The sequence below is a fragment of the Streptomyces sp. NPDC090108 genome (genome assembly GCF_044747185.1).
In the GTDB taxonomy this organism is placed as follows: domain Bacteria; phylum Actinomycetota; class Actinomycetes; order Streptomycetales; family Streptomycetaceae; genus Streptomyces.
In genome coordinates, this window is record NZ_JBIVDQ010000010.1 from 55,456 (window position 1) to 170,798 (window position 115,343).

Here is a 115,343-nt window from a genome sequence, read left to right on the forward strand (position 1 = left end):
TGCCCGGCCGGCTGAAGGAGTACGCGGCCTGGGCCCCGCACGCGGCCGTCGCCGCCGTCGGCGGCATCGCGGCCCTCATGTCCCTGTCCGACGTCTACGGCGGTCCGGCCGCGCAGCTGTGCGCGCTGCTGGTCCTCGTCCCGGTGCTGCTCACCCTGGTGCGCCCGGTGGCCGCCTTCTGGCTGTCGCTGGCGACGACCATGCTCACCGCGGCCGTGGGGAGCGGGGAGTGGACCAGCTGGCCGTGGCTGCCGGGCAGCTTCCTCGCGCACCTGACCGTCCTCACCGTGGTCGCGCTCCGCACCCGGCCGCGCACCGCCGCGTGGATGTGGGTGCTCACCGCGGTGTACGGCTTCCTCGCCGACGCCGGGCCCGGCTGGCACGAGGACCCCGACACCGGTCCGATGCTGTTCCTGTCGGCGCTGACCCTGCTGGCCGTCACCGTCCGGCACACGCACCGCCAGGCCCGGCGCGAGGTGACGGCGCAGCGGACGGCGACCGCGCGGGAGCGGTCCCGGCGCACCCTGCTGGAGGAGCGTTCCACCATCGCCCGCGAGCTGCACGACGTCGTCGCCCACCACATGTCGGTGGTCGCCATCCAGGCCGAGGCCGCGCCCTACCGGGTCCAGAACCCGCCGCCGGAGCTGGAGAAGGCGTTCGCCACCATCCGGGAGAACGCGGTGGCCGCCCTGACCGAGCTGCGCCGGGTGCTGGGCGTGGTCCGCGCGGAGGACTACGAGGCCCCGGACGCCCCGCAGCCCACCCTGGCCGATCTCGGCACCCTGCTCGCCAACGTGCGGGAGACGGGCCTCGTGGTCGAGTACGTGGTGACCGGCGCGGTGCGCGAACTCCCGCAGGGCGTCGAGCTGTCGGCGTACCGGATCGTGCAGGAGGCGCTCAGCAACACGCTGCGGCACGCGCCGGGGGCGACCGCTCGGGTCGAACTCGGTCATGTGCTGGGGGGATTGGGCGTGCGCGTGGTCAACGGGCCGCCGCCCGCCCCGCACCTGGTGAAGCCCTCGCCGGGCGCCGGCCACGGCATCACGGGCATGCGGGAGCGGGTGACCATGCTGAACGGCGTGATGACCGACGGCCCCACGGCCGACGGGGGTTACGAGGTGACCGTGTTCCTGCCGGTCCCCGCGCCGGGCGCCGAGGCCGAGTTGTTCGAGGGCGGGTCATGACGATCCGGGTGCTGATCGCCGACGACCAGATGATGGTGCGCGAGGGCTTCTCGGTCCTGCTGAACGCGATGCCGGACATCGAGGTCGCCGGTGAGGCCGTCGACGGGCGCGAGGCGGTGACGCGGGTGCGTGAACTGGCCCCGGACGTCGTGCTGATGGACATCCGCATGCCGGAGCTGAACGGCATCGAGGCGACCCGGGAGATCGTCGCGGCGGACGCGTCGGCGAAGGTGCTGGTGCTGACCACCTTCGACCTCGACGAGTACGTGTACCAGGCCCTGCGCGCGGGTGCCTCGGGCTTCCTCCTGAAGGACGCCTCCGCCCGCCAACTGGCCGAGGCGGTCAGGATCGTGGCGTCCGGCGAGGCTCTGCTGGCCCCCTCGGTCACCCGGCGGCTGATCCACGAGTTCTCCCGCCTCTCGGAAGCCCCGCGCCTGATGCCGTCCGCCCACGCGGCCTACGGCGAACTCACCGAGCGCGAGACCGAGGTCCTGGTCCTGATCGCCCAGGGCCTGTCCAACGCGGAGATCGCCGGCCGCCTGGTCGTCGCCGAGTCCACGATCAAGACCCACGTCAGCCGCATCCTCGTGAAGCTCGGCCTCAGGGACCGCACCCAGGCCGCGGTCTTCGCCTACGAGGCCCGCCTGGTGACCCCGGGCTGACGGTGTGCCGGGACCTCCTGGCCGACGCGAGCGGCCAGGAGGTCCCGGCCGATCCCAGGACCGGCCTCCCCCTGTGCTCCGATCACGCCCCGGTCGCCGAGCGGATCCGAGCGGCGGGGCCGGTACGCCCGGTACCCCTGGTCAGGGGTGGGGGCGAGGGGTTAGCGTCCCCGCATGTCAGGCACCGTGGACCTCGCGTTCGATCCCTGGGACCCCGCTTTCCTCGCCGACCCGTATCCGGCCTACGCCGAGCTGCGGGCACGCGGGCGGGTGGTCCGGTACGGGCCGACCGATCAGTGGCTGGTGCCGCACCACGCGGACGTCTCGGCGCTGCTGCGGGACCGCCGGCTGGGCCGTACCTACCAGCACCGGTTCACGCACGAGGAGTTCGGCCGGACCGCGCCCCCGCCCGAGCACGAGCCGTTCCACACGCTCAACGACCACGGGATGCTCGACCTGGAGCCGCCGGACCACACCAGGATCCGGCGCCTGGTGTCGAAGGCGTTCACCCCGCGCACGGTGGAGCGGCTGAAGCCGTACGTGGCGGACCTCGCCGGTGAGCTGGTGGACGCGCTCGTCGAGGCGGGCGGCGGGGACCTGCTCACCGATGTCGCCGAGCCACTGCCCGTGGCCGTCATCGCCGAGATGCTGGGCATCCCCGAGGCGGACCGGGCCCCGCTGCGCCCCTGGTCGGCGGACATCTGCGGGATGTACGAGCTGAACCCGGGCGAGGAGACCGCCCGCCGGGCCGTGCGCGCGTCGGCCGAGTTCTCGGACTACCTGCGGGAGTTGATCGCGGCCCGGCGCAAGGAGCCCGGCGACGACCTGATCTCCGGGCTGATCGCCGCCCACGACGAGGGCGACCGGCTGACCGAGCAGGAGATGATCTCCACGGCGGTCCTGCTGCTCAACGCCGGTCACGAGGCCACCGTGAACGCCACCGTCAACGGCTGGTGGGCGCTGTTCCGCAACCCCGGACAGCTGGCCGCCCTGCGCGCCGACCACTCCCTCGTGCCCACGGCCGTCGAGGAGCTGATGCGCTACGACACCCCGCTCCAGCTCTTCGAGCGCTGGGTCCTGGACGACATCGAGATCGACGGCACCACGATCCCCCGCGGCTCCGAGATCGCCCTGCTCTTCGGCTCCGCCAACCACGACCCCGCCGTCTTCGCCGACCCCGCCCGCCTGGACCTCGCCCGCGCGGACAACCCCCACATCTCCTTCAGCGCCGGCATCCACTACTGCATCGGCGCCCCGCTGGCCCGCATCGAACTGGCCGCCTCCATGCGGGCCCTCCTGGAACGCGCCCCGGCTCTGCGCCCCGTCACGGAACCGGCCCGCAAACCCCACTTCGTGATCCGCGGCCTGGAGGAACTGCGGGTGGAGACCCGTTGACGCGCCCGTTGGAGGGACGGCGAGCCGGTCCCGGCCGCGGTGCACCGGTGGCCCACCACCCTGGCGCCACCGCCAGGAGAGACCCGTCGCGTACGGCGCCGCGGGCCTTCCGCTCCACCTCCTGACCGACCGCGAGGCCGGCACCGTGAAGCTCCGCAGTGACCCGGAGCGCCCCGGACCCGGGTGTCGGGTACCGGGACAGCCGCACGGTCCCGTTCGGGACGGCGCTCCGGCTTCCCGGGCCGGTGGGCTTCGAACCCGGCACCGAAGGTCTCGAGCGGTGCGTCGGCCGACCGCGGGCCCCGGCACCCCGCCGGTCACCCCGCCAGGTCCCGGCGTCGTAGTGCCGCCAGGCCGGTGCAGACCAGGGCCGCCGCGACGGCCGTCAGGGTCAGGACCGGACGCCAGTGCATCGGGGCGCCCGGGAGCCGGGGCAGGTGGGCGAAGGGGGAGAGGTCCAGGAGGAGGCGGGGGGCGTCCAGGGCCGGGCCCACCCAGCCCAGCAGCAGGACCGCGCCCGCGGCACCCCAGGCGGCCGCCGCGCCGCGCGGCAGGACACCGTGCAGCAGGACGGCGATGCCGCCGACGACCCACACCGCCGGGATCTGGACCAGGCACGCGGCCAGGACCGGGCCGGTGTCGCCGCGCCGGCCGGCGGCGAAGCCCAGGCCGGTGAGGAGCAGCAGCAGGGCGGCGCCGCCGAAGGCGATCACCAGGTGGCCGGCGGCCCAGCGCAGCCGGCCGACGGCGGCCGCCAGGACCGGTTCGGCGCGGCCCGAGGACTCCTCGGCGCTCAGCCGCAGCACCGACTGCACGACGTACAGCGCGACGACCAGCCCGAGCATGCCGGTCAGCGAGGAGAGCAGGGCGTCGTCGACGCCGGACCGCCCGCCCATCCGCTCGAAGATCTCCCGTGCCCGCGCGTTGTCCTTCACCAGGCCGGCGGCCCCGGTGCTGACGGCGCCGTAGACCGCCCCGGCGGCGAGGAGACCCGCGGACCAGCCCAGCACCGCCCCGCGCTGCAGACGCCAGGCCAGGGCGCCCGCCGTGCCCAGCCGGCCCGTGGCCGGGCCCGGCCGGGTGGGCAGGAAGCTCAGGCCGGAGTCCCGCCGCCCCGCCAGCGCGTACGCCGCCACGGCCTGGAGCGGCACGGCGGCCGCGAACAGCAGGAGGACCCACCAGCGTTCCCCCGCGAAGGCGCGCACGTTCTCCAGCCAGCCCAGCGGGGACAGCCAGGCCGGCACCGAGGAGCCCGACGCGCCCGACGCGTCGCCCGCCGCGCGCAGCGCGAAGGCCGCGCCGAGCACCGCGGCCGTCAGACCGCGGGCGAGACGGGCGCTCTCGGTCAGCTGGGCCGCGACCGCCGCCGACCCCGCGACGACCAGGCCCGTGCCGCCGACCGCGAGCCCGAACGCCGCCGCCCCCGCGGCGCCCAGGCGTGCCAGGCCCGCCGTGATCAGCAGCGCGAGGACGCCGTTGGCGACGGCCGCCGTCAGCAGCGCCGCCGTCAGCGGGGCGCGCCGGCCGACCGCCCCCGACGACAGCAGTTCCTGGCGTCCGCTCTCCTCCTCGTCCCGGGTGTGCCGGACGACCACGAGCAGGCTCAGCACCCCGGCGAGCACCCCCGCGTACACGCCGGTGCGCCAGGCGGTCAGCGCGCCGAGGGAGTCGTCGAGGACCGGACCGACCATGGCGCGCAGCGAGGCGTTCGCCGCCATTTGGCGCATCAGGTCCGCGCGGGCGGCGGGAGTGCCGTACAGGCTCTCCAGCGTGTTCGGCATGGACAGCACCATGAGCGCGATCACGGCGATCCAGACCGGGATCAGCACGCGGTCGCGGCGCAGCGCGAAGCGGAGCAGGGTGCCGGTGCCGGCGTAGGGGCGGGTGCCGCCGGGCCGTACGGGGCTGGCGGGGAGGGCTGTCGCGGTCACCGGGCCGCTCCGCTCAGGCCGCCCTCGCTCAGGCCGCCCTCGCTCAGGCCGCCCTCGGTCAGGCCGCCCTCGGTCACGCCGCCCTCGGTCACGCCGTCCCCGCCGGACTTGTCGTCCCCGCCGTCCCCGCCGTTCCCGTAGTGCCGCAGGAAGAGTTCCTCCAGGGTGGGCGGGGTCGAGGTCAGCGAGCGCACGCCGGCCGCGGTGAGCACGCGCAGCACGCCGTCCAGCCGGGCGGTGTCGGCCTGGAGGCGGACCCGGTTGCCGCGCACGTCGAGGTCGTGGACCCCGGGCAGCGCGTCCAGCCCGGACGGCGGCCCGGCGAGCTCGGCGGTGACGCTCGTCCGGGTCAGATGGCGCAGCTCGGCCAGGGAGCCGCTCTCGACCGTGCGGCCCCGGCGGACGATGCTGACCCGGTCGCAGAGCCGTTCCACCTCGCCGAGGAGGTGGGAGGAGAGCAGTACGGTACGGCCCCGGTCCCGTTCCTCCTCCACGCACCGCTGGAAGACCTCCTCCATCAACGGGTCCAGCCCCGAGGTCGGTTCGTCCAGGATCAGCAGGTCCACCTCGGAGGCGAAGGCGGCGACCAGGGCGACCTTCTGCCGGTTGCCCTTGGAGTAGGTGCGGCCCTTCCTGGCCGGGTCCAGCTCGAAGCGCTCGGTCAGCTCCGCGCGGCGGCGGGCGTCCAGGCCGCCGCGCAGACGGCCGTACAGGTCGATGACCTCGCCGCCGGAGAGGTTGCGCCACAGGGTCACGTCGCCGGGGACGTAAGCGATGCGGCGGTGCGCCTCCACCGCGTCCCGCCACGGGTCGCGGCCCAGCACCCGGGCGGTGCCCCCGTCGGCGCGCAGCAGGCCGAGCAGGACCCGGACGGTGGTGGACTTGCCGGCGCCGTTGGGGCCGAGGAAACCGTGCACCTCACCGGCCTCCACCTCCAGGTCGAGGCCGTCCAGTGCCCGGGTACGGCCGAAGGACTTGCGCAGTCCCGAGACGGTGATTGCCTTCGTCATGATTCAGAACGTACGCCGTCTTCAGAAATTTGTGAAGTTAAGGAAGCGTTTGAATCTCGGCTAGGCTGGGCGGTATGAGCGAATCAGCCGGACCGGGGGCCGGGCAGCGGGACGAGCAGGCCGTGTCGAAGTTCGTCGAGTCCTTCGCCGCGCAGCTCGTCGAGGCCGGGATGCAGCGCATGCCCGCCCGCATCTTCGCCGCGCTGCTCTCCTCCGACGCGGGCTCGCTCACCTCCGCCGAACTGGGCGAACAGCTCCAGGTCTCGCCCGCCGCCGTCTCCGGCGCGGTGCGCTACCTCGCGCAGCAGCACATGGTCGCGCGCGAGCGCGAGCCCGGTTCCCGGCGGGAGCGCTACCGGGTGCACAGCAACCAGTGGTACGAGGCCCTGACCAACCGCGAGGCCGTCCTCAAGCGCTGGGAGTCCGCCCTGCGCGACGGCGTCACCAGCCTCGGCGCGGACACGCCCGCTGGGCGCCGCATGGCCGAGACGCTCGCCTTCTTCGAGTTCGTGGACGGCGAGATCGCGGCCATGATGGAGCGCTGGCGTGTGCACCGCGAGAAGGTCTTCGGCCAGGGCTGAGCGGGCCTCTGCCGCCCGGCGGAGGCATCCCGCCCCGGCCCCGGAGATGCAGGCGCCCAGCGCCCCGGCCGTGGATCACCCGCGCGGGATCACTCGCCGGTCGGGGGGACCACCAGCCCCCACGCCCCCTCCATCACCCGCCAGGTCCGCCGTCGTACCGGCCCCGACACCACCGCGTCGGCCCGGTAGCGGAAGTCCGCACCGGTGACCGTCACCGTGCGGCCGCGGGCCCGCAGCCAGGTGGCCTCGGCGCCCACCGACAGCGGCCGCACCTCCACCCGCGCCAGTCCGGCCGCGCCCGGGGTCACCGACACCGCCTCCACCGGCTGGTCCAGGTCCACGACCGTCTCGCCGTCCACGTCGATCCGGAGCCGGGCAGGCCCCGCGGCCGGCGCGTCGGGCAGCCGGGCCGGGCGCGCGGACAGGGTGCGCACCAGGGAGCGGTACGAGCGGTACGTCGTCCGCAGCCAGGGCGGGCCGGACCCCGCGGGCACCGGCTGCGCGGCGGACGCGCGCAGCGGCGCGGGCGGGATGCCCAGCGCGCCGAGGACCACGCCGTCGCTGTCGTCGGCCAGCAGGTCCAGCCGCCGCTCCGCCCCGTCCAGCACGGCGCGGGCCGCCGCCACCGTCCCGGGCGGCACCCCGAGGGAGCGGGCGAGCCCCGCGTCCCCGACCGGCACCACCGACAGCGCGCAGCCGGCCAGCTCGCGGTGGCGGTGCAGCAGGGTCACCGCGCGGACCAGCGCACGGTCGTCACCGATCACGACCGGGCGCCGGGACCCGCGCCGGCCCAGGGCCCGGGCGAATTCCTCCGGCCCCTCCGGCAGACACACCTTGGCCGCCGCACCCGCGCTGAGCACGTCTTTCGCGATACGGACGGACTCCCCGTCCGTCTGCCGTGCCGCCGGATCGATGATCACCAGCAGATGGTCGGACGTCGCGAAAGTCGCCACCTCGGTCCAGCCTCGCTTCCTCGGGTAGCATCTTTGTGCAAGAGCCCCTTGCGCTATTGCGCCAGGGGCTTCGTCTATTCCGGGGCATCCGGTCCGACGGTTGTGCGACCAACGGCGGTCGCGGTGGTGTGCGGCGCTGAACCATACGCCCACGCCCCTGACCTTGGACATGCCCCGCCCGGAAGGGGTGTACGCGCGTGCCCGCACTTGTGCTGCTCGGTGCTCAGTGGGGTGACGAAGGCAAGGGAAAGGCGACGGACCTGCTCGGTGGCTCCGTCGACTATGTGGTGCGATACCAGGGCGGCAACAACGCCGGCCATACGGTCGTCGTCGGCGACCAGAAGTACGCACTGCACCTGCTCCCTTCCGGAATCCTCTCGCCCGGCTGTACGCCGGTCATCGGCAACGGTGTCGTCGTCGACCCGTCGGTCCTGCTCTCCGAGCTGAGCGGTCTGAACGAGCGCGGCGTCGACACGTCCAAGCTCCTGATCAGCGGTAACGCGCATATCATCACGCCGTACAACGTGACCGTCGACAAGGTGACGGAACGCTTCCTCGGCAAGCGCAAGATCGGTACCACGGGGCGCGGCATCGGCCCGACCTACGCGGACAAGATCAACCGCACCGGCATCCGGGTGCAGGACCTCTACGACGAGTCGATCCTGACCCAGAAGGTCGAGGCGGCGCTGGAGCAGAAGAACCAGCTGCTGGCCAAGGTCTTCAACCGCCGCGTGATCGAGTCCGGCCCGGTCGTCGAGCAGCTGCTCGAGCACGGCGAGGCCATCAAGGGCTACGTCGCCGACACCACGCTGATCCTGAACAACGCCCTGGACGACGGCAAGGTCGTCCTGTTCGAGGGCGGCCAGGGCACGCTGCTGGACGTCGACCACGGCACGTACCCCTTCGTCACCTCCTCCAACCCGACCGCGGGCGGCGCCTGCACGGGTACCGGTGTGGGCCCGACGAAGATCAGCCGTGTCATCGGCATCCTCAAGGCGTACACGACCCGTGTCGGCGCCGGTCCGTTCCCGACCGAGCTGTTCGACGAGGACGGCGAGGCGCTGCGCCGCATCGGCGGCGAGCGGGGCGTGACCACCGGCCGTGACCGCCGCTGCGGCTGGTTCGACGCGGTGATCGCCCGCTACGCCACCCGTGTGAACGGCCTGACCGACTTCTTCCTCACCAAGCTGGACGTGCTGACCGGCTGGGAGGAGATCCCGGTCTGCGTGGCGTACGAGATCGACGGCAAGCGTGTCGACGAACTGCCGTACTCCCAGACGGACTTCCACCACGCGAAGCCGATCTACGAGACGCTGCCCGGCTGGTCGGAGGACATCACGAAGGCGAAGACCTTCGAGGACCTCCCGAAGAACGCCCAGAACTACGTGAAGGCGCTGGAGGAGATGTCCGGCGCTCCGATCTCCGCGATCGGCGTGGGTCCGGGCCGCGACGAGACGATCGAGATCAACTCGTTCATCTGAGCCGCTCATGACCGGGCCGGTACCCGGGGCGACCACGCCCCGGGTACCGGCCCGGCGGCGTGTCCGGGTCCCCTCCGCGCGGCGTCCGCCGGCCCCCGGCTCCGGTCCCCGCCCGGCAGGCGGACCCGTCGTACGCGCGGTGCAATCGGAGTATGGGCATCCACCGGGACGACCGATGCCGGGGGCCGTACGGCGGTGAGGGGGACGCGGCGGGCGGCACCGGCTGCTCCGACCCCGCCGTCTTCGAGGTGGTCCGGCACGACAGGGCTCCGCTGCGGGTGTGCCCGGTGCATCTGGGGCCCTCGCTGCTGCTGGCGGCCGGGGTGCTGTGGCCTCCGGTGATCAGGCTGGTGGGGCGGGTGTGAGCGGGCCGGCGGTCCCGTGGGGAGCCGTCCGCCGGGCGTTGCGCGGAAACGCCACCTGACCCATCCTTGACCCGGACATGGTCAATTCCTGGTTCTCGCGGCCGGTGGGCACGAGCACGATCTACGCGGGTAGCCCCCCGCACGGTACCGACCTCCGCCCGCGTCCACCCCAGTCTCCCGGGAGCCCGAATGCCCACCTCGCCCCTCGACCGCCGCGCGTTCCTGCAGAAGTCGGCCGTCACCACGGCGGCCGTCGCCGCCGCCGGCCAGCTCGGCGCCGGCACCGCCGAGGCCGCCGCCCGCACCCCGCACAAGCCGAACCGCACCTGGTCGTTCTCCATCCTGGGCACCACCGACCTGCACAGCCACGTCTTCGACTGGGACTACTACAAGGACGCCGCCTACAGCGACAAGGCGGGCAACTCCGTGGGCGTCGCCCGGGTGGCCACCCTCATCAAGCAGCAGCGTGCCGCCAAGGGCGAGGACCGCGTCCTGCTCGTCGACGCCGGCGACATCATCCAGGGCACCTCGCTCGCCTACTACTTCGCCCGCGTCGACCCGATCACCGGCACCGGCGGCAAGCACGGCCCCCGCCACCCCATGGCCACCGCCATGAACCACATGCGCTACGACGCCGCCGCCCTCGGCAACCACGAGTTCAACTACGGCATCGAGGTGCTGCGCAGGTTCGAGGAGCAGTGCCGCTTCCCGCTGCTCGGCGCCAACGCCCTGGACGCCAAGACGCTCCGGCCGGCCTTCGAGCCGTACACCGTGAAGCGGATCCGGGTTCCCGGCGCGCCCGACATCAAGGTGGGCATCCTCGGTCTGACCAACCCCGGCATCGCCCTGTGGGACAAGGACAACGTCAGCGGCAGGATGGTCTTCCCCGGCCTGGTCGAGCAGGCGAAGAAGTACGTGCCCCGCATGCGCGCGCTCGGCTGCGACGTGGTCTTCCTGACCGACCACTCCGGGCTGGACGGCTCCTCCTCGTACGGGGACGCGCTGCCCTACGTGGAGAACGCCTCCAACCTCGTCGCCGAGCAGGTCCCCGGCATCGACGCCATCCTGGTGGGCCACACCCATGTCGAGGTCCCGTCGTACACGGTGAAGAACGCGGAGTCCGGCGAGGAGGTCCTGCTCTCCGAGCCGTACTGCTGGGGCTACCGGCTCAGCGTCTTCGACTTCGAGCTCGAACTGCGCCACGGCCGCTGGCACGTCACGGACAAGAAGGCCCAGACCCTCAACCCCGCGTCCGTGGACGAGGACCCGGAGATCAAGAGGCTGCTCCAGGCCGACCACGAACTGGTCGTGAAGTACGTCAACACGACGGTCGGCACCTGCACCCAGGACCTCTCCGCGGCGGAGTCCTGCTGGAAGGACGTGCCCATCATGGACTTCATCCACAAGGTCCAGGCGGACACCGTGAAGGCCGGTCTGTCCGCCGCCGATGCGGCGCTCCCGCTGATCTCGGTCGCCGCGCCCTTCAGCCGCACCGCCGACATCCCGCAGGGCAGCGTGACCATCAAGGACATCGCCGGGCTCTACATCTACGACAACACCCTGTACGGCAAGAAGCTCACCGGCGCCCAGCTGCGGGACTACCTGGAGTACGCGGCGAAGTACTACCACCAGGTCCCGGCCGGCACCGCGGTCGACACCGCGACGCTCACCAACGCCAACAGCTTCTGGGACTACATGTACGACACGGCGGCGGGCGTCTCCTACGACATCGACATCGCCCGTCCCGAGGGCTCCCGCATCGCGAACCTCACCTACCAGGGCGCCCCGGTCGCCGACGACCAGGTCTTCGTCGTCGCCGTCAACAACTACCGGGCCAACGGCGGTTCGGGATACCCGCACATCGCCACCGCGGACATCGCCTACAGCTCGACCAACGAGATCCGCCAGCTGATGATCGACTACGTGACCGAGAAGAAGTCCCTCGACCCGGCGGACTTCGCCGCGGCGAACTGGCGGCTCACGCAGGAGGGCACGCCGGTCTTCTGACCGTACGGGACGCGCCCGGCCGCTCGTCGAGGGGCCGGGCGCGTCGGCCGTGCACGTCCGTACCGGCGGGACTGCGTCTCAGCTGAACACGATCATCGAGCCCTGGGCCAGCGACCGCGTGGCCGCCGCGTGCAGGCCGAGCCACACGTGCCGCTCCCGGGCGAACGGGCTGGGGTCGTACGGCGCCGGAACGGCCGGCTCCTCCAGCTCGGTCGGCGCCGAGGGCGGCGCGGGCGCGGCCGGCGGGTTCGCGGCGTCGATGCCGATCGACGCGGCCACGTACTCCAGTTCGCGCAGGAGGGCGTGGGAGGAGCCCAGCGGGCCTCCCCCGGCGAGGAGTTCGTCGTTGGAGAGCGGCACCGGGAAGTCCACCGGCACGTAGGCGCCCGCGTGGTCGTAGTGCCAGACCAGGTGGGACTGCTGGGCCGTGGACTCGAACATCTCCAGCAACTGCTCGTAGTCGCCGCCGAGTTCGCCCACCGGGGTGACCGGGAGCCCGCAGACCTGGAGCAGATAGGCCCGGCGCAGGAAGTGCAGCGCGTCGTAGTCGAAGCCGGCCACCGGCGCGACCTCGCCGGACAGGCCCGGCATGTACTGGTACACCGGCACCGGCGGGAGGGCCGCCGAGGCCAGCGCGTTGTTGTACTGCGCGAGTTCCTCGGCGAACGGATTGTCCGGGGTGTGGCACAACACGTCGACGAGCGGTACCAGCCACAGGTCACAGGCCAAAGAGGGCTCCTCGCATCGGTATGCGTGCCGTGCCGTCACGCACAGCGGTGGTCAAGGAAGCGTAGTCGCTGGGAGACCGGGTCAGCTCCCCTTGTGCGCGCCTTGTGCGCTTTTCGCGCGCCCCGGGGGAAGCGGGAGGCCGTCCGCCGGGAAGCCGGAGGTCATCCCCCGGCGAGCCGCTCGACCAGTTCCAGGGAGTGGGTGTTGGCGCCGGCGACGATCGCGCGGGCGGCCTCGAACTCGCGGTGGGCCAGGGCGTCGACCAGCGCGGTGTGCCCGGCCCACAGGTGTCCGCGCACATCGGGCAGGCGGCGCAGGTGCTGGACCGCGCACACCCAGGACCGCACGCGCAGCCGGTGCAGGAAGTCGGCGAGATAGGGATTGCCGAACAGGGCGCTCAACTCGCGCCAGAAACGCAGGTCGTAGCCGATGAGCACCCCGAGGTCGCCGGCCGTCGCGGCCCGCTGGGCCTCCTCGCCGCGCCGCCGGACCGCGGCGAGCGCGGCCGCCGTGCCCGGGGCCGCGCTGTCGGTGAAGGCCGGGTGGCCGCCGGTGAGGCTCCGGAACATGCCGTCGGTGACCAGGACCCGGGCCTCGATCATGCCCCGGTAGTCGGCGAGGGAGTACTCGGGCACGCTGAAGCCGCGGTGCTGGTCGGCCTCCAGGATGCCCTGCGCGGAGAGATCGACCAGGGCTTCGCGGACGGGGGTCGCGGAGACGCCGTACTGGTCGGCGATCTCCTTCACGGTGAACGCCCGCCCCGGCCTGAGCCGCCCCGCCAGCACCTCGTCCCGCAGCGCGTCCGCGATCTGCTGACGCAGGGTGCTGCGTGTCACGGCGCCGTTGCCGGGCATGGGTCCGAGGTCTCCTCGCGCGTAGGGGTGACGTACTCGTACGTACGCACACATCTTTACGAGCACGTCACCTTACGCGTTCACCTCAGGCCGGCGGCAGCCGTGGTGCCGGTTTACTCCGTGTGCTCGTCGGCGGCGCTCAGGGCCGCGTCCAGGGCCGCCAGACCCTCCTTGAGCTCGGCTTCCGTCGCGTTGCACGGCGGCACCACATGGGTGCGGTTCATGTTCACGAAGGGCCAGACGCCGTGCTTCTTCGCGGCGGCCGCGAAGGCGGCCATGGGGGCGTTCGCCTCGCCGGCCGCGTTGTAGGGCACCAGCGGTTCGCGGGTCTCCCGGTTCTTCACCAGCTCCAGCGCCCAGAACATGCCGGTGCCGCGCACCTCGCCGACGCTCGGGTGCCGCTCGGCCAGCGCGGCGAGGCCCGGCGCGAGGACGGTCTCGCCGAGCCGCGCGGCGTTCTCCACCACGCCCTCCTCGGCCATCACGCCGATCGTCGCCACGGCGGCGGCGCAGGCCAGCGGGTGACCGGAGTAGGTGAGGCCGCCCGGGTAGGGCCGCTTGGCGAAGGTCTCGGCGATCTTCTGGGAGATGGCCACGCCGCCGAGCGGCACGTAACCGGAGTTCACGCCCTTGGCGAAGGTCATCAGGTCCGGTACGACACCGAAGAGGTCGGCCGCGAACCACTCACCGGTGCGGCCGAAGCCGGCCATCACCTCGTCCAGGACGAAGACGATCCCGTACCTGTCGCAGATCTCGCGCACGCCGGCCAGGTAGCCGGGCGGCGGCACCATGATCCCGGCGGTGCCCGGGATCGTCTCCAGGACGATCGCGGCGACGGTGCCGGGTCCCTCGAAGGCGATCGTCGTCTCCAGGTGCTCCAGCGCCCGCGCGCACTCCTGCTCCTCGGTCTCCGCGTAGAAGCGGGAGCGGTAGAGAAACGGCGCCCAGAAGTGGACGACACCCGCGCTGCCGCTGTCGGAGGGCCAGCGGCGCGGGTCACCGGTGATGTTCACCGCCGTCTGCGTGCCGCCGTGGTACGAGCGGTACGCCGACAGCACCTTCGGGCGGCCGGTGTGCAGCCGCGCCATGCGCACGGCGTGCTCCACCGCGTCCGCGCCGCCGTTGGTGAAGAAGATCTTGTCCAGGTCGCCGGGCGTGCGCTCGGCGATCAGCCGGGCCGCCTCCGAGCGGGCCTCGACGGCGAAGGCCGGCGCGAAGGTCGTCATCTTCGCGGCCTGCTCCTGGATCGCCGCGACGACCTTCGGGTGCTGGTAGCCGATGTTGGTGAAGACGAGCCCGCTGGTGAAGTCCAGATACCGCTTGCCGTCGTAGTCCCAGAAGTACGACCCCTCCGCGCCGGCGACGGCGAGCGGGTCGATGAGGTCCTGCGCGGACCAGGAGTGGAAGACGTGGGCGCGGTCCGCGGCCTTCACGGCGGCACCGGCTTCGGGGCTGGGCTGAGGGGTCATGCGGCCGAGCGTAGATGTCCGGGCGCGGAGGCGACATCGGCGTCCTGTTCTCTGCGCGGCCGTAATGCGCGACAGGTTGTCGAGCGTGGGCGGGGGCGCGCGGTGGGTGCCGGGGCGGGGCGGGTCGTTACGGAACCGTCGACCGGGGGGCGGGCCGCCCCTCCGGGCGCCGCACTATTCTCGGATCCGGTGCGTGCACAGGGTCTTGCGCGCGGGGGTTGCGCGCTCGGGGGGAAGGCGGGGCTGCCATGGAGAGGCTGCGAACGGGGGATCCGCAGCGGATCGGCGGGTACCGGCTGCTGGCGCGGCTGGGCGCCGGCGGCATGGGGAACGTGTATCTGGCCCGGTCCGACCGGGGCCGTACGGTCGCCGTGAAACTGGTCCGCCAGGAGCTCGCCCGCCAGGAGGAGTTCCGGGCGCGGTTCCGGCGCGAGGTGGCGGCCGCCCGGCGGGTCGGCGGGTACTGGACCGCGCCGGTGCTCGACGCGGACACCGAGGCGCCGGTGCCCTGGGTGGCCACGGGTTACGTGGCCGGGCCGAGCCTCCAGCAGGTCGTCGGTCACGATCACGGGGCGCTGCCCGAGCGGTCGGTACGGATCCTCGCGGCGGGGCTCGCGCACGCGCTGAAGGACGTCCACGCGGCGGGGATCGTGCACCGGGACCTGAAGCCGTCCAACGTGCTGGTGACCATCGACGGGCCGCGGGTGATCGACTTCGGGATCGCGCGGGCGCTGGAGACGGTGCCGGGGGAGGGGCTGACCCTCACCGGGTCGCTGGTGGGCTCGCCCGGGTTCATGGCGCCTGAGCAGGTGCGGGGGGACCGTGTCACGCCCGCGTGCGACGTGTTCTGCCTGGGGTCCGTGCTGGCCTACGCGGCCACCGGCCGGCTGCCCTTCGGCGACGTGAGCGGCGGGGTGCACGGGCTGATGTTCCGGATCGCGCAGGACGAGCCCGATCTGACCGGGGTGCCCGAGGGGATCGCGGATCTGGTGCGGGAGTGCCTGCGCAAGGAGCCCGCCGCGCGGCCTTCGCTGGACGTCCTCCTCGACCGCATGGGGGCCGACCGTACGGTCGCCGACGGGCGGGCGCGGGACCCCTGGCTGCCGGGCGCGCTGGTGGCGCAGCTCGGACGGCAGGCGGTGGGCCTGCTGGAGGTGGAGGACCCGGGCGGCGGCGATTCCACGGCGGCCGCGGCACTGCCGCCGACGGAAGCGGACGCGGCCCCGGGCCCCGGTCCCGGCGGAGACCTCGGTTCGGCCGCGGGCTCGGGGTCCGGTGGGGGTGCGGGGTCCGGTTCCGGTGCGGACTTCGGTGCGATCTCGGGTGCGGGGTCCGGTGGGGTTGCCGGGTCCGGCTCCGGTGCGGACTTCGGTTCGGCCGCGGGGTCCGGTTCCGGTGGGGACTTCGGTGCGATCGCGGGCGCGGGGGCCGGTGGGGGTGCGGGGTCCGGTTCGGGTGGGGGCTTCGGTTCGGCCGCGGGGTCCGGTTCCGGTGGGGACTTCGGTGCGATCGCGGGTGCCGGTACGGCCGTGGGTTCCGGTGGGGGTGCGGGGTCCGGCTCCGGTGCGGTCGCGGGGGCCGGTTCCGGTGGGGACTTCGGCGTGATCGCGGGTGCCGGTACGGCCGTGGGTTCCGGTGGGGGCGCGGGTTCGGCTCCGCCGTCCGCGCCGCCGGTGACGGCCCCGGCGCCGGCGGCGGGCGGCCCGGACGGCACCGGAGGTCCAGGTGGGCCGGCCACGTCCGGCGGCGGCACGGCCGGGGCGGAGCACACCGCCGTGGCCGACGGGGGCGGCGGGACCACCGCGTACGCGCCCGCCTGGGGCGACGGGCGGACCGTGGCACCCGGCGGGGAGCCCGGCCACGGCTTTCCGCAGCAGCATCCGCAGGGCCCGGTCCCGGCGGGGTACGGCCCGCCGCCCGGCGCGGAGCCCCGGACCGTGCCGTCGTACGGGCCGCCGCCCCCGGAAGCCGGGGAGCGGGGCGACGGGCGGTCCACCGTGCTGCTCATCGTGATCGCCCTGGTCGTGGCGCTGGGGGCCGGAGGCTCCGTCTACGCGCTGCTGAGCCAGGGGAGCGAGGGCACGGGCAGGCGCGGAGCGGGCCCCGCGGGCGGCGGTTCCGCGAGTGCGCCGGCGACGACGTCCGAGGCGTCCGCCCCGGCCGCCCCCGGCGCCTCAGGCTCTCCGTCCGGCTCTCCCTCCGGATCCCCGTCCCCGTCGACCGGCGGAGCGGTCCCGGCCGGTTATCTCGGCACCTGGGAGACCACGATCGACGGCGACAGCGGCACCAGCACGCGCACGCTGACCATCGGCCAGGGGAAGGCCGGGGACGCGGTGCTCCGGCTCGTCGCCGACGGGCCCACCGAGGGCGGCGGTTCCTACCACTGCGTGTTCGAGGCCAGGCTCGCCGAACAACCGCAGGGCGACGGCCCGTTGGAGATGGGGCCGTCGACCGTCGTCTCCGGCGCCCCCGCCTCCTCCTGCACCCCGGGAGCCGCCACCGAGGTCACGCTCCAGGCGGACGGCAGGCTCCGGCGGGCGCGGACGACCGGCGGGGAGAGCCTGACGTACAGCAAGAGGTGAGCCTGACGTACGGCAAGAGGTGAGCCCGGCCGGCGCCCCGCAGGGGTGGCTACCGGGGCTCCGGCGGACGCTGGCGCGGCATGTTCGGACGGGTGCCGTGGGGCGGGGACAGCGGGGCGCGGCCCGCCGGGCCCGCGGACTCCGCGCGTCCCCCCGCCGACACCGCCGCCTGCATGCCCAGCGGGGCGCACCCCGTGCGGAACTCCACCATCCAGTCGGCCGTCTCCAGCCGGACCAGTTCGGTGATGTCCTCGGAGAAGCGCCGCAGCACCCCGAGGCACCGCTCGGTCGCCTCGCTCGCGGTGCCCTCGGCCGGACCCAGCACCTCCCGGACGCTCTCCGACGCCCAGTCGAACTGCAGCGCCTGCAACCGCCGCTGCACGGCCTGAGCCGTGGCCATGTCCCTTATCCAGCCCGAGGTGACCCCGAAGAAGCGGTCGACCGCGAGGCACGCCACCGCCAGCATCAGGGCCAGGTATCCCCAGGGCGCGGCCCCGCCGGCCACCCCGGTGAGGTCCAGCAGCGGCAGCGCGGCCCCGCAGACCGCGCCGGCCGCCGCGCCGGCCCGCAGCGCCCGCGCCCCGCGCCGCTTCCAGACACGGTCCGCGAGGTACCAGGACGCCGTCCGCAGCGCGCCGCTCTCCACCCAGCGGTACAGCTCGTCCAGCCGTTCGGCGGGCTCGCCCCAGTCGCCGAGCGGCAACTCCCGCCCGGTCAGATCGCCCGGCCGCAGTCCGGCCGCCCCCTCGCCGCACCCGTCCTGAGGCGGACCCTCGGGCTGCATCTCCGGCTGACCCACCAGGCACTCCCTTGTGAACACGACACCGAACTCATGAACCACGACGCCGAACTCGGCACGGGCACGCCACCGGACGGACACGGCACGGGGCGCGCACGGCACGGGACACGGTGCTGACGCGAACCGGTCACCACGAGACGGTCACATAGCGTGACATTCCGCGGCAGGCGTGCGGCACCCTTCCTACCTCCCAATGGGTGGCGAAGAGGTAGCTTTCCCGACTTTTCCGCCCGGAAGTGGGCCTTGATCAGGTATAGGGCTGTCGACGTTCTCACTCGAAAGAGTGGCGGGGCGATGGCCGCGCAGACCACGTAGGCTCGTGCACAGCGAGGAAGCGACCCCGAGCGCCCGGGTATCCGGCGCCCGGCGCGCCCCGAGCGGACCGAGCGCCTCCGGGCGTCCGGCGAGCCCGGAGCGACAGAGCACACGAAGAACCAGGAGCTGATCGTGATTCCCGGTGGTGGCCAGCCCAACATGCAGCAGTTGCTCCAGCAGGCCCAGAAGATGCAGCAGGAACTCCAGCGGGCGCAGGAGGAACTGGCGGAGACCGAGGTCGGCGGTCAGGCGGGCGGCGGCCTGGTGAAGGCCACCGTGACCGGCGCCGGCGAGCTGCGCGCGCTGAAGATCGACCCGAAGGCGGTGGACCCGGAGGACACCGAGACCCTCGCCGACCTGATCGTGGCGGCCGTGCACGCGGCCAACGAGAACGCGCAGGCGCTCCAGCAGCAGAAGCTCGGCCCGCTGGCGCAGGGCCTGGGCGGCGGCGGCATCCCCGGCCTGCCGTTCTGACCGTTCGCGTGTCCGCCGCGCGCGGGACACTCCGACCGCCTTCCTAGGAGAGGCGGCAGCCGACTACCGTACGTACCGAAAGGTCTCCAGGAAGGGCAGTCCGTTGTACGAAGGCGTTGTTCAGGACCTCATCGACGAGCTGGGACGGCTGCCCGGCGTCGGTCCCAAGAGCGCGCAGCGGATCGCCTTCCACATCCTGCAGGCGGAGCCGACGGACGTGAGGCGGCTCGCGCAGGCCCTCATGGAGGTCAAGGCGAAGGTCCGCTTCTGCGCGGCCTGCGGCAACGTGGCGCAGGAGGAGCTGTGCAACATCTGCCGCGACCCGCGCCGCGACCCGACGGTCATCTGCGTGGTCGAGGAGCCCAAGGACGTCGTGGCGATCGAGCGCACCCGTGAGTTCCGGGGCCGCTACCACGTGCTGGGCGGCGCGATCAGCCCGATCGAGGGCGTGGGCCCGGACGACCTGCGGATCAGGGAGCTGCTGGCCCGGCTCGCCGACGGCGCGGTCACCGAGCTGATCCTGGCCACGGACCCCAACCTGGAGGGCGAGGCGACGGCGACGTACCTCGCCCGCATGATCAAGCCCATGGGCCTGAAGGTCACCCGCCTGGCCAGCGGCCTCCCGGTGGGTGGCGACCTGGAATACGCGGACGAGGTCACCCTCGGCCGCGCCTTCGAGGGGAGACGACTCCTAGATGTCTGACGCCACGCTGCACGCCACGTCGCGGAACCCGGACGACTTCGCGGTCCAGATCGCCGACCAGATCGAGAGTTTCCTGGTCGCGGTGACCGAGGTGGCGAAGGGCGACGAGCCCGGCTCGACCGTGCCCTTCCTGCTCCTGGAGGTCTCCCAGCTGCTGCTGGCCGGCGGTCGCCTCGGCGCGCACGAGGACATCGTGCCCGACGAGCGCTACGAGCCCGACCTGGGTCCCGAGGGGGACGTGGACGAGCTGCGCGAGAACCTGGTGCGCCTGCTGGAGCCGATCGACGTCTACTCCGAGGTCTTCGACCCCTACGAGCCCCGCAAGGCCCCGGTGCCGGCCCGGATCTCCGACGACCTGGCGGACGTCATCACCGACCTGCGCCACGGCATGGCCCACTACCGCGCGGGCCGCACCGTGGAGGCCCTGTGGTGGTGGCAGTTCTCCTACTTCTCCAACTGGGGGCCGACCGCCTCGGCCGTGCTGCGCGCCCTGCAGTCGGTGCTCATCCACGTCCGCCTGAACCAGCCCCTGGAGGAGCTGGACGGCCTCGACACCGACCAGGAGGTGGGTGACGAGAACCTGGAGGCCGAGGCGGGACGCGTCATGGCGGAGGAGATCTGCGGGCCGCTGGGCATGCGTCCGGCGAAGCAGTAGGACCTCCGCGGGGACGTACGGCGGACGTACGGCGAGGCAGCGGCGCCTTCCCGTGCGGTGTGACCCGGATCACACCACCCGAAGGGCGGGAAGGGCGCGACGAGTGGGCAGTACCGCCCTCTCACCGCTTGACGGCCGCAGCCCCGGCCGGCGCCTTTCCTGATTCGGAGCCCGCTCATGCACGTCCCCAGCGTCCCCCACCTCACCCTGGAGCAGCCCGTCGGCGCCAGCCTGATCACCGCGGCGGGCCGTGGGCGGTCCATCCCGCTGACCCTGCGCTACACGGCCGGCGACCCGCTCGCCGCGCACATCGACTTCCCGGCCCATGTCACGGCCGACGGCGAGGTCACGTCGTGGACGTTCGCCCGGGAGCTGATCGCGCGGGGGCTGACCGCGCCGGCCGGGCCGGGCGCCGTCCGGGTACGGCCGTACGGCCCCGACGGCACGCTCGTGGAGCTGCGCACCCCGCACGGCACGGCGGCCCTGCGCTTCGACACCGCCGTCCTGCGCCGCTTCCTGCTGCGGACCTACGCCGTGGTCGCCGCGGAGGAGGACACCGCGGGCGCGGCGGAGGAGGACACCATGGGCGCGGCGCTCGGCGACGGCGTCACGGAGCTCCACGGCCGGCGGGCGAGCTGACCGGCGCGGGTGCCGGTGGCGGGCGGGCAGGCCGTCGCCGGTGCTGTGAGCCAGGGCACTTTCCGCGTGCGGGGGCGCGCGCTGGGCAGGTTCGGGTCGGGCGTCCGGGGTCTCACCATGCGGGAGCAGGGCTGCGGAATTCGGACGCTCGATAGACTGAGCCGACACAAACGAACCGAGCGAGGAGCGCACGTGGGCCTTGTCGTGCAGAAGTACGGAGGCTCCTCCGTAGCCGATGCCGAGGGCATCAAGCGCGTCGCCAAGCGGATCGTGGAAGCCAAGAAGAACGGCAACCAGGTGGTTGTCGTGGTCTCCGCGATGGGCGACACGACGGATGAGCTGATCGATCTCGCCGAGCAGGTGTCTCCGATGCCTGCCGGACGGGAGTTCGACATGCTGCTGACCGCCGGAGAGCGTATCTCCATGGCCCTGCTGGCCATGGCGATCAAAAACCTGGGCCACGAGGCGCAGTCGTTCACCGGCAGCCAGGCAGGCGTCATCACCGACTCGGTCCACAACAAAGCCCGGATCATCGACGTCACGCCCGGTCGCATCCGCACCGCGCTCGACGAGGGCAACATCGCCATCGTCGCCGGTTTCCAGGGCGTCAGCGCCGACAAGAAGGACATCACCACGCTGGGGCGCGGTGGGTCCGACACCACGGCCGTGGCCCTCGCCGCCGCGCTCGACGCCGAGGTCTGCGAGATCTACACCGACGTCGACGGCGTGTTCACCGCCGACCCGCGCGTGGTGAAGAAGGCGAAGAAGATCGACTGGATCTCCTTCGAGGACATGCTGGAGCTGGCCGCCTCCGGCTCCAAGGTGCTGCTCCACCGCTGTGTGGAGTACGCGCGCCGGTACAACATCCCGATCCACGTACGCTCCTCCTTCAGCGGGCTGCAGGGCACGTGGGTCAGCAGCGAGCCCATTCAGCGAGGGGAAAAGCAGGTGGAGCAGGCCATCATCTCCGGTGTCGCGCACGACACCTCCGAGGCCAAGATCACGGTCGTCGGTGTGCCGGACAAGCCGGGCGAGGCCGCCGCGATCTTCCGCGCCATCGCCGACGCGCAGATCAACATCGACATGGTCGTGCAGAACGTGTCCGCCGCCTCCACGGGCCTGACGGACATCTCCTTCACCCTCCCGAAGACCGAGGGCCGCAAGGCCATCGACGCCCTGGAGAAGAACCGCGGCGGCATCGGCTTCGAGTCGCTGCGCTACGACGACCAGATCGGCAAGATCTCCCTCGTCGGCGCCGGCATGAAGACCAACCCGGGCGTCACCGCCGCCTTCTTCGAGGCGCTCAGCAACGCCGGTGTGAACATCGAGCTGATCTCGACCTCCGAGATCCGCATCTCGGTCGTCACCCGCGCCGACGACGTGCCGGAGGCCGTGCGCGCCGTGCACACCGCCTTCGGGCTGGACTCGGACACCGACGAGGCCGTGGTCTACGGAGGCACCGGCCGCTGATGGCACCGACCGGCAGGCCGACGCTCGCGGTCGTGGGAGCGACCGGGGCCGTCGGCGCGGTCATGCTCCAGATCCTGTCCCAACGGGCCGACGTCTGGGGCGAGATCCGCCTCATCGCCTCGCCCCGCTCCGCCGGCCGCAAGCTGGCCGTGCGCGGGGAGGAGGCCGAGGTCATCGCGCTGACCGCGGAGGCCTTCGACGGGGTCGACGTCGCGATGTTCGACGTCCCCGACGAGGTCGCCGCCGAGTGGGCGCCGGTCGCCGTCTCCCGCGGCGCGGTCGTGGTCGACAACTCGGCCGCCTTCCGCATGGATCCGGACGTCCCGCTCGTCGTCCCCGAGGTCAACGCGCACAGGGTGCGCGTCCGTCCGCGCGGGATCGTCGCCAACCCCAACTGCACGACCCTGTCGATGATCGTCGCCCTCGGCGCGCTGCACGCCGAGTTCGGGCTGCGCGAGCTGGTGGTGTCGTCGTACCAGGCGGTGAGCGGGGCCGGGCGGGCGGGCGTGGAGGCGCTGCGGGCCCAGCTGTCCCTGGTGGCCGGCACCGAACTGGGCACCAGCCCCGGTGACGTGCGCCGGGCCGTGGGGGAGAACACCGGGCCCTTCCCCGATCCCGTCGCCCTCAACGTCGTCCCCTGGGCCGGATCGCTCCGGGAGGACGGCTGGTCGTCGGAGGAGATGAAGGTGCGGGACGAGTCCCGCAAGATCCTCGGACTGCCCGCGCTGCCCGTCGCCGTGACCTGTGTGCGGGTCCCCGTGGTCACCACCCACTCGCTGACCGTCCACGCCCGTTTCCAGGGCGAGGTCACCGTCGACGGCGCCCGCGAGATCCTCGCCACCGCGCCCGGCGTCGTCCTGTGCGACGACCCGGCGGCCGGTGAGTTCCCCACCCCCGCCGACGTGGTGGGCACCGACCCCACCTGGGTCGGCCGGGTGCGCCGGGCCCTGGACGACCCGACCGCGCTCGAACTCTTCGTCTGCGGCGACAACCTGCGCAAGGGCGCCGCCCTCAACACCGCCCAGATCGCCGAGCTGGTCGCGACGGAGATCACAGGCGGTTGTGCCCCTCCTGTGTAAGACGTTTGTAGGATTCTTTTAAGAACTGTGGCCGGAACCATGATCAAAACCACTTGTACCCGGCTCCACGGCAGCAGAGGATTTTCCTCCCCGCCCCTCGCAACCGCGTGCAGGGCGGGGAGCGTCTTTGCGGACACCCTTGCGGGGTTCGGGGCGTGAAGTCCTGCCGCGAGACGCCGTGGCCGGGGGCGTGGGGGCGCCCGTTCACTTAGGGACATAGGGGAAGAGCGGGGCCCATGACGGCATTTGAGGCATCGTCGGTTGTCGCAGGTGTGATGCCCGGCACGTACAACCCTCTGGGGGTCGGACGTGTCAAACAGGCGTGGCAGAGGTACTCGAACTCGCCCCCATGCTCTTCGAGCAGGGGGTATCCCCAGCGCACCACGGCATGGTGCCCTTGCGGCCGCCCCGCGCGGCACGCCGGTCGCGGATGTCCGGCACGCCCGGCGGCATGCCGGTGATCGCGCCGATGCCCGCAGCGCGGCCCGCCCGCATCCCCAGTCAGCGCGACGGAGCCGAGGAGGCCGCGACCACCGCGGTCGCCGGCACCACCGTCGACCATCTCACCGAGACCTACCGCGCGCACTACCGCTCGCTGCTGGGTCTCGCCGCCCTGCTCCTCGACGACACCGCCTCCTGCGAGGACGTCGTCCAGGAAGCCTTCATCCGGGTCCACTCGGCGCGCAAGCGCGTCCGTGACCCGGAGAAGACCCTCGCCTATCTCCGGCAGACGGTCGTCAACCTGTCCCGCTCCGCCCTGCGCCGGCGCATCATCGGCCTGAAGCTGCTCTCCAAGCCGATGCCCGACATGGCGAGCGCGGAGGAGGGCGCCTACGACCTGCTGGAGCGCGACTCCCTCATCAAGGCGATGAAGGGGCTGCAGCGCCGGCAGCGCGAGGTCCTCGTGCTCCGCTATTTCGCGGACATGACCGAGGCGCAGGTCGCGGAGACGCTCGGGATATCGCTGGGCTCGGTGAAGGCGTACGGCTCGCGAGGCATCGCCGCCCTGCGTGTGGCCATGGGGGCCCACACATGAGCGACAAATCGGAAGGGGGCGATTCGCATGAACGCCTTTCCCACGAACGCCACGAGCCCTATGCCTGGCACGAGCCGACGAAGTCGCCCGGGCAAGAGCACACCCCACCGCACGCTGGGAACGGAACTGTGAACCACGGCCCCGACGAGAAGGGCCCCGAGGGGCCCGGCCCGGACCGCGACAGGACCGAACAGGGCCCGGAGAAGCTCTCCTCCGGTCCCGAGGAGCGCGACCGCGGCTCCGACGGCCGCCCCTCGGACCGCGAGGACACGGCGCCCGCACAGGGCGCGTCGTCCGACGGTGCCGCAGACCCGGCCTCGGACACCGCAGACGAGGCCTCGGCCTCCGGCGAGTCGGCCTCCGCCGAGTCAGCACCGGGCGAGTCGGCCCCGGACGGGTCGGCACCGGGCGGGTCGGCCTCCGGGCGTGAGAAGTCCGTCTCCGGCCGCGAGGAAGCGCCGTCCGCACAAGGCGAGTCGGGCTCCGACGGTGACAAGCCGGCCTCCGGCCTCGATGCGTTCGTCTCCGGCCGTGGTCAGTCGCCTTCCGCCGGCGGGGAGTTCGCTTCGGGCCGGGACAGGCTCTTCGCGGAACTCGGCGGGTTCGGCCCGGACCTGGGCGGCCCCGGCGGCACCGGCCCCGGCGGCTTCGACCCGGACGAGGAGCCGGACCTGCGCCGGCTGCTGCACTCTGCGGTCGACGGCATGGAACCGCGCGACGGCACGCTGGACCATCTGCGCCGGGCCGTACCCGCACGGCGGGCCCGCAAGCGTCAGGCGCTGGTCGGCATGGCGGCGGCGGCCCTGTTCTTCGGCACCGCGATCCCCGCGCTCATCCACGTCTCGAACTCCGGCACCCTGGACCCGAACACCGCGATGGCGGGCCAGTCGTCCGACGCCCGGAGCGGCACCGGCAAGGGGAAGAGCCACTCCGGCGACTCCGGCGGCGTCACCGACTCCCACGGCAAGCCGCCCGCGCACGGCAAGAGCGGTGACAAGCACGAGAAGCCGGGCAGGTCCGGCGGCACCGGCGACAGCTCGCCCGGCGCCACGGACCCGTCCGCCACCGCGTCCGTGAACGCCCCGCTGTGCACGACGGCCCAGCTGTCCGTCACCGGCACCAGCGACGCGAGCATGGGCAGCCAGACCTACGCGGCCTTCCGCGTCTCCAACATCTCCGGCACCGCCTGCACCGTCAGCGGCGGGGTCACGGTGACCGCCGCGGCCCAGGGCGCGGCCGACCCGAGCAAGCTCGCCTCCGCGCGGCATGTCTCCGGTGACGCGGCGACCGGGCTGCCCGACCCCTCGCTGGAGGCGGCCACGCTGGTGCTCCAGCCCGGCGACGCCTACGAGGAGAAGGCCGCCTTCGTCCCGTCGGAGACCTGCCCCGTCATCGGCGGCGGCAGCAGCAGCACCGGCGGTGGTGGCGACACGGGCGTTCCCTCGCCCGACCCGACCGCCAGCCAGGACGCGAGCGCGACCGGAACCACGGACGCCGGCGGTGCGGCGGCGGCCCCCACCACGCAGCTCGTCGCCGCGGACGGCATGGCCGACGGCAGCGTCCTGATCACCTTCACCGGGGAGACGGGAACGCCGACGTCATCGGTGACGGTGCCGAACGCGTGCGCCGGAACGGTGTACTTCACGGGCGTGCTGCCCTCGGGGAACGGGGCGTAGACCTCGCGGCACGGCTTCCGGGCGGGGCGGGGGCGGCAGGCGTTCCGGCCTCCCGCCCCCGCCCCGCCTCTGCCGCCGGGGTCCGGACCGGACCTCAGGTGCCGGCCGGGGCGGAGGTGCTCTCCGGCTCCTCCGCCCGCCCCTGCTGCTCCTGCTCCCGCTGCTCGGGCCCCTGCTGCTCCTGCTCGGGCGCCAGGCCGAGGGCCGCGTCGCGGGCGAACTCCACCTCGCGGCGCAGCAGCCGGAACCACATGAACACCGTGAAGCCCGCGAAGACGAACCACTCACCGGTGTAGCCGAGGTTCTGGAACGCCTTGAGGTCCAGCCCGGTGCCGTCCGGTGCCGTCGCGGGCACCGCCTTCATGCCCGAGTCGGCGCGGTCGAGGGTGATCCAGGCGGCGTACAGCCGGTCGGGCACCAGGTTGACCAGCGAGCCCGTGCTGATCGCCGCCGTCTGCCCGGCGGGCAGCCCGCCCTGGGCGCTGACCCCGTTGTCGCCCGGGGTCTCGGGCGCCTGGAGCGCTCCGGTGACCGTGACCTCGCCACGCGGCGCGGCGGGCGCCTTCGCCGGATCCGCGTCGCCCGGCAGCCAGCCGCGCACGACGGGCAGGGAGCTGCCGGAGGGGGTGCGCAGCAGCGTCAGCACGTAGAAGCCGCTTCTGTCGTCCAGCTGCCTGCCGGGCACCAGGAGCTGCTTGCCGTAGCGGCCGGTGGCGGTGACCCGCCGTCCCGAGGTCCGCTTGTCGACGGGCAGCATCCGCGCCAGGGGCCGGGCGGTCTCGTGCCGGTCGGAGGCGGCCTGCTCGGTCGCCTCGCGCTGGTCGTGCACCCGCCCCTCGAACCGGCTCAGCTGCCACGACCCCATGAAGACGCAGAACGGGATGGCGAGCAGCACGAAGACGTTGATGCCCCACCAGCGGGGTGTCAGCAGAAACCGGTACACGCCACAACGGTACGGCGCCCGCGGCGCGGCCCCGGCCCGGGGGTGAGATCGGCCGGTCGCGGTCCGGCTGCGGGCGGTGGGCGGGCGCGCGGAGGGGCGGGGGTGTGGACGTGTGTGCGGAGAAGGTGTCCGGAGCCGGGAAGTTATCCACAGGCTGGGTACAGCGGCCAGCGGATTGTGGGCGGGGCCAGGCACTATGGGCTCATGACTGGGGCCAAGAGTGAGAGCAGGACGCCGGATGTGCCGGGTCCGCAGGACGCGTCGGACACGCAGGGCATGCCCGACTGGGAGAAGCGCTTCCGGGCGCCGCGGGTCTCCCTGCCGGACTGGGCCGAGGACGCGCCGGACCGTTCGCTGTTCGTGTCGAACGCGACGGGCACGTACGAGCTGTACGCCTGGGACCGCGCGACCGGCGAGCAGCGGCAGGCGACGCGGCGGGCCAACGGCACGACCGACGGCGTGCTCGCCCCGGACGGGGCGTGGATCTGGTGGTTCGACGACAAGGACGGCGACGAGTTCGGCGTATGGCGCCGCCAGCCCTTCGGCGGCGGGGCGGACGAGACGGCCGTGCCCGGCCTGGAGCCGTCCTACCCGGCCGGCCTCGCCCTCGGCCGTGACGGCCGCACCGCGGTGGTCGGCCGCTCCACGAACGAGGACGGTACGACGATCCACCTCGCGCGCGCCGGCGAGGACACGGCGGAGATCTACCGGCACCGCGAATCGGCGGGCGTCGGCGACCTCTCCCACGACGGTTCGCTGATCGCGATCGAGCACACCGAGCACGGCGACGCCATGCACGCGGCCCTGCGCGTGCTGCGCCCGGACGGCACGACGGTCGCCGAGCTGGACGACACCGCGGGCGGCACCGAGGAGCTGGGGCTCGAGGTGCTCGGCTTCGCCCCCGTCGACGGCGACACCCGGCTGCTCATCGGCCACCAGCGCCGGGGCCGCTGGGAGCCCCTGGTGTGGGACGTGGCCACCGGTGAGCAGACCGACCTGGTCCTCGACCTGCCCGGCGACATCAGCGCCGAGTGGTTCCCCGACGCCGGAAGCCTGCTCATCGCCCACAGCCACGAGGCCCGCAGCGAGCTGTTCCGCTACGACCTGGCCACCGGCGCCCTGACCCGCGTCCCCACGCCGCCCGGCACGGTCTCCGGGGCGACGGCCCGGCCCGACGGCAGCGTCGAGTACCTGTGGTCGTCGGCCGCCGAGCCGCCGGTCGTCCGCTCGACCTCCGGCGCGGTCGTGCTGGACCCGCCCGGCATGAAGAGCCCGCCGTCGGTGGCCGTGGAGGACGTGTGGGTCGAGGGACCCGGCGGCCGCATCCACGCCCTCGTCCAGAAGCCGGCCGGCGCCACCGGCCCGCTGCCCACCGTCTTCGACCTGCACGGCGGTCCGACCTGGCACGACAGCGACTCCTTCGCCGCGGGGCCGGCCGCCTGGGTGGACCACGGCTACGCGGTCGTCCGCGTCAACTACCGGGGTTCCACGGGGTACGGCCGCGCGTGGACCGACGCCCTGAAGCACCGGGTGGGCCTGATCGAGCTGGAGGACGTCGCCGCGGTCCGGGCGTGGGCGGTGGAGTCCGGTCTCGCCGACCCCGAGCGGCTCGTCCTCACCGGCGGTTCCTGGGGCGGCTACCTGACCCTCCTCGGCATCGGCACCCAGCCCGAGGCGTGGGCCGTGGGCATCGCGGTCGTTCCCGTCGCGGACTACGTCACGGCGTACCACGACGAGATGGAGGCCCTGAAGGCCATGGACCGCACCCTGCTCGGCGGGACGCCCGAGGAGGTCCCCGAGCGGTTCGAGGCCTCCTCCCCGCTGACCTACGTCGACCAGGTCAAGGCCCCGGTCTACATCTCGGCGGGGGTCAACGATCCGCGCTGCCCCATCCGCCAGATCGACAACTACATCGAGCGCCTGGAGTCGCGCGGCGCGCCCCACGAGGTGTACCGCTACGACGCGGGCCACGGCTCCCTGGTGGTGGACGAGCGGATCAAGCAGGTCGGTCTGGAGATCGACTTCGCGCAGCGGCACCTGGGCGGCGGCGCGTAGCCACCCCCGCGGCCGTCAGCGGGCCCGGCGCCCCCCGGGCACGCTGACGGCGGCTCCGGTGGGCCGGTGGCGGTGGTGCCGTGCCGGTGGGCGGTCAGCCGAGTTCGGCCAGCCCGCGGCGGGTCGCGGCGACGACGACCCGGTCACCGGCGCGCAGCACGTAGTCGCCCCGGACGTCGGCGCACCCTTCCAGCGCCAGCACCCGGAACGCCCCCGCCCGGAACGCCCCGGCCAGCGGCCGCCCCTCCAGCTCCGGATGTCCGGCCACCGGGACCGAGGCGAACAGCAGCACCCGCCGTTCCACGGGGAAGGCGCCCAGGATGCGCCGCCCCAGCATCGCCCCGGCGAACGCGGGCGCGGACAGATACGACACGCTCCGGCTCCGGGTGGAGGCCAGCGGGTGGGCGGCCCGCAGCGTCCGGTACACCGCGGTGGCGAAGTCGTCGTCGTACAGCCGCAGCACCACCCGCAGCTCGGGCCGCACCGAGCGCGCGTACAGCACGGTCTCCAGGTTGGTCGTGTCCGAGCTGGTCACGGCCAGCAGCGCGTGCGCCCGGTGGATCTTCGCGGCCTCCAGCACCCCTTCCTGGGTGACATCGCCGAGCACCACCGGCACCCGCAGCCGCCGGGCGGTCGCGAGACCTCGCGCCTCCGGGTCGGACTCCACGCACACCACCGGGATGTGCAGCTCCCGCAGCCGGGTCAGCACCCGGGTGCCGATCTTGCCCAGGCCCAGCAGCACCACGTGCCCGCCCAGACCCCGGGGCGGCTTGCGCAGCGCGGAGCTGGTCCGGAACGTCCCCAGCGCCTCCAGGGCCGCCGCCAGCAGCACAGGCAGCAGCAGCAACCCCATCAGCCCGGAGAGCAGTTGCAGGATCTGGCGGCCGAGGGGCTGCCCGATCGCGGGGTCGTCGATCGCGAACATGTCGAGCAGCGTCAGATAGAAGGCGCTCAACGGGTGGATGCCGGTCACCAGTTGCAGGGCCACGGCGAGCGCGCACACGCACCCCACCAGCCCGGCCAGCGACCACCGCAGCCGCCGCGAGAACAGCGAGGCGAGCGGCGGCACACCGCCCCCGCGCCCGCCCGCCGCGGCCGGCGTCCTCTCCGCGGCGGACACCTGTTCCAGCACCACGCGGCCCCGTGCGCCGCCCCGCCGTACCTCCTCGTCGTCGGGGAGCAGCCGGGGCACCTGCTCCCCGTTGCCGTCGGCGGCGGAGAGCAGGGCCAGCGTGCACAGGCCGGGATCGGGGGGCGTCCCGTCGACCGACGGGGTCCGCTCCACGGCCCGCAGCAGCAACCCGTCGGTCTGCACGACCTTGCCGGTGCCGGCGACGGCCGTGGCGGCGAGCGCGGGCGCGGCGGTGTCGGCGTCGGACAGGACGGTCGTCGACGCGTCGGTGCCCCCGCTCCCGTCGTCGCCGGCGGCCAGCGCGGCGGCCTGGTCGAGGAGTTCCTCGATGTGCTGCCCCAACCGCCGGTTGTAGAGCCGCAGGACGAGGCGGATCCGGGGGTTGAGGCGGCGGGCGGTCAGCGCGGCGCGGATGTTGGTCTCGTCGTCGTCGTACACGAGGGCCAGCGCGGCGGCCCGTTCCACGCCGGCCTCGGCGAGCACGGCCTCGGTGGCACCGGAGGCCTCCAGCACCGAGTCCCCGGAGACGGGCTGCCCGCCCGTACCGGCGGCGCCGCTTCCGCCGCCACCGCTCCCGCCGGGTCCGTTCGCACCGCCTGCGGGCGGGCCGGTGTGCGTGCCGCCGTTGCCGCCGCCCCAGTTGACGGTGGCGCTGACCATCCGGTCGAACAGCGTCGCGGACGCGGACCGGGCCCGTCCGACCACCGGCCGGGCGGTACCCGCGTCGGGCGGTACGACGAGGACGACCCGTTCGCGGTAGACACCGCGCAGTTCGGCCGCGAGCCGGTGCGCGAGCCCGTCGTCCCCGCACACCACCATGTGTCCGGACGTGTCACCGGGGCCGCCTTGAGAAGGAACGCTCACCACGAGGGAAAAGACTGCCCCAAAGAGACGGACGGTTCCAGGTCCGGGCTGAACGGCCGCGCCCGTCACCGCGTACGGGAGGGGAGGAGCACACAGCCGGAGGTACCCACCCGTGGCCATCACCGAAGACGCCCCGCCGGGAACCCCGCCCGACGGCACATCCCGGGATCCGGCACACCCGTCCGGCGCGCGGGACGGCCGCGCGGCCCGGCGGATCAGTTCGCCGCTGGTGCTGACGGCGGCCCTGATGCTCGCGGTGCTCGCCCAGTCGCCGATCCGCAGCGCGCTGGGAACGCCCGTGATGCAGAGCTGGACCACGGTGTTCGTGGCCGTGACGCTCCAGGCACTGCCCTTCCTCGTCCTGGGCGTCCTGCTCTCCGCGGCGATCGCGGTGTTCGTGCCGCCCTCCTTCTTCGCCCGTGCCCTCCCCGCCCGTCCGGCGCTCGCCGTCCCGGTGGCCGGGCTGGCGGGTGCGGTGCTGCCGGGCTGCGAGTGCGCGTCGGTCCCGGTGGCGGGCGCGCTGGTGCGCAGAGGGGTCACCCCGGCCGCCGCCCTCGCGTTCCTGCTGTCCGCCCCCGCGATCAACCCGGTCGTCCTGACCGCGACGGCGGTCGCCTTCCCCCGCGATCCGGAGATGGTGCTGGGCCGGTTCCTCGCGAGTCTCCTGGTGGCCTGCGCGATGGGGTGGCTGTGGCAGCGCCTCGGCCGCACCGACTGGCTGCGTCAGCCGGCGCACGGCGCGCACGAGAGCGCGACCAAGGGCGAGTCGTTCTGGAACTCGGTCCGGCACGACACCATGCACGCGGGCGGCTTCCTGGTGCTGGGCGCCATGGCGGCGGCCACGCTGAAGGCGGTGGCCCCGGCGGCCTGGCTGCGCACCGCGGCCGACAACCCCCTGGTCTCCGTGCTCGCCCTCGCCGTGCTGGCCGTCCTGCTCTCCATCTGCTCGGAGGCGGACGCGTTCGTCGCCGCGTCGCTGACCCAGTTCTCGCTGACGGCCAAGCTCGTGTTCCTGGTGGTGGGCCCGATGATCGACCTCAAGCTCTTCGCGATGCAGGCGGGCACCTTCGGCCGTGGCTTCGCGCTCCGCTTCGCTCCCGCCACCTTCGCCCTCGCCATCACCGGCGCGGTCCTGACCGGGACGGTGCTGCTGTGAACCGGCAGGCCCAGGCGGCGGTCATGTTCCTGCTCGGCGCGGTCCTGCTGCACGTGGGCGCCACCGACCTCTGCCTGCGCTATGTGAAGGAGGGCCTGCGCCCGCTGCTGCTGGCCTCGGGCGCGGTGCTGATCGTGGCGTCCTTCGCGACGGCCTGGTACGAACGCGGACGGGCGAAGGGGCGGACGAAGGAGCGGGCGGCACGGGAGGCGGACGGTCCGGAAGCGGCGCAAGCGGCGCAAGCCGTGCAAGCCGCGGAGGTCACGGGAGCTGTGGAGGCCGCGCAGGCCACTGTGGCTCCCGGCGCGCACGGCCACGGACACGACGTCACCCCCGCGCACGACCACGGAAACGACGCCACCCCCGCACACGACGGCACCCACGGACACGGCAACGCCCAAGAGGCGGAGGCCACTCACGCCCACCCCGAGCCCCGCATCTCGTGGCTGCTGCTGCTCCCTCTGCTCGCGCTCATCCTCATCGCCCCGCCGGCCCTCGGCTCGTACAGCGCCCTGCGCACGGGGACGGCCCTGCAACAGCCGTACGGGTACGACAGGTTTCCCGTGGGTGATCCGGTGCCGCTCAGCGTGGTCGACTACGCCTCCCGGGCGGCGTACGGGCACGGACGTTCCCTGCACGGGCGTCCCGTCCGCGTCACCGGCTTCCTCGCCCTGGACCGCGGCGGTGCCCCGTTCCTGGTCCGCATGGCCCTCAACTGCTGTGCGGCGGACGCCCAGCCGGTCAAGATCGCCCTGACCGGCACGCTGCCGCCGGTGCTGCGGCCGGACGCCTGGGTGGAGGTCACGGGCACCTACACCCCGCGCATGACCCACGACCCGGTCAACAACGGACCGATCCCGTACCTGAAGGTCACCTCGGTCAGGCCGGTACCGGTCCCGCACGACCCCTACGACGAGACCTGGAACACCTGACGGTCCCGCCGGTCCCGCCGGTCATCCGTCCAGCCGGTCCAGCCGGTCGGCCGGTCAGTTGAGGCAGACCAGACCGAGCAGGCAGACGTGGGCCGGAGAGGTCGCCGCCGGGGCGCTCGGCGTCGCGGGCGTCGCCGAACCGGCGTCACCGGCGCTCCCGGAGCCCGTCGGGGCCGGGGCGGACGCCGACGGCTGGTCCGCCGGGGCGGACGAAGCGGCGCCGCCCGCCCCCGTGGCCGTACCGCCGGAGGGGGCCGCGGCCGCGGGGGCCGAGGTGTGCGGCGAGGAGGACGGAGTCAGGACGGGCAGCGGGGTGGCGGCGGAGTCCGTGCGCGTGTCCGACGGGCCGGGGGCGGCCGGCGTGGCCGGTGCCCGCGAGGTCCGCGGCGCCTGTGCGGTGGGGGTGCTCCGCGCGGTCCGTCCGTGGGAGGCGCCGCTCCCCCGCGCCGGCGTGTGCGGGGGGCCGGAGGTGTGCGGGGAGCCGGGCGGGGTCGACACGGGCAGGGCGTCGGCGGTGGCCTCCGCGCCCACGCCGCCCATGCCCCGGTTGTCCGGAGCCGCGGCCGCCTGGGTGCGGTCGGTGGACTGCCGGTCCATCGAGGCGAGGGTGAGCCCGCCGCCGACCAGTGCCACGGCGGTCGCCACGGCGGCCCTGCGCTTGTTCTTCTTCCAGCGGGCCAGCTGCCGGCGCCGGGCGGCCCGGCCCCGCGTCGCGGCGGGCGCGTCCCGCACGTCACCGGACGGGCTGAACGCCGGGGCGCCCTCCGCCTGAGCGCCCACGACCGGTCCGCCGGGAGGGCCGCCGAGAGGATCACGGTCGTCGCCGGGGAAGCCATCGCCGCCCGGGAAGCCATCGCGGCCCGGGAAGCTGTCGTCGCCCCGGAAACCGTCGCCGCCCCGGAAACCGTCGTCGTACGGCGGTCCGCCCGCGGCGGCCGAGGGTGCGGAGGCCGCTGCGGCGGGGGCCGCGGAGCCGGGGGCGGAAGCGGCGGGAGCGGAGGTGCCCGTCGGCCGCGCGGGGGAGTGCGGCGTGGCGAACGGCGGCGTGAGGGCGGCCGGGGTGCCGAAGGGCTCGAAGTCCCGCGCTGCCGCGTCCCGCATGGCCTGCTCCCGGGCCGCCGGGCCGCGCGTCGCCGCGCGGCCGGGGCGCAGATCCGCGACGGGGGCGATGTCCGGAGCGTAGGCGCCGCATCCGGGACACACGAGGGCGCCGTTCAGATGGCGACGGCACGAGGAGCAGTAGTCCATTTGCGGTCTTCCTGAGTCGGCTGCGCCTGCGGCCGGGGCCTGGCCGCGTTCGCACGCGGGATCGAACGGCGGCCAACGGTAACGATCGTTTGGGAAGACCGTGTGCGTCCCCTGTGGTTCTGCTGCGCGCATTCCCGGCGGATTCCCGCGCGTCCGGTGCCGTCTTCTCCGGGAAGTCGGGCGCGCCGGGGGTGCGGGGAGTCGGGCGTGCGCCCGGGGGTGCGGGGGGTCGGGTGTGCGCCCGAGGGTCGGCGCGGTCGCGTCATCCATTCGCGACGGCGTGTGCGCGCGGCCCGGACCGCGTCCCTCACATATCGTCGGCCCAACACCGACATCCGGAGTGAAAATGGGAAAAACGGATGAAATGGTGGAGGTGACCGACGGAGTGGCGGTCGTGTCCACCGGCCTGCCGGCGCGCCGCGCTCCCGTACGCCCGGCGGCCGTCGTCGCCGCGCTGGCCGTCGCCGCCGGCGTGGCGTTGCTGCTCCTCGCCGGCACCCGATGGCTCGACCACCCCGCCGTCCAGGCCTGGCGCACCGTCTGCCTGGCCATCACCGTCCAGGCGCTGCCCTTCCTCCTGCTCGGCACCGTGCTGTCCGGGGCCATCAACGCCTTCGTCCCGGCCGACCTGTTCACCAGGGTGCTGCCCAAGCGCGCCGCCCTCGCCGTACCGGTGGCGGGTGTGGCGGGCGCGGTGCTGCCCGGCTGCGAGTGCGCCTCCGTACCCGTCGCGAACAGCCTCATCCGCCGGGGTGTGACACCGGCCGCCGCCTTCGCCTTCCTGCTCTCCGCCCCCGCGATCAACCCGATCGTGCTCACCGCGACGGCCGTCGCCTTCCCCGGCAACCCGGCCATGGTCGCCGCGCGGCTGCTCGCCTCGCTCGCCACCGCCGCGCTGATGGGCTGGCTGTGGCTGTGGCTCGGCAAGGAGGAGTGGCTGCGGCCCGCGGCCCGGCACACCGGCCACCATGCCGGGCACAGCCGCTGGACGGAGTTCCGCCACGGCTTCCAGCACGACTTCCTGCACGCCGGGGGCTTCCTCGTGCTCGGAGCCATGGCCGCCGCGACCTTCAACGTGGCCGTGCCCCGCTCCGTCCTCGACACCTTCTCCGGATCGCCCTGGCTTTCGGTGCTCTTCCTGGCCGGTCTCGCCGTGCTCCTCGCGGTGTGCTCGGAGGCCGACGCGTTCGTCGCCGCCTCCCTCACCGGCTTCTCCCCGACCGCGCGGCTGGCGTTCATGGTGGTCGGGCCCATGGTGGACCTGAAGCTGATCGCCCTTCAGGCGGGCACGTTCGGGAAGGCGTTCGCCGTGCGCTTCTCGACCGCGACCACGGTCGTGGCGGTCGCCGCGAGCGTCCTGATCGGAGGAGCGCTGCTGTGAGACGCCTCGCGCAGACGACCCTGCTGACCCTCACCGGTGTCGGCCTCCTGCACACGGCCCTCTTCACCGACCTGTACCTGCGCTACGTCAAGGAGGGCCTCAGGCCCCTGCTGATCGCGTCCGGGGCCGTCCTGGTGCTGCTGGGCGCGGCGAACATCCTCCTGGACGGACGCCGCGCGCGGCGGGGAACCGACGCCCACGGGCTCCGGGCCGGCGCGGACGGCCACGGGTGCGGACACGACGACGGGCACGGCCACGGGCCGGAGTCCGACGGCGCGCACGGCCACGGGCCGGAGTCCGACGGTGCATACGGGCACGGGCTGGAGTCCGGCGCCGGTCACGTCCACGACGGCGGTCACGACCACGGTGGCGGGCACGGACACGATCACTCGGCCGCCCCCAAGGTCGCCTGGCTGCTGGTCCTTCCCGCGCTCAGCCTTCTCCTCTACGCCCCGCCCGCTCTGGGCGCCTACACGGCGGCGCACGCCAGCGACAAGGCGGTCGTCAAGCAGGGCAGGTTCGAACCGCTGCCCGCGGACTCGCCGCTGCCCATGACCCTCACGGGCTTCACCACACGCGTGCAGCAGGATCCCACCCGGGCGATCAGGGGCCGCGCGGTCCGGCTGACCGGCTTCGTCACCCCCGCCGCGAACGGCACCGGCTGGTACCTGACCCGGATCATCTTCACGTGCTGCGCGGCCGACTCACAGACCGTGAAGGTCCGCGTGTACGGCACCCCGGCCCCGGCCGCCAACACCTGGCTCGCGGTCACCGGAACCTGGCACCCCGAAGGCACCCTGGGGACGGCGTCGGCGCGGGCCGCCCTCGACGTCCACCAGACACAGGGCATCCCCCAGCCGGTCAACGCCTACACGGACGAGCTGCCCCTGACCCCGTCCCGCTAGGGGGCGTCTCCCCGGGGGCGCCGCCGCCCGCACACGCGGTTCGCTCAGTGCCGTCCGTCCTTGCCCTTGCCCCCGTGGCCCTTGTGCTTCTCCCCGGGCGGCGCGGGGGCGGGCTTCCCGGCCGGCGGGGCCGCGGTGACGGGCGGCGTGGTGACGGGCGGCGCGGCCGGCGGCGGAGTGCCGGTCGCGGACGTGTTGTTCACCTGCGTGCCCTCGGCGGGTGCGCCCTTCACCGAGGCGGACCCGGAGGGCGAGGGGGAAGCGGGGGTCTCGTCGGGCGAGTTCAGCGAGGCGCCGACGGCGGCCGCCGCCGCGAACAGCAGCAGGCCCGCGCCGCCCAGGACGGCCTTCATGGTGTTGCTGGTCTGCTTTCGGGGGCGGGGAGTGGCACGCCTGCTGCCGGCACCGGCGAGGGATCCCGTTCCCGACCGGGTCAGGCTTCCCGTTCCGCCCCTGTTCCCGGCGGCCCTGCTCCCGGTGGCCGTGCCTCCGCTGCCGTTGCCGCCGCTGGTGCCACGGGGGGCGGTGCGGGTGCGTGAGCGGGCGCGGTTCGGAGCCGTCGCGGCGGGCAGGGCGGGCGGGGCCGGGGGTCCGGTCCTGGCCTGGTGCGGAGCGGGCTGCCGCTGCTCGTACCGGGGCGTCGCGAGCCATGCGGCGGCCTGCTCGGCGGTGGGGCGCCGGGCGGGGTCCTTGTCCAGCATGCCGAGGACGTAGTCGGCCAGCTGATCCGGTATCCCGGGACGTATGTGGGCGGGCGCGACCGGCGTGGAGTCCACGTGCTGCTGGACCACCGCCAGGCTGTTGGCCCCGCGGAACGGGGGCTGCCCGGTGAGCAGTTCGTACAGAACGCAGCCGAGGGAGTAGATGTCGGAGGCCGGCAGTGCGGTGCGTCCGAGCGCCCGCTCCGGGGCCAGGTAGTCGGCGGTGCCGAGAACCTTGCCGGTGGCGGTGAGCGTGGCCGCCGAGTCGTCCGCGAAACGGGCGATGCCGAAGTCGGTGATCTTCACCGTGCGGTCGTTCGACAGCATGACGTTGGCCGGCTTGATGTCCCGGTGGACCACGCCCTGGGTGTGCGCGGCGGACAGCCCGAGCGCCATCTGCGCCCCGACGGCGGCGGCCTCGTCCGGCGGCAGCGCGCCGCGCAGGGAGCGCTCCTGGGCCAGGGTCCAGCCGTCGATCAGTTCCATCACCAGATAGAGCTGGCCGTTGTGGGAGCCGAAGTCGTAAACACCCACGACATGGGGGTGGTTGAGGCGCCCGGCGGTCTGTGCCTCCAGCCGGAAGCGCTCGGTGTCCGTCGCCTCCTCGGCGTGCAGGAGCTTCACCGCGACGGGCCGGTCGAGGATCTGGTCCGTCGCGCGCCACACCTCTCCCATGGCGCCCTGCCCCAGCGGCTCGTCCAACTGGTAGCGATCCGCCAGAAGCAATCCCACCGCTGTTCCCTCGCTCTCTGTGGCAGCCTTCGCCACCTGTTCTCAAGTCCCCATGATTCGAACGCAATTATGAAGAGATCATCGGCAGCTTACCGGGACTCCCGCACAAGGCCCGGCGCCGAAGGGCGGGTTACGGCTGGGCCGACCGCTCGGCCCGCGGCGCGCGGCAACTTCTGACCGCGCCGGGCCGCCGTGCGCGGTGCGTCCGTGCTGCGTCCGGCCCGCCGTGAGTGGTCCCTCCCGGCCGCTCCGGCCCGCCATGAACGGCGCTTCCGTACCGTGTACGGCTCGCCGTGCGCGGCGCTTCCGTACCGCGGCCGTCCCGGCCCTCCGGCTCGGGACGGCCGGGGCCCTGCGCTCCCGGATCCGGGTACGCCGAGGACGCGGCTACCCCCTTCCGGCACGCGGCGGGGAGCCCCGTCTCGGCGTACGCCGGAAGGGGTCGGCTACGTCTCCCGGCAACCGGCCCCGCGCTCCCGGGCCCTCCCGCGCTCCCGGGCCCTCCCGCGCTCCCGGGCCCTCCCGCGCTCCCGGGCCCTCCCGCGCTGCCGGGCCCTCGCGACCCGCCGCGGCCCCGCGACCGCCGGTCGTCCGGCCTGCCGGATCCGGCAGGCGGCCGTGCCAAACAGGCCGGTCCGCCCACCGCGCCGGCCGTGCCGCGCAGGCCGGTCCGTCCACCGCCCCGCCCGCCGCCCCGCCCCGAGCCTCACCGGGTGCACGAACGCGACCGTCGCGAAAGGATGGGCATGGTGGCCCGCGCTCCGCGAGGCTGCGCGGGGGCGCGCCGCCGGCCGGTGCCTCGGCGTCAGGCCGAGCTGGGGGTGACCACTGATCGGTGTTCTTCCGGAGCTTCCCATGGGTGACCAGAGCATCCCGAACCGTCGTACCGAGCGTCCGAGGGAACCGGTGGCGTCGGGCACCGGAACGCCCCGGATCACCGCCGCCGACTGCGCCCTCCTGCTCGTCCGGCTGACGATCGGGCTGCTGATGGCGGCCCACGGGGCGCAGAAACTGTTCGGGCTCTTCGGAGGCCCCGGCCTGACGGCGACCGGCAAGGGCTTCGAGGCCCTCGGCTTCCGCCCCGGGAAACTCTTCGCGGTGATCGGAGGCGGCTCCGAGTTCCTGGGCGGACTCGGACTGGCCGTGGGACTGCTGACCCCGCTGGCGGCCGCCGCCCTGGTCGGCGTGATGATCAACGCCATGGCCACGGTCACCGGCGCCCACGGCCTGTGGGACCAGGACGGCGGCGTGGAGTACAGCGTCTGCATCACCGTGGTGGCCGTGGCCATCGCCGCGATCGGGCCGGGTGCGCTCGCCCTCGACCGCTTCTTCCCCTGGGGCAGGGGTGGCTGGCTCCCGGGCGCCTTCGCCCTCGGCCTGGGAGGCATCGGCGCGGCGATCACATTGACCCTCTGACCCCGCGACCCCGGCAAGATCCGGAAGGCAGGCCCTGGCCGCACTCGCCCCACGCGCCCCCTCAGGCAGCCCTGACGGTCCGGTAACGATCCGAAGATTGCCGGCACGCGTGTACATAGGACTTACATACGATCCGGCGCATGAACAGAGCTGTGAAGATCGGCCTCGCCGGTACGTGCACCGCGCTGCTCGTCCTCGGGGGGATCGGTACCTACAACATCCTGCACGGCCTGACCTCCGACGACGGTTCGCCGCAAGGCGCCCAGCCCCTCTCCGGACCGGGGCTGTCGAGCGCGCCGCCCTCGGACGCGGAGGCGCTCAAGCTGACCCGGGCGTTCCTGGACAGCTGGTCGCGGCGGCACCTCGACGGCGCGGCGAGCGACACCGACGTCCCCGACGCCGCGGGGCAGGCCCTGCGTGGCTACGCGGACGGCCTGCGGCTGAAGAAGGTCTCCTTCGGCAACGTTGTCCCGGTGGGCCCTTCGACGGTGACCCAGGGCGCGACGAAGGTCACCTTCGACGTCACCGCCGAGGTCGCGGGGGGAAGCTGGACGTATCCGAGCGCGGTCGCCGTCGTGAAGGCCACGAACGGGGCGCTCGCGGTCCACTGGAACAATTCCGTCCTCTATCCGGGCCTGGGCGAGGACGAGACCCTCTCCGGGGGAGAACTGCCGGCCGACGCGACGCCGGCGAAGGCGGTCGCGAGCGACGGGAAGACCGACCTGTCCACCTTCCCCTCCCTGCGGGAGATCGCGACGACGATCGGCCGGAACGGGGAGCCGTCCGGAGGCACCCCGGGCAAGGGCGTGGCCGTGCTCGACTCCGACGGCGGGGGCGTCAAGACGCTGAAGGTCTTCTCCAAGGGCCGGCCCGCGGTCGTCAGGACGACCATCGACGCGCGTCTCCAGGCGGCGGCCGAGACCGCGGTGAAGGACGCGCACCTCCAGGACAAGCCGGCCGGGACCGTCGCGCTGGACTGGCGCAACGGCCACATCCTGGCCCTCGCGCACACGGGCGACGACGGGGACATCGCGATCGACGGCATCAAGTCGCCGGGGTCCACGATGAAGATCATCACGTCGGCCGCGCTGATCGACCAGGCGGGTCTGACGCCGGGCAGTCCGGCGCCGTGCGACGAGTCGGTGACGGCCAACAGCCAGACGTTCCACAACGACCCGGGGGTGCGGGCCCGTCACGGTTCCACCCTGGCGCAGGCGTTCACGGTGTCGTGCAACACCTCCTTCATCAAGGACGGGTTCAACGCCCTGGTGCACGGCGGGGACGCGTCCGCGCTGAACCACGAGGCGGTCGACGTCTTCGGCATGGGCAGCTGGTCCATCGGCGGCGGTGTCGCCACCACCGACCCGAGCATCCCGGCGAACGTCCAAGGAGGCGACCAGGCCGCGCAGTTCATCGGCCAGGGCAAGGTCACGGCCACGCCGCTGTTCATGGCGTCCGTGGCCGCGACCGTACGCAACACCGGTTTCCGGCAGCCGGTCATCGTCCCCGGCCAGCACCAGGACACCGCCTCGCGGCCCATCTCCGCCCGTACGGCCGGCTACCTCCGGTCGATGATGAGCGACGTGGCCACCAGCGGCACCGCCGCCCCGCGCCTGGGCGGTCTGGCGGGCGTCGGCGCCAAGACCGGCACCGCGGAGGAGGGCGACCACACCAACGGCTGGCTGACCGCCTACGACTCCCGTATCGCCGTGGCCGCCCTCGTCGAAGGCGGCAGCTCGGGCGTCGACTCCGCCGGACACGTCGTACGACGGCTGCTCACCGCGGGCTGACCGGGTCCGGCCCGGGACCGCCCGGCTGCCGCCCCGCCGCCTACGGGAACGAGGCCCGCGTCACCGCTCGACGGCGGTGATGCGGACCTCGTTCCCGTACGCGGACCTCGTGGTCAGGGCGCCCTGCGCCCGGGGGACCCCGGCCTCAGGGCCCCGGGGCCCGAGGGGCCCGTCGCTGCCGGCTCCCGCCGGGGAGCCGCCGTCAGACGGTCGCACCCGGACCCGCGGTCCTGCGGCGGCGCACGACGAACATCGCGCCGACACCCACGGCCACGGCGGCACCGCCGGTGAGGGCGATCACGGGCATCGCGGAGCTGGAACCGGTCTCCGCGAGGTGACCCTGCGGCTCGATCTCCGTGTTGCCGGACGGCTGCTGCGGCTTCGGCAGCGGCTTCTTGCCGCCCTGCGGCCTGGAGTCGTTCGGCTTGCCGGGCGCGGTGCCGGCCTTCAGGATCTGGAACTCGTAGTAGCTGTCGTCGCCGGACAGGACGCAGTCGCCCTTGTCGTCGGCGTACATGCCGATGCTGATGGCGTAACCGGTGCCCGCCGGGGCGGACTTGTCGACGGCCACGCGCATGTCCACGGTGAAGGACTCGTGGGCCTTGACGTCGGTGTAGCCGAGGTAGCCGGCGGCCTCGTCGCCCTCGTCCAGGGAGATGTCGACCCACTGGCCGGAGGACGGGTCCTGGTACTGCAGCGTGAGGTGGCTGGTGTCGATGAAGTAGTCCTCCTCGTCCAGCTGCGCCGCGAACACGCCGAGGTCGACCCGCTTGTAGGCACGGTCGCCGCTGTTGGCCACGTTCAGCTTGAAGCCGTGGAAGCCGCTGCCGGCCACGACCTTCGAGGGGAGGCCGGAGAGGGTCGTGTGCAGGTGGTGGTCGATCGCGGGCTCGCTGTCGCCGTCGCACTCCAGCGGGTCGCCCGCGTTGGACGACAGCGAGGGGGAGGCGGAAGCGGACGCCGAGGTGGAGGCGGAGACGCTCGCGTCGGCTGAGGCGGCGGAGTCGGCCGAGGCGGACGTGGTCGCCTCGGTCGCCCCCTCGGCCGCAGCCTTGGAGTCGTCGGCCGCGGAGGTCGTCTCGCCGGCGGCCGGCGCCGTCGTCTCACCGGTGGCCGGAGCGGTGTCCTCGGCCGCCGCCGTGGTCTCGTCGCTGGTCGTCGCAGCCGTCTCGCCGGCGGTGGCCGCGGTGGTGGTGTCGTCCGACGCGAATGCGGCCGGCGCCGTCAGCAGGACGGCCGGAGCTATGGCGGCTGTCGCGGCGGCGAGAGCCAGAGAGCGGCGAAGCTTCATGCGAACCTCAAGACAGGAGTGACCGAATGCGTACACACAGACGACCCACAGCCGCGAAGAAGGGTTGTCCGGTCCTCGATCATGTGATCCAGGTCACCACTCCTGATGCGCCGGTGAGACCTGGGACGCCTGAGGCTGCCCGCTGTCACCGGGACGCCTGAGGCTGTCCACGGTTACCGGGACGCCTGAGGCTGTCCACGGTTACCGGGACGCCTGAGGCGGCGCGCTGTCACCGGGACTCCTGAGGCTGCTGCCCGCTGTCACCGGTGATGGCTAGCCTGCCCGGCATGAACACCGCCGAAGATCTCCGGTTCCCGCCCGCTCTCGCCGCCGCACTGGCCGTACCGTTCGACTACGACGACGGCGACGGGGTCGACTTCGAGGCGTTCCCCGCGTTCCTCTCCGCCGAGGACACCACGGACTGGTTCCGTGCCTGGACGGGCAACGCGGAGCTGACCGGCGACGACTTCCGGGTGTTCGGACAGGACGGCTCCGGCGGTTACGCGGCCGTCTGGACGGCACGCCCGCACCGCCCGCTCGCCGAACAGCCCGTGGTCTTCCTCGGCTCCGAGGGGGAGACGGGCGTCATAGCCTCCGACCTCGCCGGCTTCCTGTGGCTGCTGGCGGCCGGTCTCGGCCCCCGGGAAGCGGCGACGACGGACGATCCCGGCTGGTCCCCGCGCCCCGACCACGCGCTGACGGAGGTCGCGGAACGCTTCGCGGCCGGGCACCGGCGGCCGCCGTCCGCCATCGTCGAACGGGCCGGCCGGGAGTTCCCGGACTTCGACGACATGATCATGGAGCTGTGCCGCTGACACCCTGCGGGGTGTACGCGGCGCTCCCGGCCGCTGCGACCTTGCGCCCCGGCCTCCGCCGGGCGCCGCAGACTCACCGGCGGACCGGCGGACCGGCGGACCGGCGGCCCGGCGGCCCGGCGCACCGGCGCACCGGCGGCCCGGCGGCCCGGCGGCCCGGCGCACCGGCGGCCCGGTGGCCCGGTGGCCCGGCGCACCGGTGGCCCGGTGGCCCGGCGCACCGGTGGCCCGGTGGCCCGGTGGCCCGGCGCACCGGCCCACATGCGCCGCGGACCGCGCCGACGCAGGCTGGAGACATGACCTGTCGCCGCAGGCATGATCCCGTCGGCCCCGGGCCCCGGGCCCCCGCACCGGGCGTGTGGTCCGCCGTCGGCCCCATGGCCTGCCGGCGCGTGACGAAGGGCGACCCATGAAGATCGCAGTCATCGGCGGTACCGGCCTGATCGGTTCGCAGGTCGTGGAGAAGCTCAGGGCGGCCGGCCACGAGGTGGGGGCGTACTCGCTGTCCACAGGTGTGGACGTGATCACCGGCGAGGGGCTGGCGGAAGCACTGGCCGGTGCCGATGTCGTCGTCAACCTGACGAACTCGCCGACCTTCGACGACGCCTCGCCGGAGTTCTTCCGCACCTCGATGGAGAACATCCTGGACGCGGCCCGGGCGGCCGGGGTCGGGCACGCCGTCGTGCTGTCGATCGTCGGCGTGGACGAGATTCCGGACCTCGTGTACTACCGGGCCAAGACCCTGCAGGAGGACCTCCTCAAGGCCGGCCGGATCCCCTACTCGATCGTCCGCGCCACCCAGTTCATGGAGTTCATGAACGCGGTGATGTCGTGGACCGACGAGGACGGCACCGTACGCCTGCCCGCGACCCCGCTCCAGCCGATCGCCGCCGAGGAGGTCGCCGCGGCCGTGGCCGAGGTGGCGGCCGGGCCCCCGCTGAACGGCACCCTCGACATCGCCGGGCCCGACGTCATCCCGCTCGACGAGATCGGCCGGATGACTCTGAGCGCCCGCCCGGACGGCCGCACGGTCGTCACCGACGACAGCGCCGGCATGTTCGCCGCCGTACCCGGAGACGCCCTCGTCCCGAAGGGCGAAGCCTGGATCGCCCCCACCCACTACCGGGACTGGCTCACCTGACCCCGGCCCCGCCCCCTCGTACCACCGGACCCCAGCCCCTTCCATACACACACGGACCCACGCGAACCCTGAACCCGGAGGCCTCACCATGCCGAACGACGACCCGGCAACAGGCGGCACCGGAAGCCCACCGGGATCGGACGCCTGGAAGACGGCGCTCACCGTGCTCCAGTCGGTGCAACCGCCCTCCGTTCCCGAGGGGGTGGAGGTGATGACCGTCGTCATCGAGTTCCCTCCGGGAGACCCCGGCACCCCGCCGCACCGGCACTCGGGCCCCGCCTTCGGCTACATGCTGGAGGGAGAGATGCTCTTCGAGCTGGAGGGCGAGCCGGAGCGGGTGATCAAGGCCGGCGAGACCTTCTGGGAGCCCGGCGGCGACGTCATCCACTACCAGGACGGCAACAACCGCACGGACACCCGGAGCCGCTTCCTCGTCACCATGCTCTGCGCCCCGGGCCAACCCATGCTCACCCTGGTCGACGCCGAAGAACTGGCCGCCCGCCGCCACCTGCGAGCACCGCGCCCCTGACGGTTGCTCAGGGGAGGCGACCCACGGGGGATACCGGCCGCGACGCACCCCTCCACCTGGCCGCCGCCCAGGCTCGCTGGGCCGGGGCTCAGTCGACGAGCTGGCCGATCGCCGCCACGAGGTTGAACACCGCCGGCAGGACGAAGATGCTCCCGACGCCGATCCACACGCCGCCTGCGATGCGGTAACCGCGGCTCGGCGGGGGCGGCTGGACCAGCCGGTCGCCCGCCCTCATCGTCTCGCTCGGAGCGGCCAGACCGCGCCCGGTGCGGCGCTGCCTCCGCCCCAGCCATATGAAGACACCCGCCGCCATCGCCGTGAAGGCGGCCAACTGCAGATGCTCACCCGGCGAATCGGCACCGGCAAGCGCTACGGCCATGTACAGCAAAGGACTTCTCCCCCCAGAGAATCATCGAGGCTGGATCACCTCATGACGGCCCGGCCCTGTCAACTCCCTTGATCGCCGGTGCTGGGCGACGAAGGGCCTACGAGCAAGGAGAACCATGGAGTACGTGCCGCCCCCCTTCGACCCCGAACTCGCCGTCGCACTGGAGGCGATCAACCAGGTGATGCCGCCCGGCCTGACCCCCGACCAGATCGTCCCGGCCCGTCAGAGCCCGGCCCTGCGGACGGCGGCCGACATGGACGTGAGCATGGACGGTGCCTTCGAGACGGAGGACCGGACGGTGCCGGGTCCGGACGGCGCCCCCGACATCTCGCTGCTGATCTGCCGCCCGGCCACCCCGGCGGCCGGCCGTCTCCGTCCCGTCGTCTACTACACCCACGGCGGAGGCATGGTCCTGGGCCACAACAGGGTGGGCGTCGAACTGCCCCTGGCCTGGGCCAGGGAACTGGACGCGATCGTGGTGTCGGTGGAGTACCGGCTGGCACCGGAGCATCCGCACCCCGCGCCGGTCGAGGACGTGTACGCCGGCCTGTTGTGGACGGCGGCGCACGCCGAGGAACTCGGCGGCGACCCGGAGCGGATCGTCACCGCGGGCACGAGCGCCGGGGGCGCCCTCACGGCCGCACTGGGCCTTCTCCTCCGTGACCGCGGGGGACCACGGCCGCTCGGGCAGATGCTGCTGTGCGCGATGCTCGACGACCGCAACGACACGCCCTCCACCTACCAGATGGCGGGCATCGGCGTCTTCGACCGCACCTTCAACGAGACGGGATGGACAGCGCTGCTCGGCGAGCGCCGCGGCGGCCCGGACGTCTCCCCCTACGCCGCACCCGCCCGCGCCGAGGACCTCACCGGCCTTCCCCCGACCTTCATGGACGTCGGCTCCGCCGACACCCTGCGCGACGAGGTCGTCGGCTTCGCCACCCGCCTCTGGCAGTCCGGAAGCGTCGCCGAACTCCACGTCTGGCCCGGCGGCTTCCACAGCTTCACCGGCTTCGCCCCCGAAGCGTCCCTGTCCCGGTCCGCCCGCGCCGTGCAGGTGGACTGGCTACGCCGCCTCCTGGACCTCTGAGAACGCCGGACCGCTCACGGAGACCGGCGCCGTACCCCGTCCGCGATGCCCACGGCGACGGGGTACGGCGGCCGTTCCAGCGGACTTGGCAGTCGTGGACGGGTGATGGACGAGACCTGAGCTTCGGAAGCCACTGAGGGCATCGACGGGATCAACGCCGACGAGTGGACGCCCCGGGAGCTGCGGCACGTGACGCAGGAATCGCCCTGGCCGTAGCCCGGCCGCTTATGCGCCGGCACCTCCCGGTCCCCGAGCGCCGTGCCGCCCTGCGGGCCGACGCCGCCCGCGCCTACAGCCGGCGGGGCCGTCTCGCCGACGGCTACCAGGCACTGCGCATCGCCGAGAGCTGCGCGCCCCAGGACATCCGCCGCCCCGCTGTCGCTGGGAGGAAGCACTGGAGCACACCCCAAGCTGTTGGGGCGGGTGTGATCGTCCTCGGGCTGCTCCCGAGATGACCCCGGAAACCACTCAGGGGCCCGACCCGCTAAGCGGATCAGGCCCCTGATGTGGTACCTCGGCTGTCGGGGTGGCGGCATTTGAACCCACGACCTCTTCGTCCCGAATGAGGTTCGGTTGGTGAGCCTGCCAGCTTCGATCGCGTTTCCGCAGGTCGGAGGGGTGGGTTCGGTTGGTGTCGCGTGGCATGGGAGGGGTTCGGGGAGCGGGTTGGCTCCCCGGTGGCTCCCCGTGCGTGCACCCGGCGGGCGCTGCCCGCCACCCGCCCGCTCCCCGAAGCGTTATGACGGCCAACCAGCAGGAGAACCCTGAGACGAACAGCCGACGGGCACCATCACGCGCGGGGCCGGCATGGCACTTCCTTTACCCGTCTGTCCTATGGTCGGAAGCCGCAGTTGCCAACCGGGGGAGGACAGCGATGGGCGACGGCAAGATACCCGGCAAGGTCCTGGACATAAAGACCGCCGACATCAAGGCGGCGGCACCGGCCTTCCATCAGGGCGCCATCGATCTGAGCAGGGCGCTGACCACGCTCATCCAGACCCTGGACGGCCTCGGTGAGCCCTGGGGCCACGACGAGCAGGGCAACCAGTTCGGCGGTCTCTACATGCCGCAGCAGAAGACGATCGAGTCCTCGACGGGCATTCTCGTGCTCGGTCTGACGAGCATTCACGAGGCCATGGTCGACATGGCGGACGGGCACGTGGACAACGACGAACTCATCGCCGGCATGTTCACCAAGGTGAAGACCGACAAGCAGAGCGACGGTGCCGGTGAGCGTTGAGGACAAGGCCCGCCACATCCTTCTCGACCTGGGCCTGTGGTGGCCGGAGGCCGACCCCGACAGACTGCGGGACGCGGCGAAGGCCTGGCGCACCTTCGCCGAAGCCGTGGACGACGTCCGCGCGCCCGTGCACCGCAGCGCGTCCTCGATCATCCACCACAACACCGGTGAGTCGATCGAGGCGTTCAGCAAGTTCTGGGGGCGCTACGCGCAGGGCAAGGACGGCGGCTGGCTGAGCGATCTGGCGAAGTCCTCGCGGGAGATGGCCAAGCAGCTGGACAAGTTCGCCGATGCCATCGACGACGCGATCAACAAACTCTGGACGCAGATCGGCATCGACGCGGCCGTGATCGCGGGCGGTGTGACCCTCGCCTTCTTCACCGCGGGCCTCGCCTCCGGAGCAGCGGTCGCGGCAGCGGACGCGGTGATCGAGTTCGGTGCCACGATGGGCGTCGCGGTCTCCGCCACGGTGGCAGAGATCACCGGGGGCGCCCTCATCGCCGCCGCGTTCGGCGGAGTCGAGTCGGTCACCGTCGACCTCGCCGTGGCCCAGCCCCTTAAGATCGCGACCGGGCTGCAGCACGGTCTCAGCCTGGACGAGGTCAACCAGGCCGCCAAGGACGGCATGATCTTCGGCGGCGCGCTCGGAGCCAGCGGCGGTCTGCTGAAGGCGAGCATGGAAGGTGGACTGGCCGACACCACGCCGCTGCTGCTGCGCCCGCCGTCGCTGCGCCCCGACCTGGTGGAGCTGGGCCCGGCCGCCCGCAACGCCGATCGCACCCCCTGTGTGGGCGAACCGATCGACGTGGCGACCGGCGCCATGTTGATGACGCAGAGCGATCTCAGCTTGCCGGGCAGTCTGCCGCTGGAGTTCACCCGAACCCACCTCTCTTCCTACCGAGGTGGCGTCTGCTTCGGCCCGACCTGGATATCCACCCTGGACGAGTGCCTCCAAATCGATGGCGAGGGCGTCGTCTTCGCGGCAGCCGATGGCATGCGTCTGGTCTATCCGGTACCGGAACCAGGCGTGCCGACCATCCCGGTGAAGGGCCCGCGCTGGCCTCTGGAGTGGGACGGCAAACCGGACGGCGCGATGACGGTCACCGACCCGGCGACCGGCGTGATGCGCACTTTCGCCGCCCCCGCCCCCTCTCCTTCCTTCGGCGTCTTCCACCTGGCGCTGGACTCATGGAGCGACCGCAACGGCAACCGCATCGACGTCGAGCGCGACGACGAGGGCGTTCCCTTCGGCATCCGCCACTCCGGCGGCTACTACGTCGCCGTCGACACCCAGGGCCCGCGCATCACGGCCCTGCGCCTGCTGGACGAGCCGCCCTCCCGCTACCTTCCCAGCGCCGCGCCCGACGAGGGCACCCTCGTCATGCGCTACGCCTACGACACCGCCGGCAACCTCACCGAGGTCATCAACTCCAGCGGCGAACCCCTGCGCTTCACCTACGACACCGAGGACCGCGTCACCCGCTGGACCGACCGCAACGGCACCTGGTTCGCGTACGTCTACGACGACCGCGGCCGCGTGACCCGCACCGAGGGCGTCGACGGCATCCTCTCCGGCACGCTGACGTACGACGACATCACCCGCACGACGACGTACACCGACTCGCAGGGTCATGTCTCGGTCCACCAGTACAACGCCGAGGGCCTGGTGGTGGAGGAGACGGACCCGCTCGGGCATGTCACCCGCACGGAGTGGGACGAATATGGCGACAAGCCGCTGACGGTAACCGACCCCCTGGGCCACACCACGCGGTATGCCTATGACGACGCGGGCAACATCACCGAACTCAGCCTGCCCGACAGCTCGGTCGCCCGGGCCACCTACAACGCGGTTGGCCTCCCCACGGAGGTGGTCGAGCCCAGCGGGGCGGTCTGGCGGCACACGTACGACGAGCGGGGCAATCTGCTCAGCACCATGGACCCGGTCGGCGCCGAGACGCGGTATACGAACGACGTGGCGGGCCGCCCAACGGCGATCACGAACGCCCTCGGACACACCCGCACGGTCGCCTACGACGACGCTGGCCTGCCCGTCGTCCTCACGGATGAGCTGGACCACACGACGACCGTCCGCCGGGACGCTTTCGGCCGGGTGACCGAGGTGACAGATCCGCTGGGCCACACCACACGGCTCGGTTGGACGCCAGAGGGCAAGCCTCTCTGGCGCGAGCAGCCCGACGGCACCCGGGAATCGTGGTCCTGGGACGCTGAGGGCAACCTCCTCTCCCACACCGATCCGGCAGGTCATACAACCCGGCACACCTCGGCCCATTTCGACGTACCGGCCACGAGAATCGACCCGGACGGCGCCCGTTATGCGTTCTCCTACGACACGGAACTGCGTCTGACAGAGGTCACCAACGCGCAAGGCCGCACCTGGACGTACACCTACGACCAGTCAGGTCGTCTCGTGATCGAGACAGACTTCAACGGCCGCACGCTGACATATACGCACGACGCGGCAGGTCAGGTGACCGCGCGGACCAACGGAGCCGGGGAGACTCTGCGTTTCGTGCGGGACGCATTGGGGCGGCTGGTGGAGCAACGATCGGACGTGGACGACGTCACGACATTCGCTTATGCGGCAGACGGCCGCCTCGCGCAAGCGGTTAACGCGGACGCGGACATCGCGTTCAGTCGCGATGCGATGGGCCGCATAGTGAGCGAGACCGTCAACGGACGCACCACCACGTACGCTTACGACGCGCTGGGCCGCCGGGTCCGACGCGATACCCCAGCGGGGCGGACCTCGCATTGGACATACGATCCGGCGGGCAGGCCGACACAGTTGCGTTCCGAAGCGGGGACGCTGACATTCACGCATGACGCGGCAGGGCGCGAGACCCAACGTCACGTGGGCAGCGGCGTGCCCCTCACGCAGACCTGGGACGCAGTCGATCGCCTCACAGCCCAATCTCTCACAGCGGGTGCCCACAACCTGTTGCAGCACCGCGCGTACGCCTACCGATCCGACGGCCACCTGACCGAGATCCGAGAGCTCACCACGGGCATGCGCCGCTTCGACATCGACACCATGGGCCGAGTGACGGGTGTACGCGCCCATGGCTGGAGCGAGACCTACGCGTACGACAACGCCGGCACCCTCACCGATGCGTCCGCAGCCGCCCATGTTGCCGCAGGTGGGCGTGACATCGACGGCACGTTGGTGCGGCGGGCGGGCGATACCACGTACTCATACGATTCCCAGGGCCGCCGGACCCAGAAAACGCGCAAGCTGTTGAGCGGGCAGGCAAAGACGTGGGCGTACGCCTGGAACGCGGAGGACCGGCTCGTTGAGGTCGTTACGCCCGAGGGCGCCCGATGGCGGTATGCCTACGACCCGCTCGGACGGCGCATCGCCAAGTTCCGCTGTCTGCCGGACGGCTCGGAGGCCGACCGGACGGATTTCGCCTGGGAGGAGACCCTTCTCGCTGAGCAACTCCTCGCGCACGGTGCCGTCACAACGTGGGACTACGCCCCCGCCACACATCGCCCCGTTGCCCAGACCACGAGCAGGTACATGGTCGGCCCCGCGGGTGCGTCTTACCTCTCCCGGCTCGCCGAGGACACCACGACCGACCACACTACTCACTTCCACGCCGTCGTCACGGACGTGATCGGAACCCCCACCGAACTCGTTTCCCCCGACGGCGACATCGACTGGCAGCGGCGTACCACTCTGTGGGGCACACGGTATCCGGCACTTGCCGACGACGCCGAGTCCGTGGACTGCCCCTTGCGTTTCCCCGGCCAGTACGCCGATGTGGAATCCGGCCTCAACCAGAACTTCCACCGCTACTACGATCCCGATACTGCGGGGTACCTCTCCTCGGACCCGCTCGGTCTGGAAGCCGGTCCGAACCCGTACTGGTACGGGCCTCATCCGCTGACCTGGACGGATCCCTACGGCCTGGCGCTTTGCCGCACCACTCCGAGGATGGAGACCGGGAACCCCAAGGAGGGCTGGCAGCACATCGATGAGCGCCATATCTCGGGAACCGCTCAAGGCGGCCACGGTGATCTGATGCCTCCGTCGACCACCCGCGGACAGGTGGAGAAGGCTGTGAGAACGATGATCGAACGAGGTCAGCGGGTATCGGATCCCGGGCGGCGGATCCAGACCTTCGAGAAGAGGATGACCGTGAACGGCATGTCGGCCCGATATCGGCTCATCGTCGACTCCGAGGACGGAAACCGTGTCATCACCTTTTTCCCGGTAGGAAAGAGCTATACCCCGTGATCACTGTGCAGTTCACCGTACGGCCCGGCCAAGGCGACGCCGGCGGGTTCGATCTAGGTGACATGGCCGTCACCGGCGATCTCGGCACGGCCGATTCGGCCGGCCATGTCCCCGATCAGGGCATGATGATCTATCTCTCGGTCGTCCAGTTGCTGGACAGCCTGGGTGCCTTTCTTCGGGGCAACGATCGCATGCTGACCTTCACCGGTGCCGACACTTCCTTCGGCCTCGTTGTGCGACGGACCAAAGACGGCCTGTCGGTCGCCGGTAAGGATGGAGTCGTCGCACGGACGACGGCGCGGGAGCTCGCCTCCGCCGTGCTATGCGCGGCAGAGGACCTGGGCCCCGCCCTCCCTCCGGAAGACCCGGTCGCATCCGACTGGAAGGCTGCCCTCGCCGCCTTCCGTCCCCTCGTGCCGAGCGGCAGGGGGTAGGTGCTGGCAAGCCCGGACGACGAGGGCCGAGGAGGCGTCGAGAACGCTGCCCCGGGCGTACACGCGGGGTGGTTACGTCGAGCGGCGCCGGCTTTCGAACGGCTCCCAAGACGACCCAAGGAACGACTCAGGGGGCCCGACCCGCCCTTCGGGAGGGCCGAATTCCTGGCGACGCGCAGCCTCCGCGACCTGCTCGCTATCCTGCGCCGTTCCATCGAGCAGGCTCCGCGCAGAGACAAGGCCGCGCGAAACGTCGCCCTGCTCGTCACCGCTCCGGAAGGACGGCCGGGGCGTCCGAGTAAAGCCCTGAACCTCAAGCGGGCGGAAGCTGTGCTCGCCGCGGCTCGCCCTTCGCGGTTGTGCGCCTACCTTGTGCTCGCACTCCCTAGCGGCGTACGAAACAGGCGGGGCCGGCCCCCGAATGGACACCGCGCGAGCTGCGACACAGCTTCGTCTCGCTGCTCTCGGACCACGGCATCCCGCTTGAGCGCATCGCGCAGCTGGTCGGACACGCCAGTCAGGCCACCACGGAGGCTGTCCGCCGGAAGCAGCTCCGACCGGTCGTTACCGAGGATGCGGAAGCTATGGACGTGATCTATGCCCAGCGGCGCGAGGCGACCGCCCGCGAGGCTTGATCAAAGGCCTTTGGCCCCCAAACGCGTCAGAGGCCGGTGGGTAAACTTACCCACCGGCCTCTGACCAGCGTCGGGGTGGCGGGATTTGAACCCACGACCTCTTCGTCCCGAACGAAGCGCGCTGCCAAGCTGCGCTACACCCCGATGTCGTTCGCTCTCGCTGGCGACGTCGTTTACTTTAGCCCACCGGTGGCCGGAGACGAAATCCGGTTCAGACGCGGCGGCGGGTCGGGGACGGGCGGACGTGGTCCAGGGCGATCAGGAGGACCGCCAGGCCGTAGATCGCGAGGCCCAGCAGGAGCGCGTCGGCGAGGGTGCCGCGGTAGCCGTGGGCGTCGGCGTCGAGGAAGGGATAGAGGTAGCGGGCCGGCGCGGAGGCGGGGAGGTAGGCCGCCCGGGCGAGGTAGAAGACCAGGTAGGCCAGGGGATACAGCAGCCATGTCGCGGCCTGGCGCAGGCGCAGGCGGCCTGCCGGGGTCAGCAGCAGCCAGTCCAGGACGACCGCCGTCGGGACCAGCACGTGGAGCACCTGGAGCGTCAGCCACGAGACGTGCCAGCGGGCCGGGACCGCCGTCGAGCCCGTCATCGAGAACGAGGGCGTCGTACTGGCCAGGAGCAGGTGGTAGACCAGCGCCGCGACCACCGCGTAGAGGAGCGTGGCCCCGGTCACGCCCCCGGGCAGCGGGCGGCGGGTGCGCCAGGCCCTTGACGCCGAGAGGAGCATGACGGCGGCCACGATGATGTTGGCCTGGACGCCGAAGTAGCTCAGGGTGCGGGCCGGGGTGCCCAGGAGAAGCTCCAGGGCGACGCCGGCCGCCGCGGCCAGGGCGATCAGGAAGCGGAACAGTGCCGCCTGCGGGCGGCGGATCGGCCCCACCACGGCCGTGGCCGGCACGGGCGAGGGCTGCAGCACGGGCGGGCTCGGGATCGCCGGGAGCTCCGGGATGTCCCTGGGTATCGGGGCGGTCATGCCCTCACGCTAAGCAGGAGGGACGAAGGGGGCCATGTGGGGCACTCCGGGCGGGTTAATCCCGGGGGAGAGGAAGGAGAGGGGAAGGAGGGAAGGGGGCCGGACCCCTTTGCCTGCTCCCGCCTCCCCGGCGGCACTCCAGCCCCTGCGGCGCCCGTCCGCAGCAGCACTCCAGCCCCTGCGGCGCCCGTCCGCAGCAGCACTCCAGCCCTGCGGCCCCCTCCGCTACTCCCGTCCCACCAGCGTCAGCAGCGTGACCTCCGGCGGGCACGCGAAGCGGACCGGGGTGTAGCGGTTGGTGCCGCAGCCGGCCGAGACGTGGAGGTAGGAGGTCCGGCCCTCCGCGGTGTGGGTGGAGAGGCCCTTCACGCGGTCGGTGTCGAGGTCGCAGTTGGTGACCAGGGCGCCGTAGAAGGGGATGCAGAGCTGGCCGCCGTGGGTGTGGCCGGCCAGGATCAGCGGGTAGTCGTCCGCGGTGAAGGAGTCCAGGACGCGCAGGTAGGGCGCGTGGACGACGCCCATCGAGAAGTCGTACGTGCCGGACGGGCCGCCGGCCACCCGGGCGTAGCGGTCACGCTTGATGTGGGGGTCGTCGAGGCCGGTCAGCTCGATGGACATGCCCTCGACCTTCAGGACACCCCGGGTGTTCGTCAGGTTCAGCCAGCCCGCCGTGTCGAAGCCGTCCCGCAGGTCCTCCCACGGGTTGTGGATCGCCCCGGTCACCGGCTTGTTGCCGTTCAGGCCGTGACGGCCGCTCGCCTTCTCCAGCAAGTAGCGGGCGGGGTTGCGGAGTTTGGGGCCGTAGTAGTCGTTGGAGCCGAAGACGTACGCGCCCGGGAACTCCATCAGCGGGCCGAGGGCGTCCAGCACCTCCGGCACGCCCTCGGGGTCCGAGAGGTTGTCGCCCGTGTTGATCACGAAGTCGGGGCGCAGGCCCGCCAGCGACTGCAGCCAGCGCCGCTTCTTGCTCTGGCCGCTCACCATGTGGATGTCGGAGACCTGGAGCACGCGCAGCGGGCGCATGCCCGGCGGGAGCACCGGGACCGTGACTCGCCGGAGGCGGAAGGAGCGGGCTTCGAAGCCCGCCGCGTACGCCACTCCGGCGGCGCCTGCCGCCATGATTCCCAGGGGTACTCCATATCGCGCGCGCATACGGCCATCGTGTCAGACGCGTCCAGGGCCCTGATACCGGCCGCCCGGTAAATCAAGGGGCGTTCGGGCGCGCGTACCTGCGACAATCGGTTCCATGACCACCACGCTCAAGGCGAAGCTGCACGACGACCTCAACGCCGCGATCAAGGCCCGCGACGAGCTGCGCTCGTCGACGCTCCGGCTGACGATCACCGCGATCACCAAGGAGGAGGTCGCGGGCAAGGAGAAGCGGGAGCTGTCCGACGACGAGGTCCTCAAGGTGATCACCAAGGAGGCCAAGAAGCGTCGCGAGGCGGCCGAGGCCTTCGCGCAGGGCGGTCGTACCGAGCAGGCCGAGCGGGAGAAGGCGGAGGGCGAGCTCCTCGCCGAGTACCTGCCCAAGCAGCTCTCCGACGAGCAGCTGGACGCGATCGTCTCCCAGGCCGTCGAGGAGGCCAAGGCGGGCGGCGCCGAGGGCCCGCGGGCCATGGGTGCCGTCATGAAGATCGTGAACCCGAAGGTGGCCGGCCTGGCCGAGGGCGGCCGTGTCGCCGCCACCGTGAAAAAGTTCCTCCAGGGCTGAGCCCGGCCCGGGGCCGTCGGAGAGCCTCCGGCGAGCCCCCGCCGGGCCCCTCAAGCCCCCAGGCCCCCTCGGGGTCCTCAAGCCCCCGGCCCCTCAAGCTCCCGGGCCCCCGCGGGTTCCTCAAGCTCCCGGGCCTCTCGGGTTCCTCAAGCTCCCGGGCCCCGCGGGCTCCCCGAGCTTCCTGGGCCCCCGGATCTGCGTGCGACGGCGGGGCCGCACCCTCCTCAAGGGTGCGGCCCCGCCGTCGTACCGCCCTGCCGGGCCCGGGGCGCCCGGCCCCGCCGGGTCAGCGCCGCTGGCCGCCGTTCCCGCCGCCGTTGCTCGCGCCGTTGCGTCCGCCGTTGGCCTGGCCCTGGATGAAGTTGCCGGGCACGCTGAACGTCGGTGCCGGTGCGGTGCCGCCGCCGGGGTTGCCCGGCGTGCCGCCGCCCGTGTTGCCGTTCGCTCCGCCGAACACGCCGCCGTCGGCTCCGCCGTTCGCCGAGCCGCCGAAGAGGCCGCCGATCAGACCGCCCGTACGGCCGCGGTTGCGTCCGTCGTTGCCGCCGTTGTCGTCGCCCCGGCCGTGGTCGTCCCCGTGGTCGTCGTCGGGGATGTCGACCAGGTTGAAGTCCGGGGCGGACTTGCCGGAGAGGGCGCCGGTCATGGCGTCCTTCCAGATCGGGCCCGGGACGTCGGCGCCGTAGACCAGCGGGTGGAACAGGCCGCCGATGGTGATGTTGGTCATCTGCACGTCCTGCCGGGCGCTGCCGACCCAGACCGCGCCGGACATGTTGGGCGTGTAGCCGACGAACCAGGCGTTCTTGCGGCTGTCGGTGGTACCCGTCTTGCCCGCGTTGTCACGGTCGTTCAGACCGGCCTCCTGGCCGGTGCCCGAGTCGATCACGCCGCGCAGCAGGGTGTTGACGGTGTCGGCCGTCTTCTCGCTCATCGCGCGCGAGCAGGTGGACCGGGGCACCGGGAGCGACTCCTCCTCGTCGCCGACCTTCTGGGTGATCGAGGTGATGGCGATCGGCGTGCAGTACATGCCCCGGGAGGCGAAGGTGGCGTACGCCTCGGCCATCGTCAGCGGGGACAGGCCGATCGCGCCGAGGGCGATGGAGGGCGTCTCCGGAAGCTTGGAGCCGTCGCCCTGGACCACGTGCATCGCGTCGGTCATCTTCACCACCGGGCAGAGCCCGATGTCGGAGATCAGCTGCACGAAGTAGGTGTTGATGGACTTCGCCATCGCCTCCTTCATGCGGTACGGGCCCTTCTCGGACTCGTTCTCGTTCTCGACCTCCTCGTGCTCGGTGTTGCGGTACGGACCGCTGCTGCACCGCTGCACGGGGCTCGGGTAGGGCATCTTGTACGGCGCCGAGTACTCCTGCGTCGCCGGCTTGCCGCCCTCGATCGCGGCCGCGGCCACGAACGGCTTGAACGTCGAACCGGTCGGGAAGCCGTAGTTGGAGCCGCCCCAGGCGCGGTCGACCGAGAAGTTGTACTCGGTCTCGTTCTTGCCGTAGCCGAAGGGCTTGGACTGGCCCATCGCCAGGACCTTGCCGGTGCCGGGCTCGACCAGGGTGGAGGCGGCGGCGACCGTGTCGGACTTGTTGACGTGGTCCTTCAGGGAGGCCTGCACGGAGTCCTGGGCCTGCGGGTCCAGGGTCGTACGGATGGTCAGGCCGCCCTTGTTCCAGACCTTGGCGCGGTCCTCGCTGGTCTTGCCGAAGGTCGGGTCGTTGAGGAAGACGTGCTCGACGTACTTGCAGAAGAACGCGGCGCCCCGGGTGGCGGTGATGCAGCCGTTCTTGGGCTGGCTGACGTGCAGCCCGAGCGGCGCCGCCATGGCCTTGTCGGCCTCGCCCTGGGAGATGTCGCCGACCTCGGCCATCCGCTGGAGCACGGTGTTGCGCCGCTTGGTGGCCTCGGCCTCGTCGTTGACGGGGTCGTAGCGGCTCGGCGACTGCACGATGCCGGCCAGCAGCGCGGCTTCCTGGAGGTTCAGGTCCTTGGCGTGCTTGGAGAAGTACCGCTGGGAGGCGGCCTCGACGCCGTACGCCTGCTCGCCGAAGAAGGTGATGTTCAGGTAGTTCTCGAGGATCTTCTTCTTGCCGAGCTTCTCCTCGATCTGGATGGCGTACTTCAGCTCGCGGACCTTGCGGCCCAGCGTCTGCTGGGTGGCCTGGGCGACCTTCGTCGGGTCGTCGCCGGCCTCCTCGATGAAGTAGTTCTTCACCAGCTGCTGGGTGAGCGTGGAGGCGCCCTCGGCGACGCCGCCGCTCTGGGCGTTCTTGTTCAGGGCGCGCAGGACGCCCTTGAGGTCGATGGCGCCGTGCTTGTAGAAGCGCGAGTCCTCGATCGCGACGATCGACTTCTGCATGTACGGCGAGATGTCCTTGAGGTCCACCACCGTGCGGTCGCGGGAGTAGACGGTCGCGATCTGGTTGCCCTGGCTGTCCAGTATGGTCGTGCGCTGGCTGAGCTGGGGGCTTTTGAGGTTGGCCGGGATCTCGTCGAAGCCCTTGACCGAGCCCTTGGCCGCGAGGCCCAGCGCGCCGGCCGCGGGCAGCGCGATGCCCGCCATCACGGCTCCCGCGAGCACACTGACACCGAGGAACTTCGCGGCCTGCTGCGTTGCCGAGAGACCACCGCCCGAGCGCTTCTTTGGCATGGGGGCAGCCTAATCCGTAGGTGTCCGCGTTCCGATGGAGCGGCTCCCTCTCGGGATGTTCAGGTGCACGATCGTGACGTGCGCGGGGGCCGGCGCGTGTCGGCGCACGTCACACGCGGGCTCGCGTCACGGCACGGCAAAGCGGGGCGCGCACCTTCTGATTCGCCGGACACGCGCGCAGGCCTTGGCCTAAGCTGCTCTCAACTGTCACGGCAGTACGGCCACGTATCAATACGTCCGACGACCCCGAATCGTTCCGGAAGTACCCGACTTTCTGGTGGGGGCGTGTCCGGATTCGCCTTGTGTGTCACCCGACGCCCGCTGTGGCGCATCACAGCTGTCCCGCTTTGCCGGGATGATCACGCATGTCACCAGCTCACTCCCGCGGGTGATCTGCCGCTTACCCATAGTCCGTTCGGGCCATTCAAGATTGGGCCCGAAGGGGGTGTTGCGCTGCCCCCACCTTCCGTAACGTCCTCAACTGGCGGCGGTGAATATGCCGCTGCCGCCGTGGGGGAGCCTCGATTCGGGAGAGGACGGCGCCGGTATGGGCTGGGTAACCGACTGGAGTGCGCAGGCTGCCTGCCGCACTACCGATCCGGATGAACTGTTCGTTCAGGGAGCAGCGCAGAACAGGGCCAAGGCGGTGTGCACCGGATGCCCGGTGCGTACCGAGTGCCTGGCCGACGCGCTGGACAACCGCGTCGAATTCGGCGTGTGGGGAGGCATGACGGAGCGGGAGCGTCGCGCGCTGCTGCGCCGCCGGCCCACCGTCACCTCCTGGCGCAGACTGCTGGAGACCGCCCGCTCGGAGTACGAGCGCGGCGTCGGGATCGTGCCCCTCGACAACGACGAGGTGTACGAGAACTACGCGGCCGTGAGCTGAGGGCAACGCCCCGCGGCATAGGCCGAGGGCCACGGTGACCGGGCATGGGCCCGGTGTCACCGGCCGGACGAGTGCCCCGGGCGTGCGGTCCGGGCGTACGGCTCCGGCGTCGGGCCGGGACACGGTGCCGGCGTGCTTCTCACCTGTGCGTCCCGGGCGTGCCCCGTGGTCGCTCCTCGGGTGTGCACCGCGAGCGTCTGCCGACGCGTCTCGCGGGCGTGCGGCCTGGCGGGTGGGCGCGGAACCCTGTACCGCTTCCGGCAGTGCCCGTGGACGGGGCGCCTCGGGTGAGGCCGCGACACGGTGATGCCGTACGGCTGCCCCGCGCGGGCGGTACGGCCGCGGCCCGGGCCCGTGGGACGGCGGCCCGCTGCGCGGCGGGTGCCGCGAGTCCGTTCGCGCTGCCCTGGCGGCCGCGCTGCCAGGACGCCGCTATGCCAGTTCGCTCTGCCCTGCCGCCAGCCGGTCGCCGATGTCACGCAGGCCCGTCAGGTCGTGCACATCGCCGGGGAGCGCGGGTACCTCGACGACCGCCACCTCGGGGTGGCGGGAGACGAAACGGTCCCGCGTGCGCTGTTCGCGCGCGAGCAGCTGCATGCGTTCGGCGTGCAGCCTCAGCAGGCCGGCGGTGAGCTGATCGACGGACCGCTCCGTGTCCGTGGCGGGGGAGCCTTCGTCGGGAGCGGGTGCACCGGAAGCGGGGGAATCTGAACTTCCGTACGTGTCGGGAGAGTTACGAAGTCCAGCTTTCCCGTCCCCCTGATCCACAATGCGGGGCTCGTCAAGATTTTCCGCGGCGGCCAGCGCCCGCTCGGCCGACAGCCGGTCGGCCCCGCTGCCGTGGACGCGGTTGAGCACCAGACCCACCAGCGGCATCTTCTCCGCGGCCAGCCGTTCCACGAAGTACGCGGCTTCGCGCAGCGCGTCCCGCTCGGGCGCGGCCACCACGAGGAACGCCGTACCGGGCGCCTGGAGCAGCTTGTACGTGGCGTCCGCGCGGGTGCGGAATCCGCCGAAGGTGGTGTCCATCGCGGACACGAACGTCTGGACGTCCCGCAGCAGCTGGCCGCCCAGCAGCTTGCCCAGGGTGCCGGTCATCATCGACATGCCCACGTTGAGGAAGGCCATCCCCGCGCGGCCGCCGAGCTTGGCGGGGGCGGTCAGCACCCGGATCAGCCGGCCGTCCAGGAAGGAACCGAGCCGCTTGGGCGCGTCCAGGAAGTCCAGCGCCGAACGGGACGGCGGGGTGTCGACGACGATCAGGTCCCACTCGTCCCGGGCCCGCAGCTGCCCCAGCTTCTCCATCGCCATGTACTCCTGCGTGCCGGCGAAACCGGCCGAGAGCGACTGGTAGAAGGGGTTGGACAGGATCACGGCCGCCCGCTCGGGGTCCGCGTGCGCCTCCACGACCTCGTCGAAGGTGCGCTTCATGTCGAGCATCATGGCGTGCAGTTCGCCGTCGCCGTCGGTGCCCTTCACCCGGCGCGGCACGTTGTCGAGCGAGTCGATGCCCATCGACTGCGCCAGCCGCCTGGCCGGGTCGATGGTGAGGACGACCACCTTGCGGCCGCGCTCGGCCGCCCGCAGCCCGAGAGCCGCCGCGGTCGTCGTCTTGCCGACCCCGCCGGAGCCGCAGCACACCACGATCCGGGTGCGGTCGTCGTCCAGCAGCGCGTCGACGTCGAGCACGCGCGCGGGAGCGAGACGGGGGCGGGTGGCGTCCTGCGCCTCGGCCGGGTCCGGACTCATGACAACCCCTGACTGCGCAACTCGGTGGCCAGCTCGTACAGGCCCGCCAGATCCATGCCCTCGGCGAGCAGCGGAAGTTCGTGCAGCGGAAGGTCCAGCTCCGCCAGGGCGGCGCGCTGCTCCTGCTCGAGCTCGTGCCGCTCGGCGTACTCGGCGGCCTGCTCCAGCAGCGGACCGACCAGCCGCTCGGCGTTCCCGCCCCGGCGGGCGCCGCCGAGCCCCGCCGCGGACAGCGCCCGGGCGACCGAGGGCCGCGCGACGGTCCGCGCGAGTTCCAGGTCGGCCGCGTCGAGCATCGCGGGACGCGCCATGTTCACGATGACCCGGCCGACCGGCAGCTTCGCCGCGCGCAGTTCCGCGATGCCGTCGGCCGTCTCCTGGACGGGCATCTCCTCCAGCAGCGTCACCAGGTGCACCGCCGTGTCCGGCGACTTGAGCACCCGCATCACGGCCCCCGCCTGATTGTGTATCGGGCCGATCTTGGCGAGGCCCGCCATCTCGTCGTTGACGTTCAGGAAGCGGGTGATGCGGCCGGTCGGCGGCGCGTCCATGACGACGTGGTCGTACAGGAACCGCCCGCTCTTGTCCTTGCGGCGCACGGCCTCGCACGCCTTGCCGGTGAGCAGGACGTCCCTGAGGCCCGGCGCGACGGTGGTCGCGAAGTCTATGGCGCCGAGTTTCTTCAGGGCGCGGCCCGCGCCACCGAGTTTGTAGAACATCTGGAGATAGTCCAGAAGGGCCAGTTCGGGATCGATGGCCAGGGCATACACCTCTCCGCCCCCGGGAGCGACGGCGATCTTCCGCTCCTCGTAGGGCAGCGCCTCGGTCTCGAAGAGCTGTGCGATGCCCTGCCGGCCCTCGACCTCCACGAGAAGCGTCCGCTTCCCCTCGGTCGCGAGGGCCAGCGCTAGGGCGGCGGCGACCGTCGTCTTGCCGGTCCCGCCCTTGCCGCTGACGACCTGGAGCCTGCTCACACCATCGAGGTTAACCAGTCCGGCCGCCACTCACGCGGGAGGCTGTGGATAACGGCGCCCGCGGGCGTCCGACTTTCCCCCCGGTCACAGCGGCTACAGTCGCCCCATGACCAAGTGGGAATACGCAACCGTGCCGCTGCTCGTCCATGCCACGAAGCAGATTCTGGACACCTGGGGCGAGGACGGCTGGGAGCTCGTCCAGGTCGTGCCCGGGCCGAGCAACCCCGAACAGCTCGTGGCCTACCTGAAGCGGGAGAAGCAGGCGTGAGTGCCGCCGAGGCCAAGCTGGCCGAACTGGGCCTGACGCTGCCGGCGGTCGTACCGCCGCTGGCCTCGTACCAGCCGGCCGTGCAGTCCGGCATGTACGTGTACACCTCCGGCCAGCTGCCGATGGTGGAGGGGCAGCTGCCCGTCACCGGCAAGGTGGGCGCCGAGGTCACGGCCGAGGAGGCCAAGGAGCTGGCCCGCACCTGCGCGCTGAACGCCCTGGCCGCCGTGAAGTCCGTCACCGGCGACCTGGACCGCATCGCGCGCGTGGTGAAGGTCGTCGGCTTCGTCGCCTCCGCGGCCGACTTCACCGGGCAGCCCGGTGTCGTCAACGGCGCCAGCGAACTGCTCGGCGAGGTCCTCGGCGAGCGGGGTGTGCACGCCCGCAGCGCGGTGGGCGTCGCGGTGCTCCCGCTGGACGCGCCGGTCGAGGTCGAGATCCAGGTCGAGCTGCTTCCGTAGCGGCCCGCCACGGCGTTCTCCGCCGCCACGGCTCCGGGGGAGCGGTCCGCCACGGGCGGTCTCCCCGGAGCGGCGCGGCGGGTCCCGCCCCCTGTGGCTTCGGGGTCCCGCGCTCTCCGGCTTCGGGGTCCCGCGCTCTCCGGCTTCGGGGCGGCCGCCCCTCTGTGGCTTCCGGGCCCCGCACTCTCCGCCTCCGGGTTCCGCGCCCTCCGGCTTCGGGGTGCAGCCCCCTGTGGCTTCCGGGGCCCGCTCCCTGTGGCTTCCGGGCCCCGCTCCCTCCGGTCTCCGGCACCTCTCGAACATTCGCACTGCACGGGATAGCCTCCGGCCATGGCGAACGGTCAGTGGTACCCCCCGGAGTGGCCGGACCGCATCCGCGCTCTCGCGGACGGCTCCCTCACCCCGGTGTCCCCCAGGCGCGCGGCCACCGTGCTGCTGCTGAAGGACACTCCGGCCGGACCGGCCGTCCACATGCTGCGCAGACGCGCCTCCATGGCCTTCGCCGGAGGCGCGTACGCCTATCCGGGCGGCGGGGTGGACCCGCGCGACGACGACCGCCGGATCCGCTGGGCGGGCCCCACGCGCGCGTGGTGGGCCGAGCGGCTCGGCGTCGACGAGGCGGGCGCCCAGGCGATCGTCTGCGCCGCCGTCCGGGAGACGTACGAGGAGGCGGGTGTCCTGCTCGCCGGTCCCGGTCCCGGCTCGGTCGTCGGCGACACCACCGGTGACGACTGGGAGGCCGACCGTGCCGCCCTGGTCGCGCGCGAGCTGTCGTTCGCCGAGTTCCTGGACCGCCGCGGCCTGGTCCTGCGCTCCGACCTGCTCGGGGCCTGGACGCGCTGGATCACGCCCGAGTTCGAGGCGCGCCGCTACGACACCTGGTTCTTCGTGGCCGTCCTTCCCGAGGGCCAGCGCACCCGGAACGCCTCCACGGAGGCCGACCGCACGGTGTGGATCCGCCCCGAGGAGGCTGCCGCCGGGTACGACAGGGGCGAGCTGCTGATGATGCCGCCCACCATCGCCACCCTGCGCCAGCTGCTGCCCCACGCCACCGCCGCCGGGGCGCTCGCCGCCGCACCCGCGCGGGACATGACCCCGGTACTGGCGCGCGCCCGTCTCGAGGACGGGGAGATCGTGCTGTCCTGGCCGGGACACGACGAGTTCACCAAGCACGTCCCGGCCGGGCCCACGGCCCCCGCGACCACGGCCACGCCCTCCGGGCCGGCCGAGCACACCCCAGCCGAGGCCCCCGCCCCCGCCCCTGCCGAGGGCCCCGCGCCCGCCGAGGCCCCCGCGCCTGCAGAAAACCCCGCCCCCGCCGAGGCCCCCGCGCCCGCCCCCACGACCGCCGGAGGTGCCGCATGACCGACGCGGCAACCCTGCCCGGTCAGCCCCGGGGCGGTGTCCTGTCGGGGCCGGCGACCGCGCGGGCCGTCAACGTCCTGGCGCCCAACGCCTCCGTGATGACCCTCGACGGCACCAACACCTGGATAGTCGCCGAGCCGGACTCCGAGCTGGCCGTGGTGATCGACCCGGGCCCGCTGGACGACGGCCACCTGCGCAACGTCGTCGACACCGCCGAGCGGGCCGGCAAGCGCGTCGCCCTCACCCTGCTGACCCACGGCCATCCCGACCACGCCGAGGGCGCGGGCCGCTTCGCCGAGCTGACCGGCACGCGGGTGCGCGCCCTCGACCCGGCGCTGCGGCTGGGCGACGAGGGGCTGGGCGCCGGGGACGTGATAGCGCTCGGCGGACTGGAGCTGAGGGTCGTACCGACCCCGGGGCACACCGCGGACTCCCTGAGCTTCCACCTCCCGGCCGACCGCGCCGTGCTGACCGGGGACACCGTCCTCGGGCGCGGGACGACCGTCGTGGCCCATCCCGACGGCCGCCTGGGGGACTACCTGGACTCCCTGCGCCGTCTGAGGTCGCTGACCGTGGACGACGGCGTGCACACCGTCCTGCCGGGCCACGGGCCGGTCCTGGAGGACGCCCAGGGTGCCGTGGAGTTCTACCTCGCCCACCGCGCCCACCGCCTCGCCCAGGTCGAGTCGGCCGTCGAGGACGGCTGCCGCACCCCGGACGAGGTCGTCGCGCGCGTGTACGCCGACGTGGACCGCTCGCTGTGGCCGGCCGCCGAACTGTCGGTACGGGCCCAGCTGGACTACCTCACCGACCACGGCCTGATCTGACCCGCGCCGACCACGGCCTGACCCGACCGCGCCGACCACGGCCACGTCCGCCCCGCGCGCCCCGTGCCGGGTGCCGCACGCCCCGCGCCGGGCGCCGCGGGCCCGGCGGCACCCCTGAGGGCCCCGAAGGCCGGAGGAGCACGCCTTACGGCCGCGGGGCCTTGACCCCGTGCACGCGCGCGTACTCCGCGGCGAGCCACGGGCCCAGGTCCTCGGTGTACGTCCGCAGGGCGGCCGGGTCGCCGACGGGCTCACGGCCGTACTCGGCGGCCGCGCGCATCGCCGCCGCCCGCTCCGGGTGGCAGGCGCCGAACACCGAGGCCATCTCGCGCAGGTCGCTCGTCCAGCCGTTCCAGCGGGGCATGACGAGGGTGAAGCCGGTGCGGACCAGGTGCCGGGACATGAAGCGCACCAGAGGACGCCGGGCCTCCTCGGTGTCCGCGGCGGCCGCGATCCGCTCGCGCCAGCGCGGCAGGTACAGCGCCAGGTCGCCGTTGGTCTCGCGGGCCAGCAGCGAGTCGGGGCGGTAGCGGGGCAGGAACCCGGCCAGGTCCTCGCCGGACAGCGGGGTGCACAGGCAGGCCACGAACCAGCCCATGTCGTGCCGCTCCGGACCGCTCAGCAGCCGCTCCCGGCCGTACAGCAGCGTGCCCACGCCGTCGATCTGCGGGAACTCCGCATCGAGCGCCCTGCCGAGGGCCTGTACGGCGTCCCGGTCGGCGTCGGCCGGCTCCTCGTGGAGGGCCACCAGCAGGTCCAGGTCGCTGCGGCCCACGCGCGCGGTGCCGCGCGGGAGGGACCCGTAGAGGTAGGTGCTGTGCAGGCGCGCCCCGAACGTCCGCGCCAGGCTCTCGCGCGCGGCGGCCACCACCGGGCGGAACGCGTCCGGCACGCGCGCGAGGGAGCCCTCGCGCGCGATGAAGCCCTGGGCGTCGAGGCCGTGCGGCGGGGGAGCCCCCGGGAGCGGCGGGAGAACCCCCGGCAGGGCACTTCGCGGCACGGCGGCTGAGGGGACGAGCGGCTCCGGCATGGGCCCACTGTCGCGCGGGCGCCGCGGTCCGCGCGAGGCGTTTTCGGCGGCGTTCTCGGCGCGGGTACGGCAACGGGGGCCGCGCCTGGTGTCAGGCGGGCCCCCGGCGCCGTACACGTACGGCTTGAGCGGGCGTCAGCGCGAGCGCTTGGCCAGTCGCTCCACGTCCAGCAGGATGACCGCCCGCGCCTCCAGGCGGAGCCAGCCGCGCTGGGCGAAGTCGGCGAGCGCCTTGTTCACGGTCTCGCGGGAGGCGCCGACCAGCTGGGCCAGCTCCTCCTGCGTGAGGTCGTGGACGACGTGGATGCCCTCCTCGGACTGCACGCCGAAGCGGCGCGACAGGTCCAGCAGGGCACGCGCCACACGACCCGGGACATCCGAGAAGACCAGGTCGGACATGGCGTCGTTGGTCTTGCGCAGCCGGCGGGCGACGGCGCGCAGCAGGGCGCCGGCCACCTCGGGGCGTGCGTTCAGCCAGGGCTGGAGGTCGCCGTGCCCCAGACCCAGCAGCTTCACCTCGGTCAGCGCGGTCGCGGTGGCCGTGCGCGGGCCCGGGTCGAACAGCGACAGTTCGCCGATCAGTTCGCCGGGGCCGACGACGGCGAGCATGTTCTCGCGTCCGTCGGGGGAGGTGCGGTGAAGCTTCACCTTGCCCTCGGTGACGACGTACAGCCGGTCCCCGGGGTCGCCCTCGTGGAACAGCGAGTCGCCACGGGCGAGGGTCACCTCGCTCATGGAGGCGCGAAGCTCAGCGGCCTGCTCGTCGTCGAGAGCCGCGAAGAGCGGGTTGCGCCGCAGAACGTCGTCCACGAGTTCTCTCCTTGTCGACCTGCTCAGGGGATCTTGCTCCCCGGTGTGCCAGGGGTCCGTGTTCCCCATTTTGCCGGACGTTCCAAACAGTGTGATCTGTCACAAGGATGCCGCACAGGTGTCCCGACGTATGCGGCAGGGGTCCAATCGGGGGCTGATCTTCCGGGTCCGGGGCAGATGTCGGTGCCGGGCTTTAGGCTGGCCGGGTGTCCAAATCGCCGGTGAGAGCACAGGCCACGGGGGCTGGGCGGGTGGTCGCACGCCGTGATTCCGCCGTGGGCGAACAGGAACTCGATGGAAGCGGTAAAAAGGTGAAACCGGCGAAAAACGCACCTGCTGGAAAGACGTCGGCACAGAACGCACCGGTCAGGGGCGCCGCCGCCGGGAAGAGCGCCGCGGGCAAGGGGAGCGTCGCCGGCGAGTCCCGTACCGCCCTGGTCCGCCGCGCCCGCCGGATCAATCGCGAACTCGCCGAGGTCTACCCCTACGCGCACCCCGAGCTGGACTTCGAGAACCCCTTCCAGCTCGTGGTCGCCACGGTGCTCTCCGCACAGACCACCGACCTGCGCGTCAACCAGACGACCCCCGCGCTCTTCGCCAGGTACCCCACGCCCGAGGACCTCGCCGCCGCCGACCCGGAGGCGGTCGAGGAGATCCTGCGCCCCTGCGGCTTCTTCCGGGCCAAGACCCGGTCGGTCATAGGGCTGTCCAAGGCCCTCGTGGAGGACTTCGGCGGCGAGGTCCCGGGGAGGCTGGAGGACCTGGTCAAGCTGCCCGGCGTCGGCCGCAAGACCGCCTTCGTCGTGCTCGGCAACGCCTTCGGGCGGCCCGGCATCACCGTGGACACCCACTTCCAGCGCCTCGTGCACCGCTGGAAGTGGACCGCGGAGACCGACCCCGGCAAGATCGAGACGGCCGTCGGCGAGCTGTTCCCGAAGAAGGACTGGACCGACCTGTCCCACCACGTGATCTGGCACGGCCGCCGCATCTGCCATGCCCGCAGGCCCGCCTGCGGCGCCTGCCCCATCGCGCCGCTCTGCCCGGCCTACGGTGAGGGCGAGACCGACCCGGAGAAGGCCCGGGCGCTCCTGAAGTACGAGAAGGGCGGATTCCCCGGCCAGCGCCTGAACCCTCCGCAGTCCTATCTCGACGCGGGCGGCAGGGCGGCTCCGCCGCTGGGGGCCGGATGACGGAACGATCCGGGCGCCCCGGGGCGTCGGACACGGTAGGACGGGGGTGGCGATGACGTACACGCACGGCACGCGCGGTGAGTGCGGTCCGCAGGGTGAGCCGGTGACGCTGAGCCGGGACGGGCTGCCGGAGTGGCTGGAGCCCGTGGCGCGCGCGGCGGAGACGGTCGAGCCGACCCAGCTCAGCCGCTTCCTGCCGCCGGCCAACGGCTCGGGCCGGCAGTCGGCGGTGCTGATCCTCTTCGGCGAGGGCGAGCGCGGCCCCGAGCTGCTGCTCATGGAGCGGGCGGGCTCCCTGCGCTCGCACGCGGGGCAGCCCTCCTTCCCGGGCGGCGCCCTCGACCCCGTGGACGGCGACCCGCGCGGTGACGGTCCGCTCAGGGCCGCGCTGCGCGAGGCGGAGGAGGAGACCGGCCTGGACCCGGCCGGTGTCCAGCTCTTCGGCGTGCTGCCCGCCCTCTACATCCCGGTCAGCGAGTTCGTGGTCACGCCCGTGCTCGGCTGGTGGCGCAAGCCCAGCCCGGTCGGTGTCGTCGACCCGAACGAGACCGCCCGCGTGTTCACCGTCCCCGTGGCGGATCTCACGGACCCCGCCCACCGGGCCACCACCGTGCACCCCAGTGGTCACCGGGGACCGGCATTCCTGGTCGAATCGGCCCTGGTGTGGGGCTTCACCGCCGGAGTCATCGACCGTCTGCTGCACTTCGCGGGCTGGGAGCGGCCCTGGAACCGGGACAAGCAGGTCCCGCTCGACTGGCGGTCATGACAAGGTGTCGTCCGTGCTGTGTCATCCCGGGGGCCGCGAGCTCAGCGGCTTCGCCGCCGGCCCCCGGACCCGGGGTCCGGCCACCGGGACCGGAGTGGATAGGCGAGGCCTGAAGCGTTGAACGTGCTGGACATCCTGTTGCTGGTCGCGGCGGTGTGGTTCGCGGTCGTCGGCTACCGCCAGGGTTTCGTCGTCGGCATCCTCTCCGTACTGGGGTTCCTCGGCGGCGGTCTGGTGGCCGTCTACGCGCTGCCGGTCATCTGGGACGCCGTGACCGGCCACTCGGAGGTCGGCACCACCGCGGCCGTCGTCGCCGTGGTCGTCGTCATCGTCTGCGCCTCCGTCGGCCAGGCGCTGACCACCCAGCTCGGCAACAGACTGCGCCGCCACATCACCCGCTCCCCGGCCCGCGCCCTCGACGCCACCGGCGGTGCCCTGGTCAACGTCGTCGCGATGCTCCTCGTCGCGTGGCTGATCGGCTCCGCGCTCGCGCGCACCACCCTGCCGACGCTGGGCAAGGAGGTCCGCAGCTCCAAGGTGCTGCTGGCCGTCTCCGAGACGCTGCCCCGGGAGTCCGACACCTGGTTCAAGGACTTCACCTCGGTCCTCGCGCAGAACGGCTTCCCGCAGGTCTTCAGCCCGTTCTCCGACGAGCCGATCAAGGAGGTCCAGCCGCCCGACCAGTCGCTCGCGACCGGTCCGGTCGCCGCGGGCGCCCGGCGCTCCATCGTCAAGGTCACCGGCACCGCGCAGAGCTGCGGCAAGGTCCTGGAGGGCACCGGCTTCGTCTTCGGCGACGGCCGTGTGATGACCAACGCGCACGTCGTGGGCGGCGTGGACGCGCCCGGCGTCCAGATAGGCGGCGTGGGCCGCAAGTACCCCGCGCGGGTCGTCCTCTACGACTGGCGGCGCGACATCGCCGTGCTCGACGTGCCCGGCCTGGTCGCGCAGCCGCTGCGGTTCGCCTCGCGCGACGCGGACGGCGGGGACGGCGCGATCGTCGCCGGCTTCCCCGAGAACGGCTCGTACGACATCCGTCCCGCGCGCGTGCGCGGGCGCATCACGGCCAAGGGCCCGGACATCTACCACCGCGGCACGGTCAGCCGCGACGTCTACTCGCTCTACGCGACCGTCCGTCAGGGCAACTCCGGCGGACCGCTGCTGACGCCCGACGGCCGTGTGTACGGCGTGGTGTTCGCCAAGTCCCTCGACGACGCCGACACGGGCTACGCCCTCACCGCCGACGAGATCCGCCGCGACATCGACCAGGGACGCACCGCGGACCGGCAGGTGGGTACGGACAGCTGCGCCCTGTGAGCCCGGTGGTGGCCCCGGAGCGACTCGGGCGGTCGGCCTTCGGCGCGGGCCGTGCCGGCCGTGACGCCCCCTGACGGGATCCCGAAACGACCCCCGGCCCCGCCCGGCCCCCCTGCGCGCCGCGGCTCAGCCGCGGGTGTGGCGCAGACGTATCGAGACCCAGCGGGCCCGGCGGCGCAGGATGTAGGAGATTCCCACCCGCGGATCCGTCTCCGCCAGCGCCGGCGATCCGCGCCGGGCAGAGCCCGGGGAGGCGGTGGAGCGGCGGTTGCGGGGTGCGTCACTGTAGTCGTGCGTCCAGCCCATACCCCGACGTGTGCCCCTGCCCCAAGGTCCATAACCGCCCCCGCGGCCCCCAATTGGCCTATGCGGCAGGCATGTGGCTGTTCGAGGGACAAGTGTTCAGGAACCGCATCACTCCACGCGTCCGCGCGGTCACCGGTCCGGCTCGGGGTCCTTCAGCCAGTTGACCAGCTCGGTGGAGAACGCCACCGGGTCCTCCTCGTGGGGGTAGTGGCCGAGACCGTCGAACAGCCGCCAGCGGTAGGGGGCCTCGACGTACTCGCCCGAACCGGCAGCGCTGCGCGTACGGGTGACCGGGTCCAGGGAACCGTGCAGGTGCAGCGTGGGCACCCGGACCGGCCGCTTCATCCTGCGGTTGAACTGGATGCCGTCCGGGCGGGCCAGCGAGCGCACCAGCCAGCGGTACGGCTCGATGGAGCAGTGCGCGGTGGACGGGATGCACATGGCCCGCCGGTACGCCTCCACCGCCTCGTCCTCGGGCAGCCGGGGCCCGGACCACTCCCGGATCAGCCGGCCCACCAGCGCGCCGTCGTCGGCGGTCAGCTGCCGCTCGGGGATCCACGGCCGCTGGAAACCCCAGATGTAGGAGTTCGCGGCCGTCTGCCGGGCGTCGCGCAGCATCGCCGCGCGCCAGCGCCGCGGGTGCGGCATCGACACCACCGCGAGCCGCCGCACCAGCTTGGGCCGCATCGCCGCCGCCGTCCACGCCAGATAGCCGCCCAGGTCGTGGCCGACGAGCGCCGCGTCGGGCTCGCCGAGCGAGCGGATCACCCCGGTGACGTCCAGGGCGAGGTTGGCCGGGTCGTAGCCGCGCGGGGTGCGGTCGCTGCCGCCGACGCCGCGCAGGTCCATGGCCACGGCCCGGTAGCCCGCCTCGGCGAGCGCGGACAGCTGGTGCCGCCATGTCCACCAGAACTGCGGGAAGCCGTGGAGCAGCAGCACCAGGGGGCCGTCGCCGAGTTCGGCGATGTGGAAGCGCGCGCCGTTGGCGGCGACGTCCCGGTGCGTCACCTTCTCCCCGGAGGGGATGTCGATCCGTACGGCCGGCGCCGCCGCGGGTTCCGTCATGACGACGAGCGCGCCACGGCCTTGCGCGCCCGGTCCTGCGGCAACTCCGGGCGGCGCGGGTGCGGCTTGGCGTTCTGCAGCACGTTCGCCGACTGCTTCACCGACGCCGCGACCTGCTGCGGGGCCTTGCTCTGCTTGGCCTTCTTGGCGAACACCAGACCGATGAGCCCGAGCACTCCGGCGACCAGGACGTTCGCGGCGAAGGACAGGACGAAGCAGATCGCCATGTTCCAGTGGCTCCAGGTACGGATGCCGTACGCCAGGGCGAAGTTGAGCATGGGCAGGGAGAACAGCAGGACCGCACCCGCGACCGAGAACGCCCCGCCGCTGACCGCGCCGCGCTTGACGTCCCGCTTCAGCTGGGCCTTCGCCAGCGCGATCTCGTCGTGCATCAGCGCCGACAACTCGGTCGTCGCCGATGCGACCAGCTGGCCGACGCTGCGTTCGGCGCCGACCGGGCTGCCGTCGCTTGCGCTCATCGCGTTCTCCCTCTGAGGTTTGGTGCCGTCTTGTTTTGTACCGTCTCGTCAGATCATGCCGGACGACCGCCCTCCTCGCCTGCCCCGCCCGGCACTTCCGCAAGCCCGTGGCGCGCCGCCGCGGCCTTCTCGGCGGCGAGGCGCCGGTGCTCGGCGGCCTTGTGCTCGTGGATGCGGGCCATGCGCAGGTGGTACTCGGGGTCGTCCTGCTCGTAGACGTCGGGTACGCCGTCCTCGTCCTCGTCGCGCTCCTCGTCCTCGCACAGACGGCGGTACTTCGCGTTTCGTACCTTCAGCAGCACGGTCGCACATACGGCGGAGATCAGCGATCCGGCGAGTACGGCCGCCTTCACCTCGCCGGTGAGCGCGGTGTTTCCGGCGAAGGCCAGCTCGCCGATGAGCAGCGAGACCGTGAAGCCGATCCCGGCCAGGGACGCCACCGCGAAGACATCGGCCCAGGCGAGGTCGTCGCTGAGCGAGGCGCGGGTGAAGCGCGCGGTCAGCCAGGCGCCCCCGAAGACCCCGGCCGTCTTGCCGACGACCAGCCCCAGGACGACCCCGAGCGTCTCCGGCTTCGTGAACACGTCCTGCAGCGCTCCGCCGGAGACCGACACCCCGGCGCTGAACAGGGCGAACAGCGGTACGGCGAGCCCGGCCGACAGCGGCCGCACCAGGTGCTCGACGCGCTCGCCGGGCGCGTGCTCCTCGCCCTCGCGGGTGGTGCAGCGCAGCATCAGACCCATGGCCACGCCCGCGATGGTCGCGTGCACGCCGCTGTTGTACATCAGCGCCCAGATCACGACCGCGAGCGGCACGTACACGTACCAGCCGCGTACGCCCCGGCGCAGCAGCACCCAGAAGACCACCAGCCCGGCGACGGCTCCGCCGAGGGCGGCGAAGTCGATCCGGTCGGTGAAGAAGACGGCGATGATCAGGATCGCGAAGAGGTCGTCGACGACCGCCAGGGTCAGCAGGAAGGCCCGCAGCGAACCGGGCAGCGAGGTGCCGATGACCGCGAGGACGGCGAGCGCGAAGGCGATGTCGGTGGCCGTGGGCACCGCCCAGCCCCGTGGGGAGCCGCCCCCGGAGAGCGCGGTGAGCGTGCAGACCAGCGCGGGTACGGCCATTCCGCACAGGGCGGCCACCACGGGCAGCGCGGCCGCCCTGGGGTCGCGCAGGTCCCCGGCGACCAGCTCGCGCTTGAGCTCGATCCCGGCGACGAAGAAGAAGACGGCGAGGAGGCCGTCGGATGCCCAGTGGGCGACGGAGAGGTGCAGGCCCAGCGTCCCGGGGCCGAAGGAGGCATGGCTGACGGCCGTGTAGCCGGCGTGCAGCGCGGGGATGTTGGCCCAGATCAGCGCGGCGACGGCGGCGAGGAGGAGCAGGACGCCGCCGACGGTCTCGGTGCGCAGCGCGTCCGTGACGGCGTTCCGCTCGGGCAGGGACAGGCGTCCCAGGACCTTGCGGGGGACGTTCGGGACGCGGGGCGCGGACACGGTGGAGACCTCCGGTGTCGGTGGCGGGCAGGGGTGCGTGCTTGCCGACCAGTCTTCCCGGCACACCTTTGGTGTCTGTGTCGTGTTGTGAGACGTTCTGTGCGGTGCCTCGGCGGGGTTGCGTCGGGGTCCTGTCGGGTCCCGTCCCACCGGGGGGCTTTGTTTAGTTTACCTAAGGTTGGTCCCGGTCGCATGGCCGGGCCGCGCGGCCGTGCGGCGGCCGCGCACGCCGGAGGCGCCCGGCGTTCTCACGCCGGGCGCCTCCGCCGTACGGTCCTGCCCGGGCTCTAGTCCTCGCTCGACGAGGCCGGGAGCTTGGTCTGGATGAGGTCCATGACCGTGGAGTCGGTCAGGGTGGTCACGTCCCCGAGCTGGCGGTTCTCGGCCACGTCCCGCAGCAGGCGGCGCATGATCTTGCCCGAGCGGGTCTTCGGCAGCTCCGCCACCGGCAGGATCCGCTTCGGCTTCGCGATCGGGCCGAGCGTGGCGCCGACGTGGTCACGCAGCTCGGCGACCAGCTTCTCGTCCTCCGAGGCGGTGCCGCGCAGGATGACGAAGGCGACGATGGCCTGGCCGGTCGTCTCGTCGGTGGCGCCGACCACGGCCGCCTCGGCGACCGACGGGTGCGAGACGAGCGCCGACTCCACCTCGGTGGTCGAGATGTTGTGCCCGGACACGAGCATCACGTCGTCCACGCGGCCGAGGAGCCAGATGTCGCCGTCGTCGTCCTTCTTCGCGCCGTCGCCCGCGAAGTACCGGCCCTCGAAGCGCGACCAGTAGGTGTCGAGGAACCGCTGGTCGTCGCCCCAGATCGTGCGCAGCATCGACGGCCACGGCTCGGTGAGGACGAGGTAGCCGCCCCCGCCGTCGGGCACCTCGTTCGCCTCGTCGTCCACGACGGTCGCGCTGATGCCGGGCAGCGGGCGCTGCGCGGAACCGGGCTTGGCCTCGGTGACGCCCGGCAGCGGCGAGATCATCATCGCGCCGGTCTCGGTCTGCCACCAGGTGTCCACGACCGGCGTCAGATCGGCGCCGATGTGCTTGCGGTACCAGATCCAGGCCTCGGGGTTGATGGGCTCGCCCACCGAGCCGAGGAGCCGCAGTGAGGTCAGGTCGAACTGGGCGGGGATCTCGTCGCCCCACTTCATGAACGTCCGGATCGCCGTCGGTGCCGTGTAGAGGGTCGTGACCCGGTACTTCTCCACGATCTCCCAGAACCGGCCCTGGTGCGGGGTGTCCGGGGTGCCCTCGTACATCACCTGCGTCGCGCCGTTGGCCAGCGGTCCGTACACGATGTACGAGTGGCCGGTGACCCAGCCGACGTCGGCCGTGCACCAGTAGACGTCCGTCTCCGGCTTGAGGTCGAACACCGCCCAGTACGTGTAGGCCACCTGGGTGAGGTAGCCGCCGGAGGTGTGCAGGATGCCCTTCGGCTTACCCGTCGTCCCCGAGGTGTAGAGGATGAACAGCGGGTGCTCCGCCCCGAACGCCTCCGGGGTGTGCTCCGTGGACTGGCGGTCCACCAGTTCGTGCCACCACACGTCGCGCGCGGAGTCGAAGGCCACGTCCTGTCCGGTGCGGCGCACGACCAGCACGTGTTCCACGATGCCGGCCTTGCGCGCCGCCTCGTCCACGGCGGGCTTGAGGGCGGACGGCTTGCCGCGCCGGTAGCCGCCGTCGGCGGTGATGACGACCTTGGCGTCCGCGTCCTGGATGCGCGTGGCGAGCGCGTCGGCCGAGAAGCCGCCGAAGACGACCGAGTGCGCGGCGCCGATCCGGGCCGACGCCAGCATCGCGATCGCCGTCTCCGGGATCATCGGCATGTAGATCGCGATCCGGTCGCCCTTGCGGACACCCAGCTCCAGCAGGGCGTTCGCGGCCTTGGAGACCTCGTCCTTCAGCTCGGCGTAGGTGATCGAGCGGCTGTCGCCGGGTTCGCCCTCGAAGTGGATGGCGACCCGGTCGCCGTGACCGGCCTCGACATGCCGGTCCACGCAGTTGTACGCGACGTTCAGCTCGCCGTCCTGGAACCACTTCGCGAACGGAGGGTTCGACCAGTCCAGCGTCTCCGTCGGTTCCTTGGCCCAGGTCAGCCGGCGGGCCTGCTCGGCCCAGAAGCCGAGCCTGTCAGCCTTGGCCTGCTCGTACGCCTCTGCCGTGACGTTGGCGTTCGCGGCCAGGTCAGCCGGCGGCGCGAAGCGTCGCTCCTCCCTCAAGAGGTTGGCCAGGCTTTCGTTGCTCACGACATCTCCCTTTCCCAGGGTGTCCGTTGTGTCCCGGGCCACACCTCATCAGACCCGGGGGTCCGATGACAAGGGTCAGTCCAAAAATTGGTATAGACCTATGTGCGGTGAGGCCCTGACGACGCCCTGAGCTGGGCTCTCACACCGGACTGTGCGTTTCCTCCCCTTCCCGCACATCCTCGAACCTCACGTCCGTGAACACGCTGTCCGCGTCGCTCCCGTGACTGCCGCCGCCGGTCTCCGCCGCGTCGAGCAGATAGGCCTGCGCCTCGCCCACGTGGAAGTACATCCCGTGCAGTTCCAGCGTGCCGGCGGCCAGCGCCCGCGCGACGGGGGCGTGCGCCCGCAGATGCTCCAACTGCTGGACCACATTGGTCAGGCACAGCTGTTCCGCCGCGTCGGCCGGCGCCCGTCCGGCCAGCCGCGGCCGGGGCCGGCGGTCGTCGTCCATCCGCCGCAGGCTGGGCAGCCCGTGCCGCAGCCAGCGCCTGAGCGGGGTCACCGTGTCCGCGGGACCGGCGGTCAGCAGCGCCTGCATCGCTCCGCACCCGGAGTGCCCGCACACCGTCACGGACCGCACCCCGAGCACGTCCACCGCGTACTCGACGGCGGCCGCAACCGAGTCGTCCCCGTGCTCCTCGCCCGGCGGCGGCACCAGGTTGCCGACGTTGCGGACGACGAACAGGTCGCCCGGACCACTGGCGGTGATCATCGACGTGACGAGCCGCGAGTCCGCGCAGGTGAGGAACAGCTGCGAGGGCCGCTGCCCTTCCCTGGCCAGCCGGGCCAGCTCGTCCCGCACCAGCGGGGCGGTGTTCCGCTGGAACGAGCTGATGCCGCGGGCGAGTTCGCGAGGACCGCGCCCCCGGCCGGGTGCGGCGCCGTGAGTGACCCCGGGGGCGGAGGCGAGCGTGGAGGCGGTGGCGGTGGCGGTGGCGGAGGCGGAGGCGGTGGCGGTGGTGCGGCCGGGGTCGGCCGGGGTCCCTGCTCCGCCGGCAGTCGTGCCCCGGCCCTTCCCATGCCCGCCCGGGTCAGCGGGCGCACCCGGGCTCATGGCCGCACCCGGGTTCATGGCCGCACCCGGGCCCGCGGGCGCACCCGGGGCCGTGGGTGTTCCCGAAGTCGCGCCCACACCCCCACCCGTGCCCGAGTCCATGCCGGCGCCCGAACCCGCGCCCGTGTCCGCCGGGTCTCCCGGGACGCGGGACGGCAGCGCGCACTGGTGGTTCCGCCACGGCGTCCAGGGCCGGCACCGGCACACCGCCGAGGGGGCGGGGGCCGTACCGGTGCGGACGCCGCTGTACCGGCCCGTCAGCCGGGCGGTGCCGCCCCGCGCGGTGTGCGACTTCTGCCAGTCCTGGAGGGACTCGTACGCCGCGTGGTCCATGAACGACCCGTCCAGCTCCACGACGGCGTGCGTGCCCTGGGGGACGAGGTGCAGGGCTCTGCTGAGCCGGGGCACCGCGAGGAACGTCAGCTGGCCCTGTACGTGTACGTGATGGACCTCTCCCTCCTCGCTGTGCGTGATGCGGGTGCGGGTCAGGCGATGCAGGGCGACGGCGACCGCCATGGCGACCCCGAGGAACACGCCCTCAAGGACGCCGAGGAACACCACGCCGAGTGTGGTGGCGACGTACGCCAGTACTTCACGGTGGCGGGTCACCGTGCGGATGTGGTTCAGGGACACCATCTGGATGCCGACGGCCATCACCAGGGCGGCGAGCGAGGCGAGCGGGATCCGCTCCAGGAGCGGGACCATCAGCAGTGCGGCGGCTACTACGAGAACGCCGTGCAGCATCGTGGAGTTCCGGCTCACCGCACCGGAGTTCACGTTCGCCGTGCTCCGTACGGCGACGCCCGCGACCGGCAGCCCGCCGAGCGCCCCGGAGACGATGTTGGCGGCACCCTGCCCGAGCAGTTCGCGGTCGAGGTCCGAGCGGCCGACACGTGCCGGGGGTCCGGGGCGCGCGGCGATCAGCTTGTCGACGGCGACCGCGCCGAGCAGCGACTGCACGCTGCACACCAGCGTGGTGGTGAGCACGGCGGCGACGACGCCGAGCACCGGCCCCTCGGGCAGGCCGGCCAGGGCGTGGCTGCGCCAGGACGGCAGATCCACGCGGGGCAGGGTCAGCCCGGTGAGCGTGGCGGTGACGGTGGCCCCGGTGACCGCGACGAGGGCGGCCGGGACCTTGCGCAGCAGCCGTCCGGCGCGGCCGGGGATCCGCGGCCAGGCCAGCAGCAGCGTGAGGGTGAGCAGGCTCATCGACACGGCGGCCGGGTCGAGGCGGGCCAACTGGGCGGGCAGGGCGTGCAGGTTGGCGAGGACGGAGCTGTCGGGGCTGCCGCCGAGGACGATGTGCAGCTGGGCCACGGCGATGGTGACGCCGATGCCGGCGAGCATGCCGTGCACCACGGCCGGACTGACGGCGAGCGCTCCGCGGGCCACCCGCAGGCAGCCGAGGCCGAGTTGGGCGAGTCCGGCGAGGACCGTGATGCCGCAGGTCGCCTGCCAGCCGTAGCGGTGGATCAGATCGGCGGTGACCACGGTCAGGCCGGCGGCGGGCCCGCTGACCTGGAGCGGGCAGCCGCCGAGCCGTCCGGCGACGAGTCCGCCGACGGCGGCGGCGACCAGTCCGGCCTGGAGCGGGGCGCCGGTGGCCAGGGCGATGCCGAGGGAGAGCGGCAGGGCGATGAGGAAGACCGCGACGGACGCGGACAGGTCGGCGCTCTCGACGAGGAAGCGTCGGCGCCGGGCCGGCGGGCCGGCGGGGGGCGAGTGGGGCTGGGTGCGAGAAGGTGCGCAGGTTGGCATGTTCCCGTCTCCTCCGGGGCGGCGCGGTCGCGGACTGGCTGGGGTCCCGCACGGGGGCGGGGGTCGGTCGCGGCCGTGGGTCACGGCGTACAGCGGCGGGATGTCGACGCTCGGTAAACGAACCGTAATGCAGAGTAAAGTCTGGGCATAACTTTTCGGGGCAAATGGCTCACCCGATCCTCTTCTCGGGTGAAGCGGTCATTTCATCGGCTTGTCGTACTAATTCCTTCTCGGTCTCGTGCCACCTTGACGGCACTGTCGGTCAGAAGCCGACAGAAACCTACAGATCGGCAGAAAACACCCTCGTCAGCGTCCGTCTGAGAGTCGGCGTTCGCCTGAGAGAAGGAAGAAGGTGGGCGGAAGATGACCGCCACCCAGAGGATCGCCGTCGGCGTCGTGGCCGCCGCGGCCTGTGTCGCGCCGCTCGCCGGCTGCTCGACCGGCTCCAAGGGTTCGAAGGAGGGGCAGCCCGGCCCCCAGAACGGGGCGGCGGCCCCGCAGAGCGTGGTCCGTCTGATCGGCGACGGGTCCACCGCGTACACCGGCGGGCAGCCGCACCTGCCCAGGCCCGAGAAGCTCCGACCGGGTCAGAAGCCCCCGCAGTTCGTGGTGTTCTCCTGGGACGGCTCGGGAGAGGACAGCCAGAAGCTGTTCTCGCACTACCGCAAGGTCGCCAAGGAGAACAAGGCGAACATGACCTTCTTCCTCAGCGGTGTCTACATGCTGCCCGAGGAGAAGCGCGACCTCTACAAGCCGCCGCAGCACTCGCCCGGCCGTTCCGACATCGGCTTCAACGACGCGCAGGGCATCGCCGACACCGTCAAGCAGGTGCGGATGGCGTGGCTCGAGGGCAACGAGATCGGCACCCACTTCAACGGCCACTTCTGCGGTCCCGACGGCGGCGGCGGCGAGTGGTCGGTGGACGAGTGGAAGAGCGAGATCTCCCAGGCCAAGCAGTTCGTGAAGAGCTGGAAGACCAACACCGGGATGACGAAGTCGGCGCCGCTGCCCTTCGACTACGACAAGGAGCTGATCGGCGCCCGCACCCCCTGCCTGGAAGGGCAGAAGAACTTCATGAAGGCGGCGGCCCAGATGGGCTTCCGCTACGACTCCAGCGGGGTCGACGACCAGATCTGGCCCAAGAAGAAGAACGGCCTGTGGGACCTGTCGATGCAGTTGGTCCCCTTCCCGGGGCACAACTACGAACAGCTGACCATGGACTACAACTTCATGGTCAACCAGTCGGGCACCCAGACCCAGGGCGACCCCGACAAGTTCGACTACTGGGGCGACCAGATGCGCGACGGCCTGGTCCAGGGCTTCTACCGGGCCTACGACGGCAACCGCGCGCCGCTGATCATCGGCAACCACTTCGAGTCCTGGAACGGCGGCACGTACATGCGGGCCATCGACGAGGTGGTCAAGGACGTGTGCAACAAGCCCGAGGTGCGCTGCGTCTCCTTCCACCAACTCGCCGACTGGCTCGACGCGCAGGATCCGCAGACGCTGAAGCGACTGCGCACCCTGGAGGTGGGCCAGGCGCCCCGCCAGGGCTGGGCGTCCCTGCTGTCCGGCCGCCCGGCACCGGCGCCCAAGGGCGTGCCCGGGGCGCCGGCGGTCAGGCAGTAGCCGCGCGGTAGCCGTCAGACGGGGGCCGCCACGCCCTCGCCGAGCACGAAGCCGGGGTCGACCTGCGCCGCCAGGTCGGCCCCGGTGCGCTCGTTGCCCCACGACTGGGCGTTCTTCAGGTGGAAGTGCACCATCTGGCGCGTGTAGCGCTCCCAGTCGCGCAGCGCGTAGGTCGCGTCGGCCGCGTCCCTGAGGGCCCGCAGGGCGAGGACGTTGGACTCCTCCAGGAGGTCGAAGCGCGGCGGGTGCCCCTTCTCCATGGCGCGCACCCAGTCCGAGTGCCCCACCGTCACGAGCAGGTCGTCCCCGGTCTCCGCGCGCAGGAAGTCGATGTCGTCCTGCCCCTGGACCTTGTTGCCGACGACCTTCAGGGCGACGCCGAAGTCGCGGGCGTACTCCTTGTACTGGCGGTAGACGGAGACCCCCTTGCGGGTCGGCTCGGCAACGAGGAACGTCATGTCGAAACGGGTGAACATGCCGGAGGCGAAGGAGTCCGACCCGGCCGTCATGTCGACCACCACGTACTCGTCGGGGCCGTCGACGAGGTGGTTCAGGAACAGCTCCACCGCCCCGGTCTTGGAGTGGTAGCAGGCGACCCCGAGGTCGGACTCGGTGAAGTGCCCGGTGACCATCAGACGAACGGCGCCGCCGTCGAGTTCCACCGGCCGCGAGCAGGCGTCGTACACGGCGTTGGGTTCCCGCACCCGGACCAGACGGGAGCCCTCGCCGGGAGGGGTCGTCTTGATCATCGTGGCGGAGGAGGCGATGCGGGGGTTGTTGCCGCGCAGGTGGTCCTTGATCAGAGGGAGCCGGTCGCCCATGGCGGGGAGCGCGGCGGCTTCCTTCTCGTCGAGGCCGAGGGCCGGGCCGAGGTGCTGATTGATGTCCGCGTCGATGGCGACCACGGGTGCGCCGGCGGCCGCGAGATGGCGGATGAAGAGGGAGGAGAGCGTGGTCTTGCCGCTGCCGCCCTTTCCGACGAAAGCAATTTTCATGTTCACGAAGCGTAGCGGCGCGACAGCGGTGAGTTGCGGGAAGGTGAAGAAGACCACTCCTTCGTGGGGTGTGGCGGCGGGGTGCGTACTGTCGTCCTCATGAGTACGACAGGAGCGACCGCCGATCCGCTCGCGGCCCTGGGCACGCTGCCCGGTGTGGCCGAGTCCGTGGAGTCCATGCGCAAGGCCGTGGACCGGGTCTACGGCCACCGGGTCATGCGGCGCCGCAGCAACGCGATCACTTCCGAGGCCGCACTGCGCGGCGCCCGCGGCTCCGCCGCGCTGTCCGGTGCGGACTGGGCGCTGGAGGAGGTGCGGCGCCGCACCGACTTCAGCGTCGATCCCGAGGCGCGCGTCATGGGCGCGTCCCTCAGGCTGACCGCCGAGGCCGGACAGCTGCTGTCCATCTGGCGGCAGTCGCCCCTCAGAGTGCTGGCCCGGCTGCATCTGGTCGCCGCCGCGAGCGACGGGGACGAGGTGGGAAGGCCCCGGCGCGCGGGCGAGCGGGTCGAGGAGCCGCTGCTCGAACTGCCGCTGCCGGACTCCGCGGAGATGTCCGGCCGGCTCGACGGGCTGGCGGACCTGATCATCAAGGACAGTTCGGCGCCCGCGCTGGTGACGGCCGCCGTGGTGCACGGCGAGCTGCTCGCGCTGCGCCCCTTCACCTCGCACAACGGCCTGGTCGCGCGCGCGGCCGAGCGGATCGTCCTGATCGGCTGCGGACTGGACCCGAAGGCGGTCTGTCCGGCCGAGGTGGGTCATGCCGAGATCGGCCGCGCCTCCTACCTCGCCGCGCTCGACGGGTACCTGTCCGGCACCCCCGAGGGCATGGCGGCCTGGATCGCCCACTGCGGACGGGCGGTCGAGCTGGGGGCGCGTGAGTCGACGGCGGTCTGCGAGGCGCTCCAGCGCGGAGCGGCCTGACCCGGGAGCCCGGGGCGGGAGGGGCCTGAAAAGGGTTGCGGCGGTACGAGGGACTCGTACCGCCGCTGGCATGCCACTCGGGTTACCAAGCGTCCTCGATATATCGCCCATCAGGTCGGGTGCTTTGCCCGTCACCTGGTGCGGCAGGCCCGTAATCGACGGTCCGACGTCGCGTGGGTGCCCTGTGGTTCATGCGGGGTCCGTGGGGCCAAGTGCGTAGTGTCAGGGGATCCTCTCGGATGTCCTTTGGTCTCGCGGGCCTGATTCCTTTGTACTGCACGCGCGGAACAAGCGGAACCCCTGCCCTCAGTTCTTTACTTTTGCCTTCAAACGCAGGCGAAACGGTCAGGCGGTCGCGTTGCGGCGCCGGCTGGCGTACCAGACGAGTCCGGCGGTCGCGGCGGCCGCTCCTATCGCCGCCGCCGCGACGAGCGCGGGCCGCGGCGGCACCGAGAGCGCGGGCAGCCGCTGCTTGAGCCGGACCGGCCGGCGGAACTCCAGGACCGGCCAGCCGCGTGCGACGGCCTCACGGCGCAGCGCGCGGTCGGGGTTCACGGCGTGCGGGTGCCCGACCGTCTGGAGCATCGGCAGGTCGGTCACCGAATCGCTGTAGGCGTAGCTGCGGTCGAGGTCGTAGCCCTCGGAGGCGGCCAGTTCCCGTACCGCCTCGGCCTTGGTCGGCCCGTAGGCGTAGTACTCCACCTCGCCGGTGAAGCAGCCGTCCTCGCCGACGACCATGCGCGTGGCCACCACCCGGTCCGCGCCGAGCAGCTCGCCGACCGGCTCGACCACCTCGGCGCCCGAGGTGGAGACGATCACCACGTCCCGGCCGGCCGCGTGGTGCCCCTCGATGAGGGAGGCGGCCTCGTCGTAGATGATCGGGTCGATCAGTTCGTGCAGGGTCTCGGCGACGATCTCCTTCACCTGACGCACGTTCCACCCGCGGCACATGGCGGACAGATACTCGCGCATGCGCTCCATCTGATCGTGGTCCATGCCGCCGATCAGGAAGACGAACTGGGCGTACGCGGTACGCAGTGCGGCCCTGCGGTTGATCAGTCCGCCTTGGTAGAAGGACTTGCTGAAGGTGAGTGTGCTCGACTTCGCAATGACCGTCTTGTCCAGATCGAAGAAGGCGGCCGCGCGGGGCAAGGAGTGGTTTTCCACGCCCCCGAGCATAGGCGCCCACCATTCGGCGTAAGGTGGGGCGCGTGGGTTTGCCTGAGAAGGCTCTCGGGTACACCATGGAAGTCACGGATCGTTCGCGACCGTGCTAACCCGGCCCGACTCCTCCCCCCCCGAGTCGGCCGTGGGGACGACCCCCGCTCTCCCCCCCGGCGGGGGTCGTCGCATGTCCGGATGCGTTTTCCTCCCCCTTCGCCTGGTCCTGGGACCGGCTTCGAGCGGCTGTGGCCGCCGTTTCGTCATGCCCATGATTGATTACCGAACGTAATCAACGGGCTGCTCTGTGGAAGTCGTACACCGTCGCGACATAGGTCACCGGTTCGGGTGATGGCGATATTCACAACGGCTGAGTTGTCCACAGTTTTTGACCAAGATCCACACGATTTCCGGGATCGCTGCACCGTGATTCCAGCGCGCTCCGGTCATGGCGAGTTCATGCCGGTTGCGATTGCCGGGCGCGCCCGGCCGGTTCTCGCCGGCCGTTCAAATGGAGGCCGGTTCCCGGCTCTTCACATCGGTGGAATCGCGCGGCGCCAGAGCCCGCGCGGAAGAGGCAGCGAAGGGGGAAGCACACATGACCGGAACCGTCACCCACGACCCGTCACCAGCCGCCGGAGGGCGGCCCGGACGGCCCCTCATCGTCACCGAGGACGCCCGGCTCCTCGACGATCTCCTGCGGCTGTGCGCGGCGGCGGGCGCCACACCCGAGGTCCGCCACGGCGTACCGGAACGCGGCGGGGGCTGGGAGACGGCCCCGCTCGTCCTGGTCGGCGACGACGCGGCCCGCCGGGTGCGAGGGGCCGCGCGCCGGCCCGGGGTGGTCCTCGTCGGCCGCGACCAGGACGACTCGGAGGTGTGGAAACGGGCGGTGCGGATCGGCGCGGACCACGTCCTGATGCTGCCGGACGGCGAGCAGTGGCTGGTCGACCGCATCGCCGACGTCGCCGAGGGCGTCGGCCGTCCCGCCCTCACCGTCGGGGTCATCGGGGGCCGCGGCGGGGCGGGCGCGTCCACACTCGCCTGCGCGCTCGCCGTCACCTCCGCGCGTGAGGGGCTGCGCACCCTGCTCGTGGACGCCGATCCGCTGGGCGGCGGACTCGACGTACTGCTCGGCGGCGAGAGCGCCGAAGGGCTGCGCTGGCCCGCCTTCGCCGCCTCGCGCGGCCGTGTCGGCGGCGGCGCGCTGGAGGAGTCGCTGCCCGAACTGCACGCCCTGCGCGTGCTCAGCTGGGACCGCGGCGACTGCGTCGCCGTCCCGCCACAGGCCGTGCGCGCGGTGCTCGCCGCCGGCCGGCGACGCGGCGGCACGGTCGTCGTCGACCTCCCGCGCCGGCTGGACGAGGGAGTCGCCGAGGCCCTCGCCCAGCTCGATCTCGCCCTGCTCGTCGTGCCGGCCGAACTGCGCGCGGTGGCGGCGGCCGGCCGGGTGGCCGCCGCCGTCGGCATGGTCGTACGGGACCTGCGGGTGGCGGTGCGCGGCCCGTACGCCCCCGGTTTCGACGAACGGGAGGTGGCCCGTCTGCTCGGCCTGCCCCTGGCCGGCGAGGTGCCCGTCGAACCGGCGCTGCTGCGTCCGCGCGGTACCGCGAAACCACCCGGCGCGAGCGGACGCGGGCCCCTCGCCCGGTTCTGCGCCGCCTTCTGGGAGCAGGCACTCGTCGACGCGGGAGGCACGCGATGACGCTCCCCGGATTCGACCGTGCGGACGGGGCGGCCCTCCTCGACGGCGTCCGCCGCCGGCTGGCCGAGAGCGGCGGCGAACCCACACCCGCGCGCGTGGCACAGGCCCTGCGCGAACAGGGCCGCGTACTGGGCGACGCCGAAGTGCTCGGCGCCGCCGAACGGCTCCGCTCCGAACTCGTTGGCACCGGCCCGCTGGAACCCCTGCTCGCCGACCCGGACGTCACCGACGTCCTGGTCTCCGCCCCCGACCGGGTGTGGGTGGACCGCGGCGGCGGCCTGGAGACGACCCCGGTGGTCTTCCCCGACGCCGCGGCCGTACGACGGCTCGCGCAGCGCCTGGCCGCCGTGGCCGGACGCCGACTGGACGACGCGCGGCCCTGGGCGGACGCCCGGCTGCCCGACGGCACCCGGCTGCACGCGGTACTGCCCCCGGTGGCCGTCGGCTGCACCTGCCTGTCCCTGCGCGTGGTGCGGCACCGCGCGTTCACCCTCGACGAGCTGGTCGCGGCGGGCACCGTGCCGCCCGGCGGCGACCGGATCCTGCGGGCGCTGGTGACGGCCCGCCTGTCCTTCCTCGTCAGCGGCGGCACCGGAACCGGCAAGACGACCCTGCTGAGCGCCCTGCTCGGCCTCGCCGGACCGGGCGAACGGATCGTGCTCGCCGAGGACTCAGCCGAGCTGAGGCCCGAACACCCGCACGTCGTACGGCTGGAGACCAGACCGGCGAACCAGGAGGGCGCCGGCCTGGTCACCCTGGAGGACCTCGTCCGGCAGGCCCTGCGGATGCGGCCGGACCGCCTGGTCGTCGGGGAGGTGCGCGGCCCCGAGGTGGTGCATCTGCTGGCCGCCCTGAACACGGGACACGAAGGCGGCTGCGGGACCGTGCACGCCAGTACCGCCGACCGCGTCCCGGCCCGCCTCGAAGCGCTGGGCACGGCCGCCGGGCTGGACCGGGCCGCGCTGCACAGCCAGGTGGCGGCCGCCCTGTCGGTGGTCCTCCACCTCGTGCGGGACCGGTCCGGACGGCGGCGGATCGCCGAGGCGCACGTGCTGGAGCGGGACGGGACGGGGCTGGTCCGGACCGTGCCGGCGCTGCGGTGGGGCGAGCACGCCTTCGTCCGCGGACCCGGCTGGGAGCGGTTGCGGGACCTGCTGGGCGACGCGTTCGAGGACGACGGAAGCGGCGGAGGGGGTGAGGGAGGTGGACGGCGTCACGGCTGAGGCGACATGGATCTCCGTCGCGGTGTGCCTCGGGGCAGGGGCCCTGCTGCTGGGCGGGCGGCGCGGCGGAGTCCGCCGGGCGCGGCTGCTGCTCGCGGGCGGTGGCGCGGTGGCGGCGGGGCCGCCGTCCTGGGAGTGGGCCCTCGGCGAACTGCGCGGGTTGCGCGCCCGGTGGGGAACCGAGTGGTGGCTGCCCGTGGCCGGGCTGCTGATCGGGCTGCTGGGTTCCTCGGTGATCCCGGTCCTGGCCGGAGCGGCCGGGATTCCGGTGGCCCGCCGGATGCGGCTGGCCCGCCGGGACAGGGCCGCGCGGGAGAGCAGGGCGGACGCGGTGATCGCCCTGTGCGGGGCACTGGCCGGGGAGGTGCGGGCGGGGCGGCAGCCCGGTGAGGCGCTGCTGCGGGCCGTCCGCGACTTCGACGGTCCGGGCGAGGTGCGGGCGGCCGTGGTCGCCGCGGCCCGGTTCGGCGGAGATGTGCCGGGAGCGCTCGTCGCGGCCGCGCGGCAGCCGGGCGCCGAGGGACTGCTGGGGCTCGCCGCGTGCTGGCGGGTGGCTGTGGACCAGGGTGCCGGGCTGGCCGACGGCCTCGACCGGCTGGACGGCGCCCTGCGCGCCGAGCGCGACCAACGCGCGGATCTGCGGGCCCAGTTGTCCGGGGCGCGGGCCACGGCCCTGCTGCTCGCCGTCCTTCCGGCCCTCGGGCTCCTCCTCGGCTCGGCCATGGGCGCCGACCCGCTGCGGGTGCTGCTGCACACCGGAGCGGGCCTGGGCTGCCTGGCGGCCGGAGCGGTGTTCGAGGCGGCCGGGGTGTGGTGGGCGGCGCGGATCGTGCGCGGAGCGGAGGCGACATGAACGCGGAAACCACGCACAGGCTGGGGGTCGTGCTCGCCGCGCTGTCGGTGGTGGGCTGGGCTGCCTGGCGGCTGGAGACGGCGCGGCGGCGGCGCCACGCACGGCGCCAGGTGGCCCGGATGCTGGCCCTGCACGGCCTCCCGTGCCGGCCGTACCGCGAGGCCGCGGGCATCGCCCGGCGCTGGCTGGCACCGGCCGGGGCGGCCTGCGGGACGTGGGTGCTGATCGGCGGGGCCGTCGGCGCGCTGGCGGGCATCGGTGCCGCCGTGGGGCTGTGGTGGTGGCGGCGCCGGGCGGCGGAGGGCACCGCGCGGGAGGACGGTACCGAAGCGGCCGTCCGTCAACTCCCGCTCGCCGCAGAGCTGCTGGCCGCCTGCGTGGCGGCCGGGGCCGGCCCGGTCGTCGCCGCGCAGGCCGTCGGGGAGGCGCTCGGCGGGCCCGTGGGGGACGCGCTGGCCTGGGGTGCGGCGGAGCTGCGGCTGGGCGGTGAACCGGACGTGGCCTGGGGCCGGTTGACCCTCCTGCCCGGGGCGGCCCCGCTGGCGCGGCTGCTGGAGCGGGCGGACCGGTCCGGGCTCCCCGCCGCCGGGCCGGCCGCCCGGCTCGCCTCGGACGCACGCGCCGAGCGCGCCAGGGCCGCCACGGTCCGGGCACGCCGGGCGGCCGTGCTGGTCTCCGCGCCGGTGGGGCTCTGCTTCCTGCCCGCGTTCATCGCGCTCGGCGTGCTGCCCGTGGTCATCGGACTCGCGGGAGGAGTGCTGGGAGGAGGCGGGGACTGACCGGGCCGCCGGCGGAGGGGACGAAGAGGGCCGGCCGACAGGGGGCGCGGTGAGAACAAGGAAACCGGACGAAAAGGGAGTTGGCATGCGTGAGACAGCGGTCAGGGTGTGGAAGGTCCTGCGGGAGCGATGCCGCAGGGACGCGGGAATGGTGACCTCCGAGTACGCGATGGGGATCATCGCGGCGGTCGGGTTCGCGATGCTGCTCTACGAGGTCGTCACCAGCGGCCAGGTCAAGGCGGAGCTCCAGTCCATCGTGAAGCGGGCCCTCGGTGCGCGGATGTGAACGGGGAGCGGACCGCGGGTTCGTGACGGCGGAGGCGGCCGTCGTGCTGTCCGTGCTGGTGGCGTTCACGATGGCGCTGGTCTGGGGACTGCTCGCGGTGGCGGCGCGGATCCAGTGCCTGGACGCCGCCCGCACGGGCGCCCGCGCCGCCGCCCGGCAGGACCCTGCGGACGCGGTCGTACGGGTGACCCGGGAGGCGGCGCCGCACGGGGCGCGGGTCTCCGTCGGCCGCGACGGGGACCAGGTCCGGGTGACGGTGGTGGCCGATCCGCCGGGACTGCCGGGGATGCCGTTCGAGGTACGGGAGGAAGCGGTGGCCGTGTCGGAGGAGGCCCCGGGCACGGGAGCGCCTGGAGCGGGGCCGTGAGGGGCTGCTCGGGGGCCTCGGGGCCGTCCGCCGGGCCGGCAGGGCGGCGGGGCGGTGACAGGGGTTCCGCCACCGTCTGGAGCCTGGGGGCGATCGCGGTGCTGTGCGTGGTCTTCGGGGCCGTGCTGGCCCTCGGCCAGGCCGTCGTCGTACGGCACAGGGCGGCCGCGGCGGCGGACCTCGCGGCGCTCGTGGCGGCGGACCACTGGGCCGAAGGCGAGGCGGGGGCCTGCGGCCGGGCGGAGCGGCTGGCGGCGGTCCAGGGGGCACGGGTGGTGCGGTGCTCGGTCACGGGAGAGATCTCGGACGTGACGGCGGGGGCGGGAGGGGGGCCGTTCGCGGCGGAGGTCAGGGCCAGAGCGGGACCGGCCCTCACGCCGCCCCAGAGCCTCTCTCCCCGGTCCTCGCGGGCCCCGGAGACCGGGGAGGCACCGCCCAGGAGGCGTCTCCCCGATCGCCGCGGCCTGATCCCCGGAGACCGGGGAGGCACCCCCTAGTCCGTCGGGTCCGCTCCCTGCTTCCGTTCCTGATCCTCCGCGTGCTCCTCCGCCGCGCGGTCCTGCGGTGCCCCGCGTAGCAGGACCGTGAGGAGCCGTACCGCCCCCCTCTTGTGCAGCGGGTCGTTGCCGTTGCCGCACTTGGGGGACTGGATGCAGGACGGGCAGCCCGCCTCGCACTCGCAGGAGGCGATGGCCTCGCGGGTGGCGGCCAGCCAGGAGCGGGCGGTGTGGAAGGCGCGCTCGGCGAAGCCCGCGCCGCCGGGGTGGCCGTCGTAGACGAAGACCGTCGGCAGCAGGGTGTCAGGGTGCAGCGGGACGGAGACGCCGCCGATGTCCCAGCGGTCGCAGGTGGCGAAGAGAGGCAGCATGCCGATGGAGGCGTGTTCGGCGGCGTGCAGGGCGCCGCCGAGGATCTCGGGGCCGATCCGGGCCTCGTCCAGCTGGTCCTCGGTGACCGTCCACCACACCGCGCGGGTGCGCAGCGTCCGGGGAGGGAGGTCGAGCTTCGTCTCGCCCAGCACCTCGCCCGTGATCAGCCGCCGGCGCAGGAAGGAGACGACCTGGTTGGTGACCTCGACCGAGCCGTAGCAGAGCCGGCCGGTGCCCCAGGGGATCTCGACGTCCGTCTCCAGGACGGAGATCGAGGTGGTGTCGCGGGCGTCGGTCGAGTACGGCGGGCTCGCCTCCTCGACCAGCGCGACCGAGTCCTCCAGGTCGAGGGAGCGCACCAGGTAGGTCCGGCCCTGGTGCAGATGCACCGCGCCCTCGTGGACGGCGGAGTGCGCGGCGGCCTCGTCGACCGTGCCCAGCAGGCGCCCGGTGGCCTCCTCCACGACCTGGACCGGGCGGCCGCCCGCGCCGCGGATGTCGGTCAGGTCGGCGGCCCGTTCCCGGCGTGTCCAGTGCCAGGCCCTGGTCCGGCGGCGCAGCAGTTTCGCGGCCTCCAGCTGCGGCAGCAGCTCCGCGGTGGCGGGACCGAAGAGGTCCAGGTCCTCCTCGGTCAGGGGGAGCTCGGCGGCGGCGGCGCACAGGTGCGGGGCGAGGACGTAGGGGTTGTCGGGGTCGAGCACCGTGGATTCGACCGGCTGGTCGAACAGGGCTTCGGGGTGATGGACCAGGAAGGTGTCCAGCGGGTCGTCACGGGCCACCAGCACCGCCAGGGCGCCCTGTCCGGCCCGGCCGGCGCGGCCCGCCTGCTGCCACAGGGAGGCGCGGGTGCCCGGGTATCCGGCGATCACCACCGCGTCCAGGCCGGAGACGTCCACGCCCAGCTCCAGGGCCGTCGTGGCGGCGAGGCCGAGGAGCTCGCCGGAGTGCAGGGCGCGTTCCAGGGCGCGGCGCTCCTCGGGGAGGTAGCCGCCCCGGTAGGCCGCGACACGCCGGGCGAGGGACCGGTCCACCTCGGCCAGCCGTTCCTGCGCGATGACCGAGATCAGCTCGGCGCCACGCCGGGAACGGACGAAGGCGACCGAGCGGACGCCCTGCACGGTGAGGTCGGTGAGCAGATCGGCGGTCTCGGCGGTGGCGGTACGCCGAACGGGCGCACCCTTCTCGCCGTGCAGTTCGGTGAGCGGGGGTTCCCACAGGGCGAAGACCAGCTCGCCCCGCGGGGAGGCGTCGTCGGCGACCTCGACCACCGGCAGCCCGGTCAGCCGGCGGGCGGCGACGGCCGGTTCGGCCGCCGTGGCGGAGGCCAGCAGGAACACGGGCGACGCGCCGTAGCGGGCGCACAGACGGCGCAGCCTGCGCAGCACCTGGGCGACGTGCGAGCCGAAGACGCCCCGGTAGGTGTGGCACTCGTCGATGACGACGTACTTGAGCGACTTCAGGAAGGAGGACCAGCGGGGGTGGGAGGGCAGGATGCCGCGGTGCAGCATGTCCGGGTTGGTCAGCACGTAGTTCGCGTACTGGCGGACCCACTCGCGCCCCTCGACCGGGGTGTCGCCGTCGTACACCGCGGGGCGCACGGCGGCACCCAGCGGTTGTGAAAGTTCCTTCACAGCCCGGCACTGGTCCGCGGCCAGCGCCTTGGTGGGGGACAGGTACAGGGCGGTGGCGCCGCGGCCGTTCGGGGCCTCGGAGCCGTCCAGGAGCGTGGACAGGACGGGCGCGAGATAGGCGAGGGACTTGCCGGAGGCGGTGCCGGTGGCGACGACCACCGAATCGCCGTCCAGGGCGTGCTCGGCCGCCAGTGCCTGGTGCTCCCACGGATGCTCGATGCCGCGGGCCTGCACGGCCGCGATCACCTCGGCTCGAATCCGGTCAGGCCAGACGGCATGCCGACCCGCCCGCGGGGGCAAGTGCTCCGTATGAGTGATGCGTGCGGACCGGCTCGGCCCGGCGGCGAGCCGGCCCAGCACCGTGCCCGGAGAGGGGCGCGAGGCGGGGTCCGCCGGGGGGCGTTCGGATCGGAGATTCTTGGCCATCGGGACCGAGTCTGTCACCGGCGTGACGGACAATGGGGCCAAGGCGTCGTGCACGCACGCCGGTAAGTGATTGAATGCCATCGCGGCTGGCGATGCGTCCCGGGGGCCGCAGGCCGAGATGTCCTTAGGGGCGACCGCTCGATAGCAAGGTGCTGGAGGATTCGTGGACCTGTCCCTGTCGACCCGTACCGTCGGCGATCGCACGGTCGTCGAAGTCGGTGGCGAAATCGATGTGTACACCGCGCCCAAGCTGCGTGAGCAGCTGGTCGAGCTCGTGAACGACGGGAATTTTCATCTCGTCGTCGACATGGAGGGCGTGGACTTCCTCGACTCCACCGGGCTCGGCGTGCTGGTCGGCGGCCTGAAGCGGGTGCGTGCCCATGAGGGCTCGCTGCGCCTGGTCTGCAACCAGGAGCGCATTCTGAAGATCTTCCGCATCACCGGCCTCACCAAGGTGTTCCCCATCCACACCTCGGTCGAGGAAGCGGTGGCGGCCACCGACTGACCCGGACCGAGCACGGGGTCCGGGCCGTACACCGGCCCGGACACCGGCGGTCCCGCCGCGGGCCGGTGTGCCCGGGGCACAGAAGTTCATGGGAGTGCGGGCTCCCGGCGGCCCCGCTCCCGAGTACCGCATGCCGGTAGTCGCGAGGGGGATGCATGGCCACCGTCGAACTCCGCTTCAGCGCGCTGCCCGAGCACGTCCGGACCGCCCGCCTGGTGGCGGCGGCGGTGGCGCGCCGGGCCGGAGTGGACGAGGCCGTGCTGGACGAGGTCCGGCTCGCCGTGGGCGAGGCCTGTTCCCGCGCCGTCGGGCTGCACCAGATCAACGACATCACGGCACCCGTGAAGGTCGCGCTGATCGAGGAGGAGAAACAGTTCTCCATCGAGGTCGGCGACGAGGCCCCGCACGTCGTACCCGCCGGCCGGGTGGCGGGCGGTGCCGCGGCCGACGCGGACGTGGAGGCCGAGGAGGACGAGATGGGCCTCGCGGTCATCAGCGGTCTCGTGGACGACGTGGAAGTCACGACCGGCGAGAGCGGCGGCCTGATCCGCATGTCCTGGCCGACCGCCCCGCCCGTCACCGAACTCGTCTGACGGCGCGCCGCGCGCGGGCCGGCCGCCCCGCATCACCCTTCGAAGGGCCCTGCTGAGCAGGGCCCTTCGTCGTATTTCCGCAGCCTGTTTTCCGGCGCCCTCGAATTCGTGAAGGAATTCACGATCAATAGCGCGATGATTTGATCAAGGGGCCATTCGGCCCACAATGCCTCTGGGGCGTTACCTCTTTCGGGTTCTCCTGCGCGACCCCGATCATTCGCCATGGAGACACGAAGGTCGATTGCGTTTACCGTGGCCTGTTGAGATCACGATCGGGTACCTAGAATCCGTCCACATCTTGAGCTCAGCCCAAGCGTCAAGGAGGACGAATGGCGGGGCTTTCTACCCCTCATCTGTCGGGCCATCCGACATCCCTCGCGGCCGCGGTACTGACGGACGACAACCGGATCATGGTGGCGGTGATCGCGGCTGTCGCCGTGGCCGCGCTCGTGGTCGCGGGTGTCCTGGTGCGTCAGGTGCTGGCGGCGGGCGAGGGCACCGAAAGCATGAAAAAGATCGCCGAGGCGGTCCAGGAAGGCGCCAAGGCCTATCTCGGGAGGCAGTTGCGCACGCTCGGCGTATTCGCCGTCGTCGTCTTCTTCCTGCTCCTGCTGCTGCCCGCGGACGACTGGAATCAGCGTGCCGGACGATCGGTCTTCTTCCTGATCGGCGCGGTGTTCTCGGCGGCCACCGGCTATATCGGCATGTGGCTCGCCGTACGCAGCAATGTGCGGGTCGCCGCGGCGGCCCGTGAGGCCACTCCGGCGGAAGGCGAACCGGAAAAGGATCTGACCGCCGTCTCGCACACCGCGATGAAGATCGCATTCCGCACGGGTGGCGTCGTCGGCATGTTCACGGTGGGCCTCGGCCTGCTGGGCGCCTCCTGCGTGGTGCTGGTGTACGCGGCCGACGCGCCGAAGGTGCTGGAGGGCTTCGGCCTCGGCGCCGCCCTGATCGCCATGTTCATGCGTGTGGGCGGCGGCATCTTCACCAAGGCCGCCGACGTCGGCGCCGACCTGGTCGGCAAGGTCGAGCAGGGCATCCCGGAGGACGACCCGCGCAATGCCGCGACCATCGCCGACAACGTGGGCGACAACGTCGGCGACTGCGCGGGGATGGCGGCCGACCTGTTCGAGTCCTACGCCGTCACCCTGGTGGCCGCGCTGATCCTCGGCAAGGCCGCCTTCGGCGACGCGGGGCTCGCCTTCCCGCTGCTGGTGCCGGCCATCGGTGTCGTCACCGCGATGATCGGCATCTTCGCGGTCGCCCCGCGCCGCGCGGACCGCAGCGGCATGAGCGCCATCAACCGCGGCTTCTTCGTCTCCGCGGTGATCTCGCTCGTCCTGGTCGCCGTGGCCGTCTACACCTATCTGCCGGCGAGGTACGCCGACCTCGCCGGGGTCACCGACGCGGCCGTCCGGGCCAAGAGCGGCGACCCGCGCGTCCTCGCCCTGGTCGCGGTGGCCATCGGCATCGTGCTGGCCGCCGTCATCCAGCAGTTGACCGGCTACTTCACCGAGACCACCCGCCGGCCGGTCCGGGACATCGGCAAGACCTCCCTCACGGGTCCGGCCACCGTCGTTCTGGCGGGCATCTCGGTGGGCCTGGAATCGGCCGTCTACACCGCGCTGCTCATCGCCCTCAGCGTGTACGGGGCGTTCCTGCTCGGCGGCACGTCGATCATGCTGGCGCTGTTCGCGGTCGCCCTGGCCGGCACCGGTCTGCTCACCACGGTCGGCGTGATCGTCGCCATGGACACCTTCGGGCCGGTCTCCGACAACGCGCAGGGCATCGCGGAGATGTCCGGCGACGTCGAGGGCGCGGGCGCCCAGGTGCTCACCAACCTGGACGCGGTCGGCAACACCACCAAGGCCATCACCAAGGGCATCGCGATCGCCACGGCCGTCCTCGCGGCCGCGGCGCTCTTCGGGTCGTACCGGGACGCGATCACCACCAACGTGCAGGACGTGGGGGCCAGGCTCACCGGGCCCGGCGCGCCGCTCAGCCTGTCGCTGGACATCTCGCAGCCCAACAACCTCGTCGGCCTCATCGCGGGCGCGGCGGTCGTCTTCCTCTTCTCCGGACTCGCCATCAACGCCGTCTCGCGGTCGGCCGGTTCGGTGGTGTTCGAGGTGCGGCGGCAGTTCCGCGAGCACCCCGGGATCATGGACTACACGGAGAAGCCCGAGTACGGGCGGGTCGTCGACATCTGTACCAAGGACGCCCTGCGGGAGCTGGCCACGCCGGGTCTGCTCGCCGTGATGGCGCCGATCTTCATCGGGTTCACGCTCGGTGTCGGCGCGCTCGGCTCCTACCTGGCGGGCGCGATCGGCGCGGGCACACTGATGGCGGTGTTCCTCGCGAACTCCGGCGGCGCCTGGGACAACGCCAAGAAGCTGGTCGAGGACGGGCACCACGGCGGCAAGGGCAGCGACGCCCACGCCGCCACGGTGATCGGCGACACGGTCGGCGACCCCTTCAAGGACACCGCGGGGCCGGCGATCAACCCGCTGCTGAAGGTCATGAACCTGGTCTCGCTGCTCATCGCGCCCGCGGTGATCAAGTTCTCCTACGGCAGCGACAAGAGCATCGGCGTACGGATCATGATCGCGATCCTCTCGCTCCTGGTGATCGTCGTCGCGGTGTACGTGTCCAAGCGGCGCGGCATCGCCGTCGGCGACGACGAGAACGCCGAACGGGTCTCCAACTCAAGTGATCCCGCGGTGGTTTCGTAGACCGGTCCGGTCAAGTCCGTTCGACGGGCGGGCGGGTGGCGCGTACGGCGCGCCGCCCGCCCGTTCCGTGTGTGTGGGCTCACCCACGCCGTGAGCCTTCTCTCCCGTGGAGCAAAGAGACATATAAGCCTATCAATGGGACGTTCGGTGGCGGAGGGAGGTGGTCCGCCGTGTAGATTCCGTGGGCCGAGAGCCAGGGAAGGGACCGATCCGGTGAACAAGAAGCTCGCGTCCGCGCTGTCCGGCGGTGCGGTCATGGTGGTGGCGCTTACGGGCTGCTCCAGCGAAACCAAGCCCAGCGGCCCCGACCCCAAGCTGGTGGCGTGGGCCAAGTCGGTGTGCAACGCCGTGCCCGCCCAGGACTCGAAGATCAAGGCGGCCAACGCCCAGATCGCGAAGACGGCCACCGACGGCAACCTGCCGCCGAAGACCGTCCGGGACACCTACGCGCAGGCCTTCCAGGACATGTCCGACGGCTACAAGGCCATCGCCGCCGCCATCAGCGGCGCCGGCGCGCCTCCCGGCGTGCAGGACGGCGCCAAGCGGCAGCAGGACGCCGTCAAGAACCTCGACGGTCTCGCCACGTCCTACGCCGACCTGAAGAAGCAGGTCGACGGGCTCGACACCAAGGACCAGGGCAAGTTCGCCAAGGGCCTGCACGACGTCGCCGACCGCACGAAGGAGATCGGCGAGCAGAACAGCAGCGGCACCGAGGCGCTGAAGCGCCTGGAGCAGGGTGACGTCCAGCAGGCGATCGCCCAGCAGGCCAGCTGCAAGGTCGCGGCCTCCCCGTCGGCCTCCACGCCCGCGACGGCCGGCTGACACCGGCGACGGCGGTCCGGCCTTGACGCCGACGGCGGGCCCACCCCCGCCATGACCTGCGCGCGTCCGTGACCGCCGCGCCGACGCACGCGCGCCGGTGCGCGGCCCCGGGGCCATGGCCGTGCTCGGCCGGCGCCCGCGTCGGCGCCTCGCGGCGCGACCCGCCGTACGGCCCCTGCCGAGGCGCTCGCCGGCCGCCGCCACGGACACAGCCGAGGCGCTCGCCGGCCGCCGCCACGGGACACAATGGGGGCGTGACAGACTCCGGCCTCGCCCCCCTGCCCGCCTCCGACCGGCCCGACGTCGCCGCAAGCCTGCGCGACGCCCTGCTCTCCGCCTCCTTCACCGCGGACGGCCTGCTCGACCTGCTCGGCGCCCCCGCGTACGCGGCGCTGGCCCGCAGCGAGACCGTGCCCGCGCTCCGGGCGACCCGTGGCGACACGCCGCTGGAGACGCTCGTACGGCTCTTCCTGCTCCAGCAGCCCGTGCCCCACGCGCGCGTGGCCGCGATCCTGCCGGCCGACGAGGCCCTGGACGCCGGATGGCTGAAGCGTGTGGGCGGCGACGAGGTGGCCGCCACCGTCGACGTGCGGCCCTACGGCGGCGCGGACGGCGAGGACTGGTTCATCGTGTCCGACCTGGGCTGCGCCGTCGGCGGCGCGGGCGGGATCGGACAGCACGAGGAAGGTGTCGTCCTGGGCGTCGGAGGCGCCTCCACGACCCTCGCGGGCATCACCGTGCGCACGCCCGTCGCCACCGCCCTCGACCTCGGCACCGGCTCCGGCATCCAGGCGCTGCACGCGGCCCAGCACGCCACGCGCGTGACGGCCACCGACCTCAACCCGCGCGCGCTGCACATCACCGCGCTCACCCTCGCGCTCTCCGGGGCACCCGCCGCCGACCTGCGCGAGGGCTCGCTCTACGGGCCGGTCCGGGACGACGAGACGTTCGACCTGATCGTGTCCAACCCGCCCTTCGTGATCTCCCCGGGCGCGCGGCTGACGTACCGCGACGGCGGCATGGGCGGGGACGATCTGTGCCGCTCGCTCGTTCAGGGAGCGGGCGAGCGTCTGAACGAGGGAGGGTTCGCGCAGTTCCTCGCCAACTGGCAGCACGTGGAGGGGGAGGACTGGCAGGACAGGCTCAGGTCGTGGGTGCCGCGCGGCTGCGACGCCTGGATCGTGCAGCGCGAGGTGCAGGACGTCACGCAGTACGCCGAGCTGTGGCTCAGGGACGCGGGCGACCACCGCGGCGACCCGGCCGCCTACCAGGCGCGGTACGACGCGTGGCTGGACGAGTTCGAGGCGCGCAAGGTCAAGGGGATCGGCTTCGGCTGGATCACCCTGCGCAGGACCGGGGCGGCCGAGCCGTCGATCACCGTGGAGGAATGGCCCCACCCGGTCGAGCAGCCGCTCGGGGAGACGATCCGGGCCCACTTCGCCCGTCTCGACCACCTGCGGGAGCACGACGACGCGGCCCTCCTCGAAGGCCATTACCGCCTGGCCGACGAGGTGGTCCAGGAGCAGGTCGGACTGCCCGGCGCCGAGGACCCCGAGCACGTGGTGCTGCGTCAGCACCGCGGCATGCGCCGTGCGACGAAGGTGGACACGATCGGCGCCGGCTTCGCGGGCGTGTGCGACGGCTCGCTGAGCGCCGGCCGCATCCTGGACGCCATCGCGCAGCTCGTCGGCGAGGACCCGGTGCTGCTGCGTGACCGTACGCCCGCGCAGATCCGGCTGCTGGTCGAACAGGGCTTCCTGGAGCCGGTGCGCTGACCCGCGGCCGCGGGCCCCGACGCGGTCCGCGGTGTTGGCTGCGGGCCCCGACGCGGTCCGCAGTGCCGGCCGCGGGCCCCGACGCGGTCCGCGGTGCCTGCCGCGGTGCCCTTCGTGGCGTCCGCCGCGGTGACCGGTGACCGCCGCGGTGCCCGGCCGCGCGTTCGGGCCGGTCGCCTCCGGTGACCGCCGCGGCGCCGATGGCCGGGCGCCGCGGCGCCCATGACCGACCGTCACCGGTGCTCGCGGCCGACCGCCGTGGCCGATCGCGGTGGCCGGCAGCGGCGGTGGTCACCGCGCCGTTCCGGCCGTCGTAGCCCGGCTCCCCGGGCCGCCGTAGCCGCCGCAGGGATCATCGTCGTATGCCCGTGGCAAGGGCCGCGGCGTGCGGCGGATCGCGGGTGGCGGCCGTCGCCCGGGGAAGACGGCCGGAAACGCACCCCGGATCTCCGCCGGCGGTGTCGGCCGGACGCCGTGCGATCGCCCGTTCGGCCCCGGTGGCACCCCGCCGGCCTTCCGTTCACGTCGATGTCGCCCGTTCGTCGCCCTTGCGTGGAAGCCTCCCCGCACAGGGCCGGACGGGCGGCGCGGACGGACGGCGCGGAAGGGGTGCGCGGGGCATGGAAAGCGGGCCGGCGGTCTTCGCGGGAGTCGTGTTCGCCCTGTTCGGGGCCGCCCTCCTGGTGTGGACCGGTGTCCGCTTCCGCCGCGCCGAGCCGGTCGCCGCCGATGTGAACCAGGTCGCATCCGCCGCCGTCGCCGGCCTCGCCGGAATCGTCGCGCTGGCTCTCGGCGCGTACTGCCTCACCCGCCTCTGACGTCGGCGGCGGGATGCCGCCGCGGTGGACCCCCGGGTAAAAGGAGCGTCACGCTCCGGACAGGGGCGAGGAGTCGTCGGACACTCCGGGCGGCAGGAATGGCGGTAGTCGGGTTACCGTTCGAGTGGCCGTTGTGGGCTTTTCCCGTTTGACACGGGGGCGGGATGTAGCGTCACACTCCGCAGCGTCACATGAGCCACCAGCACGCGGTCACCCCGGGCGAAGCCCCGGGGAGACCTCAGCGTCGACCGGAGAGAAGAGCGAAGTTGTCCCCGACCAGCGACACCGCACACGGCGGCCGCCGACTCGTCATCGTCGAGTCGCCTGCCAAGGCGAAGACGATCAAGGGCTACCTCGGCCCCGGCTACGTCGTCGAAGCGAGCGTCGGGCACATCCGGGACCTCCCCAGCGGCGCCGCGGAGGTGCCGGAGAAGTACACCGGTGAGGTCCGCCGCCTCGGTGTGGACGTCGAGCACGACTTCCAGCCGATCTATGTGATCAACGCTGACAAGAAGGCGCAGGTCAAGAAGCTCAAGGACCTGATGAAGGACTCCGACGAGCTCTTCCTCGCCACCGATGAGGACCGGGAGGGCGAGGCGATCGCCTGGCACCTCCAGGAGGTCCTCAAGCCGAAGATCCCCGTCAAGCGGATGGTCTTCCACGAGATCACCAAGGACGCGATCCGCGAGGCCGTCGCCAACCCGCGCGAGCTGAACAAGAAGCTGGTCGACGCGCAGGAGACCCGCCGCATCCTCGACCGCCTCTACGGCTACGAGGTCTCGCCGGTCCTGTGGAAGAAGGTCATGCCGCGCCTGTCGGCCGGCCGTGTCCAGTCCGTCGCCACCCGGCTGATCGTCGAGCGGGAGCGCGAGCGCATCGCGTTCCGTTCCGCCGAGTACTGGGACCTGACGGGCACCTTCGCGACCGGTCGCGCGGGGGACCCCTCCGACCCGTCCTCGCTGGTCGCCCGCCTCCAGTCGGTCGACGGCCGGCGCATCGCGCAGGGCCGCGACTTCGACTCGCTCGGCCGCCTCAAGAACGAGAGCATCCACCACCTCGACGAGGCGAACGCCCGCGCGCTCGCCGCCGCCCTGGAGAACACCCGCTTCTCCGTGCGCTCCGTCGAGTCCAAGCCGTACCGCCGCTCGCCGTACGCCCCGTTCCGTACGACGACGCTGCAGCAGGAGGCGAGCCGCAAGCTCGGCTTCGGCGCGAAGGCGACCATGCAGGTCGCCCAGAAGCTGTACGAGAACGGCTACATCACGTACATGCGTACGGACTCCACGACGCTGAGCGACACCGCGATCACGGCCGCCCGCGCCCAGGTCACGCATCTGTACGGCGCCGAGTACCTGCCGTCCGCCCCGCGCACCTACGCCGCCAAGGTGAAGAACGCGCAGGAGGCCCACGAGGCGATCCGCCCCTCGGGTGATCGTTTCCGCACTCCCGCCGAGACCGGGCTCACCGGTGACCAGTTCAAGCTCTACGAGCTGATCTGGAAGCGGACCGTCGCCTCCCAGATGAAGGACGCGACCGGCAACAGTGTGACCGTGAAGATCGGTGGCACCGCCGCCGACGGCCGGGACGCCGAGTTCAGCGCCTCCGGCAAGACGATCACCTTCCACGGCTTCATGAAGGCCTACGTCGAGGGCGCCGACGACCCGAACGCGGAGCTTGACGACCGCGAGCGCCGCCTGCCGCAGGTCGCCGAGGGCGACCCGCTGTCCGCCGAGGAGATCACGGCCGACGGCCACGCCACCAAGGCGCCGGCCCGCTACACCGAGGCCTCCCTGGTCAAGGAGCTGGAAGAGCGCGAGATCGGCCGCCCGTCGACGTACGCGTCGATCATCGGCACGATCCTCGACCGCGGCTACGTGTTCAAGAAGGGCACGGCCCTGGTGCCGTCCTTCCTGTCCTTCGCCGTCGTCAACCTCCTGGAGAAGCACTTCGGGCGGCTCGTCGACTACGACTTCACCGCCAAGATGGAGGACGACCTCGACCGCATCGCGCGCGGCGAGGCGCAGTCCGTGCCGTGGCTGAAGCGCTTCTACTTCGGCGAGGGCACCGTGACCGGTGCCGCGGCCGACGCCGGCAACGGCGACGGGGACCACCTCGGCGGTCTCAAGGAGCTGGTGACCGACCTGGGCGCGATCGACGCGCGTGAGGTGTCGTCGTTCCCGGTGGGCTCCGGCATCGTGCTGCGCGTGGGCCGCTACGGCCCGTACATCGAGCGCGGCGAGAAGGACACCGAGGAGCACCGGCGCGCCGACGTCCCGGACGATCTGGCGCCGGACGAGCTGACGGTCGAGCTGGCCGAGGAACTGCTGGCCAAGCCGAGCGGTGACTTCGAGCTGGGCACCGACCCGCGGTCGGGCCACACGATCATCGCCAAGGCCGGCCGCTACGGCCCCTACGTGACCGAGGTGCTCCCCGAGGGCACCCCGAAGACCGGCAAGAACGCGGTCAAGCCGCGCACCGCCTCCCTCTTCAAGTCGATGTCGCCCGACACGGTCACGCTGGAGGAGGCGCTCCAGCTGATGTCGCTGCCGCGCGTGGTCGGCACCGACGCCGAGGGCGTGGAGATCACCGCGCAGAACGGCCGCTACGGCCCGTACCTGAAGAAGGGCACGGACTCGCGCTCGCTGACGTCCGAGGACCAGATCTTCTCGATCACGCTGGAGGAGGCGCACGCGATCTACGCCCAGCCCAAGCAGCGTGGCCGCGCCGCCGCCAAGCCGCCGCTGGCGGAGCTGGGCCAGGACCCGGTCTCCGGCAAGCCGGTGGTGGTCAAGGACGGCCGCTTCGGTCCGTACGTCACCGACGGCGAGACCAACGCGACCCTGCGCTCGGGCGACAGCGTCGAGGAGATCACCCCGGAGCGCGGCTTCGAGCTGCTCGCCGAGAAGCGCGCGAAGGGGCCGGCCAAGAAGACCGCGAAGAAGGCCCCGGCCAAGAAGACGACCGCGGCGAAGAAGACGACGACCGCGGCCAAGAAGACGGCGGCCAAGAAGACGACGGCCGCCAAGAAGACGACGACCGCGGCGAAGAAGACGACCGCGGCCGCGAAGAAGACGGCGGCCTCCCGCGCGGAGGACTGAGTCTCCTGGAGGGGGAGCCACCGGCCGGACGGGCCGGTGGCTCCCCCTCTCCCGTGTCCGCCGTCTGGCGTACGCGGGGTCCCGCCGGGGCAGTTGCTCAGCATGAGACCGGGTGAAGCGCTCGAGGCGTGTGGGACGGGTCATGCCCGTGCGGCCGTATGCGGCCGGACGGCACCGGAAAGCTCCGCCCGGGGCGGTCCGCCCGCCCCTGACCGGGGTCTCCACGGGAGTCCCGTCTCCGCGGTGATCCGCCGCCTCCGTTCGCCGGGGGAAACGTCACGGCATCACTTCGGTGTCGGGACGTGCCCGTCTCCCGGCGGGCGGGGCTCGCTGTCGGCGGCTGCCGATAGGCTGAACGCATGACGCGAGCCGAGCAGCCAACGGCCCCTCCCACCCCACCGGACGACGCCCTGATCGCGGATTCCCGCGAGCGCGCCGTCCGCTCACTGCTGCGCCGGCCGGAGCTGCGGCGCCTGTGGAGCGCCCATCTCGTCAGCGGCGTCGGTGACGCCCTGGCGCTGCTGGTGCTGGTGGTCCTCGTCCTCCAGGCGTCCATCGCCGAGGGCGCCTTCGGCGGCGGCTACCGGGGCGTGGCGTTCGCAGTGGCGACGGTTTTCGCCGCGCGTGTGCTCGCCACCCTGCTCTTCGGAGCCGTCCTCCTCGGACCGCTGACCACACTGACGTCACCGGAAGGTCCGCTCGACCGGCGCTGGACCATGGTCGGCGCCGACGGCCTGCGTGCCGCGCTGCTGATCGTCGCCCCGCTGTGGATCGACTGGATCCCGGGGAACGCGCTCGCCGTCCTGCTGGTCACCGCCTTCGTCACCGGCGTCGCCGAGCGGCTGTGGACGGTGTGCCGCGAGAGCGCGGCCCCCGCCCTGCTGCCCGCGCCGCCGCCGGAGGGCGCGACCGTACGGCCCCTGCCGGACCACATGGACGCCCTGCGCCGGCTCGCCCTGCGCACCGGTTTCCTGGCCGTTCCGCTGGCGGCCGCCACCCTGGTCGTCGCCTCGCTGTTCAACAACCTGCTCGGCACCGGTATCGCCTGGTTCGACCAGCACCAGGCGGCCCTGGCGTCGTACGTGGCGGCCGGACTGTTCGCCGCGTCCCTGTCCGTGCTGACCGCCCTGCAGCTGCCCGGCACGCGCACCCCGCGCGCGCGGTCCCCGCTGGAGGGGCTGCGCCGCCCGCGCACCGGCGAGGGCATCGACAAGGGGCGCACGGGCGTCGTTCCGCTGCTCGTCACCGCCTGCGCGGCCGTCGCCGGCGCCATCGCCGCCGCGGTCTCGGTGTGTGTGCTGCACGCCACCGACCTGGGCGGCGGCCCCGTCCTGTACGGCCTGCTCGTGCTCGGCCTCACCGGCGGTGTCGCCGTCGGCATCCGTACGGCGCCCGCGCTGCTGCCCTCGCTGTCGCGCCGCCGCCTGCTGGCCATCGCGATCGCGTTCACCGGTGTCGCCCTGCTGGCCGCCGGCCTCGTGCCGGACGTCACCACCGTGCTGCTGATCGTCACCCTGGCCGGTGTCTCCGCGGGCGTGGCCGCCAACACCGGGCACGCCCTGCTCGACCAGGAGACCGAGGAGTACCGCAGGCCCCGCGTCACCGAACACCTCCAGGCGGTCGTCCGCGTCTTCATGGCGCTCGGCGTCCTGATCGCCCCCGTCGTCGCCGGTCTCATCGGCCGGCACCGCCTGGAGAACGGCCGCTTCACCTTCGCGCACGGCGGCGCCTCCTTCACGCTGATGCTCGTCGGCGCCCTGCTGCTCCCGGTGGCCGTCCTGGTGCTCGCCAAGGTCGACGACCGCTCCGGCATCCCGCTGCGCCAGGACCTCAAGGACGCGCTGCTCGGCGGCGACGACCCGGTCACCGCCCCGGCCTCCAGCGGCTTCTTCATCGCCCTGGAGGGCGGCGACGGCGCCGGGAAGTCCACCCAGGCCGAGGCCCTCGCGGAGTGGATCCGCGCCAAGGGCCACGAGGTCGTGCTCACCCGTGAGCCGGGGGCCACCCCCGTGGGCAAGCGCCTGCGCTCGATCCTGCTGGACGTCTCCTCCGCGGGCCTCTCGCACCGCGCCGAGGCGCTGCTCTACGCGGCCGACCGGGCCGAGCACGTGGACACCGTCGTACGGCCCGCCCTGGAGCGCGGCGCGGTCGTGATCTCGGACCGGTACATCGACTCCTCCGTCGCCTACCAGGGCGCGGGACGCGACCTCTCCCCGACCGAGATCGCCCGCATCAACCGCTGGGCCACCGACGGGCTCGTCCCGCACCTCACGGTGCTGCTGGACGTGGCTCCGGAGGCCGCCCGCGAGCGGTTCACCGAGGCCCCGGACCGGCTGGAGTCCGAGCCGGCCGAGTTCCACGCGCGCGTGCGGGCCGGATTCCTCGCCCTGGCCGCCTCCGACCCCGGCCGCTACCTGGTGGTGGACGCCGGTCAGGAGCCCGAGGGCGTCACCACGGTCATCCGCCACCGGCTCGACACCGTCCTGCCGCTCTCCGAGGCCGAGATCAAGGCCCAGGAGGAGGCGCGGAAGAAGGCCGAGGAGGAGGCCCGCCGCAAGGCCGAGGAAGAGGCCGCGCGCAAGGCCGAGGAGGAGCGCCTGGAGCGCGAGCGCCAGGAGCAGCTGGCCCGGCTGCGCGCCGAGGAGGAGGAGCGCAAGCAGCGCGAGCTGGAGGAGGCCCAGCGCCGCGAGGCCGAACGCCAGGCCGAGGAGGCCCGGCTGCGTGCCGAGGAGGCGCACCGGCGTGCCGAGGAGGAGCGCCGTCGTCTCCTGGCCGAGGAGAAGGCCCGCGCCGAGGAGGAGGCCCGCCGCAGGGCCGAGGACGAGCGCCGGCGCAGGCAGGCCGAGGAGGAGGCCCGGCTGCACGCCGAGGCCGAGGCCCGGCGCCTGGAGAAGCAGCGCAAGGCCGAGGAGGCCCTGCTGCGCGCGGAGGAGGCCCGCAGGCAGGCGTTCGACGCGGCCGCGGCCGCGGACGACGCCGCCCGCAGGCCCGGCGCGGCGCGGCGCGCGGTGCCGGCCGAGACCCCGGACGAGGTGACCGTGGCGACCCCCGTGGTGTCGCCGGGCACGGACGCTCCGGCCCGGCGCCCGGAAGCGCGGGGTGTGGAGGAGACGGTTCCGACGCCGGTCGTCTCCCCGCACACGTCCGGCCGCCCGGCCCCCGAGCGCGGCCCGGACGAGACGGCGGTGCTGCGGCCGGTGCGCGACGAGCGCGACGCCCGCCCCGGCGGGAACGCCGGTGCCGGCGGCGACTCCGAGGTGACGGCCGAGCTGCCGTTCGCCCCGGCCCCCGCCGCCGCCGACGAGACCGCGGTGCTCCCGCGGATCTCCGAGGAGCCCCGGAAGCCGCAGGCCGCGCCGCGGGCGCTCGACGAGACCGCCGTGCTGCCGCCGCTGACCTTCGGCGCCGCCGACGAGACCGCCGTACTGCCTCCCGTGCGGGGGGACGGCACGGCCGGCCGGGTGCCGCCCGGCTTCTTCCGGGACGAGCGGCCCGCCGACCGCACCGGTGAGGCGCCCCGGCCCGACGCCGACGGCAGGCCCCGTCGCCCCCGGCCCGACTGGGCCGAGGAGACCCCGCTGGACGACCTGCCCTCGCTGGCGGACGAGCTGCTGGGCTCGTACGACGAGGGGGAGTACGGCGGCGACGAGGACCAGGGCCGTCGCGGCCGCGGCCGGAAGGACTGACCCGGGACGACGGCCGGACCGGCCGGAGCGGCGGGTCCGCAGCGGCTGATCCGGTGTGACCGGACCGGTGCGACCGGACCGTACGAGGACAGCGGGCGGCGCCCGCCGGAGCATCACGGTGCTCCGGCGGGCGCCGCTTTCCGTGCTCCGGGGGCCCGCCGCAGCCGGTGGGCGGCCGTGGTTGTCGGTGGCCACCCGCACAATGGATCCGGGACGCGGAGTGTGACGGAAGGGCGGCGTGACCCGTGAGCGTGTGGGACGACCTCGTCGGTCAGGAGAAGGTGAGCGCGGTGCTGGAGGGCGCCGCGCGGGACGCCGACGCCCTCGTCACGGCCGCGGCGGCGAACGAGCCGCCGCCCGAGACGTCGCAGATGACCCACGCCTGGCTGTTCACCGGACCGCCGGGAGCGGGCCGGAACCAGGCGGCGCGGGCCTTCGCGGCGGCCCTCCAGTGCGTCAGCCCCGACCGTGCCTTCGGCGCCGCGCCGGGCTGCGGCTTCTGCGACGGCTGCCACACCGCGCTCCTCGGCACCCACGCGGACGTGAACTCCATCGCCGCGGTGGGCGCCGTGATCCGGGCGGAGGAGATGCGGGACACGGTCCGCAAGTCGTACACCTCCCCGGCGACCGGCCGCTGGCAGGTCATCCTGGTCGAGGACGCCGAGCGGCTGAACGAGAAGTCCGCCAACGCCGTCCTCAAGGCCGTCGAGGAGCCGGCGCCGCGCACGGTGTGGCTGCTGTGCGCCCCGTCCGTCGAGGACGTGCTGCCGACCATCCGCTCCCGCTGCCGCCACCTGAACCTGCGCACGCCCCCGGTCGAGGCCGTCGCCGACATGCTCGTGCGGCGTGACGGCGTCGAGCCCGCGGTGGCCGCGGCCGCCGCCCGCGCCACCCAGGGCCACGCGGACCGGGCCCGGCGGCTCGCGACCGACCCCGCGGCCCGTGACCGCCGCGCCGCCGTGCTGAAGCTGCCGCTGCGCCTGGGCGATGTGGGCGCCTGTCTCAAGGCGGCCCAGGAACTGGTCGACGCGGCCGCCGAGGACGCCAAACAGCTCGCCGAGGAGATGGACGGCAAGGAGACCGAGGAGCTGAAGGCGGCGCTGGGCGCGGCCCAGGGCGGCCGGATGCCGCGCGGTACCGCGGGTGTCATGAAGGATCTGGAGGAGATGCAGAAGCGCCGCAGGACCCGCACCCAGCGCGACAGCCTGGACGTCGCCCTCGGTGACCTCACCGGTTTCTACCGCGATGTCCTTGCGCTCCAGTTCGGTTCACGCACCGCGATCGCGAACGAGGACGCCGAGGACGCCCTGCAGCGGATCGCCCGCGACAGCTCCCCGGAGTCCACCCTGCGCCGCATCGAGGCGATCGCCGCCTGCGGGGTCGCCTTGGACCGCAATGTGGCCCCGCTGCTGGCGGTGGAGGCGATGACGATGGCTCTGCGAGCGGGGTGAGTGGCGCGTCGCCGGGGTGCGGGGTGTGTGAAGGCGTGCCCTGCGGCCCGGGTGCGGGTGGCGACGGCCCTGCGGGCGGGGTGAGCCGGGCGTACGGTGGTTGACGGACAGGGTCCCCCGTACGAGGCTCACCTTCCTCACGCTCGGCATTCATCCCCTCGCGCAGGGTTACGCTCACGTGATGCACACCAGCTCATCCCCCCGCCGGTCCCCCCGGACGTCCTGGCTCGCCGGGACGTTCCGCCCGTCGGCGCCCAGTCGGAACCGGAACGGCGCCCGTGCCGGGGCCCGCGCCACCACGACCCTGCTCGCGGCCGCGGCACTGCTGGTGTCCGCCTGCTCCGCCGGGAGCTCCCGCACCTCGGCGGACGGTGTGGCGGAGGCGGCGCTGGCCGCGCTCCCGCGCGCGACCCCGGCGGCGCTCTCGCCGTACTACGAGCAGCCGCTGCACTGGCGCAGCTGCGGCGCCCCCGGCTTCCAGTGCGCGACGATGAAGGCCCCGCTCGACTACGCCAGGCCCGCCGCGGGCGAGATCAAGCTCGCCGTGTCCTTCAAGAAGGCCACGGGCAGCGGCAGGCCGCTCGGCTCGCTGCTCGTGAACCCCGGCGGCCCGGGCGGCTCGGCGGTCGCCTACCTCCAGCAGTACGCCGGGATCGGCTACCCCGCCGAGATCCGCGCCCACTACAACATCGTCGCGATGGACCCGCGGGGCGTGGCCCGCAGCGAGCCGGTCGAATGCATCGACGGCCGCCAGATGGACGCGTACACGCAGACGGACCTCACCCCCGACGACCAGAAGGAGACGAACGCGCTGGTCGACGCGGACAAGAAGTTCGCGGAGAGCTGCGGGGCGCACTCGGCGCGGCTGCTGCGGCACGTCTCCACCGTCGAGGCGGCGCGGGACATGGACATGCTGCGCGCGCTGCTGGGCGACCAGAAGCTGAACTACGTCGGCGCCTCCTACGGCACCTTCCTCGGGGCGACGTACGCCGGCCTCTTCCCGAAGCGGGTGGGCCGCATGGTGCTGGACGGCGCGATGGACCCCTCGCTCGACGCGCAGCAGCTCAACCTGGGGCAGACGGCGGGCTTCGAGACCGCCTTCCAGGCGTTCTCGAAGGACTGCGTGCGGCACCCCGACTGCCCGCTCGGCGGCAAGGACAAGACGCCGGCGCAGGTCGGAGACAACCTGAAGGCCTTCTTCCGCAAGCTCGACGCGCACCCCGTCCCGGCCGGCGACGCCGACGGCCGCAAGGTCGGTGAGTCCCTGGCGACCATCGGGGTCATCGCGGCGATGTACGACCAGGGCAGCTGGGGGCAGCTGCGCGAGGCGCTGACCTCGGCGATGAAGGAGAACGACGGCGCCGGCCTGCTCGCCCTCTCGGACAGCTACTACGAGCGGGACGCGAGCGGCTCCTACAGCAACCTCATGATGGCCAACGCCGCCGTGAACTGCCTGGACCTGCCGCCCGCCTACACCGGCCCCGAGGGGGTGCGCAAAGCGCTCCCCGCCTTCCGCAAGGCGTCCCCGGTGTTCGGCGACAGCCTGGCCTGGGCCACCCTGAACTGCAGCTACTGGCCCGTGAAGGCCACCGGTGAACCCCATCGCATCGAGGCGAAGGGCGCGGCCCCAATCGTGGTGGTCGGTACCACCCGCGATCCGGCGACTCCCTACCCCTGGGCCCAGTCCCTGGCCCGCCAGCTCTCCTCCGGCCGCCTGCTCACCTACGTCGGCGACGGCCACACCGCCTACGGTCGCGGCAGTGCCTGCATCGACACCGCGATCGACGCCTACCTGCTCCACGACACCCCGCCGCCCTCCGGCAAGCGCTGTTCGTAGCCCCGCACCGGCCCCGGATCCCCCCGCTCCGGGGCTGGTACGAAGCACCCCCGGAAACTGTGTAGACTTACCGACGTTGCTGATCGCACCATGGTGCGACAGCGCGCCGCTTTAGCTCAGATGGCCAGAGCAACGCACTCGTAATGCGTAGGTCTCGGGTTCGAATCCCGAAAGCGGCTCCACTGGAACCCCAGGTCAGGAAACTGATCTGGGGTTCTTTCGTTCAGCGGATGCGGCTCCGGTGCGGGCGGCGTCGGGCGCGGGGGACAGGCCGGCCGGTGCCGGCATCGGTGTCGGTGGGGCGTGGGGTACTGGGGCCGCGCGCGGTGGCGGGGCGGGGTGGAGCGGGACGGGGCCCCGGTCGGTCACCTCCGCCGACCGGGGCCGCACACGTCCCCGGATCCGGCAGGCGGCGACACTCCCCCGAGTTGCGCGGCATCCGCGCGCGCCGTCGGACCGGATCCGATGGAGTGATCAGATCAGGGCCCGCCAACGGATCGCTAACATGTGGCCGACGGGTCGTCACCCGGTGCCGGGCCCCGTGGCCGGAACTCGCCGGGCGACGGGGGCGGAGAGCGAGGATCCCGACGGGTTCCGTTTCCCGGCGGCGGCCCGCGGGTGGCGTGAATCCACTGGGGAGAGGCGTAATTCCGCCAGAGCGGCGGTGGACACCCGTCCGCCGCGGGACAAGGGCCGGGACGCGGCCGGACAGGACCGCGCGGGGAGGCTGGAGCGGCGTGATGCGGCGGTACGAGCTGCGGTTCGGACTGCTGGGACCCCCGGTGCTGTACGACCGACCACCGTACGAGATTTCGTACGACGCCTCCGACGCCCCTGCCGCTCCCGCCTCCGGTGTCGTTCCGCCCGTCCCCGCCGGTGTGTCCGGGGCCGTCCACGGCCGTCTCGTCCACGCCATCGGCAGCCCCAAGGTGCGGGCGCTGCTGGCCGCGCTGCTGCTGGAGGCCGGCCGCGTGGTGTCGGCCGAGTCGTTGAAGGAGGCCCTGTGGGGCGGGGCGCCGCCCGTCTCCGCGCAGGCCTCGCTGCACAATCACGTCGCCCGGCTGCGCCGTCTCCTCGGCGGACCCGAGCGGCTCAGGGCCGTACCGCCCGGCTATCTCCTGCGCGTCGAGGACGGCGAGCTGGACATGCACGTGTTCGAGGCGTGGGCCGCCGAGGCGCGGAGCGCTCACACGCGCCGGGACTGGGCCGGGGTCGTACGGGCCGCCGACGCCGCACTCGCGCTCTGGCGCGGCACCCCGCTCAGCGGACTGCCGGGGGACTTCGGCGGCTACGCCCTCGTGCAGCGGCTGGAGGAGGCGCGGCTGCTCGTCCTGGAGTGGCGGTACGACGCCGAACTCGCGGTGGGCGGGGCACGGCTGGCCGGTCTCGTGCCCGACCTGGCGGCGCTCGTCGCCGCGCACCCGCTGCGTGAGGCGTTCCACCGTCAGCTGATGCTGGCCCTGCACCGCACCGGCCGCCAGGCCGAGGCCCTCGCGGTCCATCGCGATCTGCGCACCCGGCTGATCGAGGAACTCGGCATCGAGCCGGGCCCGGCGGTCCGCGAGGCCCACGTGGAGGTGCTGCGGGGCCTCGCGCCTTTGGCCGGCGAGCGCATATCCGGTGCGGAGGGTGGACGCCGGCCGCGTCCGGAGGCGGTGTCGCACGCCCCGGCCGGGTCGGGCCGCAGCGAGATCCCCGGAGGTCCCGGGGGCGTCCCCGGGGAACCGGCTCCGTCGCGGACCGGCGCCGCGGCTGCCACGGACACCGCCTTTGGCGGCGACGCTGCCTCCGGTGCCGGTGCCGGTGCCGGTGCCGGTGCCGGTGCTGGTGCTGCCTCTGGTGCCGGAGGCGGACGCGGCGCCGTCCCCGGCGCGGATGCCGCCCCTGGTCGGGGTTCCACGTCCGATGCGGGCGCCGCCCCTGGTCCGGGCCGCACGTCCGGCGCGGATGCCGCCCCTGGTCGGGGTTCCACGTCCGATGCGGGCGCCGCCCCCGGTGGGGGGACCGGCTGCGGTCCGGGTGCCGCCTCCGGTGGAGGTACCGCCTCGGACGCGGGCAGCACCTCCGGTACCCCCGGCCCGGCGCCGCGCGCTCCCGCGCAACTCCCGCCGCCCCCCGCCGACTTCACGGGCAGGGCGACCGAACTGCGCCTCCTGCGGGAGACCCTCGCCGCCCGCAGGAGCCCGGTCGCCGTGATCAGTGGGATGGCCGGCGTCGGCAAGAGCGCGCTGGCCCTGCACGCCGCCCACGCGCTCAGGCACCGCTTCCCCGACGGCCAGCTGTACGTCAAACTGCACGGCGCCGCCCACGGGATGACCCCGCTCACCCCGGCCCAGGCCCTGTCGGCGCTGCTCCGCGACCTCGGCACGCAGCCCCGGAGCATCCCCGAACACCCGGACGCGGCAGCGGCGTTGCTCCGTACCCTGCTCGCGCCCGCCCGGGTCCTGCTGGTGCTGGACGACGCGGCGAGCGCGGCCCAGGTGCGGCCGCTGCTCCCGGCGGGGCCCGGCTGCGCGACGATCGTCACCAGCCGCTCCCCGCTCACCGCCCTGGACAGTGCCCAGCGCTTTCCGCTGACCCCGCTGACGGACGAGGACAGCGCCGCGCTCCTGCGCGCGGTCAGCGGACGCGACGGGCTGGACGCCGGTCACGCACTCGTCGAGCTGACCGGCCGCCTGCCGCTCGCCCTGCGCGTCGTGGCCGCCCGGCTCGCCGCCCGCCGTGCCCTCACCCCGGACACCCTGGCCGGTCAACTGGCCGCCACGGAAGGCAGACTGCGGCAACTGGAGTACGACGACCTGAGCGTCCGGCGTTCCCTGGCCGTCGCCCACGACGCCCTCGCCGCCGCCGAGCACGAGGCCGACCGGGACGCGGCCGTCGCCCTGAGCCGCCTCGGCGCCCTCGACCTGCCGGCCTACGGTGCCCCGCTGGTCGCCCGCCTCACCGGCCTCGACGAGCACCGCGCCGAAGCCGCTCTGGACCGCCTGGTCGACGTGGCCCTCCTGGAGGAGACGGCGTACGGCCGCTACGCCCCCCACGACCTGGTCCGGGACTTCGCCCGCGAACTGGCCGGTGCCGCAACGGAGATGCCCCGGGGCGCGGCCACTGCCCCGGAGCCAGGCGCCGGTGTGGCTTCGGAGCCCGGCGTCGCTCCGGAGTCAGGCGTGGCTTCGGGGTCAGGTGCGGCTCGGGAGTCAGGTGCCGAAGCGGTCCCGGAGCCAGGCGTGGTCCCGGAGTCACCTACCGACGCGGACCCGGAGCTCGTCGCCCTCCGCTGGTTCGCCGCGGTCGCCGAGCGTGCCCTCGTCGCCGTCGTCGAGCCGGGGCTCGACCGGGACGACCGGCTGCGGCCCACCTCCGTCCAGCCCTCCGGGCACGCCGCTGGCGTGGCTCCCCTGCCGCACTTCGAGTCGGCGGAGGAGGCCTTCGCCTGGGGGGACCTGGAGCTGGAGAACATCGTCGCGCTGGTGGGACGGAACGCGGACACCGCCGACCCGGGGAGGGCCGGGTATCTGTCCACCCTGGTCCGCCTGTTCTTCCCCTACGTCTGGCGCAGCGGCCGGATCGCGGAGATGGAGGTGCTGCTGCTGGCCGGGCTCGGGGCGGCACGGCGGTTCGGGGACGCGGCGGCCGAGGCCTACGCGCTGGGCGATCTCGCCGGGCTGCATTTCCTGACCGGACGGCACAACGACGCCCTCGGCCTCACCGGACAGGCACTGGAGATCTGGCGCGGGCTGGACCACCTGTCCTGTGTCCGGCGCGGCCTGAACAACCGGGGTCTGCTGCTGGAGGGGCTCGGCCGCTTCACGGAGTCCGAGGAGGCGCTGCGGCAGAGCCTGGCGTACTCCCGGCAGCTGGACGATCCCTACGGCGAGGCCGTCACCCACAGCCATCTCGGCAACCTCTACGAGCACACCGATCCCAGGTCGGCCATCGAGCAGCACCGGCGTTCGCTGGCGATCGGGGACGCGATCGGCGCGGTCATCGTGCGCCACTCGGCGCACTGCAACATCGGCTACGCCCATCTCACCCTCGGCGAACCGGCCGCCGCGGCACGGCACTTCGGGGAGAGCCTGCGCATCCTGGGCGGTCACGGCGACTGGCACGGGGAGTCACAGACCCGGCTCGGCCTGGTCCGCGCGCTGCGGCAGCTCGGCGAGGCGGAACGGGCCGCGCGCGAGTGCGCCGCGCTGCTGAGCGAGGCCGACGCCCGCGCCGACCGCTACACGGGCGGCCGCGCCCGGCACCAGCACGGCCTCCTGCTGCACGAGCAGGGGCGGACGGAGGAGGCCCGCGACGCCTGGCGCGCCGCTCTCCTGGCGCTGGACGGCACGGACGAGCAGGCCCTGCTGGAAGAGCTGCGGACTCTTCTGGGCGACTGAACCGCCTGCCGCGCGGGCCGGCTCGGCGCCTGCGCGGCGTCCCGCCGCCTACTTGGCGTCGGCATAGCACTCCACCACCGCGGTCGTGAACGGGAACCGCACCGGCGTCTCGCCGAAGGTCAGCCGGCCGGCGAGGCCGGCGGCTTCCCGGATGGCCTGTACGACGGTGTCGGCCTCCTCGGCGGGGCAGTGCACGATCACCTCGTCGTGCTGGAAGAAGACCAGCTCGGCGGCGAGGCCGGCGCAGGCCTGCCGCAGCGCGGCGAGCAGCAGCAGGGCCCAGTCCGCGGCGCTGCCCTGGACGACGAAGTTGCGGGCGAAGCGGCCCCGGGCGCGGGAGTCGGAGGAGGCGTACCCCGGCACCCACCCCTGACGGCCCTCCTGGGCGGCGGGGCCGTCGTCGCCGATGGGGATGCCCGCCTCCTCGGTGGCGTCCTCGCCCGACCCGACGGCCGGCGGGCAGGTGCGGCCCAGCCAGGTGCGCACCAGCCGGCCCTCCTCGCCGGCGCGGGCGGCGTCGTCGACGTAGGCCACCGCGTCGGGGAAGCGGCGGCGGAGCGCGGCGAGGTTCTTCAGGCCGTCACCGGAGGTCTGGCCGTAGACCGCGCCGAGCACGGCGAGCTTGGCCTGTTCGCGGTCGCCGGAGAAGGCCCGGTCGGAGACGGACTGGTAGAGGTCGCTCTCCCGGCCGGCCACCTCCATCAGACCGGGGTCGCGGGAGACCGCCGCCAGCACACGGGGTTCCATCTGGTCGGCGTCGGCCACGACGAGCCGCCAGCCGGGGTCGGCGACCACGGCCCGCCGGATCACCTTGGGGATCTGCAGCGCGCCCCCGCCGTTGGTCACCCAGCGGCCGGTGACCGTGCCGCCGGCGTGGAACTCGGGCCGGAAGCGGCCGTCCCGCACCCAGTCCTGCAGCCAGGACCACCCGTGTGCCACCCAGATGCGGTACAGCTTCTTGTACTCCAGCAGCGGTTCGACCGCCGGATGGTCGAGGGACTGGATCTCCCAGCGGCGCGTGGAGGTGACCTTGATCCCGGCCTGCGCGAACGCCTTGACGACGTCGGCGGGCAGATCGGGCCGGACGCGCCGGCCGAACGCCGCGGACACCTCCTGGGCCAGTTCGACGAGACGGCGTGGTTCGCCTCCGCCCGCGTAGCGCTCGCCGAGCAGGTCGCGCAGCAGTGTGCGGTGGATCCCGGCGCTCCAGGGCAGGCCCGAGCGGTTCATCTCGGCGGCCACCAGCATCCCCGCCGACTCGGCGGCGGTCAGCAGCCGCATGCGGTCGGGGTGGGCGGTCCTGTCGTGCCGCCGCAGCTGGTCCGCGTAGACCGCGAGGAGGTCGGTGAGGGGGAGGGAGGCGCCCCCGGCCGGTTCGAACAGCGGGGACTGGGCGCCCGGTTCGGCCGAGCGCTGCGGCGGGTCGGGCGGTACGGGGCCGCCCCGGAGGCGGGCCAGGGCGGCGGCGGCCGAGCGCGGCTCGCCGTACCGTCCTTCGTGGCCCAGCAGAAGTGTCTCGGCGTCCTCGATGTCGTAGCACCGCTCCACTCGCACCCCCGTGGCGAGCAGTCGCGGGTAGACCTCGGCGGTCGACCGCCACACCCAGCGCGTCACCTCCGGGCGGCTCCGCACCGCCCCGGCGAGATCGCTCTCGCGCCTCACCGGACCGGCGGGCAGCCCGTCCGGACCGAGGGGGGCGACGTCCACGCCACCGTCCTCGGCCGGAGCGAGCGCCCACCGGTCGGCCATGAGTGCGAGTCTCGCAGGCGCCTCTGACAATGGGCCCCACCTGCGGCTTTACGGCGGGGCGCCGCGCCGGGGCTCCGGGCCCCGGTGCGCCGCCCCGCCGCCGGTCTCAGTCCTGCGTGCCGTCGGTGCGGGCCTGTTCCGTCGCCGCGGAGGCCGCCGCCGAAGCCGCCTGCTTCTGGTTCATGAGCATCGCCAGCACGCGCTCGACGTACTCCTCGGTCCCGGTCTTGGTGATGCCGAGGCCGCTGAGGACGCCTTCGCCGTTCTCGTGCTCCAGGAGAGCGAGCAGGATGTGCTCGGTGCCGATGTAGTTGTGGCCGAGCCGGAGCGCCTCGCGGAAGGTCAGTTCGAGGACCTTCTTGGCCTCCGGGCCGTAGGGGACGAGGTCGGGCGCCTTCTCGGCGGCCGGCGGGAGGGCGTCGGCCGCGGCCCGGCGCACGTCGTCCAGCCGCACGCCCTGGGCGGCGATCGCCTTCGCGGCGAGACCCTCGGGTTCCGCCAGCAGTCCGAGGGCCAGGTGCTCGGGGCGCCCCTCGGC

General features: G+C 73.0%; 91 protein-coding genes, 2 tRNA genes and 1 pseudogene (2 of these 94 only partly in view). 62 read left to right on the forward strand and 32 right to left on the reverse strand.

The features are described from left to right. The 3 genes from ACIPRD_RS30085 to ACIPRD_RS30095 all read left to right on the forward strand — a co-directional run. Nucleotides 1–1,184 carry the 3' portion of a sensor histidine kinase gene (locus ACIPRD_RS30085; RefSeq protein WP_401567591.1) on the forward strand. Its footprint begins 178 nt before the window's first position, so only the last 1,184 of its 1,362 coding nucleotides appear in the window; its start codon lies off the left edge, out of view; the stop codon is at nt 1,182–1,184. Then, the gene (locus ACIPRD_RS30090; protein ID WP_356409942.1) at nt 1,181–1,846 is read left to right on the forward strand and encodes a response regulator transcription factor; all 666 of its coding nucleotides are present in this window, start codon (nt 1,181–1,183) and stop codon (nt 1,844–1,846) included. The genes ACIPRD_RS30085 and ACIPRD_RS30090 overlap by 4 nt, the downstream gene beginning before the upstream one ends. A 174-nt stretch (nt 1,847–2,020) precedes the next feature. Further along, entirely contained in the window at nt 2,021–3,241 is a 1,221-nt protein-coding gene (locus ACIPRD_RS30095) for a cytochrome P450 (RefSeq protein WP_356409939.1), read from the forward strand. Between the two features lie 317 nt (nt 3,242–3,558). Here ACIPRD_RS30095 and ACIPRD_RS30100 read toward each other — a convergent pair whose 3' ends face one another. Then, nucleotides 3,559–5,172: an ABC transporter permease gene (locus ACIPRD_RS30100; RefSeq protein WP_401567594.1), complete on the reverse strand. Its 1,614-nt coding sequence runs from the start codon at nt 5,170–5,172 to the stop codon at nt 3,559–3,561. After that, the gene (locus ACIPRD_RS30105; protein WP_401567597.1) at nt 5,169–6,182 is read right to left on the reverse strand and encodes an ATP-binding cassette domain-containing protein; all 1,014 of its coding nucleotides are present in this window, start codon (nt 6,180–6,182) and stop codon (nt 5,169–5,171) included. The genes ACIPRD_RS30100 and ACIPRD_RS30105 overlap by 4 nt, the downstream gene beginning before the upstream one ends. Before the next feature lie 74 nt (nt 6,183–6,256). On the opposite strand from ACIPRD_RS30105, the gene ACIPRD_RS30110 reads away from it, so the two are divergent. Next, the gene (locus ACIPRD_RS30110; RefSeq protein WP_356409930.1) at nt 6,257–6,763 is read left to right on the forward strand and encodes a MarR family transcriptional regulator; all 507 of its coding nucleotides are present in this window, start codon (nt 6,257–6,259) and stop codon (nt 6,761–6,763) included. A gap of 89 nt (nt 6,764–6,852) precedes the next feature. Here the strand turns inward: ACIPRD_RS30110 and ACIPRD_RS30115 are convergent, their stop codons facing one another. Then, nucleotides 6,853–7,716, reverse strand: a complete 864-nt coding sequence (locus ACIPRD_RS30115) for a diacylglycerol kinase (RefSeq protein WP_401567600.1) — start codon at nt 7,714–7,716, stop codon at nt 6,853–6,855. Nucleotides 7,717–7,913: 197 nt separating this feature from the next. Here ACIPRD_RS30115 and ACIPRD_RS30120 point away from each other — a divergent pair, with 197 nt between their 5' ends. The 3 genes from ACIPRD_RS30120 to ACIPRD_RS30130 all read left to right on the forward strand — a co-directional run bounded on the left by ACIPRD_RS30120 (nt 7,914) and on the right by ACIPRD_RS30130 (nt 11,569). Continuing rightward, nucleotides 7,914–9,197 (forward strand): adenylosuccinate synthase, encoded by a 1,284-nt coding sequence (locus ACIPRD_RS30120; protein ID WP_356409923.1) that lies wholly within the window; start codon nt 7,914–7,916, stop codon nt 9,195–9,197. A gap of 152 nt (nt 9,198–9,349) precedes the next feature. Next, a complete protein-coding gene (locus ACIPRD_RS30125) occupies nt 9,350–9,562 on the forward strand; it encodes a hypothetical protein (protein ID WP_356409920.1) in 213 nt (70 codons plus the stop codon). A gap of 189 nt (nt 9,563–9,751) precedes the next feature. Further along, nucleotides 9,752–11,569: a bifunctional metallophosphatase/5'-nucleotidase gene (locus tag ACIPRD_RS30130; protein WP_401567604.1), complete on the forward strand. Its 1,818-nt coding sequence runs from the start codon at nt 9,752–9,754 to the stop codon at nt 11,567–11,569. A gap of 78 nt (nt 11,570–11,647) precedes the next feature. On the opposite strand, the gene ACIPRD_RS30135 is transcribed toward ACIPRD_RS30130, so the two are convergent. From ACIPRD_RS30135 to ACIPRD_RS30145, 3 genes are all read right to left on the reverse strand, one after another. After that, nucleotides 11,648–12,298, reverse strand: a complete 651-nt coding sequence (locus ACIPRD_RS30135; RefSeq protein WP_401567606.1) for a hypothetical protein — start codon at nt 12,296–12,298, stop codon at nt 11,648–11,650. A 161-nt stretch (nt 12,299–12,459) separates the two neighbouring features. Further along, entirely contained in the window at nt 12,460–13,152 is a 693-nt protein-coding gene (locus ACIPRD_RS30140) for a GntR family transcriptional regulator (RefSeq protein ID WP_356409911.1), read from the reverse strand. A 113-nt stretch (nt 13,153–13,265) separates the two neighbouring features. Next, nucleotides 13,266–14,621, reverse strand: coding sequence for an aspartate aminotransferase family protein (locus ACIPRD_RS30145; protein ID WP_401567609.1), 1,356 nt, complete (start codon nt 14,619–14,621; stop codon nt 13,266–13,268). A gap of 248 nt (nt 14,622–14,869) precedes the next feature. Here ACIPRD_RS30145 and ACIPRD_RS30150 point away from each other — a divergent pair, with 248 nt between their 5' ends. Next, complete coding sequence (locus ACIPRD_RS30150) at nt 14,870–17,203, forward strand: protein kinase (protein ID WP_401567612.1); 2,334 nt, start codon at nt 14,870–14,872, stop codon at nt 17,201–17,203. A gap of 49 nt (nt 17,204–17,252) precedes the next feature. Here ACIPRD_RS30150 and ACIPRD_RS30155 read toward each other — a convergent pair whose 3' ends face one another. Beyond that, nucleotides 17,253–18,002 (reverse strand): SLATT domain-containing protein, encoded by a 750-nt coding sequence (locus tag ACIPRD_RS30155; RefSeq protein ID WP_356409902.1) that lies wholly within the window; start codon nt 18,000–18,002, stop codon nt 17,253–17,255. A gap of 447 nt (nt 18,003–18,449) precedes the next feature. Here ACIPRD_RS30155 and ACIPRD_RS30160 point away from each other — a divergent pair, with 447 nt between their 5' ends. From ACIPRD_RS30160 to ACIPRD_RS30195, 8 genes are all read left to right on the forward strand, one after another. Continuing rightward, on the forward strand, nt 18,450–18,791 hold the full coding sequence (locus tag ACIPRD_RS30160; RefSeq protein WP_356409898.1) for a YbaB/EbfC family nucleoid-associated protein: 342 nt from the start codon (nt 18,450–18,452) through the stop codon (nt 18,789–18,791). Between the two features lie 103 nt (nt 18,792–18,894). Then, complete coding sequence (gene recR, locus ACIPRD_RS30165; RefSeq protein ID WP_356409895.1) at nt 18,895–19,494, forward strand: recombination mediator RecR; 600 nt, start codon at nt 18,895–18,897, stop codon at nt 19,492–19,494. Continuing rightward, complete coding sequence (locus ACIPRD_RS30170) at nt 19,487–20,149, forward strand: DUF5063 domain-containing protein (protein ID WP_356409892.1); 663 nt, start codon at nt 19,487–19,489, stop codon at nt 20,147–20,149. Before recR ends, ACIPRD_RS30170 begins: the two co-directional genes overlap by 8 nt. A 177-nt stretch (nt 20,150–20,326) precedes the next feature. Further along, nucleotides 20,327–20,788, forward strand: a complete 462-nt coding sequence (locus tag ACIPRD_RS30175; protein WP_356409889.1) for an SsgA family sporulation/cell division regulator — start codon at nt 20,327–20,329, stop codon at nt 20,786–20,788. Between the two features lie 192 nt (nt 20,789–20,980). After that, on the forward strand, nt 20,981–22,258 hold the full coding sequence (locus tag ACIPRD_RS30180; protein WP_356409887.1) for an aspartate kinase: 1,278 nt from the start codon (nt 20,981–20,983) through the stop codon (nt 22,256–22,258). Beyond that, entirely contained in the window at nt 22,258–23,337 is a 1,080-nt protein-coding gene (locus ACIPRD_RS30185; protein WP_356409884.1) for an aspartate-semialdehyde dehydrogenase, read from the forward strand. Before ACIPRD_RS30180 ends, ACIPRD_RS30185 begins: the two co-directional genes overlap by 1 nt. A gap of 430 nt (nt 23,338–23,767) precedes the next feature. Continuing rightward, a complete protein-coding gene (locus ACIPRD_RS30190; protein ID WP_356410096.1) occupies nt 23,768–24,373 on the forward strand; it encodes a SigE family RNA polymerase sigma factor in 606 nt (201 codons plus the stop codon). A 128-nt stretch (nt 24,374–24,501) separates the two neighbouring features. Further along, on the forward strand, nt 24,502–26,049 hold the full coding sequence (locus tag ACIPRD_RS30195; protein ID WP_401567618.1) for a hypothetical protein: 1,548 nt from the start codon (nt 24,502–24,504) through the stop codon (nt 26,047–26,049). A 94-nt stretch (nt 26,050–26,143) separates the two neighbouring features. Here the strand turns inward: ACIPRD_RS30195 and ACIPRD_RS30200 are convergent, their stop codons facing one another. Further along, a complete protein-coding gene (locus ACIPRD_RS30200) occupies nt 26,144–26,992 on the reverse strand; it encodes an SURF1 family protein (RefSeq protein ID WP_401567619.1) in 849 nt (282 codons plus the stop codon). Nucleotides 26,993–27,268: 276 nt separating this feature from the next. Here ACIPRD_RS30200 and ACIPRD_RS30205 point away from each other — a divergent pair, with 276 nt between their 5' ends. After that, on the forward strand, nt 27,269–29,047 hold the full coding sequence (locus ACIPRD_RS30205; RefSeq protein WP_401567808.1) for a prolyl oligopeptidase family serine peptidase: 1,779 nt from the start codon (nt 27,269–27,271) through the stop codon (nt 29,045–29,047). 94 nt (nt 29,048–29,141) lie between these two features. On the opposite strand, the gene ACIPRD_RS30210 is transcribed toward ACIPRD_RS30205, so the two are convergent. Beyond that, entirely contained in the window at nt 29,142–30,998 is a 1,857-nt protein-coding gene (locus ACIPRD_RS30210; protein ID WP_401567810.1) for an NAD-binding protein, read from the reverse strand. A gap of 157 nt (nt 30,999–31,155) precedes the next feature. Here ACIPRD_RS30210 and ACIPRD_RS30215 point away from each other — a divergent pair, with 157 nt between their 5' ends. Next, nucleotides 31,156–32,199: a permease gene (locus ACIPRD_RS30215; RefSeq protein ID WP_401567622.1), complete on the forward strand. Its 1,044-nt coding sequence runs from the start codon at nt 31,156–31,158 to the stop codon at nt 32,197–32,199. Continuing rightward, nucleotides 32,196–33,131 (forward strand): TIGR03943 family putative permease subunit, encoded by a 936-nt coding sequence (locus ACIPRD_RS30220; protein WP_401567625.1) that lies wholly within the window; start codon nt 32,196–32,198, stop codon nt 33,129–33,131. Before ACIPRD_RS30215 ends, ACIPRD_RS30220 begins: the two co-directional genes overlap by 4 nt. Nucleotides 33,132–33,185: 54 nt before the next feature. Here ACIPRD_RS30220 and ACIPRD_RS30225 read toward each other — a convergent pair whose 3' ends face one another. Next, nucleotides 33,186–34,379, reverse strand: a complete 1,194-nt coding sequence (locus tag ACIPRD_RS30225; protein ID WP_401567627.1) for a hypothetical protein — start codon at nt 34,377–34,379, stop codon at nt 33,186–33,188. A 364-nt stretch (nt 34,380–34,743) separates the two neighbouring features. Between ACIPRD_RS30225 and ACIPRD_RS30230 the strand changes: the two genes are divergently transcribed. Further along, nucleotides 34,744–35,760 carry a permease gene (locus ACIPRD_RS30230; protein ID WP_401567630.1) on the forward strand — a complete coding sequence of 339 codons (1,017 nt, stop codon included), beginning with the start codon at nt 34,744–34,746 and terminating at the stop codon, nt 35,758–35,760. Beyond that, nucleotides 35,757–36,665, forward strand: a complete 909-nt coding sequence (locus ACIPRD_RS30235; RefSeq protein WP_401567633.1) for a TIGR03943 family putative permease subunit — start codon at nt 35,757–35,759, stop codon at nt 36,663–36,665. The genes ACIPRD_RS30230 and ACIPRD_RS30235 overlap by 4 nt, the downstream gene beginning before the upstream one ends. A gap of 44 nt (nt 36,666–36,709) precedes the next feature. Here ACIPRD_RS30235 and ACIPRD_RS30240 read toward each other — a convergent pair whose 3' ends face one another. Continuing rightward, the gene (locus tag ACIPRD_RS30240) at nt 36,710–38,098 is read right to left on the reverse strand and encodes a serine/threonine-protein kinase (RefSeq protein ID WP_401567636.1); all 1,389 of its coding nucleotides are present in this window, start codon (nt 38,096–38,098) and stop codon (nt 36,710–36,712) included. 855 nt (nt 38,099–38,953) lie between these two features. On the opposite strand from ACIPRD_RS30240, the gene ACIPRD_RS30245 reads away from it, so the two are divergent. Both ACIPRD_RS30245 and ACIPRD_RS30250 read left to right on the forward strand, forming a co-directional pair. Next, nucleotides 38,954–39,514: a DoxX family protein gene (locus tag ACIPRD_RS30245; RefSeq protein ID WP_356409862.1), complete on the forward strand. Its 561-nt coding sequence runs from the start codon at nt 38,954–38,956 to the stop codon at nt 39,512–39,514. A 140-nt stretch (nt 39,515–39,654) separates the two neighbouring features. Further along, on the forward strand, nt 39,655–41,304 hold the full coding sequence (locus ACIPRD_RS30250) for a penicillin-binding transpeptidase domain-containing protein (RefSeq protein WP_401567640.1): 1,650 nt from the start codon (nt 39,655–39,657) through the stop codon (nt 41,302–41,304). Between the two features lie 202 nt (nt 41,305–41,506). Here the strand turns inward: ACIPRD_RS30250 and ACIPRD_RS30255 are convergent, their stop codons facing one another. Continuing rightward, nucleotides 41,507–42,595: an LAETG motif-containing sortase-dependent surface protein gene (locus ACIPRD_RS30255; RefSeq protein ID WP_401567641.1), complete on the reverse strand. Its 1,089-nt coding sequence runs from the start codon at nt 42,593–42,595 to the stop codon at nt 41,507–41,509. 287 nt (nt 42,596–42,882) lie between these two features. On the opposite strand from ACIPRD_RS30255, the gene ACIPRD_RS30260 reads away from it, so the two are divergent. From ACIPRD_RS30260 to ACIPRD_RS30270, 3 genes are all read left to right on the forward strand, one after another. Continuing rightward, entirely contained in the window at nt 42,883–43,410 is a 528-nt protein-coding gene (locus tag ACIPRD_RS30260) for an SMI1/KNR4 family protein (protein ID WP_356409853.1), read from the forward strand. Between the two features lie 409 nt (nt 43,411–43,819). Next, nucleotides 43,820–44,551, forward strand: a complete 732-nt coding sequence (locus tag ACIPRD_RS30265; protein WP_401567644.1) for an SDR family oxidoreductase — start codon at nt 43,820–43,822, stop codon at nt 44,549–44,551. 88 nt (nt 44,552–44,639) lie between these two features. After that, a complete protein-coding gene (locus ACIPRD_RS30270) occupies nt 44,640–45,080 on the forward strand; it encodes a cupin domain-containing protein (RefSeq protein ID WP_401567647.1) in 441 nt (146 codons plus the stop codon). Nucleotides 45,081–45,168: 88 nt separating this feature from the next. Here the strand turns inward: ACIPRD_RS30270 and ACIPRD_RS30275 are convergent, their stop codons facing one another. Beyond that, entirely contained in the window at nt 45,169–45,459 is a 291-nt protein-coding gene (locus ACIPRD_RS30275) for a hypothetical protein (protein ID WP_401567650.1), read from the reverse strand. Between the two features lie 124 nt (nt 45,460–45,583). Between ACIPRD_RS30275 and ACIPRD_RS30280 the strand changes: the two genes are divergently transcribed. The 6 genes and pseudogenes from ACIPRD_RS30280 (at nt 45,584) to ACIPRD_RS30305 (ending at nt 53,125) form a co-directional block, all read left to right on the forward strand. Further along, nucleotides 45,584–46,558 carry an alpha/beta hydrolase gene (locus ACIPRD_RS30280; RefSeq protein WP_401567653.1) on the forward strand — a complete coding sequence of 325 codons (975 nt, stop codon included), beginning with the start codon at nt 45,584–45,586 and terminating at the stop codon, nt 46,556–46,558. Nucleotides 46,559–46,749: 191 nt separating this feature from the next. Further along, nucleotides 46,750–46,938, forward strand: a pseudogene (locus ACIPRD_RS30285) (transcriptional regulator); the annotation flags it as partial. A 494-nt stretch (nt 46,939–47,432) separates the two neighbouring features. Then, nucleotides 47,433–47,798, forward strand: a complete 366-nt coding sequence (locus ACIPRD_RS30290) for a hypothetical protein (RefSeq protein ID WP_361112842.1) — start codon at nt 47,433–47,435, stop codon at nt 47,796–47,798. Next, nucleotides 47,788–52,056 (forward strand): DUF6531 domain-containing protein, encoded by a 4,269-nt coding sequence (locus ACIPRD_RS30295; protein WP_401567655.1) that lies wholly within the window; start codon nt 47,788–47,790, stop codon nt 52,054–52,056. Before ACIPRD_RS30290 ends, ACIPRD_RS30295 begins: the two co-directional genes overlap by 11 nt. After that, nucleotides 52,053–52,490 (forward strand): hypothetical protein, encoded by a 438-nt coding sequence (locus tag ACIPRD_RS30300; RefSeq protein ID WP_401567657.1) that lies wholly within the window; start codon nt 52,053–52,055, stop codon nt 52,488–52,490. The genes ACIPRD_RS30295 and ACIPRD_RS30300 overlap by 4 nt, the downstream gene beginning before the upstream one ends. 458 nt (nt 52,491–52,948) lie before the next feature. Then, complete coding sequence (locus ACIPRD_RS30305; RefSeq protein WP_401567812.1) at nt 52,949–53,125, forward strand: hypothetical protein; 177 nt, start codon at nt 52,949–52,951, stop codon at nt 53,123–53,125. Nucleotides 53,126–53,195: 70 nt separating this feature from the next. On the opposite strand, the gene ACIPRD_RS30310 is transcribed toward ACIPRD_RS30305, so the two are convergent. The 3 genes from ACIPRD_RS30310 to ACIPRD_RS30320 all read right to left on the reverse strand — a co-directional run bounded on the left by ACIPRD_RS30310 (nt 53,196) and on the right by ACIPRD_RS30320 (nt 55,247). Continuing rightward, nucleotides 53,196–53,269, reverse strand: a tRNA-Pro gene (locus tag ACIPRD_RS30310). 67 nt (nt 53,270–53,336) lie between these two features. Continuing rightward, nucleotides 53,337–54,095, reverse strand: a complete 759-nt coding sequence (locus tag ACIPRD_RS30315) for a Pr6Pr family membrane protein (RefSeq protein WP_356407507.1) — start codon at nt 54,093–54,095, stop codon at nt 53,337–53,339. A 225-nt stretch (nt 54,096–54,320) separates the two neighbouring features. Then, the gene (locus tag ACIPRD_RS30320) at nt 54,321–55,247 is read right to left on the reverse strand and encodes a metallophosphoesterase (RefSeq protein ID WP_356407510.1); all 927 of its coding nucleotides are present in this window, start codon (nt 55,245–55,247) and stop codon (nt 54,321–54,323) included. A gap of 94 nt (nt 55,248–55,341) precedes the next feature. On the opposite strand from ACIPRD_RS30320, the gene ACIPRD_RS30325 reads away from it, so the two are divergent. Continuing rightward, the gene (locus tag ACIPRD_RS30325; RefSeq protein WP_356407513.1) at nt 55,342–55,809 is read left to right on the forward strand and encodes a GatB/YqeY domain-containing protein; all 468 of its coding nucleotides are present in this window, start codon (nt 55,342–55,344) and stop codon (nt 55,807–55,809) included. A 286-nt stretch (nt 55,810–56,095) separates the two neighbouring features. Here the strand turns inward: ACIPRD_RS30325 and ACIPRD_RS30330 are convergent, their stop codons facing one another. Beyond that, nucleotides 56,096–58,462: a transglycosylase domain-containing protein gene (locus ACIPRD_RS30330; protein WP_401567662.1), complete on the reverse strand. Its 2,367-nt coding sequence runs from the start codon at nt 58,460–58,462 to the stop codon at nt 56,096–56,098. Nucleotides 58,463–59,009: 547 nt separating this feature from the next. On the opposite strand from ACIPRD_RS30330, the gene wblA reads away from it, so the two are divergent. Further along, complete coding sequence (gene wblA / locus ACIPRD_RS30335; RefSeq protein WP_356151450.1) at nt 59,010–59,348, forward strand: transcriptional regulator WblA; 339 nt, start codon at nt 59,010–59,012, stop codon at nt 59,346–59,348. A 432-nt stretch (nt 59,349–59,780) separates the two neighbouring features. Here wblA and ACIPRD_RS30340 read toward each other — a convergent pair whose 3' ends face one another. Together ACIPRD_RS30340 and ACIPRD_RS30345 are read right to left on the reverse strand one after the other, a co-directional pair. Continuing rightward, nucleotides 59,781–61,097, reverse strand: coding sequence for an ArsA family ATPase (locus ACIPRD_RS30340; protein WP_356407519.1), 1,317 nt, complete (start codon nt 61,095–61,097; stop codon nt 59,781–59,783). After that, nucleotides 61,094–62,071 carry an ArsA-related P-loop ATPase gene (locus ACIPRD_RS30345; protein ID WP_356407521.1) on the reverse strand — a complete coding sequence of 326 codons (978 nt, stop codon included), beginning with the start codon at nt 62,069–62,071 and terminating at the stop codon, nt 61,094–61,096. Before ACIPRD_RS30345 ends, ACIPRD_RS30340 begins: the two co-directional genes overlap by 4 nt. Nucleotides 62,072–62,177: 106 nt before the next feature. Here ACIPRD_RS30345 and ACIPRD_RS30350 point away from each other — a divergent pair, with 106 nt between their 5' ends. The 4 genes from ACIPRD_RS30350 (at nt 62,178) to ACIPRD_RS30365 (ending at nt 64,992) form a co-directional block, all read left to right on the forward strand. Beyond that, nucleotides 62,178–62,339: a DUF4177 domain-containing protein gene (locus ACIPRD_RS30350; protein WP_356407524.1), complete on the forward strand. Its 162-nt coding sequence runs from the start codon at nt 62,178–62,180 to the stop codon at nt 62,337–62,339. After that, nucleotides 62,336–62,800, forward strand: a complete 465-nt coding sequence (locus ACIPRD_RS30355; RefSeq protein ID WP_401567666.1) for a RidA family protein — start codon at nt 62,336–62,338, stop codon at nt 62,798–62,800. Before ACIPRD_RS30350 ends, ACIPRD_RS30355 begins: the two co-directional genes overlap by 4 nt. Nucleotides 62,801–63,130: 330 nt before the next feature. Next, nucleotides 63,131–64,165: an NUDIX hydrolase gene (locus ACIPRD_RS30360; protein WP_401567668.1), complete on the forward strand. Its 1,035-nt coding sequence runs from the start codon at nt 63,131–63,133 to the stop codon at nt 64,163–64,165. Beyond that, nucleotides 64,162–64,992 carry an MBL fold metallo-hydrolase gene (locus ACIPRD_RS30365; RefSeq protein ID WP_356407532.1) on the forward strand — a complete coding sequence of 277 codons (831 nt, stop codon included), beginning with the start codon at nt 64,162–64,164 and terminating at the stop codon, nt 64,990–64,992. Before ACIPRD_RS30360 ends, ACIPRD_RS30365 begins: the two co-directional genes overlap by 4 nt. A 145-nt stretch (nt 64,993–65,137) precedes the next feature. Here ACIPRD_RS30365 and ACIPRD_RS30370 read toward each other — a convergent pair whose 3' ends face one another. Together ACIPRD_RS30370 and ACIPRD_RS30375 are read right to left on the reverse strand one after the other, a co-directional pair. Next, nucleotides 65,138–66,022, reverse strand: coding sequence for a nucleotidyltransferase (locus tag ACIPRD_RS30370; RefSeq protein WP_401567670.1), 885 nt, complete (start codon nt 66,020–66,022; stop codon nt 65,138–65,140). A 135-nt stretch (nt 66,023–66,157) separates the two neighbouring features. Continuing rightward, nucleotides 66,158–66,832 (reverse strand): Crp/Fnr family transcriptional regulator, encoded by a 675-nt coding sequence (locus ACIPRD_RS30375; RefSeq protein WP_014674022.1) that lies wholly within the window; start codon nt 66,830–66,832, stop codon nt 66,158–66,160. Nucleotides 66,833–67,083: 251 nt separating this feature from the next. Between ACIPRD_RS30375 and nth the strand changes: the two genes are divergently transcribed. The 3 genes from nth to ACIPRD_RS30390 all read left to right on the forward strand — a co-directional run bounded on the left by nth (nt 67,084) and on the right by ACIPRD_RS30390 (nt 70,105). After that, complete coding sequence (gene nth, locus ACIPRD_RS30380; RefSeq protein WP_401567815.1) at nt 67,084–68,022, forward strand: endonuclease III; 939 nt, start codon at nt 67,084–67,086, stop codon at nt 68,020–68,022. 52 nt (nt 68,023–68,074) lie between these two features. Continuing rightward, the gene (locus ACIPRD_RS30385) at nt 68,075–68,788 is read left to right on the forward strand and encodes a CoA pyrophosphatase (protein WP_356407544.1); all 714 of its coding nucleotides are present in this window, start codon (nt 68,075–68,077) and stop codon (nt 68,786–68,788) included. A 117-nt stretch (nt 68,789–68,905) separates the two neighbouring features. Then, on the forward strand, nt 68,906–70,105 hold the full coding sequence (locus ACIPRD_RS30390) for a MarP family serine protease (RefSeq protein WP_356407547.1): 1,200 nt from the start codon (nt 68,906–68,908) through the stop codon (nt 70,103–70,105). A 126-nt stretch (nt 70,106–70,231) separates the two neighbouring features. On the opposite strand, the gene ACIPRD_RS30395 is transcribed toward ACIPRD_RS30390, so the two are convergent. The 6 genes from ACIPRD_RS30395 to ACIPRD_RS30420 all read right to left on the reverse strand — a co-directional run bounded on the left by ACIPRD_RS30395 (nt 70,232) and on the right by ACIPRD_RS30420 (nt 78,506). After that, the gene (locus ACIPRD_RS30395) at nt 70,232–70,411 is read right to left on the reverse strand and encodes a hypothetical protein (RefSeq protein ID WP_356407550.1); all 180 of its coding nucleotides are present in this window, start codon (nt 70,409–70,411) and stop codon (nt 70,232–70,234) included. 129 nt (nt 70,412–70,540) lie between these two features. Then, nucleotides 70,541–71,476 carry an alpha/beta fold hydrolase gene (locus tag ACIPRD_RS30400; RefSeq protein ID WP_401567675.1) on the reverse strand — a complete coding sequence of 312 codons (936 nt, stop codon included), beginning with the start codon at nt 71,474–71,476 and terminating at the stop codon, nt 70,541–70,543. Beyond that, nucleotides 71,473–71,955 (reverse strand): phage holin family protein, encoded by a 483-nt coding sequence (locus ACIPRD_RS30405; RefSeq protein WP_356407557.1) that lies wholly within the window; start codon nt 71,953–71,955, stop codon nt 71,473–71,475. The genes ACIPRD_RS30400 and ACIPRD_RS30405 overlap by 4 nt, the downstream gene beginning before the upstream one ends. Nucleotides 71,956–72,008: 53 nt before the next feature. After that, complete coding sequence (gene nhaA / locus ACIPRD_RS30410; protein ID WP_401567678.1) at nt 72,009–73,451, reverse strand: Na+/H+ antiporter NhaA; 1,443 nt, start codon at nt 73,449–73,451, stop codon at nt 72,009–72,011. Nucleotides 73,452–73,738: 287 nt separating this feature from the next. After that, the gene (acs, locus tag ACIPRD_RS30415) at nt 73,739–75,694 is read right to left on the reverse strand and encodes an acetate--CoA ligase (RefSeq protein WP_356407563.1); all 1,956 of its coding nucleotides are present in this window, start codon (nt 75,692–75,694) and stop codon (nt 73,739–73,741) included. A 139-nt stretch (nt 75,695–75,833) separates the two neighbouring features. Continuing rightward, nucleotides 75,834–78,506, reverse strand: a complete 2,673-nt coding sequence (locus ACIPRD_RS30420) for a SulP family inorganic anion transporter (RefSeq protein ID WP_401567681.1) — start codon at nt 78,504–78,506, stop codon at nt 75,834–75,836. 363 nt (nt 78,507–78,869) lie between these two features. Here ACIPRD_RS30420 and ACIPRD_RS30425 point away from each other — a divergent pair, with 363 nt between their 5' ends. After that, the gene (locus ACIPRD_RS30425) at nt 78,870–80,135 is read left to right on the forward strand and encodes a hypothetical protein (RefSeq protein WP_356407569.1); all 1,266 of its coding nucleotides are present in this window, start codon (nt 78,870–78,872) and stop codon (nt 80,133–80,135) included. Nucleotides 80,136–80,149: 14 nt separating this feature from the next. Here the strand turns inward: ACIPRD_RS30425 and ACIPRD_RS30430 are convergent, their stop codons facing one another. Beyond that, nucleotides 80,150–81,130, reverse strand: coding sequence for an ATP-binding protein (locus ACIPRD_RS30430; RefSeq protein ID WP_356407572.1), 981 nt, complete (start codon nt 81,128–81,130; stop codon nt 80,150–80,152). A gap of 99 nt (nt 81,131–81,229) precedes the next feature. On the opposite strand from ACIPRD_RS30430, the gene ACIPRD_RS30435 reads away from it, so the two are divergent. Continuing rightward, a complete protein-coding gene (locus ACIPRD_RS30435) occupies nt 81,230–82,054 on the forward strand; it encodes an oxidoreductase (RefSeq protein WP_356407575.1) in 825 nt (274 codons plus the stop codon). A 345-nt stretch (nt 82,055–82,399) separates the two neighbouring features. On the opposite strand, the gene ACIPRD_RS30440 is transcribed toward ACIPRD_RS30435, so the two are convergent. Beyond that, complete coding sequence (locus ACIPRD_RS30440) at nt 82,400–83,233, reverse strand: HAD-IB family hydrolase (RefSeq protein ID WP_356407578.1); 834 nt, start codon at nt 83,231–83,233, stop codon at nt 82,400–82,402. Nucleotides 83,234–83,813: 580 nt separating this feature from the next. Here ACIPRD_RS30440 and ssd point away from each other — a divergent pair. The 7 genes from ssd to ACIPRD_RS30475 all read left to right on the forward strand — a co-directional run bounded on the left by ssd (nt 83,814) and on the right by ACIPRD_RS30475 (nt 88,925). Continuing rightward, entirely contained in the window at nt 83,814–84,920 is a 1,107-nt protein-coding gene (gene ssd, locus ACIPRD_RS30445; protein WP_356407581.1) for a septum site-determining protein Ssd, read from the forward strand. Beyond that, nucleotides 84,917–86,143, forward strand: coding sequence for a TadA family conjugal transfer-associated ATPase (locus tag ACIPRD_RS30450; protein ID WP_356407584.1), 1,227 nt, complete (start codon nt 84,917–84,919; stop codon nt 86,141–86,143). The genes ssd and ACIPRD_RS30450 overlap by 4 nt, the downstream gene beginning before the upstream one ends. After that, nucleotides 86,124–86,996 carry a type II secretion system F family protein gene (locus ACIPRD_RS30455; RefSeq protein ID WP_401567686.1) on the forward strand — a complete coding sequence of 291 codons (873 nt, stop codon included), beginning with the start codon at nt 86,124–86,126 and terminating at the stop codon, nt 86,994–86,996. The genes ACIPRD_RS30450 and ACIPRD_RS30455 overlap by 20 nt, the downstream gene beginning before the upstream one ends. Beyond that, the gene (locus ACIPRD_RS30460) at nt 86,993–87,775 is read left to right on the forward strand and encodes a type II secretion system F family protein (protein ID WP_401567690.1); all 783 of its coding nucleotides are present in this window, start codon (nt 86,993–86,995) and stop codon (nt 87,773–87,775) included. Before ACIPRD_RS30455 ends, ACIPRD_RS30460 begins: the two co-directional genes overlap by 4 nt. 85 nt (nt 87,776–87,860) lie before the next feature. Then, the gene (locus ACIPRD_RS30465) at nt 87,861–88,061 is read left to right on the forward strand and encodes a DUF4244 domain-containing protein (RefSeq protein ID WP_401567692.1); all 201 of its coding nucleotides are present in this window, start codon (nt 87,861–87,863) and stop codon (nt 88,059–88,061) included. A gap of 22 nt (nt 88,062–88,083) precedes the next feature. Beyond that, nucleotides 88,084–88,428: a TadE family type IV pilus minor pilin gene (locus ACIPRD_RS30470; protein WP_401567695.1), complete on the forward strand. Its 345-nt coding sequence runs from the start codon at nt 88,084–88,086 to the stop codon at nt 88,426–88,428. 107 nt (nt 88,429–88,535) lie between these two features. After that, a complete protein-coding gene (locus tag ACIPRD_RS30475; RefSeq protein ID WP_401567698.1) occupies nt 88,536–88,925 on the forward strand; it encodes an Rv3654c family TadE-like protein in 390 nt (129 codons plus the stop codon). On the opposite strand, the gene ACIPRD_RS30480 is transcribed toward ACIPRD_RS30475, so the two are convergent. Continuing rightward, a complete protein-coding gene (locus ACIPRD_RS30480) occupies nt 88,922–91,435 on the reverse strand; it encodes a DEAD/DEAH box helicase (RefSeq protein ID WP_356407602.1) in 2,514 nt (837 codons plus the stop codon). The two genes, ACIPRD_RS30475 and ACIPRD_RS30480, sit on opposite strands and share 4 nt — an antisense overlap. Nucleotides 91,436–91,517: 82 nt before the next feature. Here ACIPRD_RS30480 and bldG point away from each other — a divergent pair, with 82 nt between their 5' ends. From bldG to ACIPRD_RS30540, 12 genes are all read left to right on the forward strand, one after another. After that, the gene (bldG, locus tag ACIPRD_RS30485) at nt 91,518–91,859 is read left to right on the forward strand and encodes an anti-sigma factor antagonist BldG (protein ID WP_010986038.1); all 342 of its coding nucleotides are present in this window, start codon (nt 91,518–91,520) and stop codon (nt 91,857–91,859) included. A 155-nt stretch (nt 91,860–92,014) separates the two neighbouring features. Next, on the forward strand, nt 92,015–92,452 hold the full coding sequence (locus ACIPRD_RS30490) for an ATP-binding protein (RefSeq protein ID WP_401567701.1): 438 nt from the start codon (nt 92,015–92,017) through the stop codon (nt 92,450–92,452). 329 nt (nt 92,453–92,781) lie between these two features. Then, entirely contained in the window at nt 92,782–95,187 is a 2,406-nt protein-coding gene (locus ACIPRD_RS30495) for a sodium-translocating pyrophosphatase (protein WP_356407608.1), read from the forward strand. 213 nt (nt 95,188–95,400) lie between these two features. After that, nucleotides 95,401–96,009, forward strand: coding sequence for a small secreted protein (locus tag ACIPRD_RS30500; RefSeq protein WP_356407611.1), 609 nt, complete (start codon nt 95,401–95,403; stop codon nt 96,007–96,009). A 254-nt stretch (nt 96,010–96,263) separates the two neighbouring features. Further along, nucleotides 96,264–97,784, forward strand: a complete 1,521-nt coding sequence (locus tag ACIPRD_RS30505; RefSeq protein ID WP_356407614.1) for a methyltransferase — start codon at nt 96,264–96,266, stop codon at nt 97,782–97,784. Between the two features lie 620 nt (nt 97,785–98,404). After that, nucleotides 98,405–98,602, forward strand: a complete 198-nt coding sequence (locus tag ACIPRD_RS30510; RefSeq protein ID WP_356407616.1) for a hypothetical protein — start codon at nt 98,405–98,407, stop codon at nt 98,600–98,602. 266 nt (nt 98,603–98,868) lie between these two features. Next, nucleotides 98,869–101,700, forward strand: a complete 2,832-nt coding sequence (gene topA / locus ACIPRD_RS30515) for a type I DNA topoisomerase (protein WP_356407619.1) — start codon at nt 98,869–98,871, stop codon at nt 101,698–101,700. A gap of 359 nt (nt 101,701–102,059) precedes the next feature. Further along, complete coding sequence (gene tmk / locus ACIPRD_RS30520; RefSeq protein WP_401567707.1) at nt 102,060–105,386, forward strand: dTMP kinase; 3,327 nt, start codon at nt 102,060–102,062, stop codon at nt 105,384–105,386. 245 nt (nt 105,387–105,631) lie between these two features. Further along, entirely contained in the window at nt 105,632–106,837 is a 1,206-nt protein-coding gene (locus tag ACIPRD_RS30525) for a DNA polymerase III subunit delta' (RefSeq protein WP_356407625.1), read from the forward strand. Nucleotides 106,838–107,018: 181 nt separating this feature from the next. Then, nucleotides 107,019–108,674, forward strand: a complete 1,656-nt coding sequence (locus ACIPRD_RS30530) for an alpha/beta hydrolase (protein WP_401567709.1) — start codon at nt 107,019–107,021, stop codon at nt 108,672–108,674. Between the two features lie 105 nt (nt 108,675–108,779). Then, a tRNA-Thr gene (locus tag ACIPRD_RS30535) sits at nt 108,780–108,856 on the forward strand. Nucleotides 108,857–109,414: 558 nt separating this feature from the next. Further along, nucleotides 109,415–113,056, forward strand: a complete 3,642-nt coding sequence (locus tag ACIPRD_RS30540) for a BTAD domain-containing putative transcriptional regulator (protein ID WP_401567712.1) — start codon at nt 109,415–109,417, stop codon at nt 113,054–113,056. 48 nt (nt 113,057–113,104) lie between these two features. On the opposite strand, the gene ACIPRD_RS30545 is transcribed toward ACIPRD_RS30540, so the two are convergent. Beyond that, entirely contained in the window at nt 113,105–114,805 is a 1,701-nt protein-coding gene (locus ACIPRD_RS30545) for a bifunctional 3'-5' exonuclease/DNA polymerase (RefSeq protein ID WP_401567714.1), read from the reverse strand. A gap of 106 nt (nt 114,806–114,911) precedes the next feature. Continuing rightward, a protein-coding gene (locus ACIPRD_RS30550) for a Clp protease N-terminal domain-containing protein (RefSeq protein WP_401567717.1) crosses the window boundary here: on the reverse strand, nt 114,912–115,343 show its 3' portion. 354 nt of this gene lie beyond the right edge of the window; 432 of the gene's 786 nt are visible here — the last part of the coding sequence; the start codon falls outside the window, past its right edge — the gene reads right to left on this strand; it ends in the stop codon at nt 114,912–114,914.

What these genes read in the sequence shown, in the direction of transcription:
- ACIPRD_RS30090 (WP_356409942.1), top strand. Translation starts at nt 1,181, where the DNA reads ATGACGATCCGGGTGCTGATCGCCGACGACCAGATGATGGTGCGCGAG.
- ACIPRD_RS30095 (WP_356409939.1), top strand. Translation starts at nt 2,021, where the DNA reads ATGTCAGGCACCGTGGACCTCGCGTTCGATCCCTGGGACCCCGCTTTC.
- ACIPRD_RS30105 (WP_401567597.1), bottom strand. Translation starts at nt 6,182, where the DNA reads ATGACGAAGGCAATCACCGTCTCGGGACTGCGCAAGTCCTTCGGCCGT.
- ACIPRD_RS30110 (WP_356409930.1), top strand. Translation starts at nt 6,257, where the DNA reads ATGAGCGAATCAGCCGGACCGGGGGCCGGGCAGCGGGACGAGCAGGCC.
- ACIPRD_RS30125 (WP_356409920.1), top strand. Translation starts at nt 9,350, where the DNA reads ATGGGCATCCACCGGGACGACCGATGCCGGGGGCCGTACGGCGGTGAG.
- ACIPRD_RS30130 (WP_401567604.1), top strand. Translation starts at nt 9,752, where the DNA reads ATGCCCACCTCGCCCCTCGACCGCCGCGCGTTCCTGCAGAAGTCGGCC.
- ACIPRD_RS30140 (WP_356409911.1), bottom strand. Translation starts at nt 13,152, where the DNA reads ATGCCCGGCAACGGCGCCGTGACACGCAGCACCCTGCGTCAGCAGATC.
- ACIPRD_RS30145 (WP_401567609.1), bottom strand. Translation starts at nt 14,621, where the DNA reads ATGACCCCTCAGCCCAGCCCCGAAGCCGGTGCCGCCGTGAAGGCCGCG.
- ACIPRD_RS30150 (WP_401567612.1), top strand. Translation starts at nt 14,870, where the DNA reads ATGGAGAGGCTGCGAACGGGGGATCCGCAGCGGATCGGCGGGTACCGG.
- ACIPRD_RS30170 (WP_356409892.1), top strand. Translation starts at nt 19,487, where the DNA reads ATGTCTGACGCCACGCTGCACGCCACGTCGCGGAACCCGGACGACTTC.
- ACIPRD_RS30175 (WP_356409889.1), top strand. Translation starts at nt 20,327, where the DNA reads ATGCACGTCCCCAGCGTCCCCCACCTCACCCTGGAGCAGCCCGTCGGC.
- ACIPRD_RS30185 (WP_356409884.1), top strand. Translation starts at nt 22,258, where the DNA reads ATGGCACCGACCGGCAGGCCGACGCTCGCGGTCGTGGGAGCGACCGGG.
- ACIPRD_RS30190 (WP_356410096.1), top strand. Translation starts at nt 23,768, where the DNA reads ATGTCCGGCACGCCCGGCGGCATGCCGGTGATCGCGCCGATGCCCGCA.
- ACIPRD_RS30205 (WP_401567808.1), top strand. Translation starts at nt 27,269, where the DNA reads ATGCCCGACTGGGAGAAGCGCTTCCGGGCGCCGCGGGTCTCCCTGCCG.
- ACIPRD_RS30210 (WP_401567810.1), bottom strand. Translation starts at nt 30,998, where the DNA reads ATGGTGGTGTGCGGGGACGACGGGCTCGCGCACCGGCTCGCGGCCGAA.
- ACIPRD_RS30225 (WP_401567627.1), bottom strand. Translation starts at nt 34,379, where the DNA reads ATGGACTACTGCTCCTCGTGCCGTCGCCATCTGAACGGCGCCCTCGTG.
- ACIPRD_RS30230 (WP_401567630.1), top strand. Translation starts at nt 34,744, where the DNA reads ATGGTGGAGGTGACCGACGGAGTGGCGGTCGTGTCCACCGGCCTGCCG.
- ACIPRD_RS30245 (WP_356409862.1), top strand. Translation starts at nt 38,954, where the DNA reads ATGGGTGACCAGAGCATCCCGAACCGTCGTACCGAGCGTCCGAGGGAA.
- ACIPRD_RS30250 (WP_401567640.1), top strand. Translation starts at nt 39,655, where the DNA reads ATGAACAGAGCTGTGAAGATCGGCCTCGCCGGTACGTGCACCGCGCTG.
- ACIPRD_RS30255 (WP_401567641.1), bottom strand. Translation starts at nt 42,595, where the DNA reads ATGAAGCTTCGCCGCTCTCTGGCTCTCGCCGCCGCGACAGCCGCCATA.
- ACIPRD_RS30260 (WP_356409853.1), top strand. Translation starts at nt 42,883, where the DNA reads ATGAACACCGCCGAAGATCTCCGGTTCCCGCCCGCTCTCGCCGCCGCA.
- ACIPRD_RS30265 (WP_401567644.1), top strand. Translation starts at nt 43,820, where the DNA reads ATGAAGATCGCAGTCATCGGCGGTACCGGCCTGATCGGTTCGCAGGTC.
- ACIPRD_RS30270 (WP_401567647.1), top strand. Translation starts at nt 44,640, where the DNA reads ATGCCGAACGACGACCCGGCAACAGGCGGCACCGGAAGCCCACCGGGA.
- ACIPRD_RS30275 (WP_401567650.1), bottom strand. Translation starts at nt 45,459, where the DNA reads ATGGCCGTAGCGCTTGCCGGTGCCGATTCGCCGGGTGAGCATCTGCAG.
- ACIPRD_RS30280 (WP_401567653.1), top strand. Translation starts at nt 45,584, where the DNA reads ATGGAGTACGTGCCGCCCCCCTTCGACCCCGAACTCGCCGTCGCACTG.
- ACIPRD_RS30290 (WP_361112842.1), top strand. Translation starts at nt 47,433, where the DNA reads ATGGGCGACGGCAAGATACCCGGCAAGGTCCTGGACATAAAGACCGCC.
- ACIPRD_RS30315 (WP_356407507.1), bottom strand. Translation starts at nt 54,095, where the DNA reads ATGACCGCCCCGATACCCAGGGACATCCCGGAGCTCCCGGCGATCCCG.
- ACIPRD_RS30320 (WP_356407510.1), bottom strand. Translation starts at nt 55,247, where the DNA reads ATGCGCGCGCGATATGGAGTACCCCTGGGAATCATGGCGGCAGGCGCC.
- ACIPRD_RS30325 (WP_356407513.1), top strand. Translation starts at nt 55,342, where the DNA reads ATGACCACCACGCTCAAGGCGAAGCTGCACGACGACCTCAACGCCGCG.
- ACIPRD_RS30330 (WP_401567662.1), bottom strand. Translation starts at nt 58,462, where the DNA reads ATGCCAAAGAAGCGCTCGGGCGGTGGTCTCTCGGCAACGCAGCAGGCC.
- wblA (WP_356151450.1), top strand. Translation starts at nt 59,010, where the DNA reads ATGGGCTGGGTAACCGACTGGAGTGCGCAGGCTGCCTGCCGCACTACC.
- ACIPRD_RS30340 (WP_356407519.1), bottom strand. Translation starts at nt 61,097, where the DNA reads ATGAGTCCGGACCCGGCCGAGGCGCAGGACGCCACCCGCCCCCGTCTC.
- ACIPRD_RS30350 (WP_356407524.1), top strand. Translation starts at nt 62,178, where the DNA reads ATGACCAAGTGGGAATACGCAACCGTGCCGCTGCTCGTCCATGCCACG.
- ACIPRD_RS30360 (WP_401567668.1), top strand. Translation starts at nt 63,131, where the DNA reads ATGGCGAACGGTCAGTGGTACCCCCCGGAGTGGCCGGACCGCATCCGC.
- ACIPRD_RS30365 (WP_356407532.1), top strand. Translation starts at nt 64,162, where the DNA reads ATGACCGACGCGGCAACCCTGCCCGGTCAGCCCCGGGGCGGTGTCCTG.
- ACIPRD_RS30370 (WP_401567670.1), bottom strand. Translation starts at nt 66,022, where the DNA reads ATGCCGGAGCCGCTCGTCCCCTCAGCCGCCGTGCCGCGAAGTGCCCTG.
- ACIPRD_RS30385 (WP_356407544.1), top strand. Translation starts at nt 68,075, where the DNA reads ATGACGTACACGCACGGCACGCGCGGTGAGTGCGGTCCGCAGGGTGAG.
- ACIPRD_RS30395 (WP_356407550.1), bottom strand. Translation starts at nt 70,411, where the DNA reads ATGGGCTGGACGCACGACTACAGTGACGCACCCCGCAACCGCCGCTCC.
- ACIPRD_RS30400 (WP_401567675.1), bottom strand. Translation starts at nt 71,476, where the DNA reads ATGACGGAACCCGCGGCGGCGCCGGCCGTACGGATCGACATCCCCTCC.
- ACIPRD_RS30405 (WP_356407557.1), bottom strand. Translation starts at nt 71,955, where the DNA reads ATGAGCGCAAGCGACGGCAGCCCGGTCGGCGCCGAACGCAGCGTCGGC.
- ACIPRD_RS30420 (WP_401567681.1), bottom strand. Translation starts at nt 78,506, where the DNA reads ATGCCAACCTGCGCACCTTCTCGCACCCAGCCCCACTCGCCCCCCGCC.
- ACIPRD_RS30425 (WP_356407569.1), top strand. Translation starts at nt 78,870, where the DNA reads ATGACCGCCACCCAGAGGATCGCCGTCGGCGTCGTGGCCGCCGCGGCC.
- ACIPRD_RS30430 (WP_356407572.1), bottom strand. Translation starts at nt 81,130, where the DNA reads ATGAAAATTGCTTTCGTCGGAAAGGGCGGCAGCGGCAAGACCACGCTC.
- ACIPRD_RS30435 (WP_356407575.1), top strand. Translation starts at nt 81,230, where the DNA reads ATGAGTACGACAGGAGCGACCGCCGATCCGCTCGCGGCCCTGGGCACG.
- ACIPRD_RS30440 (WP_356407578.1), bottom strand. Translation starts at nt 83,233, where the DNA reads ATGCTCGGGGGCGTGGAAAACCACTCCTTGCCCCGCGCGGCCGCCTTC.
- ssd (WP_356407581.1), top strand. Translation starts at nt 83,814, where the DNA reads ATGACCGGAACCGTCACCCACGACCCGTCACCAGCCGCCGGAGGGCGG.
- ACIPRD_RS30450 (WP_356407584.1), top strand. Translation starts at nt 84,917, where the DNA reads ATGACGCTCCCCGGATTCGACCGTGCGGACGGGGCGGCCCTCCTCGAC.
- ACIPRD_RS30460 (WP_401567690.1), top strand. Translation starts at nt 86,993, where the DNA reads ATGAACGCGGAAACCACGCACAGGCTGGGGGTCGTGCTCGCCGCGCTG.
- ACIPRD_RS30465 (WP_401567692.1), top strand. Translation starts at nt 87,861, where the DNA reads ATGCGTGAGACAGCGGTCAGGGTGTGGAAGGTCCTGCGGGAGCGATGC.
- ACIPRD_RS30480 (WP_356407602.1), bottom strand. Translation starts at nt 91,435, where the DNA reads ATGGCATTCAATCACTTACCGGCGTGCGTGCACGACGCCTTGGCCCCA.
- ACIPRD_RS30490 (WP_401567701.1), top strand. Translation starts at nt 92,015, where the DNA reads ATGGCCACCGTCGAACTCCGCTTCAGCGCGCTGCCCGAGCACGTCCGG.
- ACIPRD_RS30495 (WP_356407608.1), top strand. Translation starts at nt 92,782, where the DNA reads ATGGCGGGGCTTTCTACCCCTCATCTGTCGGGCCATCCGACATCCCTC.
- ACIPRD_RS30510 (WP_356407616.1), top strand. Translation starts at nt 98,405, where the DNA reads ATGGAAAGCGGGCCGGCGGTCTTCGCGGGAGTCGTGTTCGCCCTGTTC.
- tmk (WP_401567707.1), top strand. Translation starts at nt 102,060, where the DNA reads ATGACGCGAGCCGAGCAGCCAACGGCCCCTCCCACCCCACCGGACGAC.
- ACIPRD_RS30530 (WP_401567709.1), top strand. Translation starts at nt 107,019, where the DNA reads ATGCACACCAGCTCATCCCCCCGCCGGTCCCCCCGGACGTCCTGGCTC.
- ACIPRD_RS30540 (WP_401567712.1), top strand. Translation starts at nt 109,415, where the DNA reads ATGCGGCGGTACGAGCTGCGGTTCGGACTGCTGGGACCCCCGGTGCTG.
- ACIPRD_RS30545 (WP_401567714.1), bottom strand. Translation starts at nt 114,805, where the DNA reads ATGGCCGACCGGTGGGCGCTCGCTCCGGCCGAGGACGGTGGCGTGGAC.